This window comes from Streptomyces sp. NPDC046909 (assembly GCF_040644695.1).
Classification (GTDB): Bacteria; Actinomycetota; Actinomycetes; order Streptomycetales; family Streptomycetaceae; genus Streptomyces.
In genome coordinates, this window is sequence record NZ_JBEYXC010000015.1 from 112,085 (window position 1) to 225,596 (window position 113,512).

Genomic DNA, 113,512 nt, shown 5'->3' on the forward strand with positions numbered 1-113,512 from the left:
CACGCTGACAAGCGCGGCAATTGCGTTCCACCGGTGTGAGGTTCTGGTAACTCCCCTTTATTCCGGATGACTTCGTTCGGAAATTCCCGAGGGCTGGAGTTGTTCTCCACGGACAGTGGCGAGGTGTCGAGACCTCGGCGCCCGGCATGGAGGATGTCATGCCCGAGATGTATTTTCATGTGCGCTGGCCCGATGGTTTGAGGCAGCGCTGCTATTCCCCCTCCACGGTAATCGAGGACTATTTCGTTCCCGGCGGCCAGTACGCACTTCAGGAATTCGTCGAGCGCAGCCGTACGGCACTCGGTATCGCGGGGGAGCGCGTGAAGGAGAAGTTCGGCGCCGACGGGAGCACACGGTGAGCCCGGTGGCCCCGCTCGTCGGCTCGCACTATCCGGTGGCCGTGGTCGGCGGCGGTCAGGCAGGCCTCTCGATGAGCTACTGCCTCGGCCGGCGTGGTGTCGAGCACGTCGTCCTCGAGGCGAACCGGGTCGGGCACGAGTGGCGCGAGCGGCGCTGGGACTCCTTCTGCCTGGTGACCCCCAACTGGCAGTGCAGGCTGCCCGGTTATCCGTATCAGGGCGACGACCCGGACGGGTTCATGGTCCGCGACGAGATCGTCCGGTACCTGGAGGACTACGTCTCCTTCTTCCGGCCGCCACTGGTGGAAGGCGTGACGGTCACCCGACTGCGGCGCTCGCCGAGCGGAGTGTTCGAACTCTCCACCACAGCCGGGGACTTCACCGCCGATCAGGTGGTGGTCGCCACCGGCCCCTACCACACGCCCTCCGTCCCACCGATGGCCCAGCGCCTGCCCGACGGCATCACCCAGGTCCACTCCTCCCGCTACCGCAGCCCCGACCAACTCCCCGAGGGCGCCGTCCTCGTGGTCGGCACCGGCCAGTCCGGCTGCCAGATCGCCGAGGACCTCCACCTCGCCGGACGCCAGGTGCACCTGGCCGTCGGCAGCGCCCCCCGGGTGGCCCGCTTCTACCGCGGCCGCGACTGCGTGGCCTGGCTCGACGACATGGGCCACTACGACAAGTCCATCGACGAGTTCGACGACGCCGGCGCCGTGCGCATGCGGGTCAACCACTACGTCACCGGACGCGACGGCGGCCGTGACATCGACCTGCGCGCCTTCGCCCGCGACGGCATGCGGCTGTACGGGCGGCTGACCGCAATCACCGGTACCGACCTGGAGTTCGCCGACGACCTGAAGGTGAACCTGGACCACGCCGACGCCGTCGCCGAGGGCATCAAGGACGCCATCGACGCGTACATCGCCGCGCACGGCATCGACGCCCCGACCGAGCCCCGCTACGTCCCGGTCTGGGAGCCGAACGAGCAGCCACGCGAACTGGACCTGGAGGCCGCCGGCATCACCTCGGTGATCTGGTCGACCGGCTTCAGGCGCGACCACCGGTGGATCGAGACCCCCGTCTTCGACGGCCGCGGCTACCCGATGCACTGGCGCGGCGCCACCAGCACGCCCGGCCTGCACTTCCTCGGTCTGCCCTGGCAGTACTCGTGGGGCTCGGGCCGCTTCGAGGCGGTGGGCCGGGACGCCGAGTTCCTCGCGGACCACATCGACGCCTCGCGCCGCCTGGCCGACGTGTGCGGCACGCTCACCGGAGCCCCCAGCGAACTCGCCTCCGCCCTCCCGATCGGCTGAGGCACCATCACGCGGCTGAGGAACCACACCACGCGGTAGAGGAACCACACCATGGTCCACGACGCACACCGCCACATCGGCGTCCTGCCCGCCTATCCCTTCTACGGCGGCCCACCCGTCAACCCGGACACCACCGCCCGCGCCACCGTCAAGCAGCTCATCGCCGACCTGGACGCGGAGGGCACCGAACGGGCCCTGGTCATCCCCAACTACGGCGTCCCGGACCCCGCGATCGCCTTCTCCTTCAACGAGCTCGCGCTGGAAGCAGCGCAGAGCGACGACCGCATCCGTGCCGGACTGTGGGTGTCCCCACGCCCGGAGGACGCCCAACGCACCGAAGAAGCCCTCCAGTTGGCGGGCGAGCCCGGCGTCAAGGCCCTCAAGCTGAGCTTCCTCCTGGGCGGCCGCCCCACCGACCCCGCCTGCCGCCCCCAACTCGACCGCATCGTCGCCGAAGCCGCCCGGCACGGCCTCATCGTCCACGTCCACACCTCTCCCGGCGCCGCCTCCGACATCGACGAAGTCGGCCACCTCGTCGACTGGTATGCCGACCAAGTGCCCGTCCATCTCGTGCACTTCGGCGGCGGGATGAGCGGCCACATCAAGCTCGTCGGCTCCCGGTTCTTCGACTGGATCAGCGCCGGCAAGCGCGTCTACACCGACCTCTCCTGGGCCATCGGCTTCACTCCCCGCTGGCTGGCCCAGGAGATCGAGCGCCGCGGCATCGGCCACGACCGGGTGCTCTTCGCCAGCGACCAGCCATGGGGCGACTTCACCGGCGAGTACGCCCGCCTCGCCGAAGCCACCGGCGGCGGCCAACTCGGCGACCTGGTCTTCCGGGACACGTTCGCCACGCTCTACGACTGACCGACCCCGACCCCGACCCCGACTCCCAACTCCCGTCCCGTCCGCACAAGGAGACAGCCATGTCCGAATCCGCCGTCACCGCCGAACTCTCCGACGTCGAACAGAAGTCCCTCGACGAGATCCCGCACCCCTCGCTCCCCGAGGGCACCAGCATCTACGGCTCCACCAAGGTCTTCCCCGACTACCAGGCCGAGAACGGCGAGACCTACTTCACCCTCGTCCACGGCATCGCCCACGAGTCCTCGGTCTCCTTCGTCGCCGTCCTCCAGGCCACCCGCGCCCTGCGCAAGGGCTTCGAGACCGCGATCTATTTCTACGGCCCCGGCTCCCTCAACTGCCTGGCCACCCGCGGCTTCCCGACCACCGGCAACTCCGCCTTCCCCGGCGAGCACAACATCAACAACCAGCTCAAGACGTTCATCGCCGAGGGCGGCAAGGTCTACTGCTGCCGCTTCGGCCTCTCCCTGCACGGCGCCCGCGAGGAGGACCTCATCGAGGGCGTCATCCCCACCCACCCCCTGGACGTCCAGGACGCGCTGATCCACTACGCCCGCAAGGGCGCCATCATCAACTCCACCTACCAGCTGTAGGGAGCACGACGTGAGCGTTGGCACCGGAAACAGCGGTACGGCGGTGGACGTGCGGATCATGACCCGCGCCGAACTCGCCCTGCGCGGCGTCGCGTCGGACGCGCCCGTGCGGCGGCCGGACGGCGCGGGGCCCAGCGACGACGGACACGTCCTCGTCGACGGTGCCAACGCCGCGCTCCCACGGAACCCCCACAGCCCCTACTCCGTGCGCGACGGCAAGGTGTGGCTCGGCGACGAGGACACCGGCCTCACCTACACCGCCGTACACCGCCCGAGGTTCTACGACCTCACCACGGCCGACGGCATCCGCTACGAGCAGATCGCCCGCCTGCACGGCTCGGACGTCCTGGCCACCACCGTCGTACAGACCTGCATCCGCTACGCCGAGTCCGACCGCTGCCGCTTCTGCACCATCGAGGAGTCCCTGCGCTCCGGCGCCACCGTGGCCGCCAAGACCCCGGCACAGCTCGCCGAGGTCGCCGAGGCCGCCGTACGGCTCGACGGCGTACGGCAGATGGTGGTGACGACCGGCACCACCACCGGGCCCGACCGCGGCGCCCGCACCCTGGTGCGGTCGGTCCGGGCGGTGCTGGCGGCCGTGCCTGGTCTGCCGATCCAGGTGCAGTGCGAACCGCCCGGCGACCTCGCCTGGATCCGTGCCCTGCACGACGCCGGGGCCACCGCCATCGGCATCCACGTCGAGTCTCTCGACGACGAGGTGCGCCGACGCTGGATGCCCGGCAAGTCGACCGTCCCGCTGTCCGAGTACGAGGCAGCGTGGGACGAGGCGGTGCGCGTCTTTGGACCCAACCGCGTCTCCACCTACCTCCTCGTCGGACTCGGTGAGGATCCCGACGAACTCATCGCGGGCGCAGGCGAGTTGATCGACCGGGGGGTGTACCCCTTCGTCGTCCCGTTCCGCCCGATGAGCGGCACCCTCGCCGCCCGCGACGGCGTCCGGGCACCGAGCACGGAACTCCTGACGTACGTCACCGAGGGCGTCGCCGCGAAGCTGCGTGCCGCCGGGATGAGCGGCGCCGACCAGAAGGCCGGCTGTGCGGCCTGCGGCGCGTGCAGCGTGCTCCAGACAGCGGGCGGGTGAGCTCCGTGAACCTCGACGGCTCCGTGACCGTGCCGACCGTGGACGCTCCACAGGACATCCTGGCCCTGCTGGGCGACCGCAACACACTCGCCCGCCGGCCCGCCTTCCACATCCAGGAGGCGGACGGCACGGCGGACATGGCCGCCTACCGGGAGCTGCGCCGCGCCGCCTTCGTCCAGGAGCAGGAACTCTTCGCTCACCACGACCTGGACGACCACGACGCCGACCCCCGGACCGTCGTCCTGGTCGCGAAGGACCCGGAGGGCACCGTGGTGGGTGGGGTGCGCCTCGGCCCGGTCGACCACGCCCCCGACCTCGGCTGGTGGCAGGGCGGCCGCCTGGTCGTCGCCCGCAGGGCCCGCGGCCCGCACGGCATCGGCGCGGCGCTGGTCCGGGCCGCCTGCGCCCGGGCGGAGGCGGAGGGCGTGCTGCGCTTCGACGCGACCGTCCAGACGCGCAACGAGGTGCTGTTCCGGCGGCTCGGCTGGCAGCGGGTGCGGGACACGACGGTCGCGGACGTGCCGCACGTCCTGATGCGCTGGCCGATCGGCTGCATCGCCGCCCTCGCGGCGGCAACAAAGTCCCCCCTAGGACCGCTCCTCACCGCACTGGCCCCGCCCCCGGGCTTCGTCGGCGACGACGGCGCACCCGTCCCCGGCACTGATGTGATCGCGGCGTGCGACGCGATCGTGCCGTCCATGGTCGAACGCGACCCCGAGTGGGCGGGCTGGTGCGCAGTCCTCGTGAACACCAACGACCTCGCCGCGATGGGCGCAGCCCCGCTCGGGGTGCTGGACGCGCTGGGCGCCCGCGACGCCGCGCACGCAGCCCGGGTCCTGGCCGGACTGGCCGGCGCAGCACAGGCGTACGACATCCCGGTACTCGGCGGACACACCCAACTCGGCGTCCCGGCCTCCCTGTCGGTGACCGCGCTCGGCCGCACGGACCGGCCGGTGCCCGGTGGCGGCGGCCGCCCCGGACACGCCGTACGCCTCACGGCCGACCTCGGCGGGGGTTGGCGCCCGGGCTACCGGGGCCGCCAGTGGGACTCGACCAGCCACCGCCGTACGGACGAACTGCGCGCCATGACCGGCGCGGTGGCCGCCGCACAGCCCGCCGCCGCCAAGGACGTGTCCATGGCGGGCATCGCCGGCACCCTCGGCATGCTCGCCGAGGCGAGCGGCTGCCGGGCGGTGCTCGACGTGGCCGCCGTGCCCCGGCCGGAGGCCGCGACCGTGGGGGACTGGTTCACCTGCTTCCCGGGCTTCGCGATGCTCACGGCCGACGAGCCGGGCGCACCGCCCCTGCCCGCCGGGCCCGCCACGGGTGCGGTGTGTGGGGAGCTCACCGAAGGAGAAGGCGTCGGGCTGCGCTGGCCCGACGGAGAGATCACCGAAGCGGTCATGTCCACCGTGACCGGGATGGGGACCGCCGCATGACCGCCCTGCGCATGGCCGCCGTCGCCGCCGAGTTCGGCCGCGACCTGGAGGAGGACTTCCAGATCGCCGAACGGCTGATCAAGGAAGCCCGGGAGGAGGGCGTACGCCTGCTGGCGCTGCCCGAGGCATGCCTCGGCGGGTATCTGCTCAGCCTCGACGACTCCGCCGAACTCGACGAGGGGCCGCCCGCGCTCGCCCTCGACGGCCCCGAGATCCGCCGACTGGCCTCCCTGGCAGGGGAGATGACGGTCGTCGCCGGATACTGCGAAGCGGCAGCCGAAGCCCGCTACAACAGCGTCGTCTGCGTCACCGGCGACGGTGTCCTCGGCAACCACCGCAAGGTCCACCAGCCACTCAGCGAGGACGCCAGCTACTCCTCCGGTGACCGCTTCCACGCTTTCGACACGCCGGTCGGCCGCATCGGCATGATGATCTGCTACGACAAGGCGTTCCCGGAGTCCGCCCGCGCGCTCGCGCTCGACGGCGCCGAGATCGGGGTCTGTGTCTCCGCGTGGCCGGGATCCCGTACCAACGCGGCCGCCGACCTCGTCAACGACCGCTGGAAACGCCGCTTCGACCTGTTCGACCGGGCTCGCGCGCTGGAGAACCAGATCGTGTGGCTGTCGGCCAACCAGGCGGGCACGTTCGGGTCGCTACGCTTCGTCGGCAGCGCCAAGGTCGTCGACCCCGGCGGCGAGATCCTCGCCGACACGGGCGTCGCGGCGGGCGTCGCCGTCGCCGAACTGGACGTCGTACAGGCACTGGAGACCGCCCGACGGTCGATGGGACACCTGCGCGACCGGCGGCCCGAGACCTACGACGTACCCACGGGAGCAGTCAGCGCATGAGCACGATCCGGATCGCGGCCGCGGCCGCCCACTTCGGCCGCGACCTGGAGTTCGACCTCGCCCGCATCGCCAAACTCATCGACGACGCGCGCGCCTCCGGCGCCGGACTGCTGGTCCTGCCCGACGCCGCGCTCGGCGGCTACCTCGCCGACCTGCGCCACCCGGACCCCGACGCCCTGCCGCCGGCTCTGAAGCCGGACGACCCGCTGATCCTCCAAGTCGCCCGCCTGGCCGCCGAGATGGTGGTCTGCCTCGGCTACTGCGAGGACGGCGGCGACGAGCGCTACAACGCCGCGGTCTGCGTCAGCGGCGACGGGGTCCTCGGCCGCCACCGCAAGGTCCACCTGCCGGCCGGCGAGGTCGCCGCCTACGCGCCCGGGGACCGCTTCGACGCCTTCGACACCCCCGTGGGCCGCATCGGCATGCTCATCGACTACGACAAGACCTTTCCCGAGTCGGCCCGTTCGCTGGCGTTGGACGGCGCTGAGATCCTCGCCTGCCTCTCCGCCTGGCCCACGTCCATCACCAACCGTGCCCCGCGCATGGCCCAGGACCGCCAGGCCAAGCTCTTCGACCTGTACGACCAGGCCCGCGCCGCGGAGAACCAGGTCGTCCTCGCCTCCTCCAACCAGACCGGCGCCATGGGCGGCATGCGCTTCCTCGGCCAGTCCAAGGTGGTCGGCCCAGGCGGTGACATCCTCGCCCGCACCTGGTCCAAGGCCGGCCTCGCGGTCGCCGAGATCGACGTCGCCGAGGAGATCGACCGCGCCCGCCGCATCCTGCGCCACCTCGACGAACGCCGGCCCGACGCCTACCGGGAGACCCCGTCGTGAAGATCGCTCTGCTGAGCTACTCCACCAAGCCGCGCGGCGGCGTCGTCCACACCCTCGCCCTCGCCGAGGCGCTCGCAGCGGCCGGGCAGGACGTCACGGTGTGGACGCTGGGCCGCGGCGGAGACGCGGGCTTCTTCCGGCCGGTCGATCCCGCCGTACGACTGCGGATCGTGCCGTTCCCGGACGGCCCGCCCGAGGAGACCGTCGGCGAACGGATCCTGCGTTCCATCGCCGTCCTGGGCACGGCTTTCGAACTCTCCGCGGCGGCGTACGACATCGTCCACGCCCAGGACTGCATCAGCGCCAACGCGGTCGGCGGCCGCTGCATCCGCACGGTCCACCACATCGACCACTTCACCACCCCCGAACTGGCCGCCTGCCACGAGCGGGCCATCGTCGAGCCGTACGCGCACATCTGCGTGTCGGCGGCCGTCGCCACGGAACTGGCCGACGGCTGGGGCATCGAGGCGGCGGTCATCCCCAACGGTGTGGCCTACGACCGTTTCGCCACCACCGAGCGGGCCACCCGCGCGAACTGGCGTGCCCGTCTGGGTCGTTACGTCCTCACCGTCGGCGGCATCGAGCCGCGAAAGGGCTCGCTGGACCTGCTGGAGGCGTACGCCCTGCTGCGCTCCGCACACCCGGACGTACGGCTGGTGATCGCGGGCGGTGAGACCCTCTTCGACTACCGCGACTACCGGGCCCGCTGGGAGGCCCGGGCAGCCGAACTCGCCGTCGAACCGGTCGTGTTGGGCCAGGTCACCGAGGATGAGCTGCCGCCTCTGGTGGCCGCCGCCTCCGCATTCGCCTTCCCGTCCGTCAAGGAGGGCTTCGGCCTGGCCGCGATGGAGGCACTCGCCGCGGGAGTTCCGCTGGTCGTCCGCGATCTGCCCGTACTGCGCGAGGTGTTCGACAGCGCCGCCCGTTTCGCCACCAGCCACCAGGACCTGGCCACCGAGCTCAGCGCCGCGCTCACCGACGACACCCCCGCGCGCCGGGCGACAGGCCGCCGACTCGCCGCCCGCCACACCTGGACCACCGCTGCCGAACGCCACCTGGCGTTCTACGGCTCTCGGCTGAGAGGCGCCGAGTATCCCGGACAGGACTCCATCGGGAATTCGGGTACACAGTCGTAACGTCACCCGTGGTGGGCGAAGGCGCGTTGGCCGACACGCGGCGGATGCAGTGGAGCGCACGTCGACTTGGCGAGGCAACCCGTCCTAGCAGGTCACGGTGAGGGGCTTCGGCGATGGTCGTCGTCGCGCTCGTCGATGGCGTGCAGGACGCGTTGGCCGATGTGGCCGAGTTGTCTGACCTGTGCCCTGGTCAACGGGTCGAACACCAGTCGGCGGACTTCCGCGACATGGCCGGGTGCGGCGCTGACGATCTTCTCGTACCCGTCGTCGGTGAGGGCGGCGAGGGTGTAGCGGCCGTCGGCCGGGTCGGGGCGGCGCCGGGCGTAGCCCTTGCGTTCGAGGCGGGCCACGACCTGGGAGAGCCGGGGGAGCGAGCCCTCGGCGAACGCGGCGAGGGCGCTCATGCGCAGTTCCCGCTGCGGTGACTCCGACAGTGCGGCCATCACCCCGTACTCGAAGTGCGTCAGCCCCTCTTCGCGTAGTTGTGAGTCGAGCGCGTGTTCAAGGCGCCGCATGAGGCCGACCAGGCCGAGCCAGGCACGACGTTCCTCCTCGTCGAGCCAGCGCGGCGTCTCGTCGACCGGTGCGTTCGTCATGCCCTCCACTGTACCGACACTTAAGTCTTGAAGTGAATCCATGTCGCCTTTACTTGCATCGTTAAGTCATTGTCGCTACTTTCAACTTAACGCTTTAACTGACTGCCCGGTGCTGTGAGCAGCCTCGCTGCCGGCTGCCCCGGCCGGCTGCCCGTCCCCACCCGATGCCAGACACCCGATCCGGAGAATCCCCATGAGCCACCAGCTCGCCACCCGTCCGGCCCGCCGCGGCGGCCTTGTCGTCGCCGGCGGTCTGATCGGCACCGCGGCCGTCGCCGTCGCCCTCAACGCCGTCGTCGCATGGGCGGCCCACGCCGCAGGCGCCTCGGACGATTTCCAGCCGCTCCAACTGTCCGCCTACGCACCCCTCACCGTGTTCGGCGTGCTGGTCGGTGCTGCCGCCTGGGCGATCGTCCGCGCCCGCTCGGCGAGCCCTTCCCGGTTGCTGCGCGTTCTCGTGCCCGTCGTCGTCGTTGTCAGCCTGATCCCGGACGTCATGGTCGGCGTCTCCGACAGCCGGGCCGGCACCAGTTGGGGGGCCGTGGTCGCCCTGATGGTCATGCACGTCGTGGTTGCCGCCGTCGCCGTCCCCGCCTACCGCCGATTTCTTCCGCTCCCCGCCGACCAGGACTGACCTTGCCCGCCGCAGCGTGCCCCATGCCGCCTGCCGCAGCCGAGTTGGGGGCATCCTGCATAATCCTCGCGTGCCCGACACACCCGTCCCGATACCTTCGGGTTCCGTTCCCGCCGGCGCCCCCGCCTGGCTCTCCGCCGATGCCGCCCGCTGGGTTCGAGCCCGTCCCGCCTCCTGGGCTCGGCCTTTGTGGTCCGTGTCGGCGTTGTTGCTGAGTGTGGCCTGGGCGATCGCGGTGGAGCCGGAACCTGTGTGCAGCGAGGCGGCGCCGTGCGGTCCCGACTGGGGTGGCGCGGTGCAGATGGGCCTGGCGGTCGGTCTTCTGTACTGGCTCGCCCGCGTGCCGGAACTCGCGCTGATCTGCGCGCCCGCGCTGGCAGTCATTGTGCCAATGGGAGAGTTGCCCGGCGCCGGCGGAGCGTCTCAGGCCGCGAACATCACCGTGATCGTCGCGCTTGTCTTCGGCTGGGCCGGGGCGTGCGAGCGGCTGGCCGCCCGGTCCCGACAGCGGCGGCTCGCCGAGCAGGCCTCCGGAACACGGCATCGACTGCCCGGGCCCGCGGGCCCGCTCGGACGGGGGGTGATCCCGACAGCCGCCGCGCTGGTGCTGTGCGCGATGGCCGTCGGCTCCGTCGTTCTGGGGCTGCGCGGCATCCGCGCGGACGACCACCATGCCGTCCGGGCTGTGCGTATCACGGGGACGGTGGTCAGCCGTGGTGAGGACTGGGTGCGTGTCCGTACTGATGACGCACGGCGGCTCACCGTCGACGCGGCGTACCCCGAGGACTACCGCATCGGCAGCACTGTGGCCGTGCTGGAGGACGGCTCATGGCGCCGCCTCGTGGCCGAACCGTACGATGCCGTCGGCTGGCAACTGCTGGCCGCGGCCGCCGCGCTGCCCGGCCTCTCCCTGCTCACCGCGGGCGTCTTCGCCCGTCGACGTGCCGCGGCGCTGCGGCGTGGACCAGTGCCCGCCCTGCAAGTGCTGGAGCGCCTCGACCAGGACGGCCGGACCTGGGTCTACGCGGCCGACGACGCTGCGGGCCGCGTCCCCCTGTTCGGTTGCCTCTGTGTGGCCATGACGGTGGACGAGAACAGATCGGGGGACTCCGAGGGCGCGGCGGTTGTCGAGTGGGACGACGAGCACATCCCCGTCCTCGACGTGCGGTTGCGCGAGGCCGTCATGTTCGGCGCACCGCATGACGGCGGCGAACTGGTCTTCGTCACGACCCGCGATGACGGAGATCCGGTCCTGATACGCACCGTCGGCCCCGTCCGGCCGCCCAAGCCGCGCAAGGGGCCCGCCTCGAAGGTGCGCGCGGTCGGCAGTACGTGGGCACTGTCCCAGGAGCGAGTGGACGAAGTCGCCGCAGTCATGACACCGGCGGGTCGTTCCCTGCGCTGGGGACCGGGAGCCGTGGCCCGCGCGGGCGGGCTCGCTCTCCTCGCGGTGGCAGTGACCGGCGCAGGGTTCTTCGCCCATGACACGGCGGCCAACGGAATCGGCTGGCACAGCGTCCTTCTCCTGGGGATGTTGTGGTGGATCGGTCCGGCCGCCGTCCAGCTCAACTGGCGTGTCACCGCGGATCGCACGGGCCTGTGGCTGACCGGAGCGTGGACTGTGCGGCACTTTCCCTGGGAACAGGTGAAGGGCGCTCGATACACCCGGGAGGGCAGCATCGAGTTCAGCCACATGGGCGGTAGCACGTGGCAGCTGCCCGGCCTGGGCATACCAAGGGCCGAACGACTCCTGCGACGGCACCCGCCGTACGTGCGCATGGTGGAAGAGGTCACCGCTCTGCACCTCCACCCGCAACTGCGCCCCGTCGAATCCAGCCCGCCACGCGAGCACGGATTGCCCCTCGGTCCCGCGCTACTTGTACTCGTCGGCCTCGCTGCCGCAATCTCCTACACCCTCATCGGGTGAGTGAACCGCGGCGTGCATCAGCGGACCGTGTGTGCTCCCTGAACAAGGGCAGGCCACCGCGCAAGTCTCCCTGGTGAACGGCCAGTTCAACCGGAGGAGCGCGCGATGGCCTTGTCCCAGTCTGAGCGGGTGTGGACGTGAGGTCAGGCTGCCCGCGATGGAGTCAGAGAGTCGTGCAGGCTGCGCTGTTGAGGGTGTAGGCGGTCGGCGCGGCCGTGTTGCCGGTGTGGGTGGCCTGGAAGCCGATGGTCACGGAGGCGCCCGGTGCGATGGTCGCGTTGTGGGAGACGTTCTTGGCGGTCACCTGGCCGGAGGTCGGGGAGTAGTCGGCGTTCCAGCCGGAGGTGATGGTCTGGCCGGCGGGCAGGGTGAAGGCCAGTGACCAGCCGTCGATCGTGGTGGTGCCGGTGTTGGTGATGGTGAGGTTCGAGGTCAGGCCGCTGTTCCAGGCGCTGATGGTGTCGGTGACGCGGCAGGAGGCGGTTCCCGGTGACGGGTCGGTGGTCTGGAACTGTGAGAAGAACTTCCATACCTCGCCCGGCACCCAGCTCCTGCCGCTGTCCCCGGGGGCTCCGTCCTGCGGGGCGGCGATGTGTCCTTCGTCGAACGCGGCCCAGGCGACGGGGTGTCCGGCTGAGCATCCCGTGTAGGTGGTGACCCGGTGGGTCAGGCTGCCCTGCGCGGGTTCGGGCGGGTTCTGGGGAGTGCAGCCGTTGTTCTGGACGAACTTGTCCCGCATGGCCCGTCCGCCGGAGATGCTCAGGACGTTGTCCCTGAGTCCGTGCACTCCGAGGTAGGCGATGGGCTGGGTGCCGCCGCTGCAACCGCTGAGCTGTCCGCCGCTCTGGACCGCGACGGCGCGGAAGACGGTGGCGCGGGAGCAGGCCAGGGAGTACGACATGGCGGCGCCGTAGCTGAAGCCGAGGGCGAAGCGTTGCGTGGTGTCGACGCAGAGGTCCGCCTCGATCCGGCGGATCATGTCGTCGACGAAGGTGATGTCCTCGCCGCCGGAGTTGGCCCAGCCGTTGTTGAGGCCTTGCGGGGCGACGAAGACGGCGCTGTTGTTCGCCAGCCGCTGGAGTCCGTAGTAGGCCCAGGTGCCCGTCTCCACGGTGCGTCCGGTGGACACGTCCGTGGAGGTGCCGCCCAGCCAGTGGAACCCGAAGATCAGTCGGTGGGCGTGGTTGCGGTCGTAACCGTCCGGGACGCGCAGGATGAAGGTACGGTTCTTGCCGCCGCTCTGGATCGTGTAGGTGCCGCTGGTCAGGGTGGGGGTCTTGCCGCAGCCGGGGCTCGTGGCCGCGGCCACGGTGCGCTGGGGTGCGGTGTCCGTGGCGGCGGCGGTGGGCCGGGTGCTCTCGGTCTGGCCGCGGCCCAGTGCGGTGCCGCCCAGGCTCAGGACGACCAGGACCGCGACCACGGCGGACCGTAAGAGGGTTCCCGTCCTCGTCGTTCCCGTCCTCGTCATTCCTGTCCTCGTCATGAAACTCCTCCTCATGAAGCGTCGTTGCTCATGCGCGGGACCACTTCTGGTTGGCCTGGCCGTTGCACGTCCACAGGACCAGCGGGGTCCCGTTGGCGGTGGCGGCTCCGTTGGCGTCGAGGCACAGTCCGGAGAGGGCGTTGCGGATCGTTCCGTCGGAGCCGACGGTCCACTTCTGGTTGTTCTGGCCGTTGCAGGGCCAGGTGATGACGCGGGTGCCGTTGGTGGTGCCCTGGTTGTAGGCGTCGAGGCACTTGTCGCCGTAGACGCGGATCTCGCCGCCCGTCCAGGTGGTCCACAGCTGGTTGGCGGCGGTGTGGCAGTCCCACAGCAGCGCCGTGGCCCCGGCGGCGGTGGAGGCGTTGTCGACGTCCACGCAGCGACCGGAGGCGGTGCCGCGCAGGCGTGAGGTGGTGGCGGTCAGCTGGCTGCCGCCGGTCACCCGGTACACGGCGACACCGTGCGCGGGGACGCTCGCCGAGATCTGGCCGGAGGTGCTGGACGTGCCGCCGGTCCACAGGTCGGTGAGGGTGAATGGCTCGCCGGACAGGCCGACTTGGGCGGGCGTCGCAGTCACCGTCGCGGTGCTGTCGCCGCGGTTGAACAGGCCCACGGCGACCGAGCCGTCGGCCAGGGGCTTGGCGAAGACCTCGGTGGCGCCGTCGTCGCGCACCCGGCGTCCGCCCGCGCCCAGCGTGTCCTGGTTCACCGCCAGCAGGCGCGGGTTGCGCAGGATGGCGCTGACGTCGGCGGACATGCTGCGGATGTCGTTACCCGCCATGAGCGGCGCGCTCATGAGTGCCCACAGTGCGAAGTGGGAGCGGGACTCGGTCAGCGACAGACCGGGTCGGCCGACGACGAGCATGTCGGGGTCGTTCCAGTGGCCCGGGCCCGACTGCGCGGCCAGGGGTGCGGTGACGTCCAGGACGTTGCCGACGCCCATCGGGTAGCTGTTGGTGTTGCCGTTCTGCCAGATGTCGAGCAGGTCCTCGGTGGTCCGCCACAGGTCGGCGACCTCGCCCCAGTTGTACGTGGCGCCGGTGATGGCGTGGAAGCTGTTGGGGTTGATGCTGTAGACGATCGGCCGCCCGGTGGCACGCAGGGCGTCGCGCATGAGCGTGAACCGCGCGACCTGCTCGTCACGGGTGCCGCTGGAGGAACACCAGTCGTACTTGAGGTAGTCGACGCCCCACGAGGCGAACGTGGCGGCGTCCTGGGCCTCGTGGCCCTGGCTGCCCGTCGACCCGGGATAGGCGCCGGTGCCCTGCGCGCAGGTGCGCTCGCCGGGCACCTGGTAGATGCCGAACTTCAGGCCCTTGCCGTGGATGTAGTCCCCGAGGGCCTTCATCCCGCTGGGGAACTTGGTCGGGTTGCCGCGCAGGTTGCCCGCCGCGTCGCGCTGCGGGTCGAACCAGCAGTCGTCGACCACCACGTAGCGGTAGCCGGCGTCCCGCATGCCCGAGGACACCATCGCGTCGGCGGCCTGGCGGACCTGGGTCTCGGTGATCCCGCAGCCGAAGCTGTTCCAGCTGTTCCAGCCCAACGGCGGGGTGAGCGCCGGGCTGCCGGGCGCGGCCGAAGCCGTGGAGTGAGCGGCATTCGTCGCGGCCGCGGTGAGGGTCAGCGCGAGGGTCGCGAGGAGGCGGAGCAGTCGTCCGCCTGACCGTCTGGGCACGAAGGGCTCCTTCACAGGGGTTCGATGTCACGTTCGATGTCACGTCCATGACATGAGACGGAAGCGAGAGATTGTGGTTCGAAATTTCGAGAACCATTCGGAAAGCAGGGCCTCACGGATACTAGGGAGGCCGTCGAGCATGTCAACACCCGTCACCGTATTGCTTCTTCGTTCCAGCCGCTCATGGCGGCATATCCGCACCATCTGCGCAAATAGCCCGCGGTGACATGGGATCAAAAGTCTCCGAATGTTTCGAAGTGAACGGCGATTCATGCGAGAGGTATTGACGGGGTTCACCGGCCTCCTATCATCCTGAATGCTCGACAAGCCGATCCATGTTCGACATATCGCATACAGCCGTGGGCTGCAGAAGGAGAACCTCATCCATGGATATGTCATGGGCACACCAAGCTTGGCCTCGTCGACGCGCGCTGACGGCCGCCGCCGGTCTGGCCGCCGGTGCCCTGATCCCACCGACGGCGTCCCCCGGCTCCGCCTCCGCGGCCGCGGCGACCTTCACGAACCCGGTGATCTGGCAGGACTTCGCGGACGTCGACGTCATCCGCGTCGGCGACACCTACTACGCCTCGGCCTCGACGATGCACTACTCGCCGGGCGCACCCGTCCTGCGCTCGTACGACCTCGTCAACTGGGAGATCGCCGGCCACTCGGTGCCCGCGCTCGACTTCGGCGCCAAGTACGACCTGAACGGCGCCCGTGGCTATGTCCGGGGCATCTGGGCATCGTCACTGGCCTACCGGCCGAGCAATCGGACCTTCTACTGGCTCGGTCAGATCGACTTCGCCAGGACGTACGTCTACACCGCCACCGCCGCCGAGGGGCCGTGGGCCAGGCACACCACGATCAACACCCCTTACTACGACGCGGGGTTGCTCGTCGACACCGACGACACCCTCTACGTGGCGTACGGGAACACCACCATCAGCGTGGCCCAGCTCTCGCCCGACGGCCGCAACCAGGTCCGCACCCAACAGGTGTTCACCACACCGTCGAGCGTCGGCACACTGGAGGGCTCCCGCTTCTACAAGATCAACGGGCAGTACTACATCTTCCTGACCCGCCCGGCCAACGGCCAGTACATCCTCAAGTCGTCGAGCGGCCCCTTCGGTCCGTACACGATGCGTCAGGTCCTGCTCGACCTGCGCGGACCGATACCCGGCGGCGGGGTTCCCCACCAGGGCGGACTCGTGCAGACGCAGAACGGCGCCTGGTACTACCTGGCCTTCGTCGACGCCTACCCCGGCGGCCGGATGCCCGCCCTGGCACCGATCACCTGGACGTCGGACGGCTGGCCCGTCGTCCAACTCGTCGACGGTGCGTGGGGATCGACGTATCCCAGCCCCGTCGTGCCGCCGCCTCCCCGCCAGGTCACCCCCATGACCGGCGTCGACACCTTCGACGGCACGACCCTCAAACCGCGATGGGAGTGGAACCACAACCCGGACAACACCAAGTGGTCGGTGAACAACGGCCTGACGCTGCGCACCGCGACCGTCACCAACGACCTCTACTGGGCCCGCAACACCCTCACCCACCGCATCCAGGGCCCCACCTCCACCGCCACGGTCCTCCTCGACCACTCCGCGATGCGCGACGGCGACCGGACCGGACTCGCGTTGCTGCGTGACTCCTCCGCCTGGATCGGCCTCAAGCGCGACGGCGGCACCACACGCCTGGTGATGGTCAACGGGCTGACCATGGACGGCAACTGGAACACCACCGGCACCGGAACCGAGGCCGCGAGCGCGCCCGTCCAGGGCCCCCGCGTCTGGCTGCGCGCGAGCGCGGACATCCGCCCCGGCTCGGCACGCCCCGGCACCTTCTCCTACAGCACCGACGGCACCACCTTCACCCGCCTCGGACCCGCCTTCTCGATGGGCAACGACTGGCGGTTCTTCATGGGCTACCGGTTCGCCCTCTTCAACCACGCCACACAGGCACTCGGCGGCGCCGTCCGCGTCACACGGTTCGACCTGTCCACGCCCTGACCGGCCGGAAGATCGCACACCCCACCCCCCCACTCCTCCGTACGAGGAGAAGGGCGAACGAGCGCTTCCTGTGGGAGCGCTCCCACACCCCGAAACCCCCCTACCAGGAAACCGAGGTCCTGTGATGAGCCGCAGACTCCGCACCCTGGCGGCAGCGCTCTGCGCCCTGCCGCTGGCGCTCGCCGCCGCACCGTCCGCACAGGCGGCCGACCCCACCACCATGACGAGCGGGTTCTACGTCGACCCCAACTCCACGGCGAAGCGATGGGTGGCCGCCAACCCCGGCGACGGCCGCGCCCCCGCGATCAACTCCGCCATCGCCAACACCCCGATGGCCCGCTGGTTCGGCTCCTGGAGCGGCACCATCGGAACCGCCACCGGGGCCTACGCCGGAGCGGCGGACCAGGCCGACAAGCTGCCTATCCTCGTCGCCTACAACGTCTACAACCGCGACTACTGCGGCGGCCACTCCGCCGGCGGAGCCACCTCACCGTCCGCCTACGCGAGCTGGATCGCCCAGTTCGCCGGCGGGATCGCGAACCGCCCGGCCGTCGTCATCCTGGAACCGGACTCCCTCGGCGACTACGGCTGCATGAACCAGGCCCAGATCGACGAACGCGAGGCCATGCTCACCGGCGCCCTCGGCGAGTTCAGCCGCCAGGCCCCCAACACCTGGGTCTACATGGACGCCGGCAACCCCGCCTGGACGAACGCGGCGACCATGGCCCGGCGCCTCCACGAAGCCGGCCTCCGCCAGGCCCACGGCTTCTCGCTCAACGTCTCCAACTACCTCACGACCGGCGAGAACACCGCCTACGGCGACGCCGTCAACCGTGAGCTGAGCGCCCGTTACGGCTACACCAAGCCCTTCGTCGTGGACACCAGCCGCAACGGCAACGGCTCCAACGGCCAGTGGTGCAACCCCTCCGGCCGCCGCATCGGCACCCCCACCCGGTTGGGCGGAGGCGCCGAGATGCTCCTGTGGATCAAGACGCCGGGGGAGTCGGACGGGAACTGCGGCATCGGCGCCGGTTCCAGGGCCGGGGACTTCCTCCCCGAGGCGGCCTACAAGATGATCTACGGTTACTGATCCCGACGGACGGAGGGCGCCGAACGTGGCTCGGCGCCCTCCGCTTTCCCCCGTCGGCACGTCAGCTACGACCAGGGCAGGACCAGCGCGCCCCAGGCGAGGACGGGGCCGAACGCGACGATGCCGCTCGTGTAGCCGATGACCTGGCGGTAGAAGCGGCGGGTGTCCACGCCGCGGGCGTTGCTGAGGACCAGCGCTCCGTTGGTCGAGAAGGGAGAGGTGTCGACGATCGTCGTGGAGACGGCGAGCGCGGCGATCAGGCCCGCGGCGCTGAGATGGCTGGACAGCAGCAGCGGTACGGCGAGCGGGATGATCGCGGTGAGGATCGCCGTGGAGGAGGCGAAGGCGGAGGTGACGGCCACGGTGAAGCACAGCAGCAGGGCGACGACGAGCGGGGCGCCCAGGTCGGCGGCGTGCTCGGAGATCTCCTCGATGATGCCGGCCTTCTCCAGCATCGCGATGTACGTCATCATGCCCGCGACCAGCAGCAGGGTGGACCAGCTGACGCCGTCCACGGCCTTCTCCTGCCGCTTCATGTCCACCAGGGCCAGCAGAGCGCCTGCGGCCAGCGCGAGGAAACCGATCTCCAGGTGGAAGCCGAGCGCACCGACGACGAGGGCCACCAGGGAGCCGAGGGTGAGCCACTGCCGCCAGTCCGGCCTGCCGCCGACGGCGAGATCCTCGTCGTCGGCGGCCTGTACGGCGTCCTCGGCCAGCGGGGCGGGACGCTTGGCGAGCAGGACGTAGGTGAGGACCGCGAGCACGAGGTTGATCACGAAGCTGGCGCTGAACAGCGCCACGGCCGAGACATGCACGTCGGTCTTGTCGACGAGGCCCAGCACCAGCGCACCGGAGACGGCCAGTGGGGAGAACGCGCCCGCGTGCCCGCCGCTGATCACTATCATGCCGACGACCAGCGGGTTGAGCTTGTAGCGGTAGGCGAAGTTCATACCGATCGGCGCGAGGATCGCCACCGCGGCCGGCGTGAACGTACCGAACGCCGTCAGCAGGGCGGCCACCAGGAACAGCACCCAGGGGATGAACTCGACCTTGCCGCGCACCAGCCTGACCCCGGCCGCGACCAGCCAGTCGATGGTGCCGTTGCGACGGGCGACGGAGAACAGGTAGGTGACTCCGACGATGGTGACGAAGAGCTTCGCCGGGAACCCCTCGAAGATCTCGTCCTCGGTGAGGCCGAGCGAGGCGGTCCCGACCGCGAAAGTGGCGACGAACGCGAGGATGCCCAGGTTGATCGGCAGCACGGTGCCGACCACGAACATCACCAACAGGGCGCCTATGGAGATCACTTCAACAGACATCTTTGTCCTTGGTGCGGTGGGGACGGGATGGCGCGCCCCGAGGGCGCGAGGGTAGCGCGGCGGGGAGCCGGCGTGACAGGGGAAGCTCCGGCGCGGTTCAGGCGGCCTGCGGGTGGCCTCCCTGTGGTACGTAGATCCGGGCATCGGCGAGCAGACGGGCCGCGCGCTGCACGGTGACCCGGTGCGGCAGACCGTCCCGTACGTCGGTGCAGCGGACCGCGACGACACCGGCGGGCGTGCCGAGGCGCAGCCACTCGTCCTTCGGGCCGCCCGTGATCCGGGAGACCACGGACCCCTCCCGGAGCCCGGCTGCCGCGACGGCGACGGCCGAGGTCAGGCCGATGGCGGGGTGCGGGGCGTTCATGCTGAGCATGCGCACCGACACGTCGTAATCCTCGGCACCGACCGGTTCACCGAGCGTGGTGGTGTACGGCACCGGCGGGCCGACCAGGCCCACCTTGGGCACCGCGTCGCCCGGTTCCTCGCCCGGCCGGAGCAGCCCCATCAGGGGTGCGGCGGCATGACGGACGGTGCGCAGCCAGGGGACGTCCGCGCTGATCTGCTCCAGTGATTCGGCACCGGTACGCCCGGCACCGGCGGCGTCGACGAGGACGACCGGAGCGCCCGCGGCCACCATGCTCACGCGGAGCGGCTCGGCGGCGCCGACCCGCAGATCCTGCGCGGCCCGGCCGGTGGGGAGGAGCAAGCGGTCGGTGTCATTGGCGGGGTCGCGGAAGGTGAGGCCGACCGCGACTCCGCCGGCCCGGGTGCCGGGTACGGTCTGGCTGCCGAAGTGGCGCACCATGCCTCCCCGGGTGTCGACGATCCCTTCGAGGACCGCGCCGGTATTGGTGTTGCGCATCACCACGCGGGTCTGGTCGCCGGTGACCGGAACCAGTCCCTTGGTCACTGCGTACAGGGCGACGCCGGTGGCGCAGTTGCCGCAGTTGCTCGTCCACTCCACTGAGCCTGTGCCGATGCCGACTTGGGCGAAGAGGTAGTCGACGTCGATGCCGGGCTGCGGTGAGGCACTGACCACGGCCGCCTTGGAGGTGGTCGGGGTCGCCCCGCCCACCCCGTCCAGTTCCACGGGATCGGTGGCGCCGTACGCGGCGACCAGAAGCCTTTCGAGGTCTCCGCGGTCGGCGGGGACATCGACCTGGTTGAACAGCCAGCACTTGCTTGTGCCGCCACGTACCAGGGTCGCGGGAATGTGCACGTCTGAGGCTCTTCCTGGATCAACGGAGGTAGGGGAAGGGGCCGAGGCGGTGGTTACAGGCGCATGTCGGGCCGGTGAACCGCTCGGCGACTGCGCAGACCTTCGCAGAGGTGTGACTTGGGAACAATCGCAGTTCGCTTCACCTGGGTTTAGCTCAGCTAAAGTCACTGGCATGCTCAATGTGCGCCGTCTGCTGCTGCTCACCGAGGCCACGGAACGCGGTTCGCTCACGGCCGCGGCGGAGGCCCTCGGCATGACGACCTCCGCCGCCTCCCAGCAGATGTCCCTGCTGGAGCAGGAGGCGGGCCAGCCCCTGATCGAGCGGCTGCCCCGCGGTATCCGCCCCACCCCGGCGGGCGCCGCGCTGGCCGAACGCGGTCAGGCCATCCGCCGGGAGCTGCGTGCCGCCCAGGCCGACCTGGACTCCTTCACCGCCCTCGACCAGGGCACCTTGCGCCTCGGTTCCTTCCCCACGGCGAGCGCGTCGCTGCTGCCGCTCGCGCTCACCCGTTTCCGACGGCGCCACGCCGGCATCCGCATCGAGGTGCGCGCCGGAGTCCTCGCGGAGCTCAGGGAGATGCTGCACACCGGTGAGGTGGACCAAGGGCTGCTCTGGGACTACGAGTGGAACCGCCTCGACGATCCGGCGCTCGCCCTCACCCACCTGCTGGACGACCCCACGGTGCTGGTCGTCCCCGCCGACTCGCCCCTGCGCACCCATCCCTCCGTACGCCTCGGCGACCTCGCCGACCAGGAGTGGATCATCCGCGCCGACAACCATCCCGTGGCCGACGTCCTGCGCCGCAGCTGCCGCCAGGCGGGGTTCGAGCCGCGTATCGCCTACTCCTCGCACGACTACCAGGAGGCGCAGGCCATGGTCGCGGCCGGCCTCGGCATCGCGCTCGCCCCCCGCCTGGCGCTCACCAGCCGCCGCAGCGACGTACGCCTCCTGCCGTTCGCCTCCGACGTCCCGGCCCCCACCCGCCGCATCCTCCTCGCCCGCGCCGCCGCCCGCCCCGCCACCCCGCCCGCCCAGGCGATGGCCCGCGTCCTGCGCACGGTGGCACAGAAATTCGCCGCCCCGGACCTGCACCGGGCCCAACTGGGGGCGGTCCGGCGGGGCTGACGGAGCGACGACGCCCCGCGCCTCCGGGAAGATCAACGCCCGCACTCACCGGCTTCCGGGGCGGTGGCGGCTGCCCGTCCCCGGCAATGTTCCCCCTGCCTTCGCAGCGATCCGGGAGTGCACGGCGTGACCGTCTAGTCCTGCGCCTTGCCTCCGGTGATGCGGGACAGGGCCAGGGCGACGAGGATGATTCCGCCGTTGAGGGCGCCGATCCACTGGGCGGGGACACCGCCGAGGGTGAGGACGTTCTGGATCAGGAACAGCAGCAGGATGCCGGTGAACGCGCCGAAGACCGTGCCCTTGCCGCCGTTGAGGCTGATGCCGCCGATGACGGCGGCGGCGAACACGGTGAAGATGTAGCCGTTGCCCTGGGCTGAGGCCACCGAGGCCAGGCGGCCCGAGAGCAGCAGGCCGCTCAGCGCGGCGAGGACACTCGCGGTGACGATGACGATCCACAGCACGCGGTCGGTGCGGATACCGGCGGCCTTCGCCGCGTCGACGTTGCCGCCGATCGCGTAGAGGGAGCGGCCGAAGCTGGTGAAGCCGAGCACGACGATGCCGATGGCGAAGAGGATCAGGCAGATCCACACCGAGGCGGGCATGCCGAGCCACTGGGTGGTGCCGAGGTAGAGCATCGACTCGGGCAGCTGGAAGAAGGTCTGGCCGCCGGAGATGCCGGTCAGGATGCCGCGCAGCACGATCAGCATGCCGAGCGTCACGATGAAGCCGTTGAGCCCGAACCGGATGATGAACAGCGCGTTCACCACGCCGATGAGGAGGCCGACCGCCAGGGTGACGGGGATTGACCAGCCGCCGGGCAGCAGTCCGACGCCGTGTGCCGCGCCCGCCGGGACGGTGAGCCAGGCCGCGACGCCGGGGGCGAGCCCGACGGTGGACTCCAGGGAGAGGTCCATCTTCCTGACGATGAGCACCAGCGTCTGGGCGAGCACCAGCAGGGCGATCTCGGACATGGTCTGCAGCACGTTGATGAGGTTGTCGGGCTGCAGGAACACCGGATTGACGAGCTGGCCGACAATCCCCATGACGATGATCGCGGGGATGAGCGCCAGGTCCCGCAGCCGGGCGAAGGCCAGCCTCCGCCCGGCCGAGCCGGTGGTGGCCGGCTGCTCGCTCGCGGGGTCCGGCGGGCCGTCGTGGGGACTCCTCGCGGCGGCCGCGGTCGCGCTCTCAGACATCGAGGTCCACTCCTTCCATGGCGGCCACGAGCTCGTGGTCGTGCCAGCCGCGGGCCTTCTCGGCCACTACTCGGCCCTGGAACATCACCAGGACCCGGTCGCACATGCGCAGGTCGTCGAGTTCGTCGGAGGCGATGAGCACCCCAGTGCCCGACTCGGCGATCTCCTCGACCTTGTCGAGGAGGAACTCCTTGGACCGCACGTCGACGCCGGCGGTCGGACTGATCAGGACCAGCACCTTCGGGTCGCTGGCCAGGGCGCGGGCCATGACGACCTTCTGTTGGTTGCCGCCGGAGAGCCCGGAGACGGGCAGCTCGGGCCCCGGTGTCTTGATCGCCAGGTTCTCGATCATGGAGCGGGCGTAGGTGTCCCGGCGGCGTCCGTCGATGAAGCCCGGTGGCCCGAGCCGTTCGGGGATGGTGAGCGTGCCGTTGTCCGCGATGGACATCTCCGGTACGTAGCCCTGGTGGTGGCGGTCCTGCGGGACGAAGCCGGCGCCGGCCTTCAGCGCCGCGGGCACGCTGCCGGGCCGTGGCCGCTCCCCGGCGATCCGCACCGTGCCGGCGTCGGCGGCGCGCAACCCGACGACCGTCTCGGCCACTTCGATGCGGCCGCTGCTCGCCGCACCGGCGAGACCGACGATCTCCCCGCCGCCGATGCGCACGGACACGTCCTCGTAGGTCCCGGTGAGCGTCGCGTCCTCCACGACGAGCACCTCGGGGGACGGGGTGTCCGTGGCGCGGCGGCGGGCCCGGGCGGTTTCGGTGGCGCCCTCGCCGGTCATGGCGGCGACCAGTTCGGCGCGGGGCAGTTCGGCGACCGGGGCGGTCAGGATGTGGCGGGCGTCGCGGAACACCGTGACCGTGTCGCAGATCTCGTAGATCTCCTGGAGGTGGTGGCTGATGAACAGGAAGGTCACGCCCTGCCGTTGCAGGTCCCGGATGCGGGCGAACAGCCGGTTGATCGCGGCCCCGTCCAGCTGTGCGGTGGGTTCGTCGAGGATGATGAACCGGGCCCCGAAGGACAGGGCGCGGGCGATCTCCAGGAACTGCCGCTGTTCGACGTCGAGTTCGCCCGCCGGGGTGCGCACGTCCACGTCGACCGACCAGGTGTGCAGCAGCTCGCGTGCCCGGTGGCGCACGGTCCGCCAGCTGATCAGGCCGCCGCGGCCGCGGTCGTGCCGGTTGAGGAAGAGGTTCTCGGCGACCGTCAATTCGGGGATGACGGTGGACTTCTGGTACACGCAGGCCACCCGCTGCCGCCAGCCGTCCCGGTCCGCGAGCCGGGGCGCCGGCTCGCCGTTGAAGGTGACCGTGCCCTCGTCCGGGGCGTGCAGACCGGTGAGGATGGACACCAGCGTGGACTTGCCCGCGCCGTTGCGCCCGACGAGTGCGTGGGTCTGCCCGGGGCTGATGGTGATCCGGGCGTCGCGCAGCGCCACCGTGGATCCGAACCGCTTCGTTATCCCCGCCGCCTGGGCGACGGGCGCAGCCGTAGACATGTCTGCCGATCGCCTTCCGGTCAGCTGAGGTTGTTGCCCCACAGGGATTTGTCCTCGCTCTTGAGGCTGGGGACCCCGCCGTAGGTGCCGCCGTCGGCCGTCACCAGGGGAGCGGACAGCTGGTCCTCCAGAAGGCCCTCGCGGACCTGGATGATCGTGCTGTCGTGGTCGGTCCTGCCGGGCTTGAACGTCTTGCCGTCGATCGCCGCCTTCAGGTAGGAGAGGGCGTACTTGGCGTACAGGTCGGCCGGCTGGGAGACAGTGGCGTCGATCTTGCCCGCGGCGATGTCCTTGAGTTCCTCGGGGATGCCGTCGTTGGAGACGACGAACACGTGCTTGTCGTCCTTGGGGTCGACCAGCAGGCCCTTCTGCTTGAGCACCTGCAAGGTGCCGGAGAGCGCGAAACTGGACTGCATGTAGACGCCCTTGATGTCCGGGTGGGCGGTCAGGTCGGTCTGGAGTTTCTGCGCGGCGACGGCGCCGTCCCAGTTGGTGGCCTCGCCGAAGACCTTGATGTCCGGGTAGTTCTTCTTCATGCAGTCGTTGAACGCCTCCGTGCGGTCACGTCCGTTGACGGAGGCGAGATCGCCCTGGAGCATGACGACCTTGCCCTTGCCGCCCAGCTTCGTCCCCAGGAACTGGCAGGCCTTCTCGCCGTAGGCGCGGTTGTCCGCGCGGACGACCATGTACACGTTGCCGGTGTCGGGGCGGGTGTCCACGGAGACGACCGGGATCTTCTTCGCCTCCAGCTGCGCCAGGGTGGGCGCGATGGCGGCGGTGTCCTGCGGCGCCATCGCGACGCCCTTGACGCCCTGGCTGATGAACGTCTGGACGTCAGCGGTGAGTTTGGCGACGTCGTTCTGCGAGTTGGTGGTCTTCAGGTCGAGTTTGAGTTCCTTGGCGAACTGCGGCGTGTACTTGATGTACGAGTTCCAGAAGTCGGTGTCGGAGCGCGGGTAGTCGACGCCGACCACGGTGGAACCGCCGCCCGAGGCCGACGCGGATCCCGAACCACCGCAGGCGGTGAGTGCGGGGACGGACAGGGCGGCGAGGGCGCCGAGACAGGCGTACCGGGTGAACCTGAGCTGCATCTCGCTCTCCTTGCTGACGGGCTGCGTGCGGGACCGGGCGTGCGGTGGTGCAGGTGCGTGTCGCGTGGGGGAGGCGAAACAGGACGAGAGAGGCGGAAGAGGGATCGGGGCGAGGAAGGTGGGGGAGCCGGGGTCGGCGGGGGCGGTCATCCCCCGGCCGTCGCGCTCCAGACCGGGCCGTCGGGGTAACGGTGGTCCGCCAGGGACCGCGGATGGAGTTCGGCGCCGATGCCGGGGGCGGACGGGGCGAGATAGCGGCCGTCGCGGATGCGGACCGGGTCGGTGAAGTGCTCGTGCAGATGGTCGACGTACTCGATGACGCGGTTCTCGGTGGTGCCGCTGACGGCCACGTAGTCGAACATCGCCAGGTGCTGCACCATCTCGCACAGTCCGACCCCGCCGGCGTGCGGGCACACCGGGACGCCGAACTTGGCGGCGAGCAGCAGGATGGCGACGTTCTCGGTGACGCCGGCGGTGCGGCTGGCGTCGAGCTGGAGGATGTCGAGGGCTCCTGCTTGGAGGAGCTGTTTGAACATGACCTGGTTGTGGGTGTGTTCGCCGGTGGCCACCTTGATCGGTGCCACGGCCCGGCGGATGGCGGCGTGGCCGAGGATGTCGTCTGGTGAGGTGGGCTCCTCGATCCAGTACGGGTCGTAGGGCGCGAGCGATGCCGTCCAGTCGATGGCCTGCTGGACTCCCCAGGCCTGGTTGGCGTCGACGGCGATCCTGATGTCCGGGCCGACCGCCGCGCGGGCCAGCCGCAGTCGGCGCCGGTCGGCCTCGCGGTCGGCGCCGACCTTCAGCTTGATCTGGCCGAACCCGTCGGCGACCGCCTCCTTGGACAGCCGTACCAGCTTCTCGTCGTCGTAGCCGAGCCAGCCGGGGGTGGTGGTGTAGGCGGGGTAGCCGTGGTGGAGCAGGTGTGCGGTGCGTTCGGCGCGGCCGGGTTCGGCGCGGCGCAGGAGGTCCAGGGCCTCGTCGCGGGTGAGGGCGTCCTGGAGGTAGCGGAAGTCGACCAGGTCGACCAGCTGTTCGGGGGAGAGTTCGGCCAGCAGCCGCCAGACCGGCTTTCCCGTGCGGCGTCCGTACAGGTCCCAGACGGCGTTGACGATCGCCGCGGCGGCCATGTGGATGGCCCCCTTCTCCGGGCCCAGCCAACGCAGTTGGCTGTCGCCGGTCAACCGCCGGGAGAAGGCGCCGAGATCGGCCAGCACCTCTTCCACCGGGAGCCCTGTGACCAGCGGGGCCAGGGCGCGTACGGCGGCGACCTCGACGTCGTTGCCGCGTCCCACGGTGAAGGCGAGCCCGTGGCCCCGGTCCCCGGCGCTCGTGCGGATCGTCACGTACGCGGCCGAGTAGTCGGGTTCGGGGTTCATGGCATCGGAGCCGTCGAGGTCCCGCGAGGTCGGGAACCGCACGTCGACGGCCTCGACCGCGCTGATGAGCTCACTCATCGGCCCCGGCACCTTCGGTTCGCAGGGTCCGGTGTCGTGTCGGCTCCATGGCCACCACCCATCGTCGTGTGTCAACGAGATGTCCGCTCTGCCACGGCAGACGCTGGACATGGGATGGATTTATAGAGTCGCCTCGCCCGGGTGTCCATACCTCGGGAGAGAAATATGTGAATGGAAGTCTTTCATCTGCTTGTTTGCGGAGCAGAAGTGTCCGTCGGCGCCTTCGGGTCATCCCATCTCTTCCTGAGTGATGGGATGTATTGCTACGCTGCGGCCGCCCGGGCAACGAGCAGGGAGCAGCCGCATGTCACTCACCGACAAAGCCATCGGCCGCATCAGGGACCTCATCCAGTCCGGCGAGCTGCCGCCGGGCGCCAAACTGCCGCCCGAGCAGCAGCTGGCCGCGGAGCTGGGGCTGTCCCGCAACCTGATGCGGGAGGCGGTCAAGGCACTGGTGGTCGCACGGGTGCTGGAGATCCGCCGGGGCGACGGCACCTACGTGACCAGCCTCGAACCGGAGCTGCTGCTGAGCAGCATCGGATCGGCGGTGGAACTGCTGCGCGGCGACACCCTGCTGGAGCTGACCGAGGTGCGCCGGCTGTTCGAACCGGTCGCCACCGCACTGGCCGCCACCCGCATCTCGGCCGGTGAACTGGCTGAGGTGGAACGGCACCTGGACGCGATGCGGGCGGCCCGGGAGGACGTCGAGCGGCTCAACGAGCACGACGCGGCGTTCCACCGGGCGGTGGTCGTAGCCACCGGCAACGCCACCCTCGCCGCGCTGCTGGAGGGGATCTCCAGCCGCACGGTGCGCGCACGCGTCTGGCGCGGTCTGGTCGACGACAACGCCGCCGCCCGCACCGTCGCCGAACACGAGACGATCTTCCAGGCACTGGCCGCCGGCGACGCCGACCTCGCGCAGGCGGCCGCGCTCCTGCACGTCAGCACCACCGAACAGTGGCTGCGCGAACACCTGGAGCCCAACGGCACCGTCAACACCGAGCCCTGACGTCACGGCGGCGTGGGTGGGGTGAGGGTCTGGGCGCACCAGATGGTCTTGCCTTCGGTGGTGTGCCGCGTGCCCCACCCCTGGGTGAGCTGGGCGACGAGCAGCAGGCCCCGGCCGCCCTCGTCGAAGGCGCGGGCCCGGCGCAGGTGCGGAGCGGTGCTGCTGGCATCGGAGACCTCGCAGATCAGGGAGGTGTCGCGGATCAGCCGCAGCCTGATCGGCGGTTCGCCGTACCGGATGGCATTGGTGACCAGCTCGCTGACGACCAGTTCGGTGACGAACGCCGCTTCCTCCAGGCCCCACGCGTCCACCTGGTCGACAGCCAGCTTCCTGACCCGCGGCACCTGCGCGGTGTCGGGCTCGACCTCCCAGTCGGCGACGTGGTGACGGGCCAGCGCGCGGGTGCGGACGAGCAGCAGGGCGGCGTCGTCGGTGCGGCGATCGGGGAGCATGGCGTCCATCACCGAGTCGCACAGCGGCTCCAGTGAGGTGGTCGCGTGGTCGAGGGCGTGCTGGAGGTCCGTGATCCGCTGGTCGACGTCGTGCTCGCGGCTCTCCACCAGTCCGTCGGTGAAGAGAGCGAGCAGGCTGCCCTCGGGCAGTTCGAGCTCGGTGGCCTCGAACGGCAGACCACCGATGCCGAGCGGCGGTCCCGGGTGCGCGGGTAGCGGGGTCCTGGTGCCGTCCGGGGAGATGACCAGCGGCAGGGGATGGCCGGCACTCGCCAGGGTGAAGTGCCGGGAGACAGGGTCGTAGACGGTGTACAGGCACGTGGCCCCGGACTCGCCGGTCGGCTGGAAGTGGTTGTCGGGCCGGAGGTCGCTGGCGAGGTGGAGGACCAGGTCGTCCAGGTGGGTCAGCAGCTCGTCCGGTGGCAGGTCGACGTCGGCGAGGGTGCGTACGGCCGTGCGCAGCCGGCCCATGCCGGCCGCGGCGTGCAGGCCGTGTCCGACCACGTCGCCGACGACCAGGGCGACCCGGGCGCCGGACAGCGGGATGACGTCGAACCAGTCACCGCCCACCTCCGTGCCGGTGCCCCCGGGCAGGTAGCGGGATGCCACCTCGACCGCCTCCTGGTTCGGGAGTCCCTGCGGCAGCAGGCTGCGTTGCAGGGTCAGCGCGGTGGTGCGCTCGCGCGAGTACCGGCGGGCGTTGTCGATGGCGACGGCCGCCTTGGCGGTGAGCTCTTCGGCGAGGATCAGGTCGTCGGCGGTGAAGGCCTCGGGGCGGTCCAGGCGGGAGAAGGCGACGACGCCGAGCAGCGCGCCGCGCGCCCGGAGCGGCACGGTGATCCGGCCCGTCAGCCCGTCCGCGGCGAGGGACTCGTCGATCACCGGGTTGCCCGGTGGCCAGTGGGCGGGGTCGGCGGCGAGCCCGGGCCCGAAGGCCCACTCGCCGCCCTGGCCGGGGTCGGCGGCGAGCTCGACCGTGGACCTGCCGGTCGCCATGCAGCGGGCGGCGACAGAACCGGGGCCGTGCGTGACCGGGCTCGTGGGCCCGGCAGCCCGGTCGGCGCCGTCCTGCGCGCTGTGCTGGGCGGCACGGATGAGTCCGACCGCCTCGTCCGGGTGGCCCGCGGACTCGGAAGGCGGTTCCTCTCCGCGCAGCACCTCGTCGAACAGATCCACGCTGACCTGGTCGACGAATCGCGGCACCGGCGTCATGGCCAGTTCCTGGGCGGTGCCGATCACGTCGAGTGTCCGGCCGATGCCGCCGCTGGCGCTGTTGAGGATGAGCAGGCGTTGCCGAGCCCAGTACTCGGCGCTCATGTCGAATCCCCAGTTGGCGATCGCGCGGACCGTGCCCTCGGCGTCTCGGACGGGCCAGATGCTCGTGGCCCAGGCATTGGCGTAGTCGCTGCCGCGAGGCTGGAAGACAGTGATGAGACGCGTGGGCTCGCCCGTCCTCGCCACTTGGGCGAGCGCGTCGGTGTAGGGCTTGTCGTCCCTTTCGGGAAACAGCGTGCGGTCGAACTCGGGGAACAATTCGCGGTACTTCTTGCCGAGCACTTGCTCCTCGGAGTGCGCGATCACCCGGCCCGAGGAGGCGTTGATCCAGAGAAACCGCAGTTCAGGGTCGTAGACACCCAGAGCGAAGGGACACTGCTCGAAGGCTCGGTCGGCGATCACCGGGCGACTTTCCCAGCGCTGGACGGTCACCACGTGCCCCAGCTCCCGCCTGCCGGTTCCGGACAGTGGCTGAGCCGTCACCACGGCCTTCACCGTGGAACCGTTCCGATGGCGCAGGGGGATGGGCCCCATGTGGCCTCGGGCGCCCTCATCGCTCTCGGGGAACCCGGAGGGTGCGGGACCGGCCAGCAGCTCGGTCACGGGGCGCCCGACGATGTCCTCCGCCGTCCAGCCCAGCAGGAGCCGTCCCCCGTCGCTCCAGCCGCTCACTGTGCCGTCCGGGTCGACCACGACAGCGGCAGTGGGGCCATCGTGCTCGCCGGCCCTGTCCACGAGCGACACCTCCGTCCGGATGGCTGTGCCTGCCGAGGCACACTTCCAGCGGCTGCTTCCAGGCTAGATCCACTGAGGCCGCGCGGCGCCCCGGCCGGTCCGTTCCTGATCATCGAGGCGGGAGCGGAGAGGCCTGCGGGCGCCCTGCCCTGCGACAGACGCAGGGCAGGGCGCCCGGCCGGTCACTGCGCGGTGAAGGTCCACAGCAGGTTGGTGCTGCCGTTGTACGTCCACTGCTTGGTGACGGAGCCCGAGGCGACGTTGCCGCCGCCGTCGAGGACCAGGCCGGTGGTGCGGTTGGCGATCGAGTAGCGGCCGTCGCCCCGGTGGGTGATCTTCCACTGCTGGTTCGTGCCGCCGTTCCAGGCGGCCTGCCGGGCCGGCGAGCCGTCGGCGGTGGCGCCCCAGCCGTCGGCGACCATGCCGTTCGTACGGTTGACCAGCCTGTGGTAGCCGTCCGCGACCGCCTCCACCTGCCACTGGAGGTTGGTACTGCCGTCCCAGGTCCACTGCTTCAGATTGGACCCCGACGCGACGTTGCCGCCGCTGTCCAGGACGAGTCCGTCGGTGACGTTGGTGATCCGGAAGTACGCCGCCGGGTTGAACTGGACCTTCAGCGAGGTGATCTGGTCGTTGTTGCCGGTGACCCTGAGGTCGGGGTTCTCGGCGGTGAACGTCCAGGAGGTGCCGGTGAAGTTGTCTCCCGAGTAGCCGGTCACCTGGTAGCCGGGGGCCAGTCGGAGGGAGGAGATGGTGCGCGTGGTCAGTCCGGCCGCGGTCAGGTCGGCGTCCTTGTAGTCGCCTACGGCCAACACGGCGGCCTTGCCGGTGTAGTTGACGTCCGCGAAAGCGACGGCGGCGGCGAGCGGCCGCAGGCTGGGGATCGTGCCGGAGAAGGTGAGCTTCAGGACGTAGGCGTAGGCGTTGTACGGCGCCGACGACGGCAGAGTGACCGTGAGGCCGGAGGAGCTCTGAGCCGGTGTGGGCAGGTCGATGGAGGTGCCGGCGGTGGTGCCGAGCAGCTTCACCGACGACAGCGACGAGAGGCTGATCCGGTCCGAGCGGAGCGTCTTGATCGTCAGCGAGCTGCCGGGCCAGCCCAGGACGGTGGCGTACAGGACGTTGTCGGCCTTGTTGCGGGTGAAGCGGATGTCCTGTGCCGTACCGGCCGTCGGATTGGTGAAGGAGCCGCCGCCCATCTTCGTCGGGCCCTCGCCGTACGCGGTCCAGGCGCGGGTCGCGTAGAGCGACTCGCCGAAGCGCTTCAGGTGGTCACCGATGCCCAGCAGGATGTCCTTCTGCGCCTGCGGAATGGTGCCGTCGGCCATCGGCGCGATGTTCAGCAGCATGTTGCCGTTCTTGCTGACCCGGTCGATGAACGAGTGCAGCATCTGCGGGATGGTGTAGTAGCCGATGCCCTGGGTGTAGCACCAACTGCTGCTGGAGATGCTGTCGTCGGTCAGCCAGTACGGCGTGGTGAGGTCGGCCGGGCCGCCGCGCTCGTAGTCGAAGACCTCGCCCTTGCCGTTCAGCCCGTCCTTGTACGTGGCGACGACCTCGCGGCCCCAGCCGATGGCCTGGTTGTAGTAGTACGCCAGGAAGTTGAGGCGCTGCGTCTCGTCGACGACGCTCAGATTGAAGTCCTGCCACAGGATGTCGGGCTGGGCGCGGTCGATGACCTCCTTCAGCTTGTCGAACCAGAGCTGGTTTTCCGCGGTCGAACCCAGCTGCCCGTACAGCTTCTTGAGGCTGGGGTCCGTCTGGGCGGGGGCGGCGTCGTAGAAGCCGGTGAAGTTGAACGCGTGGTGCATGGCCACCAGAAGTTTCAGGCCCTTGGCGCGGATGGCCGTGGAGAAGAGCTTCAGCAGGTCGAGGCCTGGGCCCTTCTTCACCGAGTTCCACTCGTTGACCTGGCTGTCCCACATGGAGAAGCCGTCGTGGTGCTCGGCGACCGGGCCGGCGAACCTGGCGCCGGCGTCGACGAACAGCTGTGCCCACTCGTCCGGGTCGAAGTTCCCGCCGGCCGACTTCAGCTTCGGCGCGAACTTCACGAAGTTGCCCGCCAGGTCCTGAGCGCCGTTGATGAAGTTGTGGTACGGCCATGCGGCGGGCTGGCCGTAGGTCGCGATGTGGTGCTGGTTGGCGCTGTCTCCGGCCCGGTACATGTTGCGCGGGTACCACTCGTTGCCGAAGGCGGGAACGCTGAAGACGCCCCAGTGGAAGTAGATCCCGAACTTCGCGTCCTGGAACCACTCCGGGGCCGGCGGGTGCTGGTCGACCGAGTTCCAGTCCGGTGTGTAGCTGCTGGGCGCCGCCAGGGCGACGTCCGCGCTGAACACACCTCCGGCAACTGCGGCCGCGGCCACGCAGGTTGCGCCGGCGAGGAAGTGGCGTCTGTTGATCGAGTTCGACATGGATACATCCCTGATGCGGAGGGGGCAGGGGGAGCGCAGTGTCACGCATGAAGGTCGGCCATGTAACCGGGGCATGTCAACCAGCGTGCAGGGATGAATGTGGCTGTGGCGTAAGGTGAGTTGCCCAACTTGTTCTGATTCTTGGCGTATTGGGTTCGCCTAGACATGGCATGTCTGGGGGCTTAGCCGCACCCACTATCATCAACGTCACCCTCGGCATGAGGCTCCGGAACAGGTCGGACGTGCTCGCGGGGCACGCTGAGGGGAGGGACGCGCGGTGTCGCTGACGGACAAGGCGATCGAGCAGATCCGTGAACTGATCCGGACCGGAGCACTGCCGCCGGGGTCGAAACTCCCGCCGGAGCCGTACCTCGCCGCCCAGCTGGGCCTGTCCCGCAACCTCGCCCGCGAAGCGGTCAAGGCACTGGCCGTGGCACGCGTGCTGGAGGTCAGGCGCGGCGACGGCACCTATGTCACCAGCCTCCAGCCGAGTGTGCTTCTGGAAGGGCTCGGCGGCGCGGTCGAGTTGTTGCAGGGCGACGCGGTCGCCCTGCAAGACCTCATGGAGGTACGGCGGCTCCTCGAACCGATGGCCGCGGCCCTTGCCGCCACCCGGATCTCCGACGACCAACTGGCCGAGGTGAAACGGCATTTGGACGCCATGCGTGAGGCGCGCGACGACGTCGAACAGCTCAACGCCCACGACGCCGCCTTCCACCGCGCCGTCGTCCTGGCCACGGGCAACGAGAGCCTCGTGACCCTCTTGGAAGGGATCTCGGGCCGCACCCTGCGGGCCCGTATCTGGCGCGGTCTGGTCGACGACAAGGCCGGAGGCCGCACCCTCGCCGAGCACGAGGCGATCTTCAACGCACTGTCGACCCGTGACGCCCCCCTCAGCCAGGCGGCCGCACTGCTGCACGTGAGCAACACCGAGCAGTGGCTGAGGGGACACCTGCGCGCAGGAGACCCTCTTGCCTCCGGGACCACCGCAGGGGAGTGAAGGTCAACCGGCGGTGAGAGTGGTCCACTTCTGGTTGGTGCCGCCGTGGCAGTCCCACAGCTGGAGCTGTGCGCCGTCGGCTGTGGACGAGCCCGGAACGTCGAGGCAGCGGCCGGAGGCGGGGTTGCGGTAGCCGCCGTTGTAGGGCTGCCAGACCTGGTTGGCGCCGCCGTGGCAGGCCCAGAGCTGCACCTTGGTGCCGTTGGCGACGGCCCCGCCGGCGGCGTCGAGACACTTGCCCATGGAGCGCAGGGTGCCGTCGGTGTAGGCGGACCAGTACTGGTTGGCGCCGTCGCCGCAGCTCCACATCTGGACGGCGGTCCCGTCGGCGGTGCCGGCGCCGTTGACGTCCATGCACTTGCCGACTATGCCGGACTGAATGCGCGCGGGGGCGGGAGCGGGGTTCCTCAGCCACCCCGCGCTGTCCGCGGCCTGGACGCCGCGGCGGAAGGCGTCGGCCATCTTCTGGTAGCCGGCGTCGTTGGGATGCAGGGGGTCGGCCAGGTCGGCCGTGGTCAGGCCGCTCATGTCGACGAAGGCGACATGTCTGCCGGTGGCCTGTGCGTCACCGGCGATCTGGCGGACGGCCTGGTTGTACGTGCCCCGCCACCGCTCCTCCGAACTGCTGGTGGACACGACCAGGGAGGCAAGGAGGACGGTCGCGTCGGGGACGTCGGCGGTGACCTGGCTGACCAGCGACCTGAGCCGGGTGATGGCGGTGTCGACCTCGGAGGCCCCCTGGAGGTCGTTGGTACCGATGTGCAGCGTCACCACGTTGGGCCGGTAGCGGGTCAGCGAGGCGTCGGCAAGGGCGGCGATCTGGTCGATGCGGTATCCGGAGTGGCCCTCGTTGTCGGGGTCGGACATCGAACCGCCCCGCACGGTACCGACGAAGTCCAGCGGGTGGCCGTCCGCCGCAAGCTGGTTCCACAGCGGACCTCGGTAGCCGTTACCGGTGCTGCTCCCCACCCCCCAGGTGATCGAATCGCCCAACGGCATGACGCGTAAAGGGGTGTTGGGGGCGGCGGAGGCGGAGGTCTCACCTGTCGCCGTCACTCCGAGCGTGGCGGCGACAAGGGTGAGCAGGGGCATGATCCAGGGCTTTCTCATGCGGGTGTCCTCTTCTGCGGGTGGTTGCTGCTGCGGGTCAGCGCTGCAGGGTGAGCAGGCCCGGCCGGTACGGCAGTTGGATGTAGGGGGTGCCCGACGGAGTGCTGGGGGACAGGCCCTGGTAGAGGAGCTGGAGATTGCAGGGGTCGATGGTCATGGTCTGGTCGGGGTTGTTGCGGACCAGGTCACCGTGGCTGATGTCGTTGGTCCAGGTGGCACCGCTGTTGGCCTTGCCCGCGAAGGGGCTGGACTCGGTGGCGGCCTGCGGGGTCCACGAACCGTTCAGGCTGGAGGCCGTGAACGAGCGGAAGAAGCGCTGCTCGCTCGCCCCCCGAGCCTCGACGATCATGAGGTACTGGTTCTGGCCCTGGACCTTGTAGACCTCCGGCGCCTCGAACAGGTTCTTGACCGTGTCGCTCATGACGGTCGTGTAGGAGGAGCCGAAGCTGGCCGGGAAGTTTCCGAGCGGCATGGTCGACTTGTAGATCTTGCCGTTGTCACCGGCGAAGAACAGGTACATGTTCTGGTCGTCGGCGATCATGGTCGGGTCGATCGCGCTGCCGTCGGAGACGCTGCCGGTGAACAGCGGCTGCGCCGCGGACCAGCCGTTGGGGTTGGTGGGGTCGCTCGACGTGCGGTAGACGAAGGGCCATTGGGTGCCCCAGCCGTTCGAGGTCAGCACCCAGATGTTCTTGGGCGCGAAGTAGAACAGTTTGGGGGCCACCGCGCCCTGGCTCATCTGGGTCTGGCCGGCCGACGCCATGTCCGACCAGTTCGTGAAGGGGCTGAACCCCATCGATTTCCACGACGATCCGTCAGAAGCGGTCGCGTAGACGAGATGCCTGCCGTTGTACATCACGGTGGTGAAGTCCTTCAGCGAGGCCCACCCGTTCGCCGGCTGGGCCAGCGGGCCGGTCGAGCTCCACCGGTACGTCGACGGAAGAGAGCACGAGTTGGGCGAGCCGGACAGACCGGTCCACTTCTGGTTGCTGCCGCCGTTGCAGTTCCAGAGCTGCACCGCCGTGCCGTTGGCCGTTGCGCCGCCCGACACGTCCAGGCACAGCCCGGACTCCACGGCGACGACCGTGCCGTCGGAGTTGACCCGCCACTGCTGGTTGGTACCGCCGTTGCAGGACCAGATCACCGGCCGGGTTCCGGCCGTCGTGGCGTGGCCCGGTACATCGAGGCACTTGTTGCCGTACACGGTGAGCTGGTTGTTGTCCGTCAGTGTCCACTGCTGATTGGTCCCGCCGCTGCAGTCCCAGATCTGCAGGTTCGTGCCGTCGGTCTGGCCGGCGTTCGGCACATCGAGACACCGGCCGGAACCGGTGCCGCGCAAGGCGCCGCTGGTGGCGGCGTGAGCCGGGTTGGAGACGAGCGTCGCCGCGGAGGCGACCAGGGCCATGAGCAGCACGGGCAGATGCCTGCGGTGGAACGTACGTCTGTGCATGGGGACCTCAATCCTTGAGTGAGCGGCTCCGGTCGGCCCCGTCAGGGGGCTGCTGGACAGGCGTACTGCGACCTTGATTGCTTGTTCGGTATTCCGAACATTGGTCGAAGGGTCGGGCAAGTGGAAGAGCAGACGAGAACTGACGCGCAGGAAGCCCGGTCGGCGGCTCGCCTAGGCAAGGAGGCCTGGCGCCCACAGGGGTCTCGGTACCGTCGGCTCAATCCATCGATACATGGGATGGATTAACGGGCATGGGCGTTGCCTGTGTCTATAGTTGCGACACAAAATAGCGACTGCTTCCGGAGGAATGTCCGGTCGACGCCCCGGAGTTGAGTCAGACATTGGATGTCACGAGGGGGATTTCTCGCGCGGGGCTCCTCCATATGCCCGGTGTTGCCGCGCGGGGGTCATTCGGTGCTGCGCAGCGCGACCCAGGTGTCGTGTGCCACCACTCCGTCGGCATCCAGGCCCCGGTCGCTCTGGAACTCCCGCACCGCGGCCTGGGTGCCGTTCCCGAACTCCCCGTCGGCGTCGGCGTTTCCCGCGCCGTACCCGCGTTCGCTCAGCATGCACTGCACCTGCTGGACGCGTGCGCCGTGGTCACCGAGGCGGGTGCGTCCGTTGCCGGAGTAGTAGGTGCATTCGGAGAGCCAGGGGGCGGTGCCGCTGCCGGCGGACGGGGTGCCGGCGGACGCGGTGGGGGAGAGGGAGTCGACGGGGACGGCGGTGGGAGCGTCACCGCCGTCGGGGGCGTCGGCGGCGGCGGAGCCCGAGGCATCGGACTGCGAAGTGGCGGCCCCGGTTCTGCCGCCGAGGTTCTCGTTCGGGGCGCCGTCGGCGTCCCGATGGGGCAGCCCGCTCGTGCCGGAGGGCACAGGGGCGGGCGAGCGGCCCCCGGGCACGGTTCCGACGCCGCTGTCGGAGCCCGCTTCCGGCGAGGAGGCGGCCGCGGGCCGTTCCTCAGGGATGCTCCAGTAGACCGCCGCAGCCAGGAGACAGGCCGAGACCACGGCGCCGGTGATCCATAACGGCCTCCGCCGTCGGGACGGGGTCACGGCCTGGTCCACCGGCCCCGCAGGTGCCGTCTGCGGGACGTCGTCGCCCCGCAGCGGGCCCGCCACCGCGGACGGGACGGGGTCCGTCGCCCGGGCCGAGGGGGACGCGGCGAGGCCGGCGGGCGATCGCAGGCGGGGCAGGTCCGCCACGGGCAGGCGGTGCAGCGCCTCGTACGCCTGTTGCCGGACCAGCAGGTGGCCGCCCAGCGGATCGGGCCAGACGGAAGGCAACGCGCGCGCTTCGGCGGCGTCGATCAGCTCCTGCGGGGTGGGCCGCTGCGCGGGCTCCTTGGCCAGACAGGCGGTCAGTAACCGGCCGAGTTCCGCGTCCGCCACCGAGATCTCGCGGATCACCTCGGGGTACGGCTCCTCGAACGCCACTCTGTGCATCACATCGACGCCTGTGCCGTCGCCGAACGGCGCACGCCCGGTTGCCGCGTAGACCAGTGTCCCGGCCAGCGAGAACACGTCGGAGGAGGTGTCGGAGCGGCCTTCCCTGAGGTGCTCGGGCGACATGTACGCGGGGGTCCCGACACGATTGCCGGTGCCGGTGATGGCACTCGCGTCAGCGGCCTTCGAAACGCCGAAGTCGATCACATGGGCGCCCCGGACGGACAGCAGCACGTTGGACGGCTTGAGGTCCCGGTGCACGATGCCCTCGGCAGCCAGCTCTGCCACGGCCCGTCCGAGCTCGGCCACCAGTCGCCAGACGGCGCCCGTCGCCAGGGGCGCGTCCTCACGTACGGTCTCGGCCAGGTCGAGGCCGGGAAGGTAGTCGGTGGCCATCCACAACAGGTCGTCGTCGAAGCCCGTCCCGCGCAACCGAGGCGTGTACGGCGTGCGAAGGCGGGCGTGCACCGACGCCTCCCGCTCGAAGCGGCGCCGGAACCTGGGGTCCTCCGCGTACTCCGGCCTGATCACCTTGACCGCGACCAGACCGGCGCTGTCGTCGTCGGGGCGCGCCAGATAGACCCGCCCCATACCGCCGCTGCCGAGCAACGCCAGGACCGCATAGGGGCCGACCCGCCTCGGGTCGCCGAGTCGCAGGGGTGAGGCGCCCGTACGCCGCAGCGCGGCAATCGTGTCGTCCGCCGACTCCGGCCGCTGTCCCGACAAGAAATCTCCCGAAGGCATGTTCGACGTACGCCAGTTCACTCCTGGTGGAAAAGGAGGCTAACCCAGCCGGCCCCCACGTTCAGCGAATCGGCTACTTCGCATTCCGGGTGGTCGTCGTCAGACAGCTGACGTCGAACGGAGTGTGCTCCTGGCGCAGTTCGCAGCCCCCGGCCGTCGCGATCTTCTTGGTGTGCCGTGAGTCGGACGACTCACGGCTACGGCGCCGATGAGACTCGGGCACTCACCAGCCAACAGGCCGCAGTGAAACGGACGTCCGCACCCTGCACGAACGGCTCGAACGCGGCGCGGACCGTTTCGATCAGGTGCGGCCGGGTCTCCTCGTCGACGGTGGGGAGGATCAGCCCCAGGGGGCCGAGGCGGGTGAAGTAGCCCACCAGCTCGCTCGTGGGCAGCGTGCAGGGCAGTTCGACCGGCCGGATGCCGACGTCGGTCCATCCGCTGTCCGTCAGGATGCCGCGCACCGTGTCCGGGTCCGCGAAGGCGAACTGGCCCGGCCCGTCGGGGCGTCGGGCGGGCAGTTCCGGCACGAGAGGCGCGGCGGCGCGTTCGGCCGTCGTCATGAACGGGTTCTCCGCGGCGCCGCGCCAGGCGACGAACCGAAGCCGGGCGTCGTCCTTGGCGGCGCGACGAAGATGCGCGAAGGCCTGGCGCGAGTCGTCGAAGAACATGACGCCGAGGCGGGAGACGACGGCGTCGAACGAGGCGGGCTCGAACGGATACTGCGTCGCGTCGGCCGCCACGAACGACGCCGGTACGCCCTCCCGTTCAGCGCGCGCCCGGGCGGCGGTGATCATCGGTTCGGAGATGTCGACGCCGACGCAGTGACCGGCCGGACCGAGCCGCCGTGCGACGGCCACCGTCGTGCTGCCGGTGCCGCACCCGACATCGAGCACCCGGTCGTCGGACCCGGCCGGCAGCTCTTCGACGAGCAGTTCCTGCAACGGCCTGAGCAGGTCGTCCAGCAGTCCCTGCTTCTCCACCCAGATATGTCCGGCGGGCCCGTTCCAGCGAGCCGCCTGGTCATCGTCGGTCTGCTGCTCGGTACCCATGATCTCCTCCTGTGGTTGCCGTCGGTGTGCTCGGATGACAGCGTTCTGCTTCAAGCCGACTTGAGGTCAAGAAGGTGTACGACGCCGACTCGTTGAGACAGGGTCGGGCTGCCGGGCCACGGTGACTCCCGCACGGGGACGGGCGGAATCAGGGGAGGTGCCTCCGGCGAGGGCCGTCCCAGCCGGACGCGGCGAGGGTCACGGCCGCCGCGCCGGTGCCGAGCACCGCCCCGGCGATGACGTCGCCGGGGTAGTGCACGCCGGTGTGGATCCGGGAGTAGCCGACGGCACAGGCCAGCAGGCCGAGCGGAAGAGTCGCGGCGGGGAGGGCGGGACCCACGGCCGCCGCGAAGGCGACGGCCGAGGCGGTGTGGCCGGACGGGAACGAGGCGGACGCGGGCATCGGCACATGCCGTCCGGGAAACGGCGAGTCCTCGGCCCGATGGGGCCGGGGCCGGCGTACCAGCTGCTTGCCGAGCAGGTTCGCACCAGCTGACGCGACCCCGATGGCCGCAACGCCCAGGGCCGCGGCACGGCGGGACCGGCCGGGGCACAGCGCCAGCAGACCGGCGACCGCGAAGGAGATCTTGGAGTGGTCCGCCGCCGCGGACAACCGCCGCAAGGCGTGGTCCAGGGTCGGGGTGTGGGTGACCGTCACGGCCTCGTACAGGGCCTGGTCGAGGGCGGCGAGATCACGCAACAGCGCTCGGGGGGCGCCGTCGTGGCGCTGCGGGCGGTCAGGCATCGCTCTGCTCCTGCATCGTGCGGGTGGTAGGGGAAGTTCGGTCGAGGGCGAGGCGGACGATGTGCCGCCAGTCGACGGACGGAGCCGTGTACGACGCGCCGGGCCGGTTCCGGGGCACCCGGACCCGCAGGACACCGGGACGCACCGTGCACACGACCGGCGGGGGCAGGGTGAGCGCCTCCCCGTCGACGGCCACCGCGACGAGGTCGGTGTCGGCCGCGACCGTCACCTGGTGTGCGGTCAGCGAGGTGATGCCGCTGGCCCGTTCGCCCCGCAGTGCCAGTTCGGCGGCCTGGGCGGCGCCCTCGATCCGGACGGCGAGCACACCGAGGCGGCCGGCGTCCAGGCGTTCCCTGCGCCCCGCGCCGAGCGGGTCGGCCAGCGCATAGGGGTTGTTGCTCACCAACAGGGCCTGCGGGACCGGCAGTCGGTCTCCGTCCGCCTGGGCCTCCAGCTGCGCCGCGGCCTCGCCGATCAGCAGGTCGGGCAGCTGGTCGAGGGCGGTGATCGTCTTGGCGTGGCGGTACTCGGGGCTCTGCACGATCTCGGCGTACGCCCCGAAGGAGACCGTGTTGACGAACGGCCGCCCGGACACGTCGCCCAGATCGACGCGCAGTTCCACACCGTCGGACAGTGCGTTCAGACCACTTGCGGGGTCGGCGCGGTCCAGGCCCAGATCCATCGCGAAGTGATTGCGGGTCCCGGCGGCCAGGACCATGAACGGGACGTCGTGTGCCGCGGCCACCTCCGCCACCAGCGCCTGCGTGCCGTCGCCACCGGCCACGCCCAGCAGATCCGCGCCGTCCGCGAGGGCCTGCCGTGCCAGCGCCGCCGGATCGGGACGGCTTTCGAGATCGAGCAGAATCACCCGGGCGCCGAGCGCCTCCGCCTTCTCGACCAGCCGGTGTTGGCCGACCTTCCCGCCTCCCGACCATGGATTCATGATCAGCACAGGTCGGCCGGGCGGCCGGACGGAACGGGAGCGCGTGCCGTGCGGCCTGCGCCGCCGACGCAACGCGCTCCTGGCGCAGGCCAGCGCCGCCGTCCACATCCCCAGTGCCGCCACCGCGACGAGCCACAGACCCGAGACGGCGTACAGCACGAGCACGCCCAGCGGAGCGCCCACGGCCAACAGAGCGCCGCACACACGCGCCAGACCCCGGTGCGCCAGCGCCCACCACAGACCGGCGCCGGCCACCCCCAGCCCGCCCAGGCCCAGCAGCAGTATCAGCAGGTGGCCCGCGCCCGCCGCCACGGACGCGACGGCAGCCGCCACACACAGCAGGGCGAGCCTGGCCAGCGTGCGCGCCCGTCTGTCGGAGCCGACCGGCTCCGGGAGACTCGTCGATCCGGCCGTGTTCATGGCGCTCCAGCGAGTTGGATGGTCGGCGTCATTCTGCTCGATCTCGAAAGCCGTCCCGATCCCAGGCGGCGCAGGCGCCTGGCCTGTTCAGGCCCCCTCACCGCGTTCCGAGGCCGCCTCGGCGTCGACGTGGAGGTTCAGATGGCCGGCCACGGTGGTCAAGGCGGCTCCCAGGGGGAGCGCGACGCGGGTGAGGGCGTGCTGGTCGCCCCGCGTGGGGTCCCGGTTGACGATGATCACGGGGATGGAGGCCTGGGAGGCCTGGCGGACGAAGCGGAGCCCGGACATCACCGTCAACGATGAGCCCAGGACCAGAAGTGATGTCGCGTCACGGACCAGCTGACGGCACTGCTCGACCCGCGGCGAGGGGACCGTCTCACCGAAGAACACCACGTCCGGCTTGAGGATGCCGCCGCAGATCACGCAGGGCATCACGCGGAAGTCCCCGACCTGCGCGTCCGTGAGGTCGGCGTCGCCGTCGGGGTTGATTCCGGCGGCTGTCGGCTCGAAGCCGGCGTTGGCCTCTTCGAGCCGCAGGGCGAGCTCACGGCGGGAGCTGACAGCACCGCACGAGAGGCAGACGACCCGCCCGAGGCTGCCGTGCAACTCGACGATGTTCTTGCTGCCCGCCGCCTGATGCAGGCCGTCGACGTTCTGGGTGATCACACCGGAGAGCAGCCCGTGCCGCTCGAACGCCGCCACGGCCCGGTGCCCGGCGTTGGGGCGGGCCCGACCGAAGGTGCGCCAGCCCAGGTGGCTGCGTGCCCAGTAGCGACGGCGGGCCTGGGCACTGGCGGTGAAGTCCTGGTAGGTCAACGGCGTGTGCCGGCCCAGGCTCCCGCCCTCGCCCCGGTAGTCGGGAATGCCTGACTCCGTGGAGATGCCCGCTCCACTGAGCACCAGCGCGCCGCCGACGCTCAGGACATCGACGACCGGCCCCAGATCCGTGGTGCCGGCCGGCAGGTCCTGGGCAGGAGTCCAGCTCAGAGTGGGACGCATGCGCATGCCGCAAGGGTACGGAACTCCGGCGCGCACGGGCGGCGTGCCGATCGACAAGGTGTGCGGCGGCCCGACGCGCGGCACGATTCCGTGCCGCCTCGAACTCGACGTCGATCCGCTCCACCAAGCGGCCCAGACCGGCTCGGCCTCCTCTCGGGAGGCGCTCGGACGGCAGCCTCGCCTGTTCCTGTGCCCGCCGCGCATCCGACGCTCACCGAGCGGCCCGTACGGCGGAGGCCGGGGCCGCGGAGGATTTCGATCCGGTGCGGATCCGCCCTTTCGTGGAGGTCGGCGGCGGACCCGGCGACAGCCGTCCCTGTCCTGTCCCGGGAAAAATGTGCGTGGGTGTGTCGATTCCGGCAGGGTGTGTTCGACGCAGGGGTGAGAGCAGGACACCGACACGAGAGGTGAATGCGATGCCCAAGGTGCGAGTACACAACGTGACGATCTCCCTCGACGGCTTCGTGGCGGGGGCGAACCAGCGTCTGGACGCCCCGTTCGGCGACGGCGTGGGCTGGGGCGATGAGCTGCACAGCTGGTTCGTCTCCGCGTCGCAGGACGCGGCTGCCGGCAAGAGCGGAATCGATGTCGACTACTTCGTCCGAGGTGATCAGAACATCGGCGCCACGATCATGGGGCGGAACATGTTCGGGCCGCAGCGCGGACCGTGGGAGGACGAGTCCTGGCAGGGCTGGTGGGGCGACAACCCGCCCTATCACCACGATGTCTTCGTGCACACCCACCATCCGCGCCCGGCACTGGAGATGGCCGGCGGAACCACCTTCCACTTCACCGACGAGCCGCTGGAGACGGTGCTCCAGCGTGCGTTCGAGGCCGCGGACGGCAAAGACGTCCGGATCGGTGGCGGGGCGGCGGTCATCCAGCAGTATCTGCGCGCCGGACTGATCGACGAGCTCCACCTGGTGATCGCGCCGATGCTCATCGGCCGCGGGGAGCGGCTGCTCGACAACCTGGGCGACGGGGCCGAGGGCTACCGCGTGGCCGAGCTGGTCAGCTCACCGAAGGTCACCCACGCGACGCTGGTCCGCCGCTGAACCGTTGGAGTCCCGCCGCTCGGGGCGCGGCGCCATCGGCTACCTGACCGGCCCTCTCGACCAGGTCAACCACGACGCCGCCCTCGCGGCCGGCCGGCGCCGTGAGAAGCGGCGGCCGGAGCAGGTGCGGGTGGAAGTGCCGGCCCGCTGCCGCCTTCGACCGGTCAAGAGGGACGGACCGCGGATACGGCGGTGACGGTCACCGTGTCGTCGCACTCGGCGAACTGCCCGTCGTCCAGGGCCACCTGGTGCGCCCCGGATCCCGGCAGCCGAACGACCATCGTGGGATACACCACGGGCGCTGAACCGGACACGCAGTATCCGTCGGCCTCTCCCTGCACCTGTACGAACGTCAGCTTCACCCACGCTTTGCCGCCGGGGGCCACCCTCACTGACGCCGAGGCTCCGGTCGGCTTGACGGTGAGAGGCACGTTCATCTCGGGAGAGCCGTTTCCGGCGCCGGCCACCGTGGGGTGCCCCTTGAGGACGCATGTCTGTCCGGACATGTTGGTGAACTCGACGACGGCCGCTCCGGTCCCCGTACCGGCCGGCCGCACGGCGGCCTGACGTGCGGTCGCCTTGAGGCTGTCCGCGGAACAGGTTGCCGCCGAATCGCCCGCGGTGGGCGCGGGTCCGGAGGCGGAGCCTGCGGGTTTCGGGTCGGGTGTGGAGGGGGCCGCCGAGCTGACGGCCCCGGACGGGGTGACGCCGCTGTGTCCGTTGTCCGCACCGCCCCCACCGGGCTGACATCCCGACACTGCCAGCGCCGCTGAAGTCACGATGACGGCCATGGCCGAACCGCGCACTGCGTTCACGTACCGCATGCTGTCCCCCGCATCCCAGTTGTCCGGAGCATGGCTCTTCGCCGCCCCCGTCGAACCAGACAGGACCGTGGAGCTGGTCAGTTCTGCCGCACTCCGGCCTGTGACCCACTGGTGACGAAATTCGGCCATAACCACCGTGGAAACGCCCCGGACAGGCCAGCAGTCGCTCCCGACCAGAGGGCCGACCGTGAAGGCCCGACCACGGTCGCGCTGCGACAACACCTCCATCGGCCGGGCCTGCAACCCTCCGCCCCCTCTCCGCACCCGGCTACCGGCTCGCAGGTCCCCACGCTGGGTCGGCATTCGGCATGCCCAAGCGCTGGCGGTAGGACGGGACAGGGCCGGCGTTCGCCAGGACGGTGGCGCAGGCGGTGTTGGCGGCGCAGGCCTGGCCGGGGTTGCGGGAAGGCAGCAGGGTGTTGTCGGTGAAGGCGAGGCGGTGGGGGTCTCCGCACCCCTCCTCCGGGTTCTGCTGGTCGGCCGGGGGCCAGGCTCCGGGGAACTCCCGTCGTTCGAGCCATTCGGGCACGGCGTCGTCCCAGAAGTTGCCGCGGTAGCGCACGTTCTGGACGGGGCGGTGACCCCATTCCTCGCTGCAGCCACCGATGGAGGCGACGTAGTCGTAGACCGTGTTGCGGTCCACGGTGACCCAGTTGGTGCTGTCGTCGGTGTAGATCCCGACGTTCCAGTCGCCGTATTTGCTGCTCGTGACCGCGTTCCCGCTGATGACGGCCCCGTCGGCGAAGGAGCTGCCCTGTTCGCCGCGCAGGTAGATGCCGCCTCCGTCCTGGAGGAGCCGGTTCGTCGCGTAGACGCGATTGTCGAGGATGCGGTTGCGGCGCATGATGCCCCGCAGGTCGTCGCCGGGCCCGGAGAGGATGCCGGTGTAGGGCACGTCGTCGACCTGGTTGTGCGCGATGGTGGTCTCCTGGGTCGCGGTGTCCCAGATGCCGGAGGCCGCGTGGTACTCCGCGCCGATGTGGTGGATCCAGTTGTTGGTGATCCGGTTGCCGCGGTTGGTCCCTTTCCGGTCGGGCGGGACCACCCCCATCAGGATGCCGCCGTCGGAGACGTCGCTGATGACGTTGCCGTCGACGACGTTGTGCGAGCTGTTCTCGGAGAGCTCCAGCGCCTGGGCGCCCAGGTGGGTGAAACGGTTGCCCTCGAAGGTGATGCGCTCGGCGGTGCGGAAGGCGACCGTGCCGGGCACCGTGAGCAGCCTCGCTTCCCCGCCGCGCTTCCCGGGCCGCAGGTACATGCTCCACGCGGCGGGGAACCCGGCGCTTTCGCTGGGCGCCAGCCAGGTGGCGTAGGCGAACGTCAGACCGCGGAAGCCGATGTCGTGGAGGGGACGGCCCGGACGGCCGGTGCCGGTGACCAGGGTCTCCAGGACCGGGGCGACCACCCTGGCCCGGCGCATGTCCTCCCCGGGCCGCGGGAAGTAGAGCAGCTCATGGTGTCCGGGCCGGGACCGGTCGAGGTACCAGCTGCCGGGCTTGGGCGCGAAGCTGGGGGAGTTCTCCACACTGTTCGGCGCTTCGAGCAACTCCCGGCCCCCGTACAGCTCTTGGGCCAGATCCCAGCACGGCCGGTCCATGGTGATGACGGTCCGGCGGGCACTGGCCGAGACGCCCGCGACTCCGCAGCGGCCCTCGACATAGCCGGCTCGGTAGACGAACTCGATGTCGCCGGGGTTCCGTCAGGTCCGGGGGACGGCACTGGAGGTGACGTAACCGGTCCTGGTCGCCTTCAGCGTGCCCGGGAAGCCCGTACCGCCGCGCGTGAGCCGCGCGGCGCGCCGGTCCTCGACGTAGAGCTGGCGAGTCTCGAGCCCGCCCACGTCCGCGCGCCAGAACCCCCTGAGCCGTTGGTCCGGCCGCCACTGGGAGATCCGCCGGCCGCCGCTGATCGTCACCCGCTCCTCCCGCGGTGTCCCGTAGCCGTACGCCTGGTAGATCACCCGGTGGCCGCCCCGGCCGGAGTCCCCCGCGGCCTCCGACAGGCGCAGCGGCGCCTTCAGGTGGTACGTCCCGCCGCGCAGGTTCACGACCAGGTCCGACGTCATCCGCGGCGCCCGGGCGCGTACGGCCTGTTGCGCGCGGGCCGGTGTGGCGAAGGGCCGGTCCAGGGTGCCGGGCCAGGAGTCCTTGCCCCAGGGAGCGACGTACAGCTGCGCGGGTGTCGCCGTCGGGGCCGGTAAGGCCCCCGCCGGAGAGGGCAGGGCCGCCACCGAGAGCCCGATCGCCACCGCCGCCTGCGTCACGACGCCTGCCCTGGTCCGTATGCGGAAGATCGGCATGCTGCCTCCTTGATGCACCGGAGTTCCACCCTGGGGCAGCACGAGATGGTGCGCAGTCGTCCTGAGGTAGCGGCATCATCGACCAAAGTCGACATCGCCGGCCCCCTTGGTCGGCTCGGAGTGCGCGGGCGAGCCCCGGTGGGGGTGGCGAGCCGCGGGTGGCCGGCAGCGGCCGGATCTCGCCGATGGCCCTGACGCGGCTCGTACAGGCGACCCTCGCGCGGACGACAAGGCCGTACGGGCCCATCGAGACCCGTACGACCTGCCCACGACCCCGAAACCTCGGGTGCGCCCGGGACGTGCGCGGGCTATGCGGTGACGACCGAGATGTTGAAGTCCACGGGGCCAAGGACCCCGTACAGCCGCAGCCACAGCGGCATGAGCAGTTCCGTCGCACGGGCGCTGGACAGATCCCCGAGGTCTGTGATCTGGGCGGAGGCCCAGCCGAAGGACCGCAGAAGAGCTGCCACCTCAGCCTTGGCGTGCTCGTCGTTGCCGCTGAGGAAGACGTTGTGGTGGCCGGGGACCCGGCTGGGCTCGACCATGACCGTGTTGTTCATCGTGTTGAGGGTCTTGACGATCCGCGTTTCAGGGAACGCCTTTTGGAGTTGCTCGGCGAGGCTGCCGCCGTCCGGAGTGACGACCTTGGGTGGGAACCCGTCGGAGAAGTCGAGTGCGTTGGACACGTCGACGAGCACCTTGCCGCGGAGATTGTCGGCACCCGCGGCTTCCAGCACGGCGAGTGAGACCAGGCCGCCGGTCGCGTTGACCACCAGTTCGGCCGCGCCGGCCGCGTCGGCGAAGGTGCCGTGCGCGCCGCCGTTGTCCGCGGCCCACTGTTTGGCTTCGGCGTTGTCCGCCGTCCTGGAGCCCATCGTGACTTCATGCCCCAGGGAGGCGAGCTTGGTGGCGAGTCTTCGTCCGACCTCACCCGTGCCCAGTACCGCGATCTTCATGTGGTCGTTCCCTCTCGTGCGACATCACTGTGCGGCTGTGGCCAGTTCAGCGACCACAGCGGCTACAGCTGCTTCCCCGGATTCGGTTGGGCAACTGATGTACGGGACCGTAGGCGGATACCGTCGGGCGCGGAAGTACGCACTATTTGGTGCCTGTCCGAGGGGGACCGATGGAACCGGACGTGTTCGACCCGAAATGCGGCTCACGGGAGGTACTCGACCTGATCGCCGACAAATGGAGCGCCCTGATCCTGTACGCGCTGCGAGGGCGCACCCTCCGCCATGCCGAACTGCACCGAGCCATCGGCGGGATCAGCCAGAAGATGCTCACCCAGACGCTGCGCTCGCTGGAGGCCGACGGGCTGGTCCGACGGGTTGCGTTCCCCGTCGTACCGCCCCACGTCGAGTATTCACTCACCGCTCTCGGAGAGTCCCTGTCCCCCTTGCTGACCGAAGTGTGCCGGTGGGCCGAGAACTACCTCGCCGACATCCAGGCGGCCCGCGCCGTCAGCGCACCAGGGCCGCGCACTCATGCCCTTTGACGAGAACCTGCTGCATGTCAGGAATCTCCCAACGGAAGCATTCGAGTGAGGACTCCATCCCCGCGTCCATCGCGATGGTGAAGTACCACAGCAGGTAGGCCGCCATGCCGAGCACGATCGGTCCTACGACGAGCAGGCGGATCAGCAGGAACAGAGTCCTGACCCAGGGCTGGGCCGGCCCCCTGGCGAAGTCGGGTCGCGCCGGGTCGTACGAGATCCTCTTGTCCGGCGCCCCCGAGCGGCCGGATCGGCCGAACTGGTGAGACGTTCCTCCGGTGTCGATGAACCCGTACACGACGGTTCCGTTGTCGGGGTCGTCGGATGGCCCACTGCGGAAGCCCACCTCGGTGGCGACGGTCGTCACGCCGTAGCGGTGCAGCAGCCACCAGGTCACCGTCGCGCGCCAGGCGCCGCGGGCGAGGAAGCAGCCGAAGGCGAACACCGGGAAGAGACCGGCCCAGAGCTGGGCGAGGCGCCCGTCGCCCGCACACAGAGGCGGCAGCAGGCCGAGGGTGAACAGGCAGGTGAGCGTCGCCCCGGCCCACCACTGGCCCGGGGACGGGGACGTCCTGTGCCGTGTCCAGGATGTCCAGGGGCGTTGCCTGGCCGTCACGAGGGCCGAGCCGTCGATGCGCCTTTCGGCCTCGTCCCGGTGCGGGAGCGCCGCGTTGACCGCGCGTGCGAAGGCCTCTACCTCCTCGGCGTTGCGGGAGCTGATCTGGCAGACCGTGGCCGGCTCGGCTCGGGCGACCGTCGAGTTCAGACGGATCTCGGCGGCCGTGCGGCTGCCCCTGGTGACCAGGACGGTCCGGATCGCGTCGAGGGGGATGGACAACCTGATCCCCGCCCGGTCCAGCTCGACGCTCTCGCGCTCCAGGAACGCGGTTCCGCCTCTGCCGTGCAACATCGCTCCGGCTGCGGGCTCGGTGTCTCTGACAGTCATGACGGGGTCCCCCCATGGTCAACTGGCATGGTCTGCAAGGGAGTCGTGGTCACCAGTTCGGCCACAGCCGCACCGTGCCGTCCAGGCTCCCCGAGGCCACGGTCGCGCTGTCCGGGCTGAACGCCACCGATGTCACCGTGTCGGTGTGGCCGGTGAGGGTGGCGACGGGGACGACGTCGTGCGAGCTCGTGCTCCACAGCCGTACGGTCTTGTCTTCGCTGCCGGTGGCCAGGGTGGCCCCGTCCGGGCTGAACGCCACCGCGGTCACCGAGCCGGTGTGGCCGGTGAGGGTGGCCTCCAGGGCGCCCGACACCGAGTCCCACACGCGCACGAGGGGGTCGGCGCTGCCGGTGGCCAGCAGTTGGCCGACCGGGCTGAACGCCACGGGCTTCATGCTGTGCCAGTACGGGGCTTCGAGGGTGGCGTGGACGGTGGGGGAGAACACGGCCTCCAGGTCCCACAGCCGTACATGGCTGTCGGCGAGGTCCTCGCTGCCGGTGGCCAGCGCGTATCCGTCAGGGCGGAAGGCCACCGCGTTGACCACGGTCATGCCCTTGGCCGTCAGCGTGTCGGTGACGGTGCCGGTGGCCAGGTTCCACAGCCGGGCCGCGCCGTCGCGGCCCCCGGTGGCCAGTTTCCTGCCGTCCGGCGAGAACGCCAGGTCCAGGGTGGGCAGGGGCAGCGCGACACCGGTGGGCTTCGCCGCGTTCCACAGGGCCACTTGAAGGGTGCCGGCCACGGCCAGTGTCCTGCCGTCCGGGCTGAAGGCCACCTTTGTGACCTCCTCGACCTGGTCGGGCCAGGGGGTGGTCGAGGTGCCCTTGGCGAGGTTCCACGACCGCAGCGTGCTGTTGATGCCCCGGACCCCGGACAGTCCGGCGACGAGCGTTTTGCCGTCCGGGCTGAACGCCACGCTGAGGGCGTGGCCGTCGGGGACGGTGAACACGATCTTGCGGGGTTCGTCGTCGCCCGCTCTCGACTCGATCTCCGCGAGTGTGACGGTGACGGCGGCCAAGCCGAGCGCGCCGAGCAGGAGCGTGCGGCGCCGCACCTTGGCGCGGGGCCCCGTCGGCGGTTGGCCCGGTTGCGGTGGTGTCCCACCGGTCGGCGTGGCGGGCGTGGCGGTCTCTGCGGGTTCGGTGGCTTCCATCGGCGTACACCCGGTTCCTGAGTAGGGGAGTGGTGCTAACGGGGCTGGTGGACAAGGGTGGTTGTGGCGTCGGCGCAGCCCCAGGCGAGGGTGACGCCGGCGCCTCCGTGGCCGTAGTTGTGCACCAGTCGGCGTATCCGGCCGGGCGGGCGCGGGTCGGCCTCCAGGCGGACTCCGCTGTCGCGAAAGGGCCGTAGGCCCACCTGGTGGCCGAGGACCGGGGCGCCTGCCAGCTCCGGCAGCAGGTCGGTGCAGCGGCGCAGGATCGCGGCGGCGGTGGCGGGGGACGGCGTCGTGTCCCACTCGCCGATCTCGAAGGTGCCGCCGAGGACGACGTCCGTGCTGCGGGGGTGGATGTAGGTGGTGCCGTCGGCGTTGTCCTCGTCGCGCACGGATGTGTGCAGTCCTGGATTGGCGACGAGGACCAACTGCCCTCGCGCCGGCCGTACTTCGGTGTCGCCGCAGAGGGTGCGGGTGGCCAGGCCGGAGGCGTTCACCACCAAGGGAGCCCATACGCCTGCCTGTTCCAGGGCGTCGATACGGCGATGGATCAGCGTGCCGCCCGCCGCGGCGAAGGTCTGCTGGAGCCAGGGCAGGTAGTGGGACATCTCCACGGTCGGAACGGTGAACGCCCAGCCGCCGGTGAACGGGGCCCGTACCTCGTCCCCGCGCAGGGCACGGAGGTCGGGAAGGGCGGAGGCCCACCAGGGGATGTCGTGGACCGCGCCGCGCAGCAGCATCCGGGTGGGGCGCATCACCACGCCGGGCACCCCGTCCGCCGCCTGGCGGGCGAACTCGTCGTGGGTGCGCGTGGCCCACTCCAGCACGCGCGGTTCGAACCGGGTGCGGGTCGGGTACCACACGGCCGCGGCGACGGAGGACGTCGTCTCGCCGGGCGGCTCGGCCGTGACCACGGCGACGCGGGAACCGGCCTGCTGGAGGCGCAGTGCGGTGGTGAGCCCGATGACCCCGGCGCCGACGACGACCACGTCGAACCTGTCACCCATGTCTCCCCCTGGATCGCCGAACCGTGTGGTGCCCAGCCACTGTCGGCGGGGAGTTGACGGCCTGTCCAAGACCAGTCACCTTCAACGCGATAAGCCGCGCTTATAGTTGGCGGATGGACCTGCGGCGGCTGCGCTACTTCCTCGTACTGGCCGAGGAGTTGAACTTCACGCGGGCCGCGCACCGGCTGCACATCGCCCAGCCCGCCCTGAGCCAGCAGATCAAGGCACTGGAACGGGACATCGGCGCCGAGTTGCTCGAACGGGGCAGCCGGGGCTGCCGGTTGACCGCGGTCGGCGAGGTCGTCGCCCGCGAAGCCGGCGAACTGCTCGCCCACGCGGACGCGGCACAGGCACGAATCCGAGCGGCCGCCGGCGGACGGCAGGGGCAGCTGCGGCTGGCCCTGACGCGCTCCGCCCGCGGCGGCCCCGTCGACGCCCTCCTCACGGCGTTCCGCACCCTCCACCCGGACGTGGAGCTCGTCGTACGGACGGGGTGGACCGCGCACAACATCACCGAACTGCTGGCCGGCAGGCTGGATGCCGCTTTCATACGGCCTCCGCTGGACGGCGAGGGCCTGGAGTGCCGGCACATCGCCCGCGAGGAACTCCTCGTGGCCGTCCCCGCGGAGCATCCCCTCGCCCGCGCACGCAAGGTCACCCGTGGGCACATCGCCGCCGAACCCGTGATCCTCTGGCCGCGCGAGAACGCCTCCGGAATGCACGACCTGATCACCCGACAGCTGTGGCCCGACGGAGGGCCGCGCATCGTGCGGGAGGAACCCGACGACGAACAGCTGCTGCTCAGCGTCGCCTCGGGCATCGGCATCGCCCCGGTGCCCGAGGGCCGCGCCCGTGCGCTGCGCATACCGGGGGTGCGCCTCAAACGCGTGACCGCGCCCATGCCCACCGTGGACCTCGCCCTGGCCCACCGACCCGGAGACGCCACACCGGCACTGCGAGGACTCCTCGGCCTCGTCGACACCTTGCCCCTGACGTCGGCCGACTGACGTCGGCCACCACTCGATGGCCTCCCTCCCCTCCGACCCCGAACCACTGGGGTGTCACCCCGGTGCGAGTGCGCCGGGGTTCGGGTTTCGTGGGCGCATGCCGGGTCAGCACACCCACACAAGAGAGGCCCGCCCATGACCATCCCGCTTCCCGTGGTCTTCATCCACGGCCTTTGGCTGCACAGCACCTCCTGGCAACCGTGGATCGATCTGTTCCGCGCCGAGGGCTACGACCCCTCCGCACCCGGGTGGCCCGGCGACCCCGACACCGTCGAGGAGGCGCGTCAGAACCCCGAGAGCGTCGCCGGTTACGGCATCGACGACGTCGTGGAGCACTACGCGGCCCTGATAGAGACCCTGCCCGCCCGGCCCATCCTGATCGGTCACTCCTTCGGCGGGATGATCGCCCAGAAGCTGCTCGGCCAGGACCGCGCCGCCGCCGCGGTCGCGATCGACGCCGCACAGATCAAGGGCGTACTGCCCCTGCCGCTGTCCGCACTGAAGGCGACACTCCCGGTCTTCAAGAACCCGGCCAACAAGCGCCGGTCGGTCTCCCTGACCCCGGAGCAGTTCCGGTTCGCCTTCGGCAACGCCATCGCGGAGGAGGCGTCGGCGGCCCTGTACGAGCGCTGGACCATCCCCGCGCCGGGCAAGCCGCTCTACGAGGCCGCCGCCGCCAACTTCAACCCCCACTCGCCCGCGAAGGTCGAAACCGACAACAACGGACGCGGTCCGCTGCTGCTCATCTCCGGCGGCAAGGATCACACGGTCCCCGAGGTCGTCACCCGGGCCACCCTCAAGCAGTACCGGCACTCCGAGGCCGTCACCGACATCATCAACTTCCCCGACCGCGGGCACTCCCTGACGATCGACGGCGGCTGGCGCGAGGTCGCGGACACCGTCCTGACCTGGCTGCGGCAGCACAGTCCGGAGGCGGCACGATGACGCCGGCCTCCCGGGGCACCGCAGACCCCGGTGCCGACGCGGGTCTCGTCGGACGGACGGTCGTGGTCACCGGCGCCGGGCGCGGCATCGGACTGGCCGTGGTCGAGGCCTTCCTCGCGGTCGGCTCCCGTGTCGTCGCCGGATCGAGGGAACGTACCGAAGCCCTCGACGCACTGGTCAAGCAGGGCGCCGAACTCACCGTCGTGGAAGTCGACCTGGCGACCCCCGACGGTCCGGCCGCACTGGTCGCCGAAGCCGTGGCGGTCCACGGTGGTGTGGACGTCCTCGTGAACAACGTCGGCGCGGTACGGCCGCGGGTCGGCGGCTTCCTGAGTGTGACCGACGAGGACTGGGAGTGGACGTTCACGGTCAACCTCATGGCCGCCGTCCGCACCACCCGGGCCGCGCTGCCGCACCTGCTCGCCACCGGCGCGGGACGCATCGTCACCGTCTCCTCCGTCAACGCCAGGCTGCCGGACCCGCTGGTCATCGACTACGGCGCGGCCAAGGCGGCGTTGACCAACTTCTGCAAGGCCCTGTCCAAGGAGGTGGGGCCGCAGGGCGTGCGGGTGAACACCATCGGTCCCGGCCCGGTGGAGACGGCGCTGTGGCAGGGCGCCGGCGGTGTCGCCGCCACGGTCGCCGAGTCCCAGGGCGTCGATCCCCGTGAGGTGGCCCGCGGTGCGGCAGGCCAGTCGCTGACCGGCCGCTTCACCCGCCCGGCCGAGGTCGCCGACCTCGTCGTCTACCTCGCCGGTCCCGCGGCGGCGAACATCACCGGCGCCGACTTCGTCATCGACGGTGGCCTCGTCGAGTCCCTCTGACCCGCCGTCAGAGCGCGGGCCGCGACCGTCATCGCCCCTTCGCCGACGAACGCACGGTTCCAGAAGAAGCCCCTCACCATGCCGGTGCTCACGTCAGGAGCGAAAATGACCGGTTTCTTCCCGACCCTCGACCCCACGGCCGCACGCGAACCCTTCTGGTTCCTCGGCGGCCAGGCCAGGATCCTGCTGCCCGGCACCGCGACCGACAACCGGCTCAGCCTGATGGAGTTCGCCGACCCCGCCGGTCACGCACCCCCGCACCACGTCCACGAGGACGAAGAGGAGGTCTGGTTCCTCCTCGACGGCGAGGTGACCTTCTTCGTCGGCGACAAGCGCCACGACCTGGTGCCCGGACAGGTCGCCTACGGGCCGCGCGGCGTTCCGCACAGCTATCTGGTGCGCTCGCCGGAAGGGGCGCGGATCGCGGTGCTGTTCAGCCCGGCCTTCATAGAGGAGTACTTCAGGGCCAACGGCACCCCCGTCGCCGAAGCGGGGGACCTGCCACCGGAGTTCGATCTCGCGGCGGTCGTGGCCTCCGCCGAGGCCTTCCATCTACGGGTCACCGGACCACCGCCGTCCTTGTGAGTCGGACCGCCCCGGGGAGAGCGGTCCTTGACAGGAGGGGAGCTGTCCAGCACCACGGAATTACCGCACTCCGGCACCAAGCTCATCCGTCAAGCTCCGAAGGGAACCCACATGCCCTACATCACCGTCGGACAGGAGAACTCCACCGACATCGAGCTGTACTACGAGGACCACGGAAGCGGACAGCCCGTCGTCCTGATCCACGGCTACCCGCTCGACGGCCACTCCTGGGAGAAGCAGCTCCCGGCCCTGCTCGACGCAGGCCACCGGGTCATCACCTACGACCGGCGCGGCTTCGGCCGGTCCTCGCAGCCGACCACGGGCTACGACTACGACACCTTCGCCGCCGACCTCAACGCGCTGCTGACCGAGCTCGACCTCACCGACGCGGTACTCGTCGGGTTCTCCATGGGCACGGGAGAAGTCGGCCGCTACCTCGGCACCTACGGCTCGCAGCGCATCGCCAAAGCCGCCTTCCTCGCCTCGCTCGAACCCTTCCTGCTCAAGACCGACGACAACCCGACCGGCGTCGACCAGTCCGTCTTCGACGGAATCCTGGAGGCGGTCGCCAAAGACCGCTACGCCTACTTCACCGGTTTCTACGAGGCGTTCTACAACCTCGACGAGACGCTCGGCAGCCGCATCAGCGACGAGGCCGTGCGGGCGAGCTGGAACGTGGCGGCGGGGGCCTCGGCGTACGCGTCGGTGGCGTGCGTCCCCACCTGGCTCACCGACTTCCGCGCCGACGTCGCCAAGATCGACGTACCGACGCTGATCCTGCACGGCACGGCGGACCGCATCCTGCCGGTCGACGCCACTGGGCGGCCCTTCCACGCGCTGCTGCCCTCGGCGCAGTACGTCGAGGTCGAGGGCGCCCCGCACGGTCTGCTGTGGACGCACGCCGAGGAGGTGAACGCGGCGCTGCTGGCCTTCTTGAGCAAGTGACACCTGCCTGAGGGAGGGTCAGCCTCCGGTCGCCGGGCCCTGTTCGCCGATCGCTCGGGGGATCCGCTTGCGGGAGGTGATGCCGAGCTTGCGGAAGACCCTGCTGAGGTGGAACTCGACGGTCGACGCCGTCACGAACAACCTGGTCGCGATCTCTGTGTTGGTCAGCCCGGCGGCCGCCATGGAGGCCACCTGCCGTTCCCGCGAAGTGAGATCGAACCTGGTCTCCTCGGTCCGCCTGCGGGCCCTTGCCCCGGTGGCGAGCAGCTCCAGCCGGGCACGCTCGGCGTACGGCACCGCACCGAAGGCGTCGAAGCTCTCGTACGCGGCACGCAACTGCGTCCTGGCGTCGGAGCGCCGCTTGCAGCGGCGCAGCCACTCGCCGAACAGGAGTCGCGCGCGGGCCTGTTCCAGGGCCAGTGGAATCTGATCGAGCAGGTCGAGCGACTCCTGGTAGAACTTCTCCGCGTCGTCGCCGTCGGCCGTCAGTGCCCGGCCCAGGGCCAGGCTGGCCAGTGCCCAAGGGGTGGCGGCGAGCGGGGCGCGTGCCTCCAGCCGGGCCAGGGCTTCGCTCGCTCCGGTTCGGTCGCCGGTGCGGACGCAGGCCTCGACGAGCTGCGTCAGGACGAGGTTGCCGCAGGCCGGTGGGTCCTGCTCGAAGACCGTTCGCGCGTGCTTCAGCGCCTGCTCGTAGCGGCCGTGCCCCAGCTCGAACAGGGCCAGGGCGTGCTGCGCCAGGAGTTGGAGCACGCCGTGGCCCATGCTCCGCATCTCCGCGGCCCGCCGCACCGCCGAGCGCAGCTCCGCCTCCTGGCCGGTCAGGGCGAACAGATGGAGCCGGTTGATGTCCCCGCCCCCGGGGAAGCCGGTGTCGGCGGCGATGTCGTCGAACTCGGCGTAGCGGACCTCCGCCTCCCTGAACCGCCCCTCCCAGAGGTCGTAGCGCGCCTGGACGAGCAGCGTGATGCTCAGCGCGTACAGTGCGCCGGTGTCGCGGTCGGCCGCCGCCAGACGGTCGGTGAGGTCACGCCCGGCCTGGACCTCCCACAGATCGTCGCAGGCCATGGACAGCATCACCGCGAAGGGACTGCGTGCGACACCGATCGCGCAGCCGCGCCGCAGCCCGTCCAGCGCGGTGCGCAGCGCGGGTGCGCCGCGTTCGTAGCCGTCGGCCACGCGCCGGGCCAAGGCCTCCATCAGAAGGTCGCGGCCGTCCACGGATGCGTCCGCGATGTGCTGTCGCGCGGCGATCGCGGCCGCCGCGACCTCGGCCGGCGAGGTGCCCTGCGTGGAGTCGTGGGCGACCAGTGCGGCGTGGAGGGCCTCGCAGAGCAGCTCCCAGGACAGCCCCGGCTCCCGGGGGCCGAGCCTGGTCACGGCGGCCATGAGCATCGCGGGGACGTCGGCCACAGCGATCCCGAACATCTGCGCGGTCGCCCGTATCCGCAGCTCGCGTGCGCCCAGCACCGGGCCACGGATGTCGGCGGACGCGAGATCCAGCGCGGTCTGCGCGGCCAGCGGGTCGCCGGACATCAGATGGGCCTGCGCCGCGTCGAGCAGGCGTTCGGCGCGGGTGTCCGGGGCCTTGGTGAAGGCCGCGGCGCGCGACAGGAAGAGGGCTTGCTGGGAGTAGCCGCCGCGGGCTCGGGCCCGCTCGGAGGCCGCTTCGAGATCGTCGGCGACGGCGTCGTCCACGCCTTCGGCGGCCTCCGCCCGGTGCCAGGCGCGGCGGTCGGCGTCGCGTACGGGGTCGCAGGCCGCGGCGAGTGCCGCGTGCGCCCGGCGCAGCTCCTCGGGTGGGGCACCCGCGTACAGCGTCGAGCGGATCAGGGGATGGCGGAACGCCGGCGGAGTGTCCCGGCCGAGGATTCCGGCGGCGATCGCCGGTTGCACGGCGCGGGCCGACAGCCCCAGACGCCCGGCGGCCCGCCACACCGCCGCCGTGTCGCCCGCGGGGACCGTGGCGAGGAGCAGCAACAGGGTCGTGGTGTCGGGTGGCATGGTGTGGACCAGCCGCCGGAAATGGCCTTCGAGCAACCGGCTCACCGGCAGGGGATCGGGCAACGGCGCGATCCCGGCCAGTTGTTCGGCGGCGAGGGCGTCGGTCAGCTCCAGCAGGGCGAGCGGATTGCCGCCGGTGCCCGCGACGATCCGCTCGGCCACCGCTGTGTCCACCCGCCGGGTGGCGAAGGAGAGCAGGGCCTTGGCTTCCGTCTCCGGCAGACCGGTCACGCGGTGCACGCTCAGTGCCTCGAACAGTCCGATGTCCTCGGGCCCGTCCCGGAGGGCGACGATCACGCCCAGGGAGTCGGCGTGCAGGCGGCGAGCGGTGAACGCGAGCGCCTCGGCCGACTCCCGGTCCAGCCAGTGAGCGTCGTCCACCACCAACAACAGCGGCTGCTCGGCGGCGGCGTCCGACAGCAGCGTCAGCGTCGCGAGCCCGACCAGATAGCGGTCCGCGGGCGGCCCCGCCACCAGCCCCAGCGCCGCGTCCAGCGCGGTCCGCTGCGGCCCGGGCAGCTGGTGCGTCCGGTTCAGGAACGGCCGCAGCAGCCGGTGCAGGGCGCCGAAGCCGAGACTGGTCTCGGTCTCGACCGGCGTCAGGCGGATCACGCGAAGTTCCGCGGCCCGCTGTGCGGCGTGATCCAGCAGCCGGGTCTTGCCGATCCCGGCCTCGCCGGTCAGGACGAGGACGGCACCGAAGCCGTCGCGCACGGCGTCGAGCAGACGGCCGATGGCCGCGCGTTCGGTGTGGCGGCCGACCATCGGCGGCCCGGGTTCCTCGTGGACGTCGTTCCACGCCATGGGACCGATCCCCCCTGTCGATGTGCTGACGTGAGGAACGCTAGGAGCGCCGCGCGGGCGGTATCGAGCGTCATGTGACGGTGGTCAGCGCAGTGAGCTGACCACCGTGCGCAGCTCGGCGCGCGAGACCACGCCCAGTTTGGGGAAGATCCGGTGGAGATGTGAGCTGACGGTCCGGTGCGACAGGTAGAGCCGCTGGCCTATCTCGCGGTTGGTCAGACCGTCGGCGGCGAGCTGGACGATCTGCAGTTCATGGGCGGTCAGTTGGTCCCGGGCGTCCGGGGCGCGGCGGCGGCTGGTCTCGCCCGAGGCCCGCAGTTCGCGGCGGGCCCGCTCGCCCCAGGGGATCGCGCCGAGGGCGTCGAACATGTCCCGGGCGGCCCGGAGATGGTCGCGGGACTCGACACTGCGCCGGCGGCGCCGCAGCCACTCGCCGTACGCCAGATGCGTACGGGCCCTGATCAGGGGCCAGGCGCCGAGGTCGGCGCTCAACGCGCCCCGGAAGAGCGGGTCGGCGTCCTCGTCGGCGGCCAACAGCGCCCGGACCAGGCGTAGTTCGGCGTGCAGCACCGGCGCGGAGGTCACCGCGGCGACCTCCTCCAGTTCCGCCACGATCGCCGGCACGCTCTCCAGCCGCCCGCAGTGCGTGGCCGCGTCGACGAGGTCGCCCACGACCGTCAGCCGCAGGGCGACCTGGTAGGCGGGGTCCGCCGGATCGTGCAGCCGGCGGAAATGCCCCAAGGCCTCCTCGAACCGCCCCGCGCCGAGCGCGGCCAGTCCGCGCGCCATCGACGCGGTGGCCAGCACCGGACGTGCCCCGGCCGGCAGCCCGATCTCCTCCGCCTCCTCGGCCAGCTCCAGGGCGGAATCCGTCTCACCGCGCAGCGCGGCCAGCTTGGCCGCGGTGGCGGTCATCAACGCGTACATCGTCGTCTGGCTGGTTTCGCGCGCCAGCCGTCGTGACTCCTCGGTCGCGGCGATCGCCGCGCCGAGATCACCGACCACGAGAGCGCTCCACGCGTCCGCGCCCACCGTCCGGGCCAGCAGCCCCAGGCGTCCCTGGGCACGCAGCGGGGCGCCGCCGGCCGCCGAGAACGCCCGCGCCAGGTCGAAACCGCCGACGAGGAGTGCGGCGGTGCTGAGCATGCGGTAGGCGCGGCCGTCGTCGCCCTCCTTCAGGGCGACGTGCCGGGCCCGTTCCAGGACGAAGGTGCCGCGTTCGACCGGTGCGGCGTAGGCGCAGATGGCCAGGCGCCACGGGTCGAGTTCGTCGAGCCCCATGCGCTCCACGGCCTGAAGAACCGTACGGCGCCCCTCCGGGCCCGGATCGGACCAGAAGCACAACTGCGCGGCGCTCCACAGGATCCGCAACGCCAGCGCACAGTCCTCCACGGCCATCTCCTCGGCGAGGGCCGTCAGCGAGTGGGCGCCCGAGGCGTGGCTGTGCAGTCCCTCGTCGAAGCGGCCGCGGAGCCAGACGACCGTGGCGTGCTGCCGCCGCGACAGGGGCCCGGCGAGCGCCTGGTCCAGCAGCCGGGTCACCGTCTCGGGCCGGCCGAGTTCGACGGCGAAGTCGGCGGCGCGCAACAGCCGTTCGGCCCGGCGCTCGGTGTCCTCGCTGAGCGCGGCCGCCTGTTCGAGGGTGGTGACGGCCGCAGCGATGCCGCCACGGTGTGCGGCCCGGTGAGCCGCGTCCTCCAACGCCGCGGCGACGCTCTCGTCCGGGTCGTCGGCCGCGGCGGCCCGGTGCCGCAACTGCCGGTCGGGTTGTTCGTGGAGTGCGGCCGCGAGTGCGGCGTGCGCGGCGTGGCGCACGTCGGCGGGCATGGTCTGGTGGATCGCCGACCGCATCAGCGGATGTCCGAAGCGCAGCTCCGCGCCCACGACCTCGACGAGCCGGGAGCGTACGGCAGGGTCGAGCTCCGCGGTTCCCGCTGCCATGCCGGTCAACTGCCGGGTCGCGCGGTAGATCTCGGGGAGCGACGGGCTGTCGTTGAGAGCCGCGATCCGCAGCAGATCGCGGGTGATCTCGGGCAGGCTTTCCAGCCGGTCGGTGAAGGCCCGTTCGAGGCGCTCGGTGAGCGGCAGCTGGGACAGGTGGGGATCGGCCGACGCGCCCAGGGTGCGGGAGAGTTCGGTCAGGGCCAGGGGATTCCCGGCCGCCTCGGCCAGCAGGCGGCGATGCGCGGTCGGCCGCAGCTCCGGCGCACGGTCCGCCAGGAGCTGCGTGGCCTGGGCGTCCGTGAGCGGAGTGAGGGTTACGGCGGTGAGTTCGTCGGAGTTGAGCCGTGACCGGTAGCCATCGCGGGCGGCTCCCACCACGACCACCGGCTCCGCGCCCACCCTTCGCGCCACGAAGGCGAGGACACTGGCGGTGGCGTCGTCGAGCCACTGCGCATCGTCCACCAGGACCAGCACGGGTGCGGCCGCGGCGGCGTCGGCCAGGAGGTTGAGCACCGCCAGACCCACCAGGAAGACGTCGGGAACACCGGTCTCGGCGTGTCCGAGAGCGGTGTCCAATGCCTGCCGGTGCGATGCGGCGAGGTCGGCGGCTCCTGTGGCGAGTGGCCGCAGGAGGAGCTGGAGACCGGCGTACGGGATGTCGCTCTCGGCTTCGACACCGCTGGTGCGCAGGACCTGGTAGCCGAGTTCCTCGGCGAGAGCGGCGGTCCGGGTGAGCAGTGCCGTCTTCCCGATGCCGGGTGCACCCCGGACGAGCACCGCGGTTCCGTGGCTCCGTGGCTCGGCCAGCAGCCGGCGCAACAGCTCCAGCTGATCGTCCCGACCGATGAGCTCCACGTTCCCCCCATCAGACCGGGTCACCGGACCAGGTCTGTTCGACGGTCAGGGTACTGTGCCGCCACCTTCCCGGCCTGCTCCGGCGCAGCGCCGGCCGCCGCCAGACCCTGGTAGGGCGTGAACAAGAGGGATGGGCTTGGCCTACCTGACCCTCGCTCCCGTGTGCCCGCCCGAGCCGACCTCCCAGTAGAACCCAGTGCGGCCGGGCGGCCGGGCGGTCCGCTGGGCGACGGCAAGGCACCACGCAACGCCCGCTGCACTGGAGATGGCTGATTCTCAGCTGCGCGGACGCAGGGATTCCGATCATCGAACTGTTGTGCAGGTTCTGTGTGCCCTTTCTGCCTAGACTCTGGCTCTCGTACGGAGAAGGAGCACGAGTGAGTGAACAGGCGGGCCCCGTCTGCCCGGAGTGCGGAACGCCGCGCGCGGTGGACGGAACCCCGGCATGCACCTGCGCCCGCCGGGCCTCCGACGCCCACCGCGCGGGGCGTACGTCGGAGGCCGCAGCCGCGGAGGACTTCGATCCGGTACGCATCCGGCCGTTCGTGGAGGTCGGCGACGACGCGGACGCCGCGAGCGATCCGGCGGCCGAACTGACTGGCGGGGTACGGGAGTCACCCTCGCCACACCCGGTGCCGGACGCCCCTGTGCCGGGGGACACGGACGAGCCGGACACGGACGAGCCCGACACGGACGAGCCGGAACTGGGCCCGCCCGCCCCGGACCGTCGTCCCGCCGACTCCGCACGGCAGCGCCGCCGACGTACCCTGCTGACCGCCGGACTGGGAGCCGCCGGCGTCGTGGTGCTGACGGGATGCCTCGTCGGCGGGCTCTTCTGGTACGACAGCCCCGAGCGCGACGGTTCCCTGTCTGGCGGCGTACGCGCGGGCCTTCCGGACGAACAGCCCCCGGACACCGCTTCCTTGTCCCCGGCCACCGCGCAGACGGCGTCCCCCGCGCAACCCTCCCCCTCCGCCACCGTCTCGGCGGAAGCCTCCGCCACCGCGGGCCCGGCCACGTCGACCGGTTCCACAACCCCGACGGCGACGGGGTCCGGGGCCATTCCGACCGCCACGGGCGGTGCACCGCAGCCGAGTTCCTCTGGAGGCCAGGCCCCCGTCCTCCGCCCCGGAGACAAGGGGCCCGAGGTCACCGAACTCCAACTCCGGCTGCGGCAGGTGGGTTTCTACAGCGGCGAGGCCGACGGCACCTACGACAGCCAGGTGGAGAGCGCCGTCCGCGGCTACCAGGTCACCCGTGTGGTCCTCGACGACGAGTCGGGCGTGTACGGTCCGGCGACCCGCGAGGCCCTCGAATCCGAGACCTCGGAGCCGTGACGTACAGGATGTCGTCCTGACAGGGCGTCGGACGAGCTGCTGAGCCAGCGGCAGGCCGGTCGAGGCCGGTTGTCAGTGGTGGCTGGCAGCATCGTTCTCATGGCGGACATGATCGAGGACTGGCGGCCCTTCCTGGAGCGGTGGAGCCAGGAGTGGGCGGACGCGCAGGAGTTGGACGCACCGGCCGACGAGCGGCGCATGGCGGACGACGAGCCGGCGCGTGCGAGGTGGCTGGGGTTCCCCGCTGCGTCCGAGGAGCGGATAGCGGACTTGGAGGAGCGGCTCGGACGCCGGCTGCCGCCGTCGTACCGGACGTTCCTTGCGGTGACGGACGGCTGGCGGCACGCGGGCGGCTTCGTCTGGCTCCTCGCCGGCACCGGGCAGGTGCGGTGGCACCAGGACGAGGCGGGCCTGTCCGAGTACTTCCCCTTCGAGACGGAGGACCTCACGCCGGAGGAGGAACTGCTCGCCGGGATGTGGGGCCGCGCGCTGCAACTCGACGTCGAGTCGGACATGGTGTATGTCCTGCTGGATCCGGGCGACGTGGACGACGAGGGCGAGTGGGCCGTGTACTCGTACGCGTCGTGGCGTGCCAGTCCACCCGAGCGGTACCCGTCGTTCCGGGTGTGGATGGAGGAGATGTACCGGGAGTTCCACAGACTCCAGGTGGACCGGTCCCGGCGGGCCGGGTCGGAGTTCGTCAACGCGACGACGCGGGCGCTGGACACCTCCGTCGAGACGGCCCGCCTGGACGCCCTGGCGGGCCGGTACGAGCAGGCCGCGACGGCGCTGACGGACGCGGGCGCGCACGGCAGGCCCCGGGCGGGCGCACTGCGCGACCAGATCCGCCGACTGCTGGGGGAGACCTATCTGGTGTCCTTCCGCGAGCTGGTGGCCGACCCGCGGTACGCGCGGGAGGTGGTGCCGGTGCTGGCGGCCGAGAACGTACGGATGAACCGCGAGGACACGACGCTCACCGCGCGGCTCGGAAGCCTCCCCGACGCGGAGCGGGCCGCGGTGGAGGAGGCCGTGCGGCAGGTGTGGGCCGGCACATACCGCTACCCACCCGAGGGCCCCTTCGGCGACGCGGTCGATCAGGCGCGGGAGCAGGCCCGTTGGGGCGACACGGACGCGGCCTGGCGCACGCTGCGCGCCGCACTGCCCCGGTGGCGGCCCCTCGGCCCGGACCACCTCGCCCCCGTTGGCCTGTACGCCGACCACCTCCTCGGCCCCGTGATCACGCCGGAGCGCGGCCGGGAACTGCTGGCCACGCCCCGAGCCGGCCACAGTGGCGACATCCCGACGCCCACGCCCGACCTCGATCCGCCGGGTCTGTCGTGGCTGACGGAGCAACAACCCGGCAATCCCATCGGGCCCTACCGCTTCCTCCTCGTCGAAGGGGTGGAACCGGCCGACCTTCCGGGCCGCGTCGGCGCCGACGAGACCGCCGCGCTGGACGAACCGGCGATGGTGTGGGAGTCACGCCTGCGGCCGCGCGACGGCCACGGCAGCCCGCCCTGGGCGGACGAGACCACGGCCTCCGTCGGCCGGGCGGGCCAGGGCTGGAGCTTCGCCCTCCAGGCACATCCCGGTGCCACCTTCGACGAGCGGTGGTACGTCTCTCCGGCCGTCGCCGCCTCCCGGGGCACCCGGGTGGTGACGGTGTGGAGCGAGCCGTTCGGCGGACACCGCCCCGGTGTCTTCCACCTGTCTGTCGCCGAGAACGGCGAGGAGACGTACGCCGTCACCGTCCGCCCGGACACGACCGACAGCCGCGGAGCCGTGCCGAGCAGGCTGGACCCGCACCGGCTCTTCCCGCCGGACGAACCCCGTGACCAACGCCGGGGCGAGCGGCGCGCGCTGGAGGCCATAGGCGCCGAACTCGGTGTCGCCCTCCCGAGGTTCGCCCTCACCCAGGGACGACTGCACACCCTCCGCACCCGCTCCTGGCGCCGGCCGCCGGGCCCCGGCGAGGGGTATGTGACTGTCGGCGTGGTGAGGCGGCCTTAGAGGTCATCTCGACAGGCTGGTGTCTCGTCGAAGCGCCCTGCCAGTGGCGGGGGTCGAGAGACGAAGGTCTTGTGCGGGCCGGTGACGGTGAGCAGGCCAGTCATGGGCGGCCGGCTCCTTGCGTATCAGGGTTCCTCGAAGTTCCTCGGGCCGGTGGCAGGCGACGGCGTGGTCGTCCAAGCAGGCCGGGGCCGCGTCGGCGGACCAGTCGAGGAATTTCGGCGACGACGTCACGGGGGTCAGCCCTGCGCGAGGTCGTCCGGGATCGGGCCGCCGCCGTCGGGGATCCAGCGGCTGGTGTCCGGAGAGCAGCGGCAGCGTCGCGGCCGGTGTCGAGGCGCAGCTGTCGGGGACCTTCAGCGCGTCCATCCAGACGACGTTCGGCGCGCTGCGGGAGCTGTCCGTCCGCGAAGGCCGCCTGACGGGCAGCCGTGCCACCGCCGATGCGAGAGCGGCTCCCGACCGGAGCCGCTCTCCATTTCCGCGCCGTCAGCTCTGAGACCGGGCGACACGCGTCCCCGAGCTGCCCTGCAGACCAGGGACGGCGGCGAACAGCTCCCGCAGCGCGGTGGTCGCCGCCTCGACGATCTCCGCGGGAACGCCCTCGAAGAGCGCGTCGTGAGCCGCCGAGCTCACCAGGACCGAGCGCTCGGCCAGCGCGACGCCGTCTGGGGTGAGGCGCAGCCACGTGCTGCGGGCGTCGTCCGGGTCGTCCTCCCGCTCGACGAGGCCGCGGGCCACGAGGCGGTGGGTGACGTTGGTGGTGCCACCGGTGGAGAGCATCAGGGAACGGGCCAGCTGGTTCGGCTTCATGCGGTACGGCGCACCCGCGCGGCGCAGCGCCACCAGGACGTCGAACTCGGCGGGGGTCAGGCCGAGTTCCGTCAGTTCACGCCGCATCACACCGTCCAGTGCGCTGGTCATGAACATGATCCGCTTGGTCAGTTCCGAGGAGGCGTGCTCGACCTCGGGCAGCTCGGTGCGCCACGAGTCCATCCATACGTCCACGGGATCCGGTGTTGTCGTCACGCCTTGCATCGTAGGTCACTGTCGGTATAGCTTTCTAGATAGCTTTTCAAAAAGCTTTCGAACTAGAGAGGTGGGCAGAGCCATGCCCGACACCCGCGTCCTCATCCGCAACGGCCACGTCATCGACACCGAGCCGCAGCCGTTCGCCCGTCCGAACACCGACCTCCTCATCGAGGACGGACGGATCGTCGCCGTGGGCAGCGACCTGCCCTCGGACGGGGCCACGGTCATCGACGCCACCGACCGGATCGTGCTCCCCGGGTTCGTCGACACCCACCGGCATGTGTGGCAGTCGGCGCTCCGCGGGGCGGCCGTGGACATCGACCTCCATGCCTATCTCGGCATCCTGGCCCAGCACGGTCCGAACTTCCGGCCGTCGGACGTGTACGCCGCGACGCTGGCCGGCGCACTGGAGTGTCTCGACTCCGGCATCACGACCCAGCTGGACTACTCGCACATCTCCAACTCGCCCGAGCACGCGGACGCCGCCATCGACGCCCTGCACGCGGCGGGGCTGCGCGCGATCTACGGCTACGGCACCCCGGTCCACGGCGGCGGCAGCCTCGACGACGTACGCCGCATCCGTACCGAGCGCCTGGCCGACGACAACGCGCGCGTCACCATGGCGTACGCGCCGCTCGGCCCGTCCTTCACCCCGATCGAGGTGATCGCCGAGGAGTGGAAGGCGGCGGACGAACTGGACCTGCCCCTGACGTTCCACGTCTCCGCGACCCCCCTCGCCGCCCAGCCGGTCTTCGCCCTGCGCGACGCCGGGCTGCTGCACGACAAGATCCTCTACGTCCACGGCAACACGCTCGGCGACGACGAGCTGAAGCTCATCGCCGACTCGGGCGGCACCGCCTCGGCCACGCCCGGCGCGGAGGCGATGCTCGGTGACAGTTCGCCCGTGGCGGGCAGGCTGCGCCGCGCCGGCGTCACCACGGGCCTCGGCGTCGATGCCGTCACCTGCGCTCCGGGCGACATGTTCTCCCTGATGCGGGCGGCGCTGCTGGCCAGCCAGATCGCCGACGACCCGCGGATGACCTGCGGTGACGTCCTGAAGATGGCCACCCTGGACGGCGCCGCCGCTCTGGGCCTGGCCGACCGGATCGGCTCGCTGCGCCCCGGCAAGCAGGCCGACGTCATCCTGCTCCGCCTCGACGACATCAACTGCCTCACCGCCGAGCGCGACCCCATCGCCGCCGTCGTCACGGCCGCGCACCCCCACAACGTGGACACCGTCCTGGTGGCCGGACAGGTCGTGAAGACCGCCGGCCGACTGGTCCACGCCGACCTCGGGCGGGCTGCCCAGGACCTGCGGGCCACCGCGGCCGCCGTCGTCGGCATCTGAATCCCGCACCCTCAAGGAGTACGTCATGCGCGCACTGCATGTCCCCGAAGCCGGCGGACAGCCCGTTCTCGGCGAGCTTCCCGCCCCGGAGGTGACACCCGGACACGTCCTGATCAAGGTCAGGGCGGCCGGACTCAACCCCCTCGACAACGTCCTCGCGGCGGGAGCCTTCGCCGAACGGCTCCCTCACATATACCCCCTGGTCCTCGGCCGGGACGCCGCCGGTGTGGTGGAGGCGGTCGGCGAAGGCGTCGACCACGTCGAGCCGGGCCAGGAGGTCTTCGGCAACGTCCCGCTCGCCCCGCCGATCCAGGCCGGCACCCTCGCCGAGTACGCGCTGCTGCCCGCCGCCACGGTCGTGGTCAAGCCGGCCGGCCTCGACTTCGCCACCGCCGCCGCGCTGCCCCTGGCCGCCGCTGCCGCCGTGGCCGCCGTCGACCGGATCGACCCCCAGCCGGGCCAGGTCGTCCTGGTCAACGGCGCCACCGGAGGCGTCGGCCGGTACGCGGTCCAGCTGCTCGCCGCACGGGAGGTCACCGTCGTGGCCACCGGCACCCCCGACGACGCGGCACGGCTCACCGCGCTCGGCGCCACGACCGTCGTCAACTTCACCGTGGGGCCGGTCGCGGACCAGGTCCGGGCCGTCCACCCCGACGGCGTCGACGCGCTGATCAACCTCGTCGGATACACGCCCGCCGAGGTCCCCCTGGACGCGGTCCGCAAGGGCGGCACGGTCGCGACCACCACCATGGCCCCCGACGCCGACACCCTCGCCGCCGCCGGACTCACCGGCGGCATGGTCCAGGCCCACCCGGTCCGGGAGACCACGGAGCCGCTCGCCGGGCTCGCGGCGGCCGGTCTGCTGGCCGTCGACGTGCACACCGTGCTGCCGCTGGAGCAGGCCGCCGAGGGCCTGGGCGTCCTCGCCGCCGGCAAGGCCCGGGGCAAGATCGTCGTCACGTTCGGTGACTGACGCAGCCCTGAAAACCCGTCAAGGAACCATCCGAACCATCCGAACCATTCGAACAAGAGGAGTCGTGTCATGACTGGACGTCTGGAAGGCAGGACCGCCGTCGTCACCGGCGGTGCCGCCGGTATCGGCCGGACGATCGTGCAGAAGCTCGCGGCCGAGGGCGCCGACATCGCCGTCGTCGACGTCAACCCGGCGGACGAGACACGGGAGATCGTGGAGGCCGCCGGGCGGCGCTTCTTCGCCGCGAAGGCCGACGTGTCCGACGAGGCGCAGGTGAACGCCTTCGCCGCCGAGGCGCGTGAGGCGCTGGGCCCGATCGACATCGTGGTGAACAACGCCGCCATCGCCATGATGCGAGACCTGGAGAACACCACGTACGAACAGTGGAAGAACATCTTCTCCATCAACGTGGACGGCTTCTTCCTGGTCACCAAGGCCTTCCTGGAGGACCTCAAGGCCTCCGACGCGGGCCGTGTGATCAACATGTCCTCGTCGAGCTACTGGGAAGCCCCGCCGATGTTCCTCGCGTACGTCTCCGCGAAGGGCGCCGTCAACGGCTTCACCCACGCCCTGGCGACCGACCTCGCGCGCTGGGGAATCACGGTCAACGCGCTCGGCCCGAGCGTCGTGCGCACCCCGACCACGCGGCGCAACCTCACCGACGAGTTCTTCAAGGAGCACGCCCAGCTCCAGAACCTGAAGCGGGAGCAGACGCCGGAGGACGTGGCCAACCTGGTCGCCTTCCTCGCCTCCGACGAGGCCTCCTTCATCACCGGCCAGGTCCACCTCGTCGACGGCGGCCTGGTCCGCCGCTGAGCACCTTTTGACGGGCCCCGGCCGACCGGGGCCCGTCTCCCGCGTTCAGCACTCTTCCCCTCCGACTTTCCTGGAGTGATACTGCATGACCGAAACCCCGAGGACGACCGGCGCCCCGGCCCAGCAGAACGTGACCTTCCCCAGCGCGGACAGCACCGCGCACGGATACCTCGCCCTGCCCCCGTCCGGGCGCGGCCCCGCCGTGATCGTCATCCAGGAGTGGTGGGGCCTGACCGACCACCTCGCCGACGTCACGGACCGCCTGGCCGCCGAGGGCTTCGTCGCGCTCGCCCCCGACCTCTACGGCGGCAACGTCGCGCACGACTTCCGGGAGGCCCGCCGCATGATGCAGGCCCTGCCCGTCGACCGCGGTGTGGAACTGCTGTCCGGCGCGGTGGACTACCTCCTGGCACGCCCCGAAGTGACCACGGACGTGGTCGGCTCGATCGGCTTCTGCATGGGCGGAGGCTTCGTCCTCTACCAGGCGGCCGTGGACCCCCGGATCACCGCGGCCGTCCCCTTCTACGGCGTCATCAACGGCGAACTCCCCGACTTCTCCGGCCTGAAGGCCGAGATCCAGGGCCATTACGCGGAGACCGACGTCACCGTCTCGCCGGAGTCCCTTGAGGAACTCCGGCGGATCGTTCCGGAGCAGTCCGGCATCACCCCGGACATCCACGTCTACCCCGCCCAGCACGCCTTCTTCAACGACAGCCACCCCGAGGTCTACGACGCGGAGTCGGCGGCCAAGGCCTGGGGACGGACCCTGGAGTTCCTGCACAAGCGGCTGGGTTGAGTCGGCACCGCCCTCAGATCTCCACCAGATAGCTCGTGAAGCCCCCCTCACCGCTCGACACGCCCGAGATGGCGTCGTTGATCTCGTCGAGCGGCCAGGACCTGGGCCGGAGTACGGAGATGTCGACGGCACCGCTGCCGAGCAGCCCGGCGAGTTCGACGCCTTCGGCAGCGGTGAACCAGACCGAGCCGATCAGCTCCATCTGCTCGTCCATCCACCACTTCACGTCGACGCCCAACTCACCCGCCGTACCACCGATGTTGACGATCCGGCCGCCCCGCCCGACACCGCGCATCGCATCCCCCAGTGAGTCGAGGGAGGCGACGGCGCCGAGGGTGTCGATCATGAAGTCCGCGCCCCGGCCCCCGGTACGCGACCTCACCCATGCCTCGGTACCACCCTCCCGGTTGGAGAAGACCTTGACACGGTCCGGGGCGATTTCCCGCACTCCAACAGTGGCACACCGCGCGCGACGGCGAAGACACGGGAGGCGCCGAGCGCGAGGGTGGCGAGGGTGACACCGACGCCGAGGGTGCCCGTCGCGCCGTTGACGATCAGCGACTTCCCGGCGAGGGGGTCGTGCTTCTTGGCCGCCGCGTAGGAGGTGCCGAGGTAGTAGCCCCCCAGGGTCCAGTATTGGCACTTCTGCGGTGTGCCGGACCCACAGGCGTGGCAGGCGCCGCACGAGCGGCCCGGGTTGACGTAAACGCGGTCTCCCGGTGTGACCCCCACCACCTGCGCGCCCACTTCGTGAACGACACCCACGGGGTCGAGGCCGAAGACGGCCGGGAGCGGCGGCAGCGGCATCTGCGGATACCAGGTCTGCCAGTTGGCGAGGGTTACGAGGGCGCCTCGGTCGAACGCATCGCGGACGAGGCAGGCTTCTCGAAAGGGGCCTTCTACTCGAACTTCTCCTCCAAACAGGACGTCCTGTTGCAGCTCCTGGAGGGGAACGCGGGGCACGACGTCGAAGAACTCTCCGAATTGCTGCGCGACGTCACCGACCCGGACGCCGTCATCGAAATCGTGGCCCATTGGTCCGACACCCGTGCCGCGGAACAGAAATGGGGAATCATCGCCATCGAATTCCTCCGGCGCGCACGGCGTGACGGAAATCTGGGAATGCGGCAACGGCAGCTGTTCGTGACCCAGTGGGAAGAAATCGGAAAACTCCTGCTCGACAAACTCGCCCTGGGGCGCGACGGGAGAATCAGCGCCCTCGACATGGGCGGAATCGTGCTCGAACTCACCTATGGCGGTATCTCGGGATTCCTCCGCGCCAATACCGCCGGGCAGATGGTGCGGCACGTGCTCAGGTCGTTCCGCGACTCGGCCGGGCCGGCCCAGGAGACCTGACGGCCGTCCCGCCGTCACGCATGGCCCTCGGAGCTACCATCAGGGCCATGACGGAACGCTCGCGAGAGGCTGGGACGGACACCGAGCCGGAGGGGACGAGCAGGGGAACAGCCAAGCGGGCCGCAGGACGTCGTCCCACGAAAGCGAAGGCCACGGGGGACCCGAAGGCCACGGGAGACCCCGCCAAGCGGCCGACGGCCCGGCGGGAACTCGTCGAGAACGAGATCTTCGAGCAGGCGTCCCTGCTCTTCGCCGAGCGCGGATTCTCCGGTACCAACCTGGCGGACATCGCCGAGGCCATGGGCATCACGCGCCCCGCCCTCTACTACTACGTGAAGAGCAAGGAAGACCTGCTCGCCAAGCTCGTGGCGCAGATGACGGAGGGACCCGCGGCGGAGATGGAGGCGCTCGCCGCCGACGAGACCCTCGAACCGGCCGTCAGCCTGCGGGAGATCGCGTACCTCATCGCGTTCCAGCGGGCCAGCCAGCCCAAGCGCGCCCAACTGCTGCTGCGCTTCGAGGCCGATCTGCCGCCGGAGGCGGCCAAGACCCACCGCTCCGGTATGCGGGCCGGGAAGCTGGGGCTCATGCGCGTGATCGAAGAAGGCATCGTCAAGGGCCAGTTCCGGCCCGTCGACCCCGAGGCGACCGCGCTCGCCGTGGCCGGAATGTGCAACTGGGTCGCCTGGTGGAACCATCCCGGCGACCACGACTTCACGCCTGCCGAAGCGGCCGGACATGTCGCCGATCTGGCGGTGGCCATGGTGCTGAGGCCGGGGGACCGGACACCTGAGGGCACCGGACCCAAGGCGGCACTGGCCCTGCTCCGGCAGGACCTCGACTACCTGGAACGCGTCCTGGAAGCCTGACCACACATACCCCAGGCTGACGCGACCGGCCCGAGCGTCAGCCCCAGGTGGTCGGTCATTCGGCCGATCCGCCGCGGTCGTACGAACCGGACGATGGAGGGGTTCCCAGCCAGGTACGGGGCCGAGCTGAGCGGCACACGTCCCCGCTCTCCGGCCTCGCTCCCCTCCATCCAGGACACCATCACCATGTACCGCACAGCCGTGCGCAACGTTCTCGCGCACAAGGCCAGACTGCTGATGACCATGCTCGCCGTCGTGCTCGGCGTCGCGTTCGTCTCGGGCACCCTGGTCTTCACCGACAGCCTCGCAGCCGCCTCCCGCGCCCAGGCGGCCAGAAGCTACGCACACGTGGACGTCGAAGTCCGCTCCTACGCCGACGCCTCAGGAAAGGACCCCGGCATCGACCGGAAGCTGTTCGACAAGGTCGCCGGGGTGGACGGAGTCGCCGACGCCGTCGGACGGATCGAGGGTGGTGCTTCCGTCGTCGGCAAGGACGGCCGGCTCCTCGGCACCGACAACTCCAACTTCGGCGCCAACTTCGCGCCGGGGAAGAACGGCAGGGACGGGCTCTACACGTTCACCGACGGCAGCGGTCCCACCGAGGCCGGGCAGATCGGCCTCGACAAGGCCTCGGCCCAGAGGGGCGGTTACGTCGTCGGCGACACCGTGCGTGTCGCCCTCGCGGGGCCCGCGAAGACGTACAAGCTCACCGGGATCTTCACGACCGAGGCCGACACGGTGGCCGACGGCGGCAGCCTGGTGCTGTTCGACAGCGCGGACGCCGAGCGGCTCTACTCCCGGCCAGGTGTCTTTCACACCATGACCGTCACCGCCGCTCCCGGCACCTCGGACAGCGAACTGGCCGCCGCCATCGGCAAGTTGCTTCCCGGCTACGCGGACGCCCAGACGGGACGTCAACTCGCCGGCTACGAGGCCGGACTGGCCGCGGGGGACGCGGCCAAGCTCAACACGCTGCTGCTCGTCTTCGCGGGCGTCGCCCTCTTCGTCAGCGTCTTCCTGATCGCCAACACCTTCACCATGCTGGCAGCCCAGCGCACCAGGGAACTCGCCCTGTTGCGTGCCGTCGGAGCCTCCCGCAAGCAGGTAACCCGGTCCGTGCTGGCCGAGGCGATGGTGGTCGGCACCGCTCCTCCGCCTTCGGCCTGGGACTCGGGGTCGCCACGGCCGGCGTGCTCCGCGTCACGATCGGTGTCTTCGGCCCGGGGATCGCGCACGGGCCGTTGGCCGTCACGTCCACGAGCGTCCTGGCCGCGGTCCTGGTCGGCGTCCTGGTCACCCTGCTGGCCGCCTGGCTCCCGGCCCGTCGCGCCGCGAAGATCCCGCCGGTCGCGGCGATGAGCAGCGCACATCTGCCGGCGAGCGACAAGTCACTGCTCCTTCGGAATTGCCTCGGTGGCGTACTCACTCTGCTCGGCGGCACGGCCGTCGTCGCGGGTGCGCGGGCCGGTGGGCACGCGGGTGTGCCGCTCGTCGGTTTCGGCGCGTTCCTCACCGTGGCCGGCGTCATCGTGCTGATCCCGTTGCTGTCACGGTGCGCGATCGGGGCTCTACGACCGTTGCTGCGGCGAGGGTTCGGAGTCTCGGGCAGGCTCGCGGGCCAGAACGCCGTACGCAATCCGCGCCGCACCGGCGCCACCGCCTCCGCTCTGGCGATTGGACTCACGCTGGTCAGCCCACTGACCGTGCTCGGGGTCACCCTTTCTCACGTCGTGGACGGGATGACCTCCGCTGTCGTCAAGGCCGACTACATGGTGACCACGGACACCGGCGGCGGCCTCGACGCCTCGGCGGTCGCCGCCCTGCGCAAGGTCGAGGGCGTCAGAGCGGTCTCGCAGGAACAGCCGGGTTCGATGGAGATCGGCGGCAGCCAGCAGGAAGTCTCCGGAGTCACCCCCGCGGACTTCCTGGCATCCATGCGTCTCAAGGTCGTCTCTGGCTCGCTGGACACGCTCGCCCAGGGGCGGATCGCCGTCGCCGACAGCGTCGCGCGGTCCCATGGATGGCGGGCCGGGGACACTCTGCCCGTCACGTACGACGACTACAGGCACGGCAGGCTGACCGTCGGGGCAGTCTTCCGGAACAACATCGTCGTGTCGCCCGTCGTCGTCTCCACGGACGTACTGGAACCGCACGAGCCCGACACGTTCGTCCAGCGGATCTACGTCATGACGGACGGTCACACGACCGAGAAGGCGCTCGCCGGTGCCCTCGCCGGGCACCTGGCGATCAAGGTGGGCGACCGGCAGGACATCCGGCACGAGTTCGGCGGTTTCCTCGACATCGCGCTGAACGTCCTGTACGGACTCCTCGCGATCTCCCTCGTCATCGCGGTGCTGGGCGTGGTGAACACCCTTGCGATGTCGGTCTTCGAACGGCGCCGGGAGATCGGGATGCTGCGGGCGATCGGCCTCGACCGACGGGGTGTGCGGCGGATGATCCGACTGGAGTCCGTGGCCGTCTCACTGTTCGGCGCGGTGATCGGGGTCGGCCTCGGGGCCTTCCTGGGCGCGGCCGTCGCCGAGGCCGTCGAGGCGCGCATCGCCGGCTACGCATTGGTGCTGCCCTGGGACCGGTTCGCGCTCTTCCTGCTGCTGGCAGTCCTGGTCGGCGCGCTGGCCGCCCTGTGGCCGGCCCGCGGGGCGAGCAGACAGAACGTACTTGCCGCCATCGGGAGCGAGTGACCGGCCGGGCAACCGATCCGCACCGGACGGCGGTGTACGAGCGTCGAGTCCGCGCGGTGTCCGGGTGTGCTGTGTCAGGCGGCCGGGGCAAGACGGCCCGCGCGGATGGCCGCTACGACGCCGCCGTCCACGAGCAGGTCGTTTCCGGTGATGAACGTGGCGCCGGGTCCCAGCAGGAAAGCCGCGGCCTCGGCGATGTCGTCGGGAGTACCCAGGCGGCCGCTTCCCGAGGCGGCGATCAGAGCGCGCATCGTCCGGCCGTTCTCCCCGTCGAGTTCCTGCTGTCCCATGGGAGTGGCGATCACGCCGGGGCTGATGGAGTTGATGCGGGCTCCCCGCTCACCCCAGGACGCGCTGGCGGCCTGGACGCGCAGCCGGTTGCCGTACTTGGCCAGCCCGTAGGCGCCCTGTCCCGCGACCTCCGGGTCGGTGAAGGGCAGGTCCAGCAGATCGTCGGCAGGTGTGTGGGCGAGGGCGTGTTCCTGCTCCGCGCTCAAGGAGGCGGGCAGCATGTAGCCGGCCATGCTGGAGATCACGAGGCCTGATCCGCCAGGTGCGATGACCCGCTCGAATTCCTCCAGGACCAGCGCGGTGCCGAGCAGGTCCACTTTCAGTACGGCGGCGGCGGGGGCCTGCACGGGGGAGAGCCCCGCGGTGTGCACGAGCTGGGTGACGGGGCCGAGCCGCGCGGCCGTGTCCGCGAGAGCGGCAACCGAAGAGCGTGAGGAGACGTCGACCGTCTGCGTGACGATGTCGTGTCCCTGCCCGCCCAGCAGATCCGCGGCGGCGGCGAGAGTCTCCTCGTCGAAGTCGGCGAGCAGCAGCTTGTTGCCCGTCCCCTGGCGGCGGGCGATGGCCTGTCCCATTCCGCCCACGCCGATGACGACCACCACGTTCACGCCCATGAGCATCTCCATATCGTTACGATACGTTTCGTAATGTAAGTGTGCCCCTCGTAGGATGAGCCGTCATGGATGAGGCACGACCGCCCGGACGGCCCCGGGACATCAGCAGGGACGAGGCCATCCTCGGCGCGGCCCGGGAAGTCCTCCTGAGCGAGGGCTATGCCGGTCTGTCGATGGAGAAGGTCGCCGCCGCGGCCGGGGTCGGCAAGCCCACGCTCTACCGCCGCTGGTCCTCCAAAGCGGCTCTCGTCGGCGACGCCGTGCTGCACAGCTTTCTCGCCGTCGCGCCCGACGTCCGCCTGCCCGGCCGTGGCATCACGGGCAGCGCCACTCAGCAGCTGACCGACTGGTTCCGGGCCTACGCCACCTCGGCCGGCGATCCACGCCACGCAGCCATGATTCTCGCTCTGACCGCTGCTGCCGCTGAGAGCCCGCACGACGCCGAAAGCCTCTATCGCCACCACACCAGTGCCCAGCACGACGCTGTCGTGAGCTGCCTGCGCTCGGGAGTGTCGAGCGGCGAGTTCCGCGCCGATGCCGACCTCGAAGCGGTTGCCGACGCCCTCATCGGCTCGGTCCTCTACCAACTCCTCACCCGCACCAACGACGTCTCACTGCCACGGACCGAGCATCTGCTCGAGATTCTGCTGGCAGGACTGCGCCAAGGGTGAAGCGCGAGTTCACCCACCACCGGGTGGCGGAACCGCAGGTGCGGCGCTGCGGAAGGCACCGCCGTTCCAGGTACTCACAGAACCCCCCTCGCCCGCGTCGGCCCGCCTAGCCTGGAGGGCGTGAGTACCGAGAGCGACATCCGCGAGTTCCTCGCCTCCCGCCGCGCCAAGATCACGCCCCAGCAGGCCGGGCTGCCCGTATACGGCGGCAACCGGCGCGTGCCCGGGCTGCGCCGCGAGGAAGTCGCGATGCTCGCCGGCGTCAGCGTCGACTACTACGTCCGCCTCGAACGCGGCCACCTCGCCGGCGCCTCCGAGGAAGTCCTCGACGCCGTCGCGGGTGCCCTGCGACTCGACGAGGCCGAACACGCCCACCTCTACGACCTCGCCCGTGCCGTGGCCCGACGCCCCACCCGCCGCACCAAGCGCACCCGCGGCCCGCTCCCGGACAGCGTCCTGCGCGTCCTCGACTCCATGACCGGCCCGGCCTTCATCCGCAACGGCCGCCTCGACATCCTGGCCGTCAACCGCCTCGGCCGGGCCCTGTACTCACCGCTGTTCACCGAGGGCACGCCACACCCCGTCAATATCGCCCGCTTCCAGTTCCTGGACCCGCACGGCCGGGACTTCTTCCCCGACTGGGAGCAGTCCGTGAACACGACCGTCTCCCTGCTGCGCACCGAGGCCGGACGGGCCCCCGGCGACCGAGACCTCACCGGGCTGATCGGCGAACTCGTCACCCGCAGCGAGGAGTTCCGCACCGCGTGGGCCAAGCACAACGTCCGCCTGCACCACACCGGCCGCAAAGGCTTCCATCACCCGGTCGTCGGCGACATCACCCTCGACTTCGACGCCATGGAACTGCCCGCACAGCCGGGCCTGACCCTGACCGCCTACAGCGCCGAACCCCACACCCCGGCCCACGACGCACTCCAACTGCTCGCCGCGTGGGCCGCCACCGAAGACGCCTCAGCGACCGCGGACCCGGACCGTACCGGCAGCCACTGAACCGTTCCCTCCCCGCCGCCGGACCTCGATCACCGCAAGGAGTCACCACCATGCACGCGCGTATCCTCGGCCAGGGCCTCAAGGTCTCGGCGATCGGCCTGGGCTGCATGGGCATGTCCCAGAGCTACGGCCCCAATCCCGGCGACCGGCAGGACATGATCGCCGTGATCCGCGGCGCCGTCGACCGCGGCATCACCTTCTTCGACACCGCCGAGGTCTACGGCCCCTACGCCAACGAAGAGCTCGTCGGCGAAGCACTCGCCCCGGTGCGCGAACAGGCCGTCATCGCGACCAAGTTCGGCTGGCGCATCGAGGACGGCAGGTCCGTCGGCCTCGACAGCCGGCCGGAGCAGATCAAGCGGGTGGCCGACGCCTCGCTGCGCCGCCTGCGCACGGACACGATCGACCTCTTCTACCAGCACCGGGTCGACCCCGACGTACCGATCGAGGACGTCGCGGGCGCCGTCGCGGAACTCGTGCGGGCCGGCAAGGTGCGGCACTTCGGCCTGTCGGAGGCGGGCGCCGCGACGATCCGCCGTGCGCACGCCGTCCATCCCGTGACAGCGGTCCAGAGCGAGTACTCCCTGTGGACCCGCGACCCCGAAACCGAGGTCCTGCCCACGCTCGCCGAACTCGGCATCGGATTCGTCCCGTTCAGCCCCCTCGGCAAGGGCTTCCTCACCGGCACCGTCGACACCACGACCGCGTTCACCGACGGCGACATCCGCAGCACCATCCCACGGTTCGACCAGGACAACCTCGCCGCCAACCAGGCACTGATCGACCACGTGGCCGCCCTGGCGCGCGCGAAGGACGCCACCCCCGGACAGGTGGCCCTGGCCTGGCTGCTGGCCCAGCACCCGGCGATCGCGCCGATCCCCGGCACCCGCCGCATCGCACGGGTGGAGGAGAACGCCGCCGCCACACAGCTCGCCCTGTCCGCCGACGAGCGGGCGGACCTCGACGCGCTGGCGGCCCGCATCGGCGTCCGCGGCGACCGCTACAACGAGTTCCACCTGAGCCTGGTCGACAAGTAAGCGAGAGCCGTACCCCCCGGTGCCGGGAGTCCTGCCAGGGCGACCCACGATGACCCGCGGCGACCCACGACGGCTCATCGCACCCGGTACCCCGCTCCCGAGACCGTCTCGACCACCTGCGGCTGACCGAGCTTCTTGCGCAGCTTCATCACGGTGACCCGGACGGTGTTGGTGAACGGGTCGGTGTTCTCGTCCCACGCCTTCTCCAGTAACTGTTCGGCGGAGACCACCGCGCCTTCGGCCAGCAGCAGTTCGGTCAGGACGGCGAACTCCTTGTTGGCCAGCCGGACTTGGTTCCCTTCCCGGAAGACCTCGCGGCGGGCGGGGTCGAGCCGGAGGTCGGACCGTTCCAGTACCGGGGGAGCGGCGGGGCGGGCGCGGCGGGCGAGGGCGTGCACCCGGGCCGTCAGTTCCGCGAGGGCGAACGGCTTGGGCAGACAGTCGTCGGCGCCGAGGGCCAGCCCCTCGACCCGGTCGTCCACGGTGGCCGCCGCGCTGACCATCAGGACCCGGGCAGTGCTCCGCGAGGCGACGATGGCCCGGCAGACGGCGTCGCCGCGCACCCCGGGCAGGCCGCGGTCCAGTACGACGACGTCGTACCCGTGCACTTCGATCCGTTCCAGAGCGGCCGCCCCGTCGTGCACGAGGTCCACCGCGAACGCCGCCCTGCGCAGCCCCTCGGCCACCGCGTCGGCCAGGGTCCGCTCGCCCTCGGCTATCAGAACGCGCACGCGCTATCTCCCCCTTCTGTGGTTACGCCCTGGTTATACGGGTCTGTGTTGACTTGCGGTGACCTCGGGGACGGAAGAGAAGGAACGTGATGAGGACGTCCAAGAAGAGTGTGTGCGTGGTGATGGGGCTGGCCTGTCTGACCGTGGGTGTCCCCGTGACATCGGTGATGGGGGCGCCCTCCACCGTGACGGGCACGCCGGTACCGGCGCCCGTGCGGGCCGCCACCACGGCCGCCCTGCCGACCGCGGTCACCGCACCTCCGGCGGGCAACGGCCGGGCCTTCTACCACAACCCGATCATCGACTACAGCGGCAAGCTCCAACTCCCCGACGGCTACACGGAGAAGGAGTTCCTGGTCTCCGGCACGGCGAACGTCTACGAGCACGGCCCCGACGGCGAGGTGCGGGTCAAGCAGGCCGATGTGCCGTACACGACGCGGGTGTTGGTGCGGATGCCGAAGGACGCGCGCGACTTCAGCGGCAAGGTGCATCTGGAGGCGGGCCCCTCCGGCCTCGACGGCCTGTCCCGCTCCGCCGACAAGGTGTTCGCCGACGGCGACGCCTGGGTCACCGTCCTCACCCACGCGCTGTCGTCCTCCACGCAGCGCATGAAGACCGCCGACCCGGCCCGCTACGACGCCCTCAGCCTCCCGGAGTTCGGGCAGAACTGCGACATCCTCAGCCAGGTGGGAACCCTGCTGAAGACCCGTACCGCGGACAACCCGCTGAACGGCTACCGGGTCAAGTCGGTGTACGCCAACGGCTGGGCGTTCGCCGCCTCGGTCTGGCTGACGTACACGGGCGAGGGCTTCCACGACCGCGTCCGCCTGCCGAACGGGCGGCCCGTCTTCGACGGCTACCTCATCGGCAACCCCGGCGACTACCAGCCGATCAACTCCACCGCACCGGCCGTCGCCAAGGACGACCCACGCCAGAAGGTCCGCGACCTCGACGTGCCGGTCATCGTGCTCCTGACCGGACCGCAGGAGGAACAGCGTCGCCGCCCGGACGGCCCCAACTACCGTGTCTACGAGGTCGCCGGCGCCTCCACCGCGTCCCCCCGCGCGGCCCGCGCCTACGGCCAGACACCGGAGGCCTTCCTCACCACCGGCCCCTTCGCCTGCGACTACGACGTCAGCCGCTTCCCCTTCAACCAGACCTTCCAGTCCTCGCTGACCCGCCTGGAGAACTGGTCCGAGAAGCGTGAGACCCCGCCGGCCTCCGCCCACTTCGAGCGCGACACCGACGGCACCACGAAGCTCGACGCGTACGGCATCCCGCTCGGCGGTGTCCGCACCACCTACAGCGACCTGCCGACCGCCCGCTACTTCGCCAACTCCACCGACCAGCGCTACTCGATCTGCACCAGCGCAGGCGCCCAGGAGCCCTTCTCCCAGGAGCAGTTGAAGACGCTCTACGGGAACAAGACGTCGTACGTGAAGCAGGTCGCCCGCGAGACGAACCGGCTGGAGCGCCAGGGCTGGCTGCTGCCCGGCGACGCACGGGAACTCCGGCAGGAGGGGAGGGCCGTCGCCGACTTTTGAGCGCACGTCAGTCTCCCCGCCGCACCGGCAGGATCACCGACGAAGGGTGGTCCGGGTCATGGAAGACCAGCTGGTCGGCGGGGACCAGCGCGGTCGCCGTCGCCCTCGGCTCGCCCGAGCCGGGGTTGCGGTTGTACCGCGGGAACGCACCGCTGGAGACCTGCACGCGGATGCGGTGACCGCGCCGGAAACGGTACGCCGTCGGCCACAGCCGCACCTCGGCCCGGGTGACGGCGTCGGCGCGGGTGAGGCTGACCAGACCGTCGCACACATTGGTGGAGCGGCCCTTCTCGTCCACGTCGCAGACGCGGACGAAGACATCGGCGCAGCGCAGTGAGGAGCTGAACCAGATCTCGGCGCTCACCTCCCCGACCACCTCGGTGTCCTCCTCCAGGACCCCCGTGGTGTACGTCAACACGTCTTTCCTGGACTCAAGTCGGCGGTTGTCGACCCGGCCCGCCCTGACCCCCACCGCCATGCGGACACCGCCGACAGCCGGGGTCGGGTCAGCCGGGTCGTAGGCGTAGCCGTCCGGTGCGGAGGGTGGGGCCGGCTCGGCGGACAGCGTCCCGGCGGGCCGCAGGTACAGCCGCTCGGGCTCGTACCCGGGCGGCGGCCAGGACGGAAAGTCCCGCCACCGCTCCTCACCCATCACATACAGGCGTACGGCGGCCCGCTCCGCCGGCTCTTCGCCACGTGCGAGGGGCAGCGCGAAGTCCAGGGCCTCGGCGGTGGACACCGCGCCCGCACCCATGGAGACGTGGGACCAGGGGCCCACGGTGAGCCGGGCGCGGGCCCGGCCTGCCTTCTGCAGAGCCTGGAAGTCGCGTAGCTGGCCGGGCAGGAAGATGTCGTACCAGCCGCCGACCGTGCTGACCGGCACCGTGATGGCGGCGACCCGGTCGCGGTGGTCGACCGGCTGCCAGAACGGGGACGTGGCGTCATGGGCGAGGACGTTCTGGAAGTAGGAGGACGGGCGGCCCAGGACGGCCTTGTCGGCGTCCGCGAGCGGCAGTGTCGTCATCGCCCGGCGTACCCTGCCCGCACCGAGGAGCTGTCCGAGCCGTGAGCCCTGCCGTTCCTGTCCGGCCACCTGCACGCCCCAGCCGAACGGCGCCTCCAGCGAGAAGCCGTCGCCGCGCAGCTGTTCCAGCGTGAACGCCGATTCGGACACCGACGGGACGATCGCCCTCACCCGGCCGGGTACGGCGTCGGCGACGGCCCACTGGACGTACCCGAGGTAGCTGCCGCCGAAGAGGACGATCCCGTCGCCGCACCAGGGTTGTTCGAGGAGCCAGTCCAGCGTGTCGAGGCCGTCCTCGCGTTCCCGGCGCAGCGGGTCGAAGTCGCCGCCGGAGCCGAAGGTGCCGCGGGTGGACTGCACGACGACCTGGTAGCCGCGTTCGGCGAGCGGGCGGGCGAGCTGGGTGGCGATCATGCCGGTACGGCCGTACGGGCTGCGGAGAAGGGCGGTGGGCAGTCCGTCGCCGCCCGTCGCCGGTGTCCAGCGGTCGGCGAGCAGGACGGTGCCGTCCCGCATCGGCACCCATCGGTCGCGTTCGACGGTCAGGCGCCGGGTGCGCGGTGGAGGGAGACGCAGGAGGCGCTGGAGGGCGAGACTGGCGAGGCTCATGGGGTGTCCTTGCGGGTCGGAGAGTGCGAAATGGGCAGGGCTTCGCCGCGCCGCGACGTGAGGGGACGCGGCGGCGAACGGGTGGGCTGCGGTGGGGAGTTCAGTCGATACGCGGCTGGACCAGACCGGCGTCGTACGCCATGATCACGGCCTGGACGCGATCGCGGGCGCCGAGCTTGGTCAGGACCTTGCCGACGTGCTTCTTGACCGTCGACTCCGTCAGGACGAGCCGGTCGGCGATCTCGGTGTTCGTCCAGCCCCGCGCGATGGCGAGCAGTACCTCGTGCTCACGTTCGCTGAGCGTGCTCAGGCGCGGGTCGGTGTCCGGTGCGGGGGAGAAGAGACGGTGGGCGTGGGCGTCGAGCAGGCGCCGGGTGAGGCGGGGCGCCACCACCGCGTCGCCGGTGGCCACCGCGTGGATGCCGGCGAGGAGTTCCTCGGGGCGGGCGTCCTTGAGGAGGAAGCCGCTGGCTCCCGCCCGCAGGCCGGCGTGGGCGTACTCATCGAGGTCGAAGGTGGTGAGGATGAGGACGCGGGTGCGGCCGCCGGCGGCCACGATACGACGGGTGGCTTCGATGCCGTCCATGCCGGGCATGCGGATGTCCATCAGTACGACGTCCGGGCGCAGTTCGGCGGCCATGCGGACCGCTTCCGCGCCGTGTCCGGCCTCGCCGAGGCACTCCATGCCGGGAGCGCTCTTGAGGAGCATGCGGAATCCGAAGCGCTGCATGGGCTGGTCGTCGACGATCAGGACGGTGGTCATGAGGCGTGGCCTCCCGAGGCCGGAGCCGGAGCAGGGGCAAGAGGTGTGGACTCGACGGCGGGTTCGGACTCCGGTGTCTCCAGGGTGACGTCCACGAGCCACCCGGGCCGGCCCGGCCGGCGACCCGCGGTGACCGTGCCGCCGTACATCGCGGACCGCTGCCGGATGCCCACCAGACCGTGCCCGGAGCCGTCACCGACGGGACGTGGTGGCTGAGCCCCCGGGGGCGGCCCGGTGTCGACGACCCTGACCCGGATGCCGCCCGGGACGACGGCCACGGTCACCTCGGCCTGCGTGCCCGGGCCCGCGTGCTTGAGGGCGTTGGTCAGTGCTTCCTGCACCACGCGGTAGACGGTCAGCTGCACCCCGCCCCCCAACGGGACGAGATCTCCCTCCGTCCGGTAGGAGACACTGACGCCGGCGGCCCGCACCCGCGACAGCAGCGTGGGCAGGTCGGCGAGGCCGGGCTGCGGGCCGAGTGGGGGCTCCTCCCGTCGCCGAGCGCCCAACACCCCCAGAACGCGACGGAGTTCGTCCATCGCCTGCCGTCCCGTGTCGCCGATCATGCGCAGCGCCTCGGCGGTGTCCTCGTCCTGGCCGGTGGCGAGCGAGGCGGCGCCGTCGGCGAGGCCGACGATGACGGAGAGGTTGTGCCCGACGATGTCGTGCATCTCCCGGGCCACGCGGGAGCGTTCGGCGGCGGCGGTGATCTGCTCACGCTGGTCCCGCTCGACCTCCAGACGGGCCGCCCGCTCTTTGAGGGCCGCCAGATACACCCGCTGGATGCGGAGTGCGAGACCGAGCGCGATCGCGGCGATGAGCTGGCTGGCCAGGAGCAGCAGCCCAATCAGCGGTTGATCGGTGGGAAGCAGGAACCACACCGCCCCGCACATCTCGACGAGCGCCACCGCCGTGGCCCAGCCGAGCAGTCGCAGCGGCCCGTGCAGCGCCAGGCTGTGCAGGGCGGCGAGCAGACAGGCCGCGGCCAGCAGCCACAGATCCAGCGTCCACGGCACCAGCGCGAGCACGGCGACGACGCAGAAGACGACGGCCGGTCGCCGACGCCGCCACCACAGCGGTACCACCATGAGGGCGGTGACGACGACCAGCGGCCCGGGCGGCAGCGCATCGCGCGCGGCGGAGGTGTCGAACGGCCCGCTGTCGCCGCCGAACAGCGCGTCGAGCAGGGTCACCGCGACGATGACCGGCAGGACGAACGAGTCGAACAGCCACGGGTGCCGGCGGTCGATCCGACGCACCCGGGCCTGCGCCCGCAGCAGCCGGCCCACGATCGGAAGCCGCCAGGCCGACTCCAGTCCCGGGGGCGCGGGCCAGACGGGTCCGGCCGGGGGGTGGTCGGCCGGACCCGTCGTCCTCGGTGTGCTGGTCGTCATCCGCGTACCGTCCACTCGGCTCAGGCGTCGGTTCGGGTCGGCCGCACGCAGCCCAACGCCGGCGTGGAGCGGATCATGCCCGTACTGTACTCACCGGCCGAGACCGGGCCGCGTGGACAACCGACCTTGTGAGAAGGGGTGGTGGGCGTACTCATCAGGCAGCCCTCTCAAGGTTCGCGGTGCTCTGGAAGTCCACGGCGTCACTGGTCGGTCGCTGTACGTCGAACACGAATGCAGGCCTCCCGGGCACCGGTCGGGCCGCGTGAACCGGCGGACGGCCCGACCTCGCGCCACGGCCACTGCGGGGCCGCGACACCAAGCTAGGCGCGGATCGGGAGTGGCCCGTGGGTCCATGGGGGACTTCCTCGAACGCGGGAGTGGTACCGCGGTACCAGATGACATGCCGGCTCGGAGTCGACTTCGGGAGTCTGACTTCTGCAAACCGTCACCTTCGGCTGACGGACTGGCCCGTCAAGGACGAAGCAGCCGCACGATCATTTCCACGGTGTGTTCCACGGAGCGGCGGCGTGAGGTGGCGCCGGACACCAGGACGCGGACGAGGACGGCGCCGAGGAGCATGTCGAAGACGTCGTCGGGGTCCACATGGGGATCGACGCTGCCAGGGGCGGCGGCGTCGAGGATGTCGCGGAACTGGGGCCGTGCCGACACCCGCAGGATCAGTTCCTGAGAGCGTGGAGCGGTCGAAGTCCGGTTGTGCGCCAGGAGGCCCGGCGCTGCCGCGCGCGCCGCGGGAGTGGTGAAGGCGGCCGTGTAGGCGCTGGTGAACCGGTGAAGGTCGCGGCGAAGGTCCCCGGTCGGCTCGACGCTGAGCGGGTCGAGGCCGGGGAAGGTGGCCTCGCTGATCAGCTCGATCCGGGACGGCCACCGCCGGTAGATGGCGGAGGCGTGGACGCCCGAATGCTCGGCGACGGCCTGGATGGTCGTGCCCTCGAAGCCGCGCTGCTCCAGGAGTTCACGAGTCGCCGCGAGAGCTCGTTCGCTGATGGTCGGGTCAACTGGGCGGCCCGGGCGCCGTCGGGGCTTGTCCACGTCGCCGATCGTAATCGTCCGCCACGGCCGGGGGGTTCGGCCCGATCGCTATTTTTAGGAGACTGTCTTCTATAAATCGTGGCTCGTCGCTACAGTCGCAGGGTGGGTGGTGCGTTCACCGCCGCCCCCGCTGACCCTCGTCACGAGGAGATGCTGATGCGCGCTGCCGTGCTGCGGGACGGAACGGTGCGGACCGGGACCGTCGACGATCCGGTTCCCGGTCCGGGCCAGCTCCTGGTCCGGACGCTCGCCTGCGGGATCTGCGCCTCGGATCTGCACTTCATGGATCACCCCGAGGCGGGCCTGCACGACGACTCCGGACTGTCGACCTATGACCAGGGCGTCGACATCGTCATGGGACATGAGTACTGCGCCGAAGTCGTCGGCCACGGTCCCGGCACCGACCGCCGGATACCGGTCGGCGCACGGGTGAGTTCTCTGCCGATCCTGGTCGTCCCCGGAGGCCGGAAGATCATCGGCCAGAATCCCGAGGCACCCGGCGGATTCGGTGAGTATCTGCTTCTCACCGAGGCCCTCACCCGAGTCGTGGCTTCGGATCTGCCCAGTGAGGTCGTCTGCGTCGCGGACGCCATCGCGGTCGGCTGGTCCGCCGCGGTCCGCGCAGCGGTCACGGCGAAGGAGGTGCCGCTGGTCGTCGGCTGCGGAGCCGTCGGGCTGGCGACGATCGGCGCGCTCAAGGCGCTGGGCGTCGGGCCGATCGTGGCCGCCGACTTCGTGGCGTCCCGGCGGGCGACCGCCTTGGCCATGGGAGCCGACGCCACCGTCGATCCCGCCGACTCCTCACCCCACCGGGCCTGGCGCGACGTGGCCCGAGCGGACGCGCACCAGGTGAGGGAGGCGATGCCGTCGGCCGTCGCACCCGGCGGTGTCGTCTTCGAATGCGTGGGCGTCCGCGGTGTGCTGGACTCGATCGTCCGGGCGGCGGAACGCGGGACCCGGATCTTCTCGATGGGCGGCCCGCCCGAGGGCGATGTGCTCAACACGATGATCGCCAAGCGCAAGGGCATCAACATCCAGTTCGGCGGCGGCCCTTCGCCCGCCCACTGGGACCAGGCGTTCGAGGCCGTCTGCTCGGGGGACCTCGACGTCCGGCCGCTGCTGGGGCGGACCGTCGGACTCGACGAGGTGCCCGAGGCCCTCGACGCCGCCCGGGACGCGAACGGGCCGGCGCGCATCGTCGTCGTCCCCTGAACGAGATGGCGTCGCCATCCCTAGGGAAGGGCTGTGAGCGTTGAGCGAGAACGAGGAATTACGGGCCACCGTCGAGGCGTTGGCCGCCCGGGTCCGGGCGCTGGAGGACCAGCTGGAGATCACGCAACTGGTCGCCCGGTACGGGCCCGCCGTCGACAGCGGCTCCGGCGAGGCCGCCGCCGCGCTGTGGACCGAGGACGGCACCTTCGACGTCGCCGGGCATCTGCGGATGAAGGGGCGGGACGACATCGTCGCGATGGTGCACGGGGCCGGCCACCAGAGCCTCGTCCGCGCCGGCTGCGCCCATGTGCTGACCGTGCCGCACATCGTGGTCGACGGCGACCGGGCGACCGGGCGCAGCTACGCGCTCAACATCCGCTGGGATCCCGCGGCCGACGGGTTCAGGGTGGCCCGGGTGTCGGCCAACACCTGGCGATGGGTGCGGACCGAGCAGGGCTGGCGCGTCGAGGAGCGGGTCAACGCCAACCTCGACGGTTCCGCCGAACACAGCCGGATGCTGGCGCCGCCCGCCGACCACTTGCCGGACACGGCTCAGCGACCGGGTGGTTGAGCATGGCCCGCGCCAGGGAGGAAGCGTGAGGATCGGATTCATCGGACGGGGCCGTATGGGCCGCCCGATGCTCGACCGGCCGGCGGAGGCGGGACATGACATCACCGTCCTGGTGCGCCGGGCCGACACCCGAGCCGACGCCGAGGCACAGGGCCTGAGGTGCGCCGCGACCGTCGGGGAAACCGTACGCGAGGCCGACGCCGTGTTCGTCGTCCTGACGGACGACCAGGTGAGGTCGGTGTGCCTCGGACCCGACGGCACCCTCGCCGCCATGCGTCCGGGAACGGCCCTCGTCCAGCACACGACCTGCGCCCCCGACACCGTTCAGCCTGACCCGTACGTCGACGGAACTGGCCGGCGTCGACATCCCGGCCGGCCCCACGGTCATGGTGATGCCCGGCGCCGTCAACCGCGCCCCCCGCCGCTTCGAGGACCCGGCCGTCTTCCGCATGGACCGGGCCAACGTGCGTGAGCACCTGGCGTTCGGCCGCGGCGTCCACACCTGCCCCGGCGCCCCCCTCGCCCGGGTCGAGGCCCGCATCAGCATCGAACGCCTCCTCGACCGGATAGACGACATCCGGATCTCCGAAGCCGCGCACGGCCCGGCGGGCGCGCGCCGCTACACGTACGAACCCACCTTCATCCTGCGCGGTCTCAACGCCCTCCACGTCGAGTACACCCCGCTTCCCGCCGGCTGAGCGATGCCGGGTGCATCCAGGAACACGAAGGACACCGCCATGGACAGTGTGGGGCTCATCACCGGCCAGATCGTCGGCGTCAACGGCGGCTGGCACATCCGACACCACAGGAAGGGGACTCCGCGATGAGTTCCGACATGTCCTTCGCCGAGCGCTACGGCCCCTGGGCCCTGGTCCTCGGCGGCTCGGAAGGGGTCGGCGCGGCGTACGCCCGTGCCATGGCCGAACGCGGGCTGAAGGTATGCCTCCTGGCCCGCCGTCAGGAGAAGCTCGACGAGGTCGCCGCCGACATCCGGGGGCACACGGGTGCGGAGGTGCGGACGGCGGCTGTCGACCTCTCGCTGCCCGACGCGACGGCGGACGTCGTCAAGGCCGTCGACGGCCTTGACGTCGGCATGGTCATGTACTGCGCCGGAGCCGACCCCAACTACCAGCCGTTCCTGGCGGGCCCGGTCGAGATCGCGCAGCCCCTGATCCACCGCAACTGCGTGGTACCGATGCAGATCTGCCATCACTTCGCCGCACCCATGGTGGCCCGGGGCAGGGGAGGCATCGTGCTGGTCTCCTCGGCGGCCGGACTGCACGGCACACCCAACACCGCGGTCTACGGCGCCACCAAGGCCTTCGACATGCTGCTGGCCGAAGGGCTGTGGACGGAGCTGCACGAACAAGGCGTCGACATCCTGTCCCTGGTGCTCGGAGCCACCGACACTCCCGCACTGCGCCGGACCCTGGTCCGGCGAGGCCACCTGCCCGACGACACCACTCCCGTCCCCGGCGCCTCGACCTCCGAGGAGGCCGTGGCCGAGGCGCTCGCCCACCTCACCGACGGCCCGACGCACATCGTCGGCGAACGGCTGCGCGAGACCCTCCGGCAACTCGCCGCCATGGACCGCGGTGACGCGGCCAGAGCGATCGCGCGCCGCGTGGGTGGGGTCATGGACTCCGGACGACAGGAGAAGACCTTCCGATGACGGCACCGACCGCCGGACAGGACGTCCGAAGCGACATCGCCGATATCTCCGCCGTACTGGTGCGCTACGCCACCGGCATCGACCGGCGGGACTGGAAACTGCTGCGCACCTGCTTCACCGACGCGTGCGAGGCGGACTACGGCGACATCGGCCGCTGGCTCGACGCGGACGCCCTCACGGCGTACATGGAACACGCGCACGCCCGTTGCGGCCACCTCATGCACCGAGTCACCAACACCGAGGTCACCCTGGACGGCGACACCGCGACCGCCCGCAGCTACTGCGACGCCTTCGTCCTGGGCCCCGACAACGACGACGGGATGCAGGCGTCAGGCCGCTTCGACGACGATCTCGTCCGCACCGACCAGGGCTGGAAGATCACCCGCCGCCGCTACACCCTGGCGCTGCTCCGGCCGGTGCGGAACTCGGCCCGACTGCTCGGAGGCAGCGGAGGCAGCGGAGACAGCCATGAGCCACGATGACCGCACGCGTGCCGGGGGCCTCGGCCCCGCGGACCCGGCGAAGCCCCTGCGCGTCGTCCAATGGGCCACCGGAAACATCGGCACCCGCTCCCTGCGCGCCGTACTGGAGCATCCGCACCTGACGCTGGCAGGCGTGTACGTCCACACACCGGACAAGAGCGGCCTCGACGCGGGCAAACTGTGCGGCCTGGACCCCGTCGGCATCACCACCACCCACGACATCGACGACATCCTCGCCCTGGGCGCCGACTGCGTGCTGTACATGCCGCGAGCGGGCGACCTCGACGAGGTGTGCCGGCTGCTCGGCTCGGGAGCGAACGTCGTGACCACCCGAAGCGACTTCCACCACCCGCCCAGCATGGACCCCGCCGTACGTGAGCGTGTCGAGGAAGCCTGCGCGCGGGGCGGCACCTCCGTCCACAGCACCGGCAGCAGTCCTGGCTTCATCACCGAGGCCGTCCCGCTCGTCCTGGCCTCCGTGCAGCGACGGTTGGAAACCCTGATCGTCCACGAGTTCGCCGACCTGTCCCGCCGCGACTCACCGGGCCTCCTCTTCGACGTGATGGGATTCGGCCGGCCCCCGGCGGGGGAGTTCGACGAACGCCATCTGTCGCATGTGCGCAGCAGTTTCGGGCCGTCCCTGCGCCTGGTCGCCGACGCCCTCGCGCTGCCGCTCGACTCGGTCGAGGCCGGGGGAGAGGTGGCCGTCGCCGCCCGGACGGCCGTCATCGCCGCCGGAACACTGGCTGCCGGAACCGTGGCCGCGCAGCGGATGACCGTCTCCGGCATCCGGGCGGGGCGTCCGCTCCTCCAGTTCAAGGCCACCTGGTACTGCACCACCGACCTCGACCCCGCCTGGACCGTCCGCCCCACCGGCTGGCACCTGACCGTCGACGGAGACACACCCCTCGACATCGACATGCGCTTCCCGGTGCCTGTCGAGCGCATGGGCGAGGTCTCACCCGGCTACACCGCCCACCGCGCGGTCAACGCCGTCCACCCCGTCTGCGCCGCTCCCCCCGGCATCCGTACGACCGTCGACCTGCCGCCCTTCACGGCAACGCTGGCCTGACGGCTGGGCTAGTCGGAGGTCGCCCGGTCGGCTGCCGCCCAGCCGATCAGGGCTCCGCGCAGTGCGGACACCAGGCGGGTGGCGGCTTCGTCCTCGGTGCGTCCGCTCTTGATGAGGTCGAGGATGTCGCGTGGGTCGAAGAGCGCGTTCCACAGGTAGAGCGCCTCGTCGCCGAGGTCTCCCAGGCCGAGTTCCTCGGTGGTCTGGCGCAGGGGCTCGTCGAGTGCCTCGGCCTGGGGGACGAGATAGCCGGTGTTCTCGCGCAGTCGTTCGAGGTAGCCGCGGTGCGAGCGCATCTGTGCCATGGCGCCGCCGTGTTCGAGGACGAGGGACACCCACTTGCGTGACACGGCTTCGAGCTTCACCAGGCCGCGGGTGGACTGCTGGGCGCTGAAGTCCCTGAGTTCGGAGCCCACTTGGGCGCGGAAGGCGTGCAGGATCTCCTCGACGGAGGAGAAGTGGCGGTAGGCCGTCGCGGTGGACACCTCGGCGTGTTTGGCGATCTCGGCGATGCTGACCGGCGTCGGCGAGTTCTCGAACAGCCGTGCCGCCGCCTTGATGAGATGACGGCGGTTGCGTTCGGTGTCACTGCGCATGGGGCGGCTCCTCGGTGCGCGCGGGTCTGTCTTCATCGCAGGGCCGCGAGACCGTCGGCCAGCCGGCGGACACCCTCGACGATGGCCTCCGGACCGGCAGCGTACGACAGCCGCAGGTGATGTTCGCCCTGGGCCCCGAACTCGCTGCCGGGCCGCACGGCGACACCGTACGTCGTCCGCAGCGCCGCCACGACGTCGACGGACGGCAGGTCGAGGTCGTAGCGCGGGAACTGGTAGAAGGCGCCCTCCGGTGCGCTGAGGGTGAGGCCGGGGACGGCGGCGAGCGCGGCGCGCATGATCTCGCGGCGCTGTTCGTACGCGGCGCGCATGCGCGCGACGTCCTCGGCGCAGCTCTCCACCGCGACCAGGGCGGCGTCCTGGACGACCGTGTTGACCGAGCCGTTGAAGGTGTTGTGGACGCGCGCGGACGCCTGGATGAGCGCGGGCGGTCCCCAGAGGTAGCCGACCCGCCAGCCGGTCATGGCGTAGCTCTTGGAGAAGGTCTGGCAGTACAGGGTGCGCTCGCGCAGGCCGTCGACGGCGATCGCCGAGGTGAACGGGCGGCCAGTGTAGTCGAGGTCGGCGTACGCCTCGTCGGAGATGACGAGGGTGGACGTGCCGTCCAACAGGTCGGCGAGGGCTTCGAGTTCCTCACGGCCGTGCACGATACCCGTCGGGTTGACGGGGTTGCAGAAGACGAAGAGCTTGGCGTCCGTGAGGGCGTCCGCCAGTCGGTCGAGGTCCCAGTGCAGGTCCGGCGCGAGCGGTACGGGGACCACGGTGCCGCCCGCCATGGCGACCAGGTCGCCGTAGAGGGAGTAGGTGGGGTCGGGGACGACCACCTTGTCGCCGGGGTTCACGATGCCGAGGATCGACGCGGCGAGTCCGGCGGTGCCACCCTGAGTGATCAGGACGTCCGCGGCGGACACCGGTGCCTGGGCGAGGCCGGCCAGCTTCGCGGCGAGGGCCTCGCGCAGGGCGGGTTCGCCGAGCAGCGGGGAGTAGTGGGTGCGTCCGGAGCGCAGTGAGGCGTGGGCCGCCTCGGTGATCCGCTCGGGTGTGTCGAAGTCGGGTTCCCCCATCGCGAGCGAGACGAGGTCGGAGCGGGACTGCGGCTGCTGGGTGCGGCGGGAGGCGGCGGCGATCCGGGCGACGGCGTCGGCGGTGTCGTACAGCGGCGGCTGGGTGGTGATGGTGGGCGGCATGCGCTCCTCCTCTTCGGGCGGGGTGGTCAGGACTGCGGTGCGGCGCCTTCGGGGGACCCCGCCCAGCGGCTGATCTCGAGGTCGGCCGCCACGTCGCGCTGCCGGGTCGGGGCGACGACGATCTCCTGGAGGACGACGCGCTGGGGCAGGGTGACGGCCAGGCGGACGGCCTCGGCCACGTCCTCGGGCTGGAGCATGGCGGCACGCTCCTCGGGCTTCGGGGGCCGGGCGCGGTGGTCGAGGATGGGGGTGTCCGCCTCGCCGGGCAGGACGGTGATCGCGCGCAGGCCCTGGTTGCGGAAGGTGTTGTGCAGGAAGGTCATGAAGTTGCGGACGCCGGCCTTGGCCGCGCCGTAGGCGGCGCCGCCGAGCAGGTTGGGGTTGACGGCGGCGAGCGAGGAGACGGTGACGACGGTTCCGGTGCCGCGGTCGAGCATGTCGGGCAGGACGGCCTGGGTGAGCTGGAAGACCGCGGTGAGGTTGACCTCCAGGACCTGGCGCCACTCCTCGTGCGGCAGCCACTGCGGGTTGAGCACCGACGACGAGCTGCCCGCGTTGTTGACGAGCACGTCCACCGGGCCGAGTTCGGCGCGCACCCGGCCCAGGGCGCGGGTCACGTCGTCGGCGCGGGTGATGTCGACGGCGAGGGGGAGCGCGGTCCCGCCCTCGGCGCGGATCACGGCGGCGACCTCGTCGAGGGCGTCCTGTCTGCGGCCGAACAGGGCGACGGCGGCGCCGTCCCGGGCGAGCAGCCGCGCGATCTCGCGCCCCATCCCGCTGCCCGCTCCCGTGATGAGCGCGGTCCTGCCGGGCGACGTGGTCACCGTGCCTCCTCCATCAAGGATCTGATACTTCGACTGCAATTGAGAATATATTCTCAATTCGAGGTCGGCAAGGCCGCCACGTCGAATCCGAGGGCGTCGAAGGCCCCGGCCACCGCGTGCGCCAGTGCGCGCACCTCGCTCTCGTGACGGGCGAGGCGACGCACCGAGGTCTCGCGGTCGACCCAGCGGAACCGGAGTTCGCGTCCCGGCCCGGCCTGTCCGAGCAGGGACAGGGACGCGCGCGAGGCGACACCGACGATGGGATAGCCCGCGGTCAGGCTGCGGTAACGGCCCAGGACGATCAGCTCGTCCGCGTGCGGGATCTGGAGCGCTCCGATGGGCACGCCGTGCGACACGATCTCGGTGTCGGTGTCCGGGTGGCGCACCGGTCCGTCGAGCCGCAGTCCCACGTGGTCGGAGCGGGGTGTGACGACGTAGGCCGACTCCTCGATCAGCTCGCGGATGCCGGGGATCGACCGGATGCCGTGGGTGGCGACGACGTCGACGGTCCAGGGGCCGTCGTCGAAACGCGGGACGGGCACGGGCAGCCGGAACAGCGGTGCTTCGAACGGGCGGCTTCCGAATCCCCGGAACGCCGTCTCCAGCAGGACGCGGGAGCCCGGGGCGATGCGCTGTCCGAAGCCCATACGGGGGTCAGGGGCCGCGCTGCCCAGCAGCCGTTCGGTGCTCAGCGTGCCGTTCACCGCCAGGTAGGTCCGCATGCCGCGGCTCATGTCCCCGCGGACGCGCACCTCTTGCCCCGCGGGCACGACCAGCGGCGTCCAGCTGGCGGCCGGCGCGCCTCCGACGGTGACCCGGGCGGGCGCGCCGGTCACCGCGAGCAGGACGTCGGTGTCCGGGACGAGGGCCGGCTCGCCGCCGAGGTTCTCGATGAGGGTCGCGCCGCGGGGGTTGCCCACGAGGAGGTTGGCCACGGCCGCCGAGTGCTGGTCGGCGGCGCCGCCGGTGGGGACGCCGCGTTGTTCGGTGCCGCTGCGGCCGAGGTCCTGGAACGTGGTGATCCAGCCGGTGCCGGTGACGTCGAGTGCCACGGTCCTCATGTGACCACCTCGGCCGTGGGCAGCAGGAAACCGGCGTCCAGCGCCGCGGCTTCGTCGCGCGTGACCGGGACGAAGCGCATGACGTCGCCGGGGCCGAAGCAGACCGGGTCCGGCCGTGTGATGTCGACGATGGTGTGCGGGGTGCGCCCCACCACCCGCCAGCCGGTCGGGCCGGGGAACGGCTGGATGATCGCGTTGGTCCCGGCGATCATGACGGCGCCGGGGGCGACGTCCGTGCGGGGCTCGGCCCGCCGGCGCACCGGGCGGGGCACCTTGAGGCCGTCCATCATCGGGGCCATCGCCGCGCCGAGGAGGCAGACCGTGAAGGTCGACCCGGCGATCGCCTCGACGACTTCCGCTGCGGCCAGGCCCAACTCCTCGGCGACGGAGGCCAGATCGGGGCCGTGGTCGTCGTCGAAGACGACGGGGACGGCGAACGTCCGTACCGGTCGCGCGCCGACCGTACCGTCCGTGGGCGCGGGAGCCCACCGGGCCACCAGCCGGGCCGCGTACGCCACGTGCTCGAACGCGGTCTCCTGTGGATCGAACTCGATGAGCAGCGATTCGAGGCCGGAGACGACATCGCGGACACCGGGTGGGAGGTGCGCCAGGAACCGGTCGCGGAACGCGACGATCGCCGCCCGGCGGGCGGCCTGCTCGCGGTGGGGGATGGTCACCATCGCCGCCGAGTCCCCGAAGGGCTCGACGGTGACGGCGCCGTACTGTGCAGTGGTCATCGCCTGGTGCGCTCGGCCCTCAGCCGGCCAGCGCCGCCTCCGCGTTCTTCGCCTTGTCCTCCAGGACCTCGCGCAGCCCGGTCACCCGTACGCCCACGGCGTCCAGCGCGGCCCGCAGCGCGATGCCGTTGGCCAGGACGTTCGGATGGTCGCCGTGCAGGAGCAGGACGTCGGCGTCATGGCCGAGCGGGACCACGTTGCCGTCGACCGAGCGCACGGTGCCCTCGCGTACGACCTGCGCGGACCGCTCGCCGATCAGCTCGGGGTCGTAGATCAGTCCGCCCTCGTGCGAGCGCGGGACGGGCCAGCCGTCGTCGCCGTAGCCGCGGTCGGCGAGGAAGACGTAGGCCACCTCCAGACCCCGCTTGCGCGACTCCTCGGCGAGCACACCGCGCTGGCAGACCACGATGTAGTCCTTGTTGTAGGCGGCGACGGCGTCCGTGATGGCCCGCGCGTGCTTGGCGTCGGTCTGGGCGATCGAGCCCATCCGGCCGTGCGGGGCGACATGGCTGATGGTGCCGCCGTGCACCCGGGCGAAGGCGTCGAGGGCGCCGAGCTGGTAGAGGACGTCGGTACGGATCTCCTCCTCGGTCGCCTCGATGAGCCGGCGGCCGAAGCCGACCAGGTCGGGGTAGCCGGGGTGGGCGCCCAGTTCGATGCCGCGCTCGACGCAGTCGGCGACGGTCTTGTCCATGGTGCGGGGATCGCCGGCATGGAAGCCGCAGGCGATGTTCGACGAGGTGACGAGGCCGAGCAGGGCTTTGTCGTCACCGATCGTGTAGTTGCCGAAGCTCTCGCCGAGGTCGGCGACGACGGCTACCGAGTTGTGTCCGGATGACATGGTGTGTTCTCCCGAAGTGCGGTTCGGTTCAGTGGGCTTCGAGCGGCCGGCCCTTGGTCTCCCGCAGGAAGGCCACGGTGACCAAGGTGATCAGCGCGGTGAGGATGGCGGCGAAGGCGGGGATCAGGTTGGACCCCGTCGATTCGATGAGGTCGGTCATCACGAGCGGGGCGCTGCCGCCGAAGATGACCGTCGAGATGCTGAACCCGATGCTGTACGCGGAGTAGCGCACGCTGGTCGGGAACATCTCGGCGAGCATGGTGTGCACCACGGCGGCGTGGCCGGAGAACGCGATGGCCAGCACGACCGTGCCCAGACACGCGAGCCCGAACCTGCCGGTGGTGATGAGCAGGAACATGGGGTACGAGACCACGGCCATCGCGACGGCCGAGAAGGCGAGCACGGGCTTGCGGCCGACGCGGTCCGACAGCCGCGCCATGAGCGGGATGCAGATCACGATGGCGACCAGGCTCGACGCGGTCACCAGCAGCGCCCGCACCATCGAGAAGTTGTGGTCGCCGAGCGAGGTCTTCAGATACGTCGGCATGTAGACGAACAGCAGGTAGTAGCCGGGGCCGTTGAGAGCGGGCAGGAAGATCGTGAGCGCGATCGCCTTCAGGTGCCGCTTGGAGGTCAGCGCCTCCCTGAGCGGGTTGCGGGCGACGGTCTTCTGCTCGCGCAGGGCCGTGAAGTGCGGGGTCTCCTCAAGGCGGCTGCGGATGTAGAAACCGACGTAACCGAGCGGTACGGCGACCAGGAACGGCACCCGCCAGGCCCAGGAGGTCATCGCGTCGTCGCCGAGCGCGGTGATGAGGACGGCGGAGAGGGCGCTGCCGAACAGGAGGGCCACGAACGAGCCGACGGCGATGAAGCTCATCATGAAGTTGCGGCGCCGGTCCGGCGCGTACTCGCCGACGAACGACATGGCGCCCGCCACCTCGCCGCCCGCGGAGAAGCCCTGGAGTATCCGGAGCAGGACCAGAAGGGCGGGCGCGGCGATCCCGATGGTGGCGTGGGAGGGGATGAGGCCGAGCGCGGCCGTGGCAGCGGAGATGAGGACGAGAAGGGTGGCCAGCAGCTGCTTGCGCCCGAGTCGGTCGCCGAGATAACCGCAGATCACGCTGCCGAAGGGGCGGGCCAGGAAGCTGATCAGGAAACCGAGGTTGGTGAGGAAGAGCCCGCCGCTGTCGGCGTTCCCCATGATGTTGGCCGCGAGATAGGTGACGAGGAGGCCGTAGATGCCGTAGTCGTACCACTCGACGAACGAGCCCACCGTGCCTGCGACGGTGGCCTTCCGGACGACCTTGTCATCGGCCGGGACGGCGGCCCCGGTCCGGGGTGCCGCCTCGTGACGGTCCGATGGAATGCCAAGCCGATCTGACGTTGCCATACGCGTTCGCTTTCGATGTCGCGGACTCCGGGGACGGTGTCCTGAGGATCGCGTGGGGTCATGAGGGGAGGCCGGTGCCGGCGCCTCAGGGGAGTTGCGAGGCTGCGGGGGAGAGCAGCGGAACGGCGTCAGAGCCGAGTTGCGACGTGAATCTCGAATGAGAATAGATTCGCATTCTGGCGGTGGTCAAGGATGCGTGTTGCCCTCACGTTAACCTTCCGCTTCCATCGTGCTTCCGCCTTGGACTCCGAGGCGTTTGCGGTGATTTGAGGGCGGAATCCACGGGCGGTGGAGGTTCGCTGAGGTGAGTTTCGGCCAGCTGGAGGCGGTCGTTCCCTTCCCATCGCTCCTTGCGCGGTCATCCGGATGGATGCAGACTGGCCCCGCAAAACGCGAAAGCTTTCGCATTTTCACCGGAGGGAAGTGGCGATGCCCCAGGACAACGTGCGCGTGAACCCCACATGGGAACGCGTCGACGAACACCTGCTCAAGCAGTTCCGCGGCCATTCCGTCGCGAACCTCGGCGACGCCCTCGACCGGCTGAACATCGTCGACGGTGGGATCGCCCCCATCTGGAGCGGCGCCAGGGCCGTCGGCACGGCACTCCCGGTCCTCACGGTCGCGGGCGACAACAAGGCCGTGATCGCCGCGCTCGAGCACATCCGGCCCGGAGACATCCTCGTCATCAACGCCTTCGGCTACGACGGCCGCGCGATCATCGGCGACAACCTCGCCCAGCGGTTCGCCGTGCACGGCGCCGCTGGGGCGGTGGTCGACGGGTACGTACGGGACGCCGCGATCATCGAACGGCTCGGCGTCCCGGTCTTCGCCCGGGGCCTGACTCCCGCCGGACCCTTCAAGAACGGTCCGGGCACGATCGGCGAGGCCGTCGCGATCGGCGGCGTCGTGGTCAACCCGGGCGACATCGTCGCCGCGGACGGCGACGGAGTCATCGTCATCCCCCCGCACCGCGCCGAAGAGGCGCTCGCCGCCGTCGAGGAGATCGTCGCCCGCGAGGAAGCGCTCGACGCCGAGGTAGAAGCGATGCGCCACACGGCCGCCCGATGAGCGGCGAGGGCCGGGTTCCGGGCCGCCTTCGCGTGGCTGTCGCCGCGCCGCTGTCCGAGGAACTCCGCGCGCTCGTAAGGACCCTGGAGCCGCGCGTCGACCTGGTGGTCGACCACTCCCTCCTCCCTCCGATGCGCTGGCCCGCCGACTTCGCCGGCGACCCGGCCTGGCAGCGCACCCCCGAACAGCAGCGCGCCTACGAAGCCGCCATCGACTCGGCGGACGCCCTCTACGGCATCCCCGACGTCGACCCGGCCGCCCTGGCCCGCACCGTCCGCGCCAACCCGCACCTGCGCTGGGTGCACACCATGGCCGCGGGCGGCGGCGGCCAGGTCAAAGCCGCCGGGCTGACCGACGAGGAACTCCGCAGGGTCGCCTTCACCACCTCGGCCGGAGTGCACGGACGTCCGCTCGCCGAGTTCGCCGTCTTCGGCGTGCTCGCGGGCGCCAAGGACCTGCCCCGCCTGCACCGCCAGCAGCACGACCACGAATGGAGCGGCCGCTGGACGATGGGACAGGTGAGCCGGCAGACGGTCCTCGTCCTCGGACTCGGCGGCATCGGCGCGGCCGTTGCCGCCTCGCTGCACGCGCTGGGCGCGACGGTCGTCGGCACGAGCCGCAGGAACGTCGAGGTCCCCGGCGTCTCCACCGTGATCCACCCCGACCGCATCACCGAGGTGGCGCCCACCGTGGACGCCGTGGTGAACACGCTCCCCGGAACGGACGCGACCGAACACCTCCTCGGCAAACGGTTCTTCGACGCCCTGCGCCCCGGAGCGACCCTCGTCAACGTCGGTCGCGGCACCGTCGTCGACGAGGCCGCCCTGACCCACGCCCTCGACTCGGGCAGGGTCGGCTTCGCCGCGCTGGACGTCTTCGAGACGGAACCGCTGCCCGTTGACAGCCCTCTCTGGGACCACGACCGCGTGCTGGTCAGCCCGCACACCGCGGCGCTCGACGCGGCGGAGGACCGCCGTATCGCCGAACTCTTCGCCGCCAACGCCACCAGGTTCCTCGACGGCCAGGAACTGGCCAACCGCGTGAACATCGTCGAGTTCTACTGACCAGCCAGGGCGACGTTGCCGGGACCTCGGCCTCGGCATCGCCGAGGGGCGCGCTCCCAACGCCAGGAGGAGAAGAGCACGGCTGGGAGGTTCTGCCAGTACCTGGAACGGCAGGGCCTCCCGCACACCTGTGATCTGCGGTTTCCTCGATGCTGTCAGCGGATGCGGCCCCGGGTTCCGGAAGGCGGACGCGCCCCTGGGATGCCCGTCGGCCCCGGGCGGCCGACTGTGGACAAAGAAGCATTTCGTGTTCGTACCATTGCAAGGAGTCACCTCATGGCGAAGCAGTCCGCGCCTCAGGAACTGGCCGGCATCGCGCCGAAGCTCGTCGAGCTCACCGACGAAGTCCTGTTCCAGGACGTGTGGGAGCGCCCCGGGCTCTCCCCGCGGGACCGCAGCCTGGTCACGGTCAGTGTGCTGGCCGCCCTCTACCGCAGCGAGCAGTTGCCGTACCACCTGGGTGTGGCCCTGGAGAACGGGCTCACGGTCGAGGAGCTGTCCGAGGCGATCACGCACCTGGCGTTCTACGCCGGATGGCCCAACGCGATGACCGCGATCACCCTGCTGAAGAAGATCGCGGACGAGCGCTCCGCCTGATCCCCGCGCGAGCAGCAAACCGGCCCCGCACTGCCAGCGGGGCGTAGTGAACCAAGGCAAAGGAACAAGATGGCCGGCAACGGATTCGACCAGATCTTCCCGCTCGGCGAGAAGAACGACGCCTTCGCGCAGTACTTCATCGGCCAGAGCTACCTGGCGCCGCTCGCCTCGGGCAGCGTTCCCGTCATGAACGTCTCCTTCGAGCCGAGCTGCCGCAACAACTGGCACATCCACCACGGCACGGACGGCGGGGGTGACCAGATCCTGCTGTGCACGGCGGGCAGCGGCTGGTACCAGGCCGAGGGCGAGGACCCCGTCAGCATGGAGCCGGGAACGGTGATCCGCGTCCCGGCGGGCACGAAGCACTGGCACGGCGCGAAGGCCGACTCGTGGTTCTCCCATCTCGCCTTCATCACGCCGGGCGAGAACGTCAGCAACGAATGGCTCGAGCCGGTCACCGACGAGGTGTACGGCAAGCTGCCGAAGAACGGAACGCACGCATGACCGTCCTGAACGAGACCTACACGCTGTCCAACGGCGTCGAGATTCCCAAGCTCGGGCTCGGCACCTGGTTCATCGACGACGACAAGGCGGCCGACGCGGTCCGTGCGGCCGTGGAGACCGGCTACCGCAACATCGACACCGCCCAGGCGTACGGCAACGAGCGCGGCGTCGGCGAGGGCGTGCGCACCGCCGCGGTCCCCCGCGATCAGCTGTTCGTGTCGACGAAACTCGCTGCCGAGATCAAGGACTACGACGAGGCGGTCGCCTCGATCGACGAGTCGCTCCGGAAGCTGGGCCTGGAGTACATCGACCTGATGCTCATCCACAGCCCGCAGCCGTGGGACGACTTCCGCGGCGGCGACTACGCCGAGGGCAACCGGGAGGCATGGCGCGCCCTGGAGGAGGCCCACCGGGCGGGCAAGATCCGCTCCATCGGCGTCTCCAACTTCCAGCAGCAGGACCTGGACAACCTCCTCCAGGGCGCGACGGTCGTACCGCACGTGAACCAACTGCTCGTCCACGCGGGCAACACCCCCTCCGAGCTCCTGGACTACTGCGCGGGCAAGCAGATCCTCGTAGAGGCGTACTCGCCGATCGCCCACGGCGCGATCCTGGAGAATGCCGAGGTCAAGGCGATGGCGGAGCGGTACGGCGTGTCCGTCCCGCAGTTGTGCATCCGCTACACCCTGCAACTGGGCACGGTGTCACTGCCCAAGACCGCCAACCCCGACCACATGCGCTCCAACGCCGAGGTCGGCTTCGAGATCTCCGACGCCGACATGGACGCCCTGAGGGCCCTGCACGATGTGGACTACGGCGACCACAGCGCCTTCCCTGTCTACAGCGGCAAGTGATGCCATGTCGATGACCTTCTGTTCTGTTGCTGGTGTGGGGTTGTTGTTGTCGGCGTCGGGACTGTCGGTGTGCAGCAGCTCCAGGACACGGGATGTGCGGCGGCGGACGGCGGCAACGGACCGGCGACGACCGGTATCTGACGTACCGTCAGCGGCACGCCCGGCGCTGCGGCGATCTCGGCGTACGGCCTGCGCGCCGCGCGCGTGTCCCGTGACCCACTTGCTTGGTCTCTGACGTTTACCATTCAACTCCTGCGTCAATATTGTCCATCTCGTCGAGGTCGGACGGTCCGTGGGAATCCCGGGTCGGTGAGGTGAACGGCCGTGGCCGCGCAAGCCGGGCGGTTCGAACCGGGCTCTACGGAGAAGGCGACAGGCGGCCGGAGTTGTGCGCGGTGCCTCGTCAACGGCGGACCGGCCGCCGTCGGTCATGTAACGGACGCGCGCTCCAGACAGGTCCGCGGGAGGCCGGTCATGCCGCAGGGAACTCGGGCGGCGGTGAGACGTCAGGGGGCCAGCGCGCCCAGGAGTTCGTCGAGAACCGCTTCCTGGCGCCGCGGCGTGGTGGAAGGGACGAAAAGGGCGTTGATCTGCAAGCCCATGAGGGCGGCGAGGAGGCCGTCGATGACGGCCTCGTCCGGCGTTGCGGTGGTGACGTCGCCGTCCTCCCGGGCCTGTTGGAGATAGCCGTGCATCTGGGCCCGCCAGGTGATCATGACGGTCTCGTGGACGGCGGCCATGCGGTCGTCGTGCAGGGCACGGTCCCAGAAGGCGATCACGACGCGGGCTTCCAGGAGCCGTAGTTCGTCCAGCGGCATGATCTCCCGGCAGAGCAGGCGCAGCGCGGTGAGTCCTCGCTGTTCCCCGATGGCGTGGCTCGCCCGGACGTTGGTGGCGTCGAAGGCGTGTTGGAAGGCTGCCTGGAGGATCTCGTCCTTGTTCCGGAAGTACCCCGACAGGGCGCCGTTGGCGTATCCGGCCTCGGCCGCGAGTTCCCGCATGGTGACGGCGTCCAGTCCACGGCGCGCGATCAGGGCCCACACCGCCTCGACGATCTCACGGCGCCGCGCGTCGTGATCGACGATCTTCGGCATGTGCCCTTCCCTCCTGGAACCGTCCCGCCGGCCAGGCCCGACCCTAGCTCACGTCGTGCCTGGCCAGGGGAGGGGCAGTGAGGGTTCAGGCGAGCATCGCGGCCATGCTGACCACCATGACAAGGCCTCCGGATTCGCGCAGCATCAGGCTCCGGTACGGCAGTCGGTGCCGCGGAGTACGGGCTGCCGGCCTGATGAGCCCGAGACGTGCGTGGAGGTGGGCGGCAGCCCGAGCTACGGCCCAGCAACCGGTCAGGAAGAGGAAGACCCACGGCTCCCAAGCGGTGGACCCGTGGGTCATGTGCATACCACTCGCGTGGCTGGTCCGGGCGGTGGCCGCGGTGAGCACGACCATGACCGCGAGGTCCGCGACGGCGGCAAGGCGGCGTGCGGGGCAGCCCGTGAAGGCGGTCCACAGACAGGCCAGGGCGATGGCGGCGGCCCCGGTGAGGAGGACGTCGGGGTCGGGGTGCCGGGGCACCATCAGCGCCATGACAGCGAGCACGATCGCGTGGGGTGCCCAGTGGCGGACGGGCCCGGGCAGATGCCCGGCGAGACAGAGAACCGCCCCCGCCGCACCGGCGAGGGCCAACGCGCCCTGCACACATGCCTCCTACTGGTCGCGGGTCGGGAGCAGCGGGGCCCGGAGCCGGACCCCGCCGCCGGGTCTCAGGCGGAAGGACCGTCACTGCGTCGTCGTACGGCGATCAGGGCGCCGATGGCGAAGAACAGGACCACGACACCCTCGAAGAGACCGGCCAGCGCCGCGGAACCCCCGATGAGCGTCGTGAAGTTGTCCAGCACGAGCCACACCACCGCGCACAGTCCCAGTCCGCCCAGCACGGGGGCGATCCGGGTGTGCCAGAGGCGGGAGTCGGCGTCGCCCCGTCCGAAGAAGACCACGACCGCGACGCTGACCAGGATCATCAGCACCAGCACGCCGAGCGTGGCCAGTCCGCTCATCCAGGTGAACAGCTGGAGCACCGGATCGGCCCCGGCGAGGGCGAACACGGCCACGACGACGGCGGCCGAGACCGTCTGGGCCAGCGAACCGATGTGCGGGGAGCCGTGCCGGCCGTGGCTGCGGGCGAGCGCGGCGGGCGCGCTGCCCTGGCGGCCGAGGGAGAACAGGTAGCGGGCGATCGCGCTGTGGAAGGCGAGCAGCGCGGCGAACAGGCTGGTGAGGAGCAGGATTTCCATGAGGTCGGAGGCCGCGCCGCCCACGTACTGACCGGCGACGGCGAAGACCAGCCCCGAGGTGTCCGCGGCGGCAGCGCTCTGCACCTTGCCGGTGCCGACGGCCAGCACCATCGCCCAGCTCGCGAGGGCGTAGAAGACACCGATGAGGACCACGGCGCAGTAGGTGGCCTTCGCGACGCTGCGCTTGGGGTCGCGGGCCTCCTCGCCGTAGATGGCGGTGGCCTCGAAGCCGACGAAGGAGGCGACCGCGAACATCACCCCGATCCCGGGGGAGCCGGACGAGAAGGAGTGCGGGGTGAAGGAGTCGAGGTCGATGCCGTCGGCGCCGCCCTGGACCAGCACCGCGACGGCGACGACCGCGACGATGCCGACCTCCAGCACGATCAGCAGGGACAGCACCTTGGTGCCGACCTCGATGTTGCGGTAGCCCAGCACCGCGACGAGCGTCAGGAGGAGCCCGCTCCACGTCCACCACGGCAGGTCCGGGCCGCCGTACTTGGTGACCAGTCCGCCCGCGGTGACCCCGGCCAGGCCGTAGATGCCCGCCTGGATGGCGCTGTACGTCAGCAGGGCGAGCCCCGCGGCGCCGGTGCCGGTGACCCTGCCGAGGCCCGCGGTGACGTACGAGTAGAAGGCACCGGCGTCGACGACGTGGCGGCTCATCGCCGCGTAGCCGACGCTGAACAGCAGGAGGACGGCGGCGACGAGCAGGTAGGCGGCGGGGACGCCGGGGCCGTTGCCGATGGCGAACATGACGGGCAGGGCGCCGCCGATGGCGGTGAGCGGAGCGGCTGCCGCGACGACGAGGAAGACGATGCCGGTCACGCCGATCGAGCCGCGCAGGCCGGGAGCGGGAGCGGCCTCCGCAGAGCCCGTATCGGGTTGTGCGGTCAGGTCAGCCATGGTGGTCCTCCGGTGCGCAGCAGGCGTGGGCGGTCGGAGTGGGGGGAACGTCGAGCGTGGGGTTGCGGTCGAAGAAGCCGACGGGCTTGAGCTTGAAGCCGGTGTAGTCGACCGGCATGATCGGCCAGTCCTCCGGCCGGGGGGCGTGGGTGAGGCCGAAGGTGTGCCATACGACGATGTCCTGGCCGTTGCCGTCCCCGTCGAGGTCACGGTCGGCGGCGGCGTACGCGGGCAGCCCGGCCCCGCCGGGGTGCTGGTTGACGAAGTCGCCTGCCGGGTAGCGCTCGGCCGGGTCGTAGCGGGTCACCCACAGGTGCTTGGTCGCGAAGGCGGCACGGGCGGCGACGGACGAGTCCGGGTCGGCGAGCAGGGCGGGCTTGCCTTCAGGGAGGAGCGCGTACGCCACCGGCTGGCCGAGGCGGTTGAGGGAGGCGGGGTTGGAGATGTGCCAGACCCGGTCGACGCCCGCGTCGGCCATGCGTTGCGCCTCGCTCTCCCGGGTGAGCGGGGTACGGCGCAGGGCGAAGGCGTTGCCGCGCGGGTTGTCCGGGCCGATCGGCACCCGGGCCGTCTCGACCTCCTCGACGCGGTTGGCGGTGCCGTCGACGGCCATGTCGAGGCGGGCGCTGAACAGGTGCTGGTGGTACGGCGCCCCGAGGCCCGGGGCGATCTCGGTGGAGTAGGGGTAGTCGCCGCCGGGGTGGGCGGAGGTGAAGACGACGCCGGTGGCCTTGGCCTCGAACTCGATGGTGCCGTCGAGGTAGAGGTACCAGTAGAAGCCGTAGTCGTAGTTGCCGACGGTGGTGAAGAAGGAGAGCACCATGCGCCGCTGGCGCCGGGTCTCGGCGGACCCGGCCCACAGGTCGGTGTGCTTCCAGAGGATGCCGTAGTCCTCCTCGTGCAGGCAGATCGCGTTGGTGAGGGTCTTGGGGGTCCCGGTCTCGTCGGAGATGACCGCGTCCAGGTAGGTGATGTCGCCCAGGCAGTCGCAGCCGAGCTGGAGGGCGTTGGCGTACCGGCCGATGAGGTACTCGCCGGTGTCGAAGTAGTTCTGCCAGGACCGCACCGGGGAGGGGTCCGCGTAGGGGACGACCATCTCGGCGATCGACGCGCGGTGGACGACCGACCGTCCGGCGAAGGCGAGCTGATGGAGGATCAGTCCCTCGCGGGCGTCGAAGCCGATCCGCAGCGTCCAGTTCTCCCAGGTGAGCAGGTTGCCGTCGAGGGTGAAGCTGGGGCCTTCGGGCTGGGTGATCTCGATGGGCTTCTGGCTGGTGCGCAGGGGGCCGGTGACGGCGGGGTCGTCGAAGTTGCCCGACTCGGTGGGGATGGGGACCGGGCCGTGGTCGAGGACGCGGTCGACGGTGCGGTTGAGGACATCGACGTAGGCGACCAGTCCGTCGACCGGATGGGCCCAGGCGTGATCCGTGGCGTGCTCCTGGACGAAGGCCAGGCCGCGCAGGATGCGGCGGCCGCGTTCCTCGGGGTACTCGTCGGCGTAGACCCCGGCCGACAGGGGCGCGACCCGTACCTGGGAGACGTCCAGGTCCCGGCTCCTGAGCGCGGCCAGCCATCGTTCGTCGGCGGCCAGGATCTCCTCGACGAGTGCGAACTCCTCGTCGAGTACGGGGAGTTGGCCTTCGGTGGCGGCGTCGAGGATGCGATCGGAGTCGACCCGTCCCTGAGTGAGGGAGACGATCACGTCCCGGGCCGGCCCGCCTGCCGGGTCGGTGTCGAGCAGCAGCACTCTCACCCGCCGGTCGACCGGAGCCCCCGGCGTGTGGGCGAGCAGGTCGTCCTTGGCCGGTTCCTCGAGGCCGAGGTAGGCGAAGCGGGTCGAGTGCGTGAGGAGACCGGCATCGGCGAGTGTCCGGCGGGCGGTGTCGATCTCCATGGTGGTGAGGGGGTCGAGCGGATGGAGTTCTGTCGGGACGGGCGAGGGCGGTGTCAGGACGTCCATGGGTGATTCCCCTCCGGGGGCATGCCGCGCATCTTTTTTCTACGGTCGTAGACAAAAGATGTGCGGGTCGCGTTTCACCCGTGACCTTCACCTGTTTCTCCGCCGTTAAAGGCGTACGGGATCGTCCCCGGTCGGTGCGAGCATGCCGAGCCGGGCGCAGCCGAACTCGGCCCCGGCGTGGGCGTTCACATCCATCGCGCGGGAGGGCTCATACTTGTGCGGCGAGCCCGCCGCGACACCGCCGCGATCACCGCGATCGAGATCACCGTGCACCCACCGGCCCTGCCCGACACGCAGGACCCGAGCCGGGCCCTCCGGCCGCTGGGGCCAGGCCGCCGGCTCTTGGCCGCGGATTCCCGCAGTTCATGGCCTCGTGGTGATGGTCGGAAGCGGCTTCTCCCGGAGTTCGCGACGAGGACTTGTCCGGCCGATCATGTTGCTGGCTAGGGCGCGAGCGTGTCCAAGCCGAGCGCGAGCAACGAGACCAGCGGCATGGTCTGCCTGTGGGTCGAGCCGTGGGCCGAGACATGGTGATCACGATGTCGCCTCACAGCGGCCCGTTCCCGATCTCGGCCCGCTGGTAGCCTCTGCACGCGCTGACCAGCGCAGCCGTCCTGGAATTGATCCTGCGGCTCCGTTCTTGGAAAGAGTGACGTGATCAAGCGGGTGCACATGACCGCCGGTGTGGTTTTGGCGGCAGTCATAGTCTTGTCCGGATGCGGCGCTACGAAGTCGGACAAGGCGAAGTCCACTCCGCAGCCTGCGTCAACGGCAGGAAGGTCTGGCAGCGCGGTCGGCGCCCCCAGTGCCGACTCCGCGTCGAGTACCGGTGCAAGCGGCGGCAAACAGAGTTCGCGGTCGACCGCCCCTTCCACCCCCACGGCGTCCCCCTCCGCCACTGCTGCCCGGCCTCTGAAGGACGGCACCGCCGTGCTCACGCACTGCGCGGACACGGACGACCCGTACGTGACCGTCGCGGTCCGGAATCCGAACGGGCGCCAGGGTCTCTTCGGCGTGAAAATCAGCTACAAGAACGCAAACGGCTTCACCATGGCCGAGACCTACGACCAGGTGTCGGTGCCTGCGAAGAGCAAGGCGAAGGTCCGGGTGGCCGTGGCCGGCGCGGGACCCGTGGACGAGATCGCTCGCTGCGAGGTCAATCCACGGGCCACTGCCGTGCGGTGACGGCCCACGGAGCTCACCTCGTCCCAAAACGGCCTGGGTGCCGCGCGACGATGGGACGCGTGATCGCCCGGACAGCGCCTCGTTGCCCGACCTGGTCCCGGTCAGGATGCCGGGGCGGTCAGGACGGCCTTGGCAGCCAGCCGGAGATTCCTGATCATCGGATTCGGGTCGCCCTTGCGGCTGACCAGGACGACCCGGCTCGGGGGAGCGCCCTCGACCGGGACGGTGACGAGGTCGGGACGCAGTGAGCTACGCCGGTCGCCGACCGGTAGCACGGCAATCGCCTTGCCGCTCGCGACGAGTTCGAGCTTGTCCTCGTAGCTCTCGATCGGCGGCACGCCGGCCCCGAGGATCCGGTAGGAAACCCAGTCCGCGGTCTCGAACGCGCACGGTGCCGCCTCTTCGCCGGCCAGTTCGTCCGCCGTCACCGACGCGCGGTCGGCCAAGGGATGGTTGCGCGGGACGACGAGCATTCGGGGCTCCTCGTACAGCGGAGTGGTGAGCACGTCGTCGGCGACGAATGGCAGCGGGGCCCGCGCGATCAGGGCGTCGACGCGCTTGTCGGACAGTGCCCCGACGTCGCGGCAGTTCAGATGCCGGGTGGCGATCTCGGCGTCGGGGTGGCGGTGGCGCAGTTCCCGTACGGCGGCGGTGATCACCAGGTCTTCGACGTAGCCGATGGCGATGCGTTCGGTCTGGGCTTGTTCCCGTACGGCCTGCTCGGCCTGGCGGGCGGCTTGCAGCAGGGCTTGGGCCCGGGGGAGGAACGTCTGGCCGGCCGGAGTGAGCCGGGTGCCCTGGGGGGTGCGGTCCAGGAGTCGTGTGCCGAGGTATTTCTCGAGCCGTTGGATCTGACGGCTGAGCGCCGGCTGGGCCACGTGCAGGTCGGCGGCGGCCCGGCCGAAGTGCTCATGCGCCGCCACCACGGTGAAGTAGCGCACCAGCCGCAGTTCCAGGTCCTGCCCGAGGTCGTTCACCCTTGCAGGGTACGCGTCATGCCGTTTCGGAATGATCGGGTTGCCGATCAGGTCTTGGACGGCCCGCCCACCTCGGGCTTTGACTCAAGGGAGCAACGTTTCCCCGAGAAAGCGACAGGCGCGATGAAGGCGATCCAGTTCCACGCAGCGGGCGGGCCGGAAGTTCTGCGGTACGACGAGGTGCCGGTTCCCGAGATCGGCCCGGGCGAGGTGCTCGTCCGGGTGCACGCGGCGGGCATCAACCCGCCGGACTGGTACCTGCGGGAGGGGATGAAGGTCATGCCGCCCGAGATGAGGCCGGTGCTGGAGTTCCCCCTCACCCCTGGAACGGACATGTCGGGCGTGGTCGAGGCGGTCGCTCCAGACGTCCGCGGGTTCGCCGTTGGCGACGAGGTCTTCGGGATGCTGCGGTTCCCCGGCTTCGACGGCCGGACGTACGCCCAGTACGTGGCCGCGCCCGCTTCTGACCTGGCGCACAAGCCGGCCGGTGTCGACCATGTGCAGGCGGCCGGGGCGCCGATGGCCGTGCTGACGGCCTGGCAGTACCTGGTCGATCTCGGCCACGACGTGCCGTCTCCTTTCACCGGCCAGGTGCACCAGCCGGTGCCGCTCACGCCGGGGATGACCGTGCTGGTCAACGGGGCCGCCGGGGGAGTGGGCCACTTCGCGGTGCAACTGGCGAAATGGAAGGGTGCACACGTCATTGCGGTCGCCTCGACCCGGCACGAGGGGTTCCTGCGCAAGCTCGGCGCCGATGAGTTCATCGACTACACCACGACACAGGTCGCGGACGTGGTCAGCGGTGTCGACCTGGTGATCGACACCGTCGGCGGCCCGGACAGCGCACGCTTCCTGACCGTGCTCAAGCGCGGAGGCACGATGCTTCCGGTGTTCTTCGCCGAGTACGACCCGGAGGAGACGGCGCGCCTGGACATCACCGTCTCGAACATTCAGGTGCGTTCCAACGGCCCCCAACTCGCCGAGATCGGGCGCCTGTTGGACGAGGGCGCACTCACGGTCGGGGTGGACAGCACCTACCCGCTGTCGGGAGCGGCCAACGCCCACACGCGAGCCGCGCAGGGCCACATCCAGGGCAAGATCGTGCTGACGGTGGCCTCGTGATCGCCGAACTCCAGCAGACGGTGGCGAACTTCGCCCACGCCCTGGACGAGCTGAATGTGCCCGAGCTGGAAACGGTCCTGACCGAGGACACCACCTGGACCATCACGATGCCCGGAAAGCCGCTGCTCGGCCCGGTCGCCGGACGAGCGGCGGTGCTCGACTTCATCCGTGCCGGGCACTCGGCCCAGACCGGAAGGGTGCGGCACCACCTCGGCAACGTCGCAGCCGCGAAGGCGGACGCCGCCACCGCCGAGGTGCGGGCCTATCTGCTGCAGACGCGAAACACCGGCGAGCGCATCCAGTTGATCTCGACCGGGGTCTACATGTTCAGCCTGCGACGGTACGACGGCAGGTGGCGGATCGCCGAGCTCGCCCTCACGTTGGACAACGCCTTCTAGCCAGAGTGGTGATGCCCTGCGCTGCCGGTTCAGCCGGCAGCCTCGGCGTTGTCGGGCAGACGCAGGGCGTGGAGGCTGCGGAGAGTCGGCCAGATAGGTGGAGTCGGAGGCCACGCTACGCAAGGGGTTGGGCGGGGCGATGACGGGACAGCCGTCGCGGATGAGCCGGGCGGCGACCCCGTTCCAGCCGGAGGCGTCGGCGAACGCCCCGTGCACGAGCACCACGGCCGACTTCGGCGCACTGCCTCCTCCGGTGTGTGCCTGTGCGGCGGGCGCGTCGAGTGCGGCGCCCACCACGACCGCGGCCGGTCCGGCCAACAGCCACCGGCGATCCGGCACCGCGACGTACCCTCCACGGTGGCGATGCGCTGTCCTTACGTGTCGGCCAGCCCGGCCAGCAACTCCTCGGCGCGGCGGGCGAACAGGTGGGCCTCGCGCTCGACGGACAGCGCGTACGCCCGTTCGGCAACGGCCCGCACGACGGCGACCGGCTCACCACGTGCCCGCAGCACCCGCGCCCGGAGCAGAAGCACCAGGCTCTCGGCGTAGCGCTGGCCGTACCGGTCGATGGCCGCGTCCGCCCGGTCGAGCGCCACGAGGGCCTCGTCCAGCTTTCCGGCCGCCAGCCACATCTCGCCGAGAAAGCCGTACCAGGTGGCCAGACCCGAGCGGGGCGGGTCGGAGAGCGACCCGGCGATCAGATCCTGCGCTTCTGTGGCGGCGGCGGCCGGGTCCTCGGCGGTCACGGCACGCGCCCAGCAGCGGGCCAGCCGCTGGTAGCTGCCAAGGAAGCCGAACGAGAACGCGGGGTCCGCCGCGATCCCACGCTCGGCCGCGCGCAGTGCCCGCGCCGGGTTGCCGATCAACGCGGCGACCCTGGCGGAGTAGGCCGCCCAGACGGTGATCACGTAGGGATCGTCTCCCGCGGCGGTCTCCATCGTGTCGAGCAGGGCCAGCGCCGCCTCGGTGTCACCGTGCAGTGCGGTCATCATCGCGAGCATCCCGACCCCTATCAGCCGCAGATCGCGCCCGAGCGGGTCCTCCTCCTGGTGGGCCAGGCCATCGAGCACGGTCCAATTGGCCCGGCTCAGATAGCGGAACGCCTCGCCGATGCCGCCGACACCCCACTGGTGGATGCCCCAGGCGTACCAGCCGTAGGCGCGCACCACCGGATCGTCGGACGCCTCGCCCTGCTCCAGCAGCCGGCGGGCCAGTCGGCCGGCGCGGTCCAGTTGGATGCCTTGGGCGTACGCGGCCCAGCGGGAGTAGAGGAAGGCGGCGGCCTCCCGGTCCCGGTCGAGTTCACGGGCGAGGTGTTCGGCCCGCTCCAGCAGGTCGACGGCCGACCCCACGTATCCGGCTCGCATGCCGTCCACCGCGGTGAACAGTGAGAGCGCGTCCAGCTCCAGCTCCGCCAGGCCCGCCGTCCGTGCCACCTGGGCGGCCGCGTGAAGGTGGCGCGCGGCGGCCCCCAGGGCCAGCTTGGCCGCGGCGCAACGGCCGGCCCGCACGAGCGCGGCCGCGGTGCGGGCCGGGTCCGCGAGCGGTCCGGCGGACCACAGGTGGTGGGCGAGGCGCTCGGCCACCAGCTCGGTGTCCGCGGCCCGGTCCTCCAGGGAGTCGGCGACCCGCAGATGCAGCCGAGCCGCGCGCGGCGGCGGTATGTCCTCGGCCACCGATTCGCGGACCAAGTCGTGCGGAAAGCCGAACGAGTACGGGTCGCCGGGCGAAGGCCGGAGCAGACCGAGCCCTTCGCACGACGCGAGGCCGTTCAGACACGTCTCGTAGTCGAGACCGGCCGCGCGGGCCAGGAGCGCGAGGTCGACGGTACGGCCGATCAGCGCGGCGAGCCGCAACAGGTCTCTGGCGTCGTCCCCCAGTGCGGTCATCCGGTCGCGCACGACATCCCGCACCGTGGCCGGCACCGCGGTCCGGGCCGCGGTGGCCTCGGTGAGGACAGCGCCGTCGGCAAGGAACCGGGACAGCTCGCGGACGAAGAAGGGGTTGCCGGCGGTGCGGGTGTGGATGAGGCGGGTGGCACCCGGCCCCGGGTCCTGGCCCGTCTCGCGGCGCACGAGCTCGGCCACCTCGCCCGGGGCGAGCGGGCCGAGCGGGATTCTGCGGTGGCGGGGGAGACGGCTCGCCGCGGCGAGCATCCGCCCCAGTTCCGAACTCGGTGCGGGCGCACGGTCGCGGAGCACCCCGACCACGACAGTGCCGTCCGGCAGCCGGGCCATGAGGTGACCGAGCAGGTCCAGTGAGGCGGCATCGGCCCACTGGAGGTCGTCGACCACGAGCATCACCGGCCGCCGCGCCGACGCCTGACGGACGAGCGCGACGGCCTGCTCGAAGAAGCGGAAGCGGACGCCGCTGTCCGGCAGTACCGACGTCGTGGGGCCGGCACCGTGCGGTGCCACGAGACGACCGAGTTCGCCCGCCCGCCAGCCCTCCCGCGCTCTGGCCGGTACGTCGTCCAGCAGCGCGCCGACGATCTGCACCCAGGGCCACATGGACGGTGTTCCGTCCCCCGGCAGGCAATGGCCCCAGACGACCAGCGCGCCCCGCCGGCCGGCCTCGGCACCGGCCTCTTCGAGCAGGCGCGTCTTGCCCGCTCCGGGCTCTCCTTCGACGATCACGAGCCCCGTCGAGCCGGCGAGTGCCGACTCCAGCGCGTGCCGCAGCACGGCCAGTTCCTCGGCCCGGCCGACCAGGTGGCCGGCGTTCAGCGCTGCCGCGGTGCGTGTCGCCGGCGGCTCGGGGGACGTGTGCTCGGCCGGTGCCCGTTCCAGCACGCGCAGATGGGCCGCCACCAGCGCCGGGCCGGGATCGATGCCCAGTTCCTCGGCCAGCCGGGCGCGGACGGTCCGGAACACCGACAGCGCGTCGGCGGGCCGGCCGGCGGCAGCCAGGACGGCGATGAGACTCGCCTGCACCGCCTCGTGCAGCGGCGCCATCCGGGCGGCCATGTGCAGGGACGGGAGCACACGTTCGGGCTGGTCGAGCGTGATCGCCAGGTCGGCCGCCACCATGCAGGCATGGCGGAACTCGTCGTCCAGCCCCGCGAAGACCGCCATCCCCGTCGCACCGTGGGCGACTCCGTCGTCGGCCGAGCCGCGCCAGAGCCCGACGGCCTCCAAGTACCTGTCCAGGGCCGCGGCGAGGTCCTGCTCCTCGACGTCACTCCGGGCCGCGTCGAGGAGTTCACGGAACCTGACGATGTCCAGTGTTTCGGAGTCGGCCACGAACAGGTAGGTGCCTCCCCGGCGTTGCAGGTACGAGCCTGGTTCCCGCGCGGGCAGCGCCGGCTCCAGCAGCCGCCGTAGCGCGCCGACGTACTTCTGGAGAATGTTGACCGCCGAGGCGGGGACGTCCTCGGCCCAGATGAGGTTCACCAACTCGCTCGTGCTGACCGGCTCGCCCGCACGGGCGAGGAGAATGGCGAGCAGATACGCCTGCTGCGGAGGCCCGGCGTCCAATTCCACACCGTCGCGCCAGACCCGTAGCGGACCGAGGACTTGCAGCTTCAGAGTCGCACCGGAGGAATCCATTCCTTTTCCCAATCCCAGTTCCGGGCTCTCTCGCCGCCATCCGCCGTCCATGGTGACCCAGATCCCGTGGTGGGGAAAGCGGATACTGGCAATTGGTGACAGGAAATGCGACAG

The 113,512-nt window shown here is 70.8% G+C and carries 98 protein-coding genes and 2 pseudogenes; 51 read left to right on the forward strand and 49 right to left on the reverse strand.

Annotated elements, in window-relative coordinates:
* Positions 1-158: 158 nt before the first annotated feature.
* Genes ABZ928_RS38760 through ABZ928_RS38800 form a run of 9 tightly spaced genes read left to right on the forward strand, consistent with a single transcriptional unit; the run spans position 159 to position 8,487 of the window.
* Positions 159-359, forward strand: coding sequence for an MSMEG_0570 family nitrogen starvation response protein (locus ABZ928_RS38760; protein ID WP_361529449.1), 201 nt, complete (start codon positions 159-161; stop codon positions 357-359).
* Positions 356-1,672: an MSMEG_0569 family flavin-dependent oxidoreductase gene (locus ABZ928_RS38765; protein WP_361529452.1), complete on the forward strand. Its 1,317-nt coding sequence runs from the start codon at positions 356-358 to the stop codon at positions 1,670-1,672. The genes ABZ928_RS38760 and ABZ928_RS38765 overlap by 4 nt, the downstream gene beginning before the upstream one ends.
* Positions 1,673-1,723: 51 nt before the next feature.
* On the forward strand, positions 1,724-2,539 hold the full coding sequence (locus ABZ928_RS38770) for an amidohydrolase family protein (RefSeq protein WP_361529455.1): 816 nt from the start codon (positions 1,724-1,726) through the stop codon (positions 2,537-2,539).
* 59 nt (positions 2,540-2,598) lie between these two features.
* On the forward strand, positions 2,599-3,129 hold the full coding sequence (locus ABZ928_RS38775; RefSeq protein WP_097259534.1) for an MSMEG_0572/Sll0783 family nitrogen starvation response protein: 531 nt from the start codon (positions 2,599-2,601) through the stop codon (positions 3,127-3,129).
* Between the two features lie 10 nt (positions 3,130-3,139).
* A complete protein-coding gene (locus ABZ928_RS38780; protein WP_361529459.1) occupies positions 3,140-4,231 on the forward strand; it encodes an MSMEG_0568 family radical SAM protein in 1,092 nt (363 codons plus the stop codon).
* On the forward strand, positions 4,228-5,670 hold the full coding sequence (locus ABZ928_RS38785) for an MSMEG_0567/sll0787 family protein (protein WP_361529462.1): 1,443 nt from the start codon (positions 4,228-4,230) through the stop codon (positions 5,668-5,670). Before ABZ928_RS38780 ends, ABZ928_RS38785 begins: the two co-directional genes overlap by 4 nt.
* A complete protein-coding gene (locus ABZ928_RS38790; RefSeq protein WP_361529465.1) occupies positions 5,667-6,518 on the forward strand; it encodes a carbon-nitrogen hydrolase family protein in 852 nt (283 codons plus the stop codon). Before ABZ928_RS38785 ends, ABZ928_RS38790 begins: the two co-directional genes overlap by 4 nt.
* Entirely contained in the window at positions 6,515-7,351 is an 837-nt protein-coding gene (locus tag ABZ928_RS38795) for a carbon-nitrogen hydrolase family protein (protein ID WP_361529468.1), read from the forward strand. The genes ABZ928_RS38790 and ABZ928_RS38795 overlap by 4 nt, the downstream gene beginning before the upstream one ends.
* Positions 7,348-8,487 (forward strand): MSMEG_0565 family glycosyltransferase, encoded by a 1,140-nt coding sequence (locus ABZ928_RS38800; protein WP_361529471.1) that lies wholly within the window; start codon positions 7,348-7,350, stop codon positions 8,485-8,487. The genes ABZ928_RS38795 and ABZ928_RS38800 overlap by 4 nt, the downstream gene beginning before the upstream one ends.
* Positions 8,488-8,579: 92 nt before the next feature.
* Here the strand turns inward: ABZ928_RS38800 and ABZ928_RS38805 are convergent, their stop codons facing one another.
* A complete protein-coding gene (locus ABZ928_RS38805) occupies positions 8,580-9,083 on the reverse strand; it encodes a MarR family transcriptional regulator (protein ID WP_361529474.1) in 504 nt (167 codons plus the stop codon).
* A gap of 193 nt (positions 9,084-9,276) precedes the next feature.
* Here ABZ928_RS38805 and ABZ928_RS38810 point away from each other — a divergent pair, with 193 nt between their 5' ends.
* Positions 9,277-9,717 (forward strand): DUF6069 family protein, encoded by a 441-nt coding sequence (locus tag ABZ928_RS38810; RefSeq protein WP_361529477.1) that lies wholly within the window; start codon positions 9,277-9,279, stop codon positions 9,715-9,717.
* Between the two features lie 70 nt (positions 9,718-9,787).
* Positions 9,788-11,644 (forward strand): hypothetical protein, encoded by a 1,857-nt coding sequence (locus ABZ928_RS38815; protein ID WP_361529480.1) that lies wholly within the window; start codon positions 9,788-9,790, stop codon positions 11,642-11,644.
* 163 nt (positions 11,645-11,807) lie between these two features.
* On the opposite strand, the gene ABZ928_RS38820 is transcribed toward ABZ928_RS38815, so the two are convergent.
* Together ABZ928_RS38820 and ABZ928_RS38825 are read right to left on the reverse strand one after the other, a co-directional pair.
* The gene (locus ABZ928_RS38820; RefSeq protein ID WP_361529870.1) at positions 11,808-13,112 is read right to left on the reverse strand and encodes a cellulose binding domain-containing protein; all 1,305 of its coding nucleotides are present in this window, start codon (positions 13,110-13,112) and stop codon (positions 11,808-11,810) included.
* Between the two features lie 43 nt (positions 13,113-13,155).
* Positions 13,156-14,802, reverse strand: coding sequence for an RICIN domain-containing protein (locus tag ABZ928_RS38825; protein WP_361529483.1), 1,647 nt, complete (start codon positions 14,800-14,802; stop codon positions 13,156-13,158).
* Between the two features lie 386 nt (positions 14,803-15,188).
* Here ABZ928_RS38825 and ABZ928_RS38830 point away from each other — a divergent pair, with 386 nt between their 5' ends.
* Positions 15,189-16,811 carry a glycoside hydrolase 43 family protein gene (locus ABZ928_RS38830; RefSeq protein ID WP_361529486.1) on the forward strand — a complete coding sequence of 541 codons (1,623 nt, stop codon included), beginning with the start codon at positions 15,189-15,191 and terminating at the stop codon, positions 16,809-16,811.
* A gap of 124 nt (positions 16,812-16,935) precedes the next feature.
* Positions 16,936-17,901, forward strand: a complete 966-nt coding sequence (locus ABZ928_RS38835; protein ID WP_361529489.1) for a glycoside hydrolase family 6 protein — start codon at positions 16,936-16,938, stop codon at positions 17,899-17,901.
* Positions 17,902-17,966: 65 nt separating this feature from the next.
* Here the strand turns inward: ABZ928_RS38835 and ABZ928_RS38840 are convergent, their stop codons facing one another.
* Together ABZ928_RS38840 and ABZ928_RS38845 are read right to left on the reverse strand one after the other, a co-directional pair.
* The gene (locus ABZ928_RS38840) at positions 17,967-19,220 is read right to left on the reverse strand and encodes an SLC13 family permease (protein ID WP_361529492.1); all 1,254 of its coding nucleotides are present in this window, start codon (positions 19,218-19,220) and stop codon (positions 17,967-17,969) included.
* A gap of 97 nt (positions 19,221-19,317) precedes the next feature.
* Positions 19,318-20,439, reverse strand: coding sequence for a PrpF domain-containing protein (locus tag ABZ928_RS38845; RefSeq protein ID WP_361529495.1), 1,122 nt, complete (start codon positions 20,437-20,439; stop codon positions 19,318-19,320).
* Between the two features lie 172 nt (positions 20,440-20,611).
* Here ABZ928_RS38845 and ABZ928_RS38850 point away from each other — a divergent pair, with 172 nt between their 5' ends.
* Positions 20,612-21,565 carry a LysR family transcriptional regulator gene (locus ABZ928_RS38850; RefSeq protein WP_361529498.1) on the forward strand — a complete coding sequence of 318 codons (954 nt, stop codon included), beginning with the start codon at positions 20,612-20,614 and terminating at the stop codon, positions 21,563-21,565.
* A gap of 134 nt (positions 21,566-21,699) precedes the next feature.
* Here the strand turns inward: ABZ928_RS38850 and ABZ928_RS38855 are convergent, their stop codons facing one another.
* From ABZ928_RS38855 to ABZ928_RS38870, 4 genes are all read right to left on the reverse strand, one after another.
* Positions 21,700-22,761: an ABC transporter permease gene (locus ABZ928_RS38855; RefSeq protein ID WP_361529501.1), complete on the reverse strand. Its 1,062-nt coding sequence runs from the start codon at positions 22,759-22,761 to the stop codon at positions 21,700-21,702.
* A complete protein-coding gene (locus ABZ928_RS38860) occupies positions 22,754-24,262 on the reverse strand; it encodes a sugar ABC transporter ATP-binding protein (protein WP_361529504.1) in 1,509 nt (502 codons plus the stop codon). The genes ABZ928_RS38855 and ABZ928_RS38860 overlap by 8 nt, the downstream gene beginning before the upstream one ends.
* Before the next feature lie 20 nt (positions 24,263-24,282).
* Positions 24,283-25,353, reverse strand: coding sequence for a sugar ABC transporter substrate-binding protein (locus tag ABZ928_RS38865; protein ID WP_361529507.1), 1,071 nt, complete (start codon positions 25,351-25,353; stop codon positions 24,283-24,285).
* Positions 25,354-25,499: 146 nt separating this feature from the next.
* Positions 25,500-26,807 carry an enolase C-terminal domain-like protein gene (locus ABZ928_RS38870; RefSeq protein ID WP_361529510.1) on the reverse strand — a complete coding sequence of 436 codons (1,308 nt, stop codon included), beginning with the start codon at positions 26,805-26,807 and terminating at the stop codon, positions 25,500-25,502.
* Between the two features lie 304 nt (positions 26,808-27,111).
* Here ABZ928_RS38870 and ABZ928_RS38875 point away from each other — a divergent pair, with 304 nt between their 5' ends.
* A complete protein-coding gene (locus ABZ928_RS38875) occupies positions 27,112-27,816 on the forward strand; it encodes an FCD domain-containing protein (RefSeq protein ID WP_361529513.1) in 705 nt (234 codons plus the stop codon).
* Between the two features lie 2 nt (positions 27,817-27,818).
* Here the strand turns inward: ABZ928_RS38875 and ABZ928_RS38880 are convergent, their stop codons facing one another.
* Entirely contained in the window at positions 27,819-30,278 is a 2,460-nt protein-coding gene (locus ABZ928_RS38880) for a SpoIIE family protein phosphatase (RefSeq protein ID WP_361529516.1), read from the reverse strand.
* A 182-nt stretch (positions 30,279-30,460) separates the two neighbouring features.
* On the reverse strand, positions 30,461-32,692 hold the full coding sequence (locus tag ABZ928_RS38885; RefSeq protein WP_361529519.1) for an alpha-L-fucosidase: 2,232 nt from the start codon (positions 32,690-32,692) through the stop codon (positions 30,461-30,463).
* Positions 32,693-32,969: 277 nt separating this feature from the next.
* On the opposite strand from ABZ928_RS38885, the gene ABZ928_RS38890 reads away from it, so the two are divergent.
* Positions 32,970-33,692 (forward strand): FadR/GntR family transcriptional regulator, encoded by a 723-nt coding sequence (locus ABZ928_RS38890; RefSeq protein WP_361529522.1) that lies wholly within the window; start codon positions 32,970-32,972, stop codon positions 33,690-33,692.
* A gap of 3 nt (positions 33,693-33,695) precedes the next feature.
* Here the strand turns inward: ABZ928_RS38890 and ABZ928_RS38895 are convergent, their stop codons facing one another.
* The 7 genes from ABZ928_RS38895 to ABZ928_RS38925 form a co-directional block, all read right to left on the reverse strand.
* A complete protein-coding gene (locus tag ABZ928_RS38895; protein ID WP_361529525.1) occupies positions 33,696-34,802 on the reverse strand; it encodes a ricin-type beta-trefoil lectin domain protein in 1,107 nt (368 codons plus the stop codon).
* Between the two features lie 37 nt (positions 34,803-34,839).
* Positions 34,840-36,252 (reverse strand): non-reducing end alpha-L-arabinofuranosidase family hydrolase, encoded by a 1,413-nt coding sequence (locus ABZ928_RS38900; protein ID WP_361529528.1) that lies wholly within the window; start codon positions 36,250-36,252, stop codon positions 34,840-34,842.
* A 407-nt stretch (positions 36,253-36,659) separates the two neighbouring features.
* Positions 36,660-38,423, reverse strand: coding sequence for a protein kinase (locus tag ABZ928_RS38905; RefSeq protein WP_361529531.1), 1,764 nt, complete (start codon positions 38,421-38,423; stop codon positions 36,660-36,662).
* A 215-nt stretch (positions 38,424-38,638) separates the two neighbouring features.
* Positions 38,639-39,493, reverse strand: coding sequence for a class I SAM-dependent methyltransferase (locus tag ABZ928_RS38910; protein WP_361529534.1), 855 nt, complete (start codon positions 39,491-39,493; stop codon positions 38,639-38,641).
* Positions 39,494-39,641: 148 nt separating this feature from the next.
* Positions 39,642-40,238: a phosphatase PAP2 family protein gene (locus ABZ928_RS38915; RefSeq protein ID WP_361529537.1), complete on the reverse strand. Its 597-nt coding sequence runs from the start codon at positions 40,236-40,238 to the stop codon at positions 39,642-39,644.
* Positions 40,231-41,601 (reverse strand): diacylglycerol kinase family protein, encoded by a 1,371-nt coding sequence (locus tag ABZ928_RS38920; RefSeq protein ID WP_361529540.1) that lies wholly within the window; start codon positions 41,599-41,601, stop codon positions 40,231-40,233. The genes ABZ928_RS38915 and ABZ928_RS38920 overlap by 8 nt, the downstream gene beginning before the upstream one ends.
* Before the next feature lie 87 nt (positions 41,602-41,688).
* Positions 41,689-42,606: an NAD-dependent protein deacetylase gene (locus ABZ928_RS38925; protein ID WP_361529543.1), complete on the reverse strand. Its 918-nt coding sequence runs from the start codon at positions 42,604-42,606 to the stop codon at positions 41,689-41,691.
* Between the two features lie 410 nt (positions 42,607-43,016).
* Here ABZ928_RS38925 and ABZ928_RS38930 point away from each other — a divergent pair, with 410 nt between their 5' ends.
* Positions 43,017-43,655, forward strand: coding sequence for a dihydrofolate reductase family protein (locus ABZ928_RS38930; protein ID WP_361529546.1), 639 nt, complete (start codon positions 43,017-43,019; stop codon positions 43,653-43,655).
* 164 nt (positions 43,656-43,819) lie between these two features.
* Here ABZ928_RS38930 and ABZ928_RS38935 read toward each other — a convergent pair whose 3' ends face one another.
* The 4 genes from ABZ928_RS38935 to ABZ928_RS38950 form a co-directional block, all read right to left on the reverse strand.
* Positions 43,820-44,479: a DUF4232 domain-containing protein gene (locus ABZ928_RS38935; protein ID WP_361529549.1), complete on the reverse strand. Its 660-nt coding sequence runs from the start codon at positions 44,477-44,479 to the stop codon at positions 43,820-43,822.
* Between the two features lie 268 nt (positions 44,480-44,747).
* Positions 44,748-46,076 carry a right-handed parallel beta-helix repeat-containing protein gene (locus ABZ928_RS38940; RefSeq protein ID WP_361529552.1) on the reverse strand — a complete coding sequence of 443 codons (1,329 nt, stop codon included), beginning with the start codon at positions 46,074-46,076 and terminating at the stop codon, positions 44,748-44,750.
* Between the two features lie 102 nt (positions 46,077-46,178).
* Positions 46,179-46,778 (reverse strand): hypothetical protein, encoded by a 600-nt coding sequence (locus ABZ928_RS38945; RefSeq protein ID WP_361529555.1) that lies wholly within the window; start codon positions 46,776-46,778, stop codon positions 46,179-46,181.
* Positions 46,779-47,086: 308 nt separating this feature from the next.
* Positions 47,087-47,734, reverse strand: a complete 648-nt coding sequence (locus ABZ928_RS38950) for an NAD(P)-binding domain-containing protein (protein WP_361529558.1) — start codon at positions 47,732-47,734, stop codon at positions 47,087-47,089.
* 170 nt (positions 47,735-47,904) lie between these two features.
* On the opposite strand from ABZ928_RS38950, the gene ABZ928_RS38955 reads away from it, so the two are divergent.
* Positions 47,905-48,276: a helix-turn-helix domain-containing protein gene (locus ABZ928_RS38955; RefSeq protein WP_361529561.1), complete on the forward strand. Its 372-nt coding sequence runs from the start codon at positions 47,905-47,907 to the stop codon at positions 48,274-48,276.
* On the opposite strand, the gene ABZ928_RS38960 is transcribed toward ABZ928_RS38955, so the two are convergent.
* From ABZ928_RS38960 to ABZ928_RS38970, 3 genes are read right to left on the reverse strand one after another with little or no spacing between them, the layout of a single operon-like run.
* Positions 48,242-49,219, reverse strand: a complete 978-nt coding sequence (locus ABZ928_RS38960; protein ID WP_361529564.1) for a hypothetical protein — start codon at positions 49,217-49,219, stop codon at positions 48,242-48,244. The genes ABZ928_RS38955 and ABZ928_RS38960 overlap by 35 nt on opposite strands.
* A gap of 49 nt (positions 49,220-49,268) precedes the next feature.
* Positions 49,269-50,369, reverse strand: coding sequence for a WD40 repeat domain-containing protein (locus ABZ928_RS38965; RefSeq protein ID WP_361529567.1), 1,101 nt, complete (start codon positions 50,367-50,369; stop codon positions 49,269-49,271).
* 35 nt (positions 50,370-50,404) lie between these two features.
* The gene (locus ABZ928_RS38970) at positions 50,405-51,376 is read right to left on the reverse strand and encodes an FAD-dependent oxidoreductase (protein WP_361529570.1); all 972 of its coding nucleotides are present in this window, start codon (positions 51,374-51,376) and stop codon (positions 50,405-50,407) included.
* 113 nt (positions 51,377-51,489) lie between these two features.
* Between ABZ928_RS38970 and ABZ928_RS38975 the strand changes: the two genes are divergently transcribed.
* From ABZ928_RS38975 to ABZ928_RS38995, 5 genes are all read left to right on the forward strand, one after another.
* The gene (locus tag ABZ928_RS38975; protein WP_361529573.1) at positions 51,490-52,383 is read left to right on the forward strand and encodes a LysR family transcriptional regulator; all 894 of its coding nucleotides are present in this window, start codon (positions 51,490-51,492) and stop codon (positions 52,381-52,383) included.
* Positions 52,384-52,518: 135 nt separating this feature from the next.
* Positions 52,519-53,328, forward strand: a complete 810-nt coding sequence (locus ABZ928_RS38980) for an alpha/beta hydrolase (protein ID WP_361529576.1) — start codon at positions 52,519-52,521, stop codon at positions 53,326-53,328.
* Complete coding sequence (locus ABZ928_RS38985; protein WP_361529579.1) at positions 53,325-54,152, forward strand: SDR family oxidoreductase; 828 nt, start codon at positions 53,325-53,327, stop codon at positions 54,150-54,152. The genes ABZ928_RS38980 and ABZ928_RS38985 overlap by 4 nt, the downstream gene beginning before the upstream one ends.
* A 105-nt stretch (positions 54,153-54,257) precedes the next feature.
* Positions 54,258-54,737: a cupin domain-containing protein gene (locus ABZ928_RS38990; RefSeq protein ID WP_361529582.1), complete on the forward strand. Its 480-nt coding sequence runs from the start codon at positions 54,258-54,260 to the stop codon at positions 54,735-54,737.
* 111 nt (positions 54,738-54,848) lie between these two features.
* Entirely contained in the window at positions 54,849-55,682 is an 834-nt protein-coding gene (locus tag ABZ928_RS38995; RefSeq protein ID WP_361529585.1) for an alpha/beta hydrolase, read from the forward strand.
* An 18-nt stretch (positions 55,683-55,700) separates the two neighbouring features.
* On the opposite strand, the gene ABZ928_RS39000 is transcribed toward ABZ928_RS38995, so the two are convergent.
* Positions 55,701-58,487, reverse strand: a complete 2,787-nt coding sequence (locus ABZ928_RS39000) for an AAA family ATPase (protein WP_361529588.1) — start codon at positions 58,485-58,487, stop codon at positions 55,701-55,703.
* Positions 58,488-58,571: 84 nt separating this feature from the next.
* The gene (locus ABZ928_RS39005; protein WP_361529591.1) at positions 58,572-61,286 is read right to left on the reverse strand and encodes an AAA family ATPase; all 2,715 of its coding nucleotides are present in this window, start codon (positions 61,284-61,286) and stop codon (positions 58,572-58,574) included.
* A 377-nt stretch (positions 61,287-61,663) separates the two neighbouring features.
* On the opposite strand from ABZ928_RS39005, the gene ABZ928_RS39010 reads away from it, so the two are divergent.
* Both ABZ928_RS39010 and ABZ928_RS39015 read left to right on the forward strand, forming a co-directional pair.
* Entirely contained in the window at positions 61,664-62,623 is a 960-nt protein-coding gene (locus ABZ928_RS39010; protein WP_361529594.1) for a peptidoglycan-binding protein, read from the forward strand.
* Between the two features lie 99 nt (positions 62,624-62,722).
* Positions 62,723-64,633, forward strand: a complete 1,911-nt coding sequence (locus ABZ928_RS39015; RefSeq protein ID WP_361529597.1) for an SMI1/KNR4 family protein — start codon at positions 62,723-62,725, stop codon at positions 64,631-64,633.
* Between the two features lie 489 nt (positions 64,634-65,122).
* Here ABZ928_RS39015 and ABZ928_RS39020 read toward each other — a convergent pair whose 3' ends face one another.
* Positions 65,123-65,662, reverse strand: a complete 540-nt coding sequence (locus ABZ928_RS39020; RefSeq protein WP_361529600.1) for a MarR family transcriptional regulator — start codon at positions 65,660-65,662, stop codon at positions 65,123-65,125.
* Between the two features lie 82 nt (positions 65,663-65,744).
* On the opposite strand from ABZ928_RS39020, the gene ABZ928_RS39025 reads away from it, so the two are divergent.
* From ABZ928_RS39025 to ABZ928_RS39040, 4 genes are all read left to right on the forward strand, one after another.
* Positions 65,745-67,013 (forward strand): amidohydrolase family protein, encoded by a 1,269-nt coding sequence (locus ABZ928_RS39025; RefSeq protein ID WP_361529603.1) that lies wholly within the window; start codon positions 65,745-65,747, stop codon positions 67,011-67,013.
* Positions 67,014-67,038: 25 nt separating this feature from the next.
* Positions 67,039-67,986: an NADP-dependent oxidoreductase gene (locus ABZ928_RS39030; protein WP_361529606.1), complete on the forward strand. Its 948-nt coding sequence runs from the start codon at positions 67,039-67,041 to the stop codon at positions 67,984-67,986.
* A gap of 69 nt (positions 67,987-68,055) precedes the next feature.
* Entirely contained in the window at positions 68,056-68,802 is a 747-nt protein-coding gene (locus tag ABZ928_RS39035; RefSeq protein WP_361529609.1) for an SDR family oxidoreductase, read from the forward strand.
* Between the two features lie 85 nt (positions 68,803-68,887).
* Positions 68,888-69,598, forward strand: a complete 711-nt coding sequence (locus tag ABZ928_RS39040; protein WP_361529612.1) for a dienelactone hydrolase family protein — start codon at positions 68,888-68,890, stop codon at positions 69,596-69,598.
* A gap of 13 nt (positions 69,599-69,611) precedes the next feature.
* On the opposite strand, the gene ABZ928_RS39045 is transcribed toward ABZ928_RS39040, so the two are convergent.
* Together ABZ928_RS39045 and ABZ928_RS39050 are read right to left on the reverse strand one after the other, a co-directional pair.
* On the reverse strand, positions 69,612-69,980 hold the full coding sequence (locus ABZ928_RS39045; RefSeq protein ID WP_361529615.1) for a hypothetical protein: 369 nt from the start codon (positions 69,978-69,980) through the stop codon (positions 69,612-69,614).
* Positions 69,977-70,363, reverse strand: a complete 387-nt coding sequence (locus tag ABZ928_RS39050; RefSeq protein WP_361529618.1) for an alcohol dehydrogenase catalytic domain-containing protein — start codon at positions 70,361-70,363, stop codon at positions 69,977-69,979. Before ABZ928_RS39050 ends, ABZ928_RS39045 begins: the two co-directional genes overlap by 4 nt.
* Here ABZ928_RS39050 and ABZ928_RS39055 point away from each other — a divergent pair.
* From ABZ928_RS39055 to ABZ928_RS39065, 3 genes and pseudogenes are all read left to right on the forward strand, one after another.
* Positions 70,349-70,954 carry a TetR/AcrR family transcriptional regulator gene (locus ABZ928_RS39055; protein WP_361529621.1) on the forward strand — a complete coding sequence of 202 codons (606 nt, stop codon included), beginning with the start codon at positions 70,349-70,351 and terminating at the stop codon, positions 70,952-70,954. The two genes, ABZ928_RS39050 and ABZ928_RS39055, sit on opposite strands and share 15 nt — an antisense overlap.
* A gap of 47 nt (positions 70,955-71,001) precedes the next feature.
* Positions 71,002-71,823 (forward strand): TetR family transcriptional regulator, encoded by an 822-nt coding sequence (locus ABZ928_RS39060; RefSeq protein WP_361529624.1) that lies wholly within the window; start codon positions 71,002-71,004, stop codon positions 71,821-71,823.
* 186 nt (positions 71,824-72,009) lie between these two features.
* Positions 72,010-74,525, forward strand: a pseudogene (locus tag ABZ928_RS39065) (FtsX-like permease family protein).
* A gap of 74 nt (positions 74,526-74,599) precedes the next feature.
* On the opposite strand, the gene ABZ928_RS39070 reads toward ABZ928_RS39065, so the two are convergent.
* Entirely contained in the window at positions 74,600-75,430 is an 831-nt protein-coding gene (locus ABZ928_RS39070) for an SDR family oxidoreductase (protein WP_361529873.1), read from the reverse strand.
* Positions 75,431-75,495: 65 nt separating this feature from the next.
* Between ABZ928_RS39070 and ABZ928_RS39075 the strand changes: the two genes are divergently transcribed.
* The 3 genes from ABZ928_RS39075 (at position 75,496) to ABZ928_RS39085 (ending at position 78,146) form a co-directional block, all read left to right on the forward strand.
* On the forward strand, positions 75,496-76,101 hold the full coding sequence (locus ABZ928_RS39075) for a TetR/AcrR family transcriptional regulator (protein WP_361529627.1): 606 nt from the start codon (positions 75,496-75,498) through the stop codon (positions 76,099-76,101).
* 120 nt (positions 76,102-76,221) lie between these two features.
* Positions 76,222-77,109 carry a helix-turn-helix transcriptional regulator gene (locus ABZ928_RS39080; protein WP_361529630.1) on the forward strand — a complete coding sequence of 296 codons (888 nt, stop codon included), beginning with the start codon at positions 76,222-76,224 and terminating at the stop codon, positions 77,107-77,109.
* A gap of 50 nt (positions 77,110-77,159) precedes the next feature.
* Positions 77,160-78,146, forward strand: a complete 987-nt coding sequence (locus ABZ928_RS39085; RefSeq protein ID WP_361529633.1) for an aldo/keto reductase — start codon at positions 77,160-77,162, stop codon at positions 78,144-78,146.
* A gap of 74 nt (positions 78,147-78,220) precedes the next feature.
* On the opposite strand, the gene ABZ928_RS39090 is transcribed toward ABZ928_RS39085, so the two are convergent.
* Positions 78,221-78,877 (reverse strand): response regulator transcription factor, encoded by a 657-nt coding sequence (locus ABZ928_RS39090; protein ID WP_361529636.1) that lies wholly within the window; start codon positions 78,875-78,877, stop codon positions 78,221-78,223.
* 89 nt (positions 78,878-78,966) lie between these two features.
* Between ABZ928_RS39090 and ABZ928_RS39095 the strand changes: the two genes are divergently transcribed.
* Positions 78,967-80,421 carry an alpha/beta hydrolase domain-containing protein gene (locus ABZ928_RS39095; protein ID WP_361529639.1) on the forward strand — a complete coding sequence of 485 codons (1,455 nt, stop codon included), beginning with the start codon at positions 78,967-78,969 and terminating at the stop codon, positions 80,419-80,421.
* 7 nt (positions 80,422-80,428) lie between these two features.
* On the opposite strand, the gene ABZ928_RS39100 is transcribed toward ABZ928_RS39095, so the two are convergent.
* The 4 genes from ABZ928_RS39100 to ABZ928_RS39115 all read right to left on the reverse strand — a co-directional run bounded on the left by ABZ928_RS39100 (position 80,429) and on the right by ABZ928_RS39115 (position 85,261).
* Positions 80,429-82,054, reverse strand: coding sequence for a CocE/NonD family hydrolase (locus ABZ928_RS39100; protein ID WP_361529642.1), 1,626 nt, complete (start codon positions 82,052-82,054; stop codon positions 80,429-80,431).
* Positions 82,055-82,154: 100 nt separating this feature from the next.
* Positions 82,155-82,817: a response regulator transcription factor gene (locus ABZ928_RS39105; RefSeq protein WP_361529645.1), complete on the reverse strand. Its 663-nt coding sequence runs from the start codon at positions 82,815-82,817 to the stop codon at positions 82,155-82,157.
* Complete coding sequence (locus ABZ928_RS39110) at positions 82,814-84,211, reverse strand: histidine kinase (protein ID WP_361529648.1); 1,398 nt, start codon at positions 84,209-84,211, stop codon at positions 82,814-82,816. Before ABZ928_RS39110 ends, ABZ928_RS39105 begins: the two co-directional genes overlap by 4 nt.
* A 471-nt stretch (positions 84,212-84,682) precedes the next feature.
* Positions 84,683-85,261 carry a TetR/AcrR family transcriptional regulator gene (locus ABZ928_RS39115; RefSeq protein WP_361529651.1) on the reverse strand — a complete coding sequence of 193 codons (579 nt, stop codon included), beginning with the start codon at positions 85,259-85,261 and terminating at the stop codon, positions 84,683-84,685.
* Positions 85,262-85,417: 156 nt separating this feature from the next.
* Between ABZ928_RS39115 and ABZ928_RS39120 the strand changes: the two genes are divergently transcribed.
* The 7 genes and pseudogenes from ABZ928_RS39120 (at position 85,418) to ABZ928_RS39150 (ending at position 90,270) form a co-directional block, all read left to right on the forward strand.
* Positions 85,418-86,473, forward strand: coding sequence for a zinc-binding dehydrogenase (locus ABZ928_RS39120; protein ID WP_361529654.1), 1,056 nt, complete (start codon positions 85,418-85,420; stop codon positions 86,471-86,473).
* Between the two features lie 40 nt (positions 86,474-86,513).
* Positions 86,514-87,044: a nuclear transport factor 2 family protein gene (locus ABZ928_RS39125; RefSeq protein WP_361529657.1), complete on the forward strand. Its 531-nt coding sequence runs from the start codon at positions 86,514-86,516 to the stop codon at positions 87,042-87,044.
* A gap of 25 nt (positions 87,045-87,069) precedes the next feature.
* A pseudogene (locus ABZ928_RS39130) lies at positions 87,070-87,309 on the forward strand (NAD(P)-binding domain-containing protein); the annotation flags it as partial.
* 85 nt (positions 87,310-87,394) lie between these two features.
* Positions 87,395-87,742 carry a cytochrome P450 gene (locus tag ABZ928_RS39135; protein WP_361529876.1) on the forward strand — a complete coding sequence of 116 codons (348 nt, stop codon included), beginning with the start codon at positions 87,395-87,397 and terminating at the stop codon, positions 87,740-87,742.
* A gap of 125 nt (positions 87,743-87,867) precedes the next feature.
* On the forward strand, positions 87,868-88,716 hold the full coding sequence (locus tag ABZ928_RS39140; protein WP_361529660.1) for an SDR family NAD(P)-dependent oxidoreductase: 849 nt from the start codon (positions 87,868-87,870) through the stop codon (positions 88,714-88,716).
* Positions 88,713-89,198 carry a nuclear transport factor 2 family protein gene (locus tag ABZ928_RS39145; protein ID WP_361529663.1) on the forward strand — a complete coding sequence of 162 codons (486 nt, stop codon included), beginning with the start codon at positions 88,713-88,715 and terminating at the stop codon, positions 89,196-89,198. The genes ABZ928_RS39140 and ABZ928_RS39145 overlap by 4 nt, the downstream gene beginning before the upstream one ends.
* Entirely contained in the window at positions 89,185-90,270 is a 1,086-nt protein-coding gene (locus ABZ928_RS39150) for a dihydrodipicolinate reductase (protein ID WP_361529666.1), read from the forward strand. The genes ABZ928_RS39145 and ABZ928_RS39150 overlap by 14 nt, the downstream gene beginning before the upstream one ends.
* A gap of 8 nt (positions 90,271-90,278) precedes the next feature.
* On the opposite strand, the gene ABZ928_RS39155 is transcribed toward ABZ928_RS39150, so the two are convergent.
* The 7 genes from ABZ928_RS39155 to ABZ928_RS39185 are packed head-to-tail and all read right to left on the reverse strand — an operon-like array spanning position 90,279 to position 96,924.
* Positions 90,279-90,866 (reverse strand): helix-turn-helix domain-containing protein, encoded by a 588-nt coding sequence (locus ABZ928_RS39155; RefSeq protein WP_361529669.1) that lies wholly within the window; start codon positions 90,864-90,866, stop codon positions 90,279-90,281.
* Positions 90,867-90,898: 32 nt separating this feature from the next.
* Positions 90,899-92,071: an aminotransferase class I/II-fold pyridoxal phosphate-dependent enzyme gene (locus tag ABZ928_RS39160; protein ID WP_361529672.1), complete on the reverse strand. Its 1,173-nt coding sequence runs from the start codon at positions 92,069-92,071 to the stop codon at positions 90,899-90,901.
* Positions 92,072-92,097: 26 nt separating this feature from the next.
* Positions 92,098-92,895, reverse strand: a complete 798-nt coding sequence (locus tag ABZ928_RS39165) for an SDR family oxidoreductase (protein WP_361529675.1) — start codon at positions 92,893-92,895, stop codon at positions 92,098-92,100.
* A 53-nt stretch (positions 92,896-92,948) separates the two neighbouring features.
* Positions 92,949-93,956, reverse strand: a complete 1,008-nt coding sequence (locus tag ABZ928_RS39170) for a biotin-dependent carboxyltransferase family protein (protein ID WP_361529678.1) — start codon at positions 93,954-93,956, stop codon at positions 92,949-92,951.
* Positions 93,953-94,693 (reverse strand): carboxyltransferase domain-containing protein, encoded by a 741-nt coding sequence (locus ABZ928_RS39175; RefSeq protein WP_361529681.1) that lies wholly within the window; start codon positions 94,691-94,693, stop codon positions 93,953-93,955. The genes ABZ928_RS39170 and ABZ928_RS39175 overlap by 4 nt, the downstream gene beginning before the upstream one ends.
* A 19-nt stretch (positions 94,694-94,712) precedes the next feature.
* The gene (locus ABZ928_RS39180) at positions 94,713-95,534 is read right to left on the reverse strand and encodes a 5-oxoprolinase subunit PxpA (protein ID WP_361529684.1); all 822 of its coding nucleotides are present in this window, start codon (positions 95,532-95,534) and stop codon (positions 94,713-94,715) included.
* Between the two features lie 28 nt (positions 95,535-95,562).
* Positions 95,563-96,924 carry an MFS transporter gene (locus tag ABZ928_RS39185; RefSeq protein WP_361529687.1) on the reverse strand — a complete coding sequence of 454 codons (1,362 nt, stop codon included), beginning with the start codon at positions 96,922-96,924 and terminating at the stop codon, positions 95,563-95,565.
* Between the two features lie 429 nt (positions 96,925-97,353).
* On the opposite strand from ABZ928_RS39185, the gene ABZ928_RS39190 reads away from it, so the two are divergent.
* From ABZ928_RS39190 to ABZ928_RS39210, 5 genes are all read left to right on the forward strand, one after another.
* Positions 97,354-97,992, forward strand: coding sequence for an RraA family protein (locus ABZ928_RS39190; RefSeq protein WP_361529690.1), 639 nt, complete (start codon positions 97,354-97,356; stop codon positions 97,990-97,992).
* Positions 97,989-99,056 carry a D-2-hydroxyacid dehydrogenase gene (locus ABZ928_RS39195; protein ID WP_361529693.1) on the forward strand — a complete coding sequence of 356 codons (1,068 nt, stop codon included), beginning with the start codon at positions 97,989-97,991 and terminating at the stop codon, positions 99,054-99,056. The genes ABZ928_RS39190 and ABZ928_RS39195 overlap by 4 nt, the downstream gene beginning before the upstream one ends.
* Positions 99,057-99,332: 276 nt before the next feature.
* On the forward strand, positions 99,333-99,653 hold the full coding sequence (locus ABZ928_RS39200; protein WP_361529696.1) for a carboxymuconolactone decarboxylase family protein: 321 nt from the start codon (positions 99,333-99,335) through the stop codon (positions 99,651-99,653).
* Between the two features lie 69 nt (positions 99,654-99,722).
* Positions 99,723-100,157, forward strand: coding sequence for a cupin domain-containing protein (locus ABZ928_RS39205; protein ID WP_361529699.1), 435 nt, complete (start codon positions 99,723-99,725; stop codon positions 100,155-100,157).
* Positions 100,154-101,011 (forward strand): aldo/keto reductase, encoded by an 858-nt coding sequence (locus ABZ928_RS39210; RefSeq protein ID WP_361529702.1) that lies wholly within the window; start codon positions 100,154-100,156, stop codon positions 101,009-101,011. Before ABZ928_RS39205 ends, ABZ928_RS39210 begins: the two co-directional genes overlap by 4 nt.
* Positions 101,012-101,517: 506 nt before the next feature.
* On the opposite strand, the gene ABZ928_RS39215 is transcribed toward ABZ928_RS39210, so the two are convergent.
* The 4 genes from ABZ928_RS39215 to ABZ928_RS39230 all read right to left on the reverse strand — a co-directional run bounded on the left by ABZ928_RS39215 (position 101,518) and on the right by ABZ928_RS39230 (position 106,168).
* Positions 101,518-102,105 (reverse strand): TetR/AcrR family transcriptional regulator, encoded by a 588-nt coding sequence (locus ABZ928_RS39215; protein ID WP_361529705.1) that lies wholly within the window; start codon positions 102,103-102,105, stop codon positions 101,518-101,520.
* 85 nt (positions 102,106-102,190) lie between these two features.
* Complete coding sequence (locus tag ABZ928_RS39220) at positions 102,191-102,709, reverse strand: hypothetical protein (protein ID WP_361529708.1); 519 nt, start codon at positions 102,707-102,709, stop codon at positions 102,191-102,193.
* A gap of 65 nt (positions 102,710-102,774) precedes the next feature.
* On the reverse strand, positions 102,775-104,208 hold the full coding sequence (locus ABZ928_RS39225; RefSeq protein ID WP_361529711.1) for an APC family permease: 1,434 nt from the start codon (positions 104,206-104,208) through the stop codon (positions 102,775-102,777).
* Positions 104,201-106,168 carry a primary-amine oxidase gene (locus ABZ928_RS39230; protein WP_361529714.1) on the reverse strand — a complete coding sequence of 656 codons (1,968 nt, stop codon included), beginning with the start codon at positions 106,166-106,168 and terminating at the stop codon, positions 104,201-104,203. The genes ABZ928_RS39225 and ABZ928_RS39230 overlap by 8 nt, the downstream gene beginning before the upstream one ends.
* A gap of 930 nt (positions 106,169-107,098) precedes the next feature.
* Here ABZ928_RS39230 and ABZ928_RS39235 point away from each other — a divergent pair.
* Entirely contained in the window at positions 107,099-107,353 is a 255-nt protein-coding gene (locus ABZ928_RS39235; RefSeq protein ID WP_361529717.1) for a hypothetical protein, read from the forward strand.
* A 101-nt stretch (positions 107,354-107,454) separates the two neighbouring features.
* Here the strand turns inward: ABZ928_RS39235 and ABZ928_RS39240 are convergent, their stop codons facing one another.
* Entirely contained in the window at positions 107,455-108,330 is an 876-nt protein-coding gene (locus ABZ928_RS39240) for a LysR family transcriptional regulator (RefSeq protein WP_361529720.1), read from the reverse strand.
* A 123-nt stretch (positions 108,331-108,453) separates the two neighbouring features.
* Between ABZ928_RS39240 and ABZ928_RS39245 the strand changes: the two genes are divergently transcribed.
* A complete protein-coding gene (locus ABZ928_RS39245; RefSeq protein WP_361529723.1) occupies positions 108,454-109,452 on the forward strand; it encodes an NADP-dependent oxidoreductase in 999 nt (332 codons plus the stop codon).
* Positions 109,449-109,850, forward strand: a complete 402-nt coding sequence (locus tag ABZ928_RS39250; protein ID WP_361529726.1) for a nuclear transport factor 2 family protein — start codon at positions 109,449-109,451, stop codon at positions 109,848-109,850. Before ABZ928_RS39245 ends, ABZ928_RS39250 begins: the two co-directional genes overlap by 4 nt.
* 374 nt (positions 109,851-110,224) lie before the next feature.
* Here the strand turns inward: ABZ928_RS39250 and ABZ928_RS39255 are convergent, their stop codons facing one another.
* Complete coding sequence (locus tag ABZ928_RS39255) at positions 110,225-113,398, reverse strand: AAA family ATPase (protein WP_361529729.1); 3,174 nt, start codon at positions 113,396-113,398, stop codon at positions 110,225-110,227.
* Positions 113,399-113,512: the final 114 nt, after the last annotated feature.

Bases quoted from the DNA above. Each gene is read 5' to 3' on its own strand.
- ABZ928_RS39210 (WP_361529702.1), top strand. From the start codon at position 100,154: ATGACCGTCCTGAACGAGACCTACACGCTGTCCAACGGCGTCGAGATT.
- ABZ928_RS38945 (WP_361529555.1), bottom strand. From the start codon at position 46,778: ATGCCGATCTTCCGCATACGGACCAGGGCAGGCGTCGTGACGCAGGCG.
- ABZ928_RS38980 (WP_361529576.1), top strand. From the start codon at position 52,519: ATGACCATCCCGCTTCCCGTGGTCTTCATCCACGGCCTTTGGCTGCAC.
- ABZ928_RS39180 (WP_361529684.1), bottom strand. From the start codon at position 95,534: ATGTCATCCGGACACAACTCGGTAGCCGTCGTCGCCGACCTCGGCGAG.
- ABZ928_RS39145 (WP_361529663.1), top strand. From the start codon at position 88,713: ATGACGGCACCGACCGCCGGACAGGACGTCCGAAGCGACATCGCCGAT.
- ABZ928_RS39175 (WP_361529681.1), bottom strand. From the start codon at position 94,693: ATGACCACTGCACAGTACGGCGCCGTCACCGTCGAGCCCTTCGGGGAC.
- ABZ928_RS38960 (WP_361529564.1), bottom strand. From the start codon at position 49,219: ATGACTGTCAGAGACACCGAGCCCGCAGCCGGAGCGATGTTGCACGGC.
- ABZ928_RS38860 (WP_361529504.1), bottom strand. From the start codon at position 24,262: ATGTCTACGGCTGCGCCCGTCGCCCAGGCGGCGGGGATAACGAAGCGG.
- ABZ928_RS38895 (WP_361529525.1), bottom strand. From the start codon at position 34,802: ATGAGAAAGCCCTGGATCATGCCCCTGCTCACCCTTGTCGCCGCCACG.
- ABZ928_RS38850 (WP_361529498.1), top strand. From the start codon at position 20,612: ATGCTCAATGTGCGCCGTCTGCTGCTGCTCACCGAGGCCACGGAACGC.
- ABZ928_RS38975 (WP_361529573.1), top strand. From the start codon at position 51,490: ATGGACCTGCGGCGGCTGCGCTACTTCCTCGTACTGGCCGAGGAGTTG.
- ABZ928_RS38810 (WP_361529477.1), top strand. From the start codon at position 9,277: ATGAGCCACCAGCTCGCCACCCGTCCGGCCCGCCGCGGCGGCCTTGTC.
- ABZ928_RS38990 (WP_361529582.1), top strand. From the start codon at position 54,258: ATGACCGGTTTCTTCCCGACCCTCGACCCCACGGCCGCACGCGAACCC.
- ABZ928_RS38830 (WP_361529486.1), top strand. From the start codon at position 15,189: ATGGATATGTCATGGGCACACCAAGCTTGGCCTCGTCGACGCGCGCTG.
- ABZ928_RS38995 (WP_361529585.1), top strand. From the start codon at position 54,849: ATGCCCTACATCACCGTCGGACAGGAGAACTCCACCGACATCGAGCTG.
- ABZ928_RS39070 (WP_361529873.1), bottom strand. From the start codon at position 75,430: ATGGGCGTGAACGTGGTGGTCGTCATCGGCGTGGGCGGAATGGGACAG.
- ABZ928_RS38855 (WP_361529501.1), bottom strand. From the start codon at position 22,761: ATGTCTGAGAGCGCGACCGCGGCCGCCGCGAGGAGTCCCCACGACGGC.
- ABZ928_RS39190 (WP_361529690.1), top strand. From the start codon at position 97,354: ATGCCCCAGGACAACGTGCGCGTGAACCCCACATGGGAACGCGTCGAC.
- ABZ928_RS39060 (WP_361529624.1), top strand. From the start codon at position 71,002: ATGACGGAACGCTCGCGAGAGGCTGGGACGGACACCGAGCCGGAGGGG.
- ABZ928_RS38865 (WP_361529507.1), bottom strand. From the start codon at position 25,353: ATGCAGCTCAGGTTCACCCGGTACGCCTGTCTCGGCGCCCTCGCCGCC.
- ABZ928_RS38920 (WP_361529540.1), bottom strand. From the start codon at position 41,601: ATGAACACGGCCGGATCGACGAGTCTCCCGGAGCCGGTCGGCTCCGAC.
- ABZ928_RS38970 (WP_361529570.1), bottom strand. From the start codon at position 51,376: ATGGGTGACAGGTTCGACGTGGTCGTCGTCGGCGCCGGGGTCATCGGG.
- ABZ928_RS38820 (WP_361529870.1), bottom strand. From the start codon at position 13,112: ATGACGAGGACGGGAACGACGAGGACGGGAACCCTCTTACGGTCCGCC.
- ABZ928_RS39150 (WP_361529666.1), top strand. From the start codon at position 89,185: ATGAGCCACGATGACCGCACGCGTGCCGGGGGCCTCGGCCCCGCGGAC.
- ABZ928_RS39015 (WP_361529597.1), top strand. From the start codon at position 62,723: ATGGCGGACATGATCGAGGACTGGCGGCCCTTCCTGGAGCGGTGGAGC.
- ABZ928_RS39025 (WP_361529603.1), top strand. From the start codon at position 65,745: ATGCCCGACACCCGCGTCCTCATCCGCAACGGCCACGTCATCGACACC.
- ABZ928_RS39225 (WP_361529711.1), bottom strand. From the start codon at position 104,208: ATGGCTGACCTGACCGCACAACCCGATACGGGCTCTGCGGAGGCCGCT.
- ABZ928_RS39000 (WP_361529588.1), bottom strand. From the start codon at position 58,487: ATGGCGTGGAACGACGTCCACGAGGAACCCGGGCCGCCGATGGTCGGC.
- ABZ928_RS39205 (WP_361529699.1), top strand. From the start codon at position 99,723: ATGGCCGGCAACGGATTCGACCAGATCTTCCCGCTCGGCGAGAAGAAC.
- ABZ928_RS38875 (WP_361529513.1), top strand. From the start codon at position 27,112: ATGTCACTCACCGACAAAGCCATCGGCCGCATCAGGGACCTCATCCAG.
- ABZ928_RS39110 (WP_361529648.1), bottom strand. From the start codon at position 84,211: ATGACGACCAGCACACCGAGGACGACGGGTCCGGCCGACCACCCCCCG.
- ABZ928_RS39230 (WP_361529714.1), bottom strand. From the start codon at position 106,168: ATGGACGTCCTGACACCGCCCTCGCCCGTCCCGACAGAACTCCATCCG.
- ABZ928_RS38840 (WP_361529492.1), bottom strand. From the start codon at position 19,220: ATGTCTGTTGAAGTGATCTCCATAGGCGCCCTGTTGGTGATGTTCGTG.
- ABZ928_RS39200 (WP_361529696.1), top strand. From the start codon at position 99,333: ATGGCGAAGCAGTCCGCGCCTCAGGAACTGGCCGGCATCGCGCCGAAG.
- ABZ928_RS38935 (WP_361529549.1), bottom strand. From the start codon at position 44,479: ATGCGGTACGTGAACGCAGTGCGCGGTTCGGCCATGGCCGTCATCGTG.
- ABZ928_RS39075 (WP_361529627.1), top strand. From the start codon at position 75,496: ATGGATGAGGCACGACCGCCCGGACGGCCCCGGGACATCAGCAGGGAC.
- ABZ928_RS39185 (WP_361529687.1), bottom strand. From the start codon at position 96,924: ATGGCAACGTCAGATCGGCTTGGCATTCCATCGGACCGTCACGAGGCG.
- ABZ928_RS39155 (WP_361529669.1), bottom strand. From the start codon at position 90,866: ATGCGCAGTGACACCGAACGCAACCGCCGTCATCTCATCAAGGCGGCG.
- ABZ928_RS38775 (WP_097259534.1), top strand. From the start codon at position 2,599: ATGTCCGAATCCGCCGTCACCGCCGAACTCTCCGACGTCGAACAGAAG.
- ABZ928_RS39160 (WP_361529672.1), bottom strand. From the start codon at position 92,071: ATGCCGCCCACCATCACCACCCAGCCGCCGCTGTACGACACCGCCGAC.
- ABZ928_RS38925 (WP_361529543.1), bottom strand. From the start codon at position 42,606: ATGCGCATGCGTCCCACTCTGAGCTGGACTCCTGCCCAGGACCTGCCG.
- ABZ928_RS38870 (WP_361529510.1), bottom strand. From the start codon at position 26,807: ATGAGTGAGCTCATCAGCGCGGTCGAGGCCGTCGACGTGCGGTTCCCG.
- ABZ928_RS38805 (WP_361529474.1), bottom strand. From the start codon at position 9,083: ATGACGAACGCACCGGTCGACGAGACGCCGCGCTGGCTCGACGAGGAG.
- ABZ928_RS39100 (WP_361529642.1), bottom strand. From the start codon at position 82,054: ATGAGCCTCGCCAGTCTCGCCCTCCAGCGCCTCCTGCGTCTCCCTCCA.
- ABZ928_RS38965 (WP_361529567.1), bottom strand. From the start codon at position 50,369: ATGGAAGCCACCGAACCCGCAGAGACCGCCACGCCCGCCACGCCGACC.
- ABZ928_RS38910 (WP_361529534.1), bottom strand. From the start codon at position 39,493: ATGGGTACCGAGCAGCAGACCGACGATGACCAGGCGGCTCGCTGGAAC.
- ABZ928_RS39255 (WP_361529729.1), bottom strand. From the start codon at position 113,398: ATGGATTCCTCCGGTGCGACTCTGAAGCTGCAAGTCCTCGGTCCGCTA.
- ABZ928_RS38955 (WP_361529561.1), top strand. From the start codon at position 47,905: ATGGAACCGGACGTGTTCGACCCGAAATGCGGCTCACGGGAGGTACTC.
- ABZ928_RS39215 (WP_361529705.1), bottom strand. From the start codon at position 102,105: ATGCCGAAGATCGTCGATCACGACGCGCGGCGCCGTGAGATCGTCGAG.
- ABZ928_RS39085 (WP_361529633.1), top strand. From the start codon at position 77,160: ATGCACGCGCGTATCCTCGGCCAGGGCCTCAAGGTCTCGGCGATCGGC.
- ABZ928_RS39040 (WP_361529612.1), top strand. From the start codon at position 68,888: ATGACCGAAACCCCGAGGACGACCGGCGCCCCGGCCCAGCAGAACGTG.
- ABZ928_RS39170 (WP_361529678.1), bottom strand. From the start codon at position 93,956: ATGAGGACCGTGGCACTCGACGTCACCGGCACCGGCTGGATCACCACG.
- ABZ928_RS38930 (WP_361529546.1), top strand. From the start codon at position 43,017: ATGCCCAAGGTGCGAGTACACAACGTGACGATCTCCCTCGACGGCTTC.
- ABZ928_RS38950 (WP_361529558.1), bottom strand. From the start codon at position 47,734: ATGAAGATCGCGGTACTGGGCACGGGTGAGGTCGGACGAAGACTCGCC.
- ABZ928_RS38985 (WP_361529579.1), top strand. From the start codon at position 53,325: ATGACGCCGGCCTCCCGGGGCACCGCAGACCCCGGTGCCGACGCGGGT.
- ABZ928_RS38760 (WP_361529449.1), top strand. From the start codon at position 159: ATGCCCGAGATGTATTTTCATGTGCGCTGGCCCGATGGTTTGAGGCAG.
- ABZ928_RS38790 (WP_361529465.1), top strand. From the start codon at position 5,667: ATGACCGCCCTGCGCATGGCCGCCGTCGCCGCCGAGTTCGGCCGCGAC.
- ABZ928_RS39105 (WP_361529645.1), bottom strand. From the start codon at position 82,817: ATGACCACCGTCCTGATCGTCGACGACCAGCCCATGCAGCGCTTCGGA.
- ABZ928_RS39245 (WP_361529723.1), top strand. From the start codon at position 108,454: ATGAAGGCGATCCAGTTCCACGCAGCGGGCGGGCCGGAAGTTCTGCGG.
- ABZ928_RS38795 (WP_361529468.1), top strand. From the start codon at position 6,515: ATGAGCACGATCCGGATCGCGGCCGCGGCCGCCCACTTCGGCCGCGAC.
- ABZ928_RS38835 (WP_361529489.1), top strand. From the start codon at position 16,936: ATGAGCCGCAGACTCCGCACCCTGGCGGCAGCGCTCTGCGCCCTGCCG.
- ABZ928_RS38900 (WP_361529528.1), bottom strand. From the start codon at position 36,252: ATGCACAGACGTACGTTCCACCGCAGGCATCTGCCCGTGCTGCTCATG.
- ABZ928_RS38770 (WP_361529455.1), top strand. From the start codon at position 1,724: ATGGTCCACGACGCACACCGCCACATCGGCGTCCTGCCCGCCTATCCC.
- ABZ928_RS39035 (WP_361529609.1), top strand. From the start codon at position 68,056: ATGACTGGACGTCTGGAAGGCAGGACCGCCGTCGTCACCGGCGGTGCC.
- ABZ928_RS39120 (WP_361529654.1), top strand. From the start codon at position 85,418: ATGCGCGCTGCCGTGCTGCGGGACGGAACGGTGCGGACCGGGACCGTC.
- ABZ928_RS39140 (WP_361529660.1), top strand. From the start codon at position 87,868: ATGAGTTCCGACATGTCCTTCGCCGAGCGCTACGGCCCCTGGGCCCTG.
- ABZ928_RS38915 (WP_361529537.1), bottom strand. From the start codon at position 40,238: ATGCCTGACCGCCCGCAGCGCCACGACGGCGCCCCCCGAGCGCTGTTG.
- ABZ928_RS39195 (WP_361529693.1), top strand. From the start codon at position 97,989: ATGAGCGGCGAGGGCCGGGTTCCGGGCCGCCTTCGCGTGGCTGTCGCC.
- ABZ928_RS39030 (WP_361529606.1), top strand. From the start codon at position 67,039: ATGCGCGCACTGCATGTCCCCGAAGCCGGCGGACAGCCCGTTCTCGGC.
- ABZ928_RS38885 (WP_361529519.1), bottom strand. From the start codon at position 32,692: ATGTCGAACTCGATCAACAGACGCCACTTCCTCGCCGGCGCAACCTGC.
- ABZ928_RS38940 (WP_361529552.1), bottom strand. From the start codon at position 46,076: ATGGACCGGCCGTGCTGGGATCTGGCCCAAGAGCTGTACGGGGGCCGG.
- ABZ928_RS39095 (WP_361529639.1), top strand. From the start codon at position 78,967: ATGAGGACGTCCAAGAAGAGTGTGTGCGTGGTGATGGGGCTGGCCTGT.